Source organism: Streptomyces sp. NPDC093586 (assembly GCF_044764905.1).
Classification (GTDB): Bacteria; Actinomycetota; Actinomycetes; order Streptomycetales; family Streptomycetaceae; genus Streptomyces.
The window spans coordinates 113,809-207,453 of the sequence record NZ_JBIWJA010000009.1; the positions used below are offsets into that span (position 1 = coordinate 113,809).

Sequence of the window (93,645 nt, forward strand, 5' to 3'; positions counted from 1 at the left end):
GCACCGTCTTGGGGTTGTGCTTCTTGAGCGTCGTCTTGCCGAAGCAGGCCACGTTCGTGTCCACGAGAGTCGCCCAGTACTGCTCTGCGGCTGGTACATCGGCGGTCTCGTGGATCATCACGCGGAAGCGCAGGCGCTCGCGTTCCACTTGGAGCAGGTCGAGCCAGGCGAGGAACACCGTGATCATGCCAGGGTCACTGTTCACGAAGAGAACGAACTCACGGCGGCTGTAGATCTTGTCCTTCGCCCCCTCGGCCCAGTAGAGCCCTACGCCGAGCAGGAACAGCTCCCGTTCCGACAGGGAGCCGATCTCCTGCCGAGCCGTCGTCTTGGTCTGCTGGCGTGCGGCGTCCCGCATCGCGAGTTCGTGCTCCCACCTCTTGCTCGCGGCCAGCTTCGCCTGCTCCGACGGTGCTCGCCGCTCCGGCTTCGGCAGGTCCCGGACCCAGAGCGAGATCGAGCTCTTGCTGCACCCCAGCTCCACCTGGATCCGGTCGTACGTCCAGCCCTGCAGCCGGAGCTCGCGGGCCTTGTCGCGCAGGTCGTCCTTTGCGTTCGGGCGCTTGGTCCATTCCGGGGGCGGCTCGCCCTCCAGGAGGCGGTTGAGGATGTCGTTGTTGTCGACGTGCAGCCGGTCGCGGATCTGGCGGCGGCTGAGGCCTTCGCGTCGCAGGGTCACCGCCTGTTCGCGCAGACCCTCGAAGTCCGTGTACTTGTTCCGTGAATGTGCCATGGGCATACCGTCCGGCCGGAATCCTTGGCTCCGGTGCCGAACGGCGGAGAGTTCACCAGTTCGAGGGATATCGCGTCGTATCGCTTGTCGAAAGTCACCGGAAACGGGCCGTTCGGCGCCCGTAGGCTGGAGGGCATGACCACGACGGGGGAAGACCACGTACCGGCCCGGGGCGGGCCTTGGTGGGACAGGCGGCGCGGTGCGGTGCTCGATGTGAGCCTCGCCGTCGTGTCCGCGGTGGAGTGCGCGGCGGAGGGGGTTCCGTTCGCGCGGGACGCGGGGATTCCGTGGGCGGCGGGGGTCGTCTTCGGGCTGCTGGCCGGTTCGGTGCTGGTGGTGCGGCGGAGGTGGCCCATCGCGGTGGTGCTGGTGGCGATCGCCATCACGCCGGCGGAGATGGGTCTTCTGCTGGGTGTCGTCGGCCTGTACACGCTGGCCGCGTCCGAGTTGCCGCGGCGGATCATCGGGTCGCTGGCCGGGATGTCGTTGCTGGGGACGTTGATCGTCACGTTCGTGCGGGTGCGGCAGGACATGGCGCACGAGGACATCGACGTCGGTGACTGGTTCATTCCGTTCGCGGCGATCGGGACGTCCCTGGGGGTGACGGCTCCTCCGGTGCTGCTGGGGATGTACGTGGGGGCGCGGCGGCGGTTGATGGAGAGTCTGCGGGAGCGTGCGGACAGTCTGGAGCGGGAGCTGCAGTTGCTCGCGGAGCGGGCGGAGGAGCGCGCGGAGTGGGCGCGCAACGAGGAGCGGAGGCGGATCGCGCGGGAGATGCACGACGTGGTGGCGCATCGGGTGAGTCTGATGGTGGTGCATGCGGCGGCGTTGCAGGCTGTGGCGCGGAAGGATCCGGAGAAGGCGGTGAGGAACGCCGTGCTGGTGGGGGACATGGGGCGGCAGGCGTTGACCGAGTTGCGGGAGATGCTCGGGGTGTTGCGTGCGGGTGCGGACGGGGGGCGTGCGGAGCGGGCTGCGGTGCCGTTGGCGGCGGTGGGGGTGGCTGCCGCGGCGGCGGCTTCGCGGGCGGTGGAGGAGGGGTCTGCGGAGGGGCCGTGTCTGGCGGAGCTGGAGGAGTTGATCGGGCAGTCGTCGGCGGCGGGGATGGTCGTGGCGTTGTCGGTGGAGGGGGAGGAGCGGTCGTACGCGCCGGAGGTGGAGTCGACGGCGTTCCGGGTGGTGCAGGAGGCGTTGACGAACGTCCACAAGCACGCGGCGGGTGCGAAGACGTACGTCCGGCTGGCGCACCGGGCGTCGGAGATCGCGATGCAGGTGGAGAACGAGCCGCCGCCGGAGGTGGCGTCGGCGTCGTCGGCGCGGTTGCCGTCGGGTGGGAACGGTCTGGTGGGGATGAAGGAGCGGGTGGCCGCTCTGGGGGGTGTGTTCGTGTCGGGGCCGACGGACGCGGGGGGTTTCCGGGTGTCGGCGGTGATTCCGGCGTCGTAGCCGGGCGGGGTGGGCCGGGAGGGGGCGGGTCAGTCCGAGGTGGGTCGGGCGGGGTTGGCGGTGAGGCGGGTGGGTCGGGTGCCGGCGATGAGGGTGGCGAGGGCGTGGTCGATGTCGGGGCCGAGGTACCAGTCGCCGGTGTGGTCGAGGGCGTAGACGCGGCCTTCGGTGTCGATGGCGATGAGGGCCTGGGTGTCGGTCTCGGTGCCGAGGGGGCAGGTCTGGGTGCCGAGGGCGCGGCCGAGGTCGCCGAGGGTGCGGGCCATGTGGAGGCCGTGGAGGGGGTCGAGGTGGAGGGTGGCGGGGGCGATCTGGCGGCCGGGTCCGGTGGGGGTGATGTGGAGGCCGCCGAATTCGGCCCAGACTTCGACGGCGGCGGGGAAGACGGTGTGGCGGTGTCCTGCGGGTGAGGTGTGTGCGCGCAGGGCGTCGGCCCAGATCTCTGCTTGTTTGATGTCCCAGCGTCCGGGTTGCCAGCCGGCGTCGCGGAGGGCGGCGTCGACGGGGACGGGGAAGCGGGTGGTGGAGGTGCGGTCGGCGTGCATCTGCCCTTGGTCCGTGTCGGTGGTGTCGTTCGGCGTGGGGTGGTCGGTCAGTCGTCGGTGGTGGGGTCGACGATGCGGACGCCGAAGTGGGCGGTGAGGGCGGTGCAGGCGCGGCAGGGGGTGGCGAAGCTGCCGTGGAGGGGGTCGCCGTCCTCGCGGATGCGGCGGGTGGTGAGTTTGGCGTGTTTGAGGGCTTTGCGGGCTTCGCCGTTGGTCATGGGTCTGCGTGCGGCGCGTTTGCTGCGGGTGGAGTCGGCGGTGGTGAGGTGTCGGGAGATGAGGATGGTTTCGGCGCAGCGGCCGGTGAAGCGGTCGCGTTGGCCGCTGGTGAGGGTGTCGAGGAAGTCCTGGACGAGGTGGTGCAGGGCGGGGGGTGTGTCGGCGCGGGCGGGGGTGGCGGTGAGGGTGGTGCCGCGGACGGAGAGGGCGGCGGCGACGGTGGGGAGTATGCCGTCGCGGCGGTGGCGCAGGGTGGGGGTGTGGGGGGTTTCGGTGGCGCTCCAGCCGATGCGGGGGTCGCCGGTCCTGGGGTCGTCGGACCTGTCGGTGTGTGGTCCCGTCTGCGTCGCGCTCATGGTCGTGTTCCCCTCTTGTGCATCCCCCCGGAGGTCACAGGGTGCCAAATGTGGTGGCGTGTGCGGAAGCTGGGGCGGGGTGACACGCTCGGGGGTGGGCGGTCCGTCACGAGGGGGTGACGGCTGGTCACGGGTGGGGGTCGGGGTGGGTGTGCGGGGCCGGTGACCGGTGTCGGTGTACCGCATAGGCTGTCGGCACCGCGTTTCGCGTGCGGTGATGGAAGACAGTGCAGACGGACAGACGCCGCAGGGGGCTACCGCCATGACGACAGGTCGGCTCGGGCAGATCGCGCCGCCGAACGCGGCCTACGCCGGGCAGGTCGTGCATTTTCCGGATCCGGTTCGGGCGGCTCGTCACCCGAGAGGGGTACGGGTGGATGAGGGGGGTTACCCCGTTTTCTCGCCGTATGCCCGTGCGGTGGCGGAGGTTGCGGAGCCGCCGGTGGGGTTCGGGGTCGACGAGTTGCGGTTGACGGATTACGTGTCGGCGAACGCGGCGTTGTCGGCGTCGGGGCACGAGTTGTGGGACACGGTGCCGGCGGTGGCGACGCCGCACGGCTGGACGTGGCATCACGTGGTGGGGTCGCGGCGTATGGAGCTGGTGCCGGTCGAGGTGAAGGCGTTGCTGCGGCATCACGGGGGTGTGGCGACGGCGGCGGTGGATCAGTCGAAGCGGGGGACGCGGCCGTTGCAGGAGACGCGGCCGGTGCATTTCGGGTTGCCGAAGTCGGGTGTGGCGGTGACGGAGCAGCAGGTGCAGGGGGTCGAGGAGGATCTCGGGTACCGGTTGCCGGGTGCGTACCGGTCGTTCCTGAAGGCGGCGGGTGGGTGTGCGCCGGTGGGTACGGCGTTGGACGCGGAGCTGGGGTTGTTGGTGGATCAGCCGTTCTTCACGGTGCGTGAGGAGGCGGCGGTCAATGATCTGGTCTATGTCAACAAGTGTCTGCGGGATCATCTGACGAAGGATTACCTGGGTGTCGCGTTCGTCCAGGGTGGTCTGCTCGCGGTGAAGGTGAAGGGCGAGCGGATCGGTTCGGTGTGGTTCTGCTCGTACGACGACGCGCGGGACGTGGATCCGTCGTGGTCGCCGGCGGAGCGGGTGGAGCGGTTGCTGTTGCCGTGCGGTGAGGATTTCGACGCGTTCCTGTCGCGGTTGGCGGGGTCGCCGCCGGAGTTGGAGACGGTGGCGAATCTGATGGTGGACGGCGGTTTCGCGCGTGCGGTGCCCGTGGCGTCGGCGTCTTCGGCGCCGGTAGGGGAGTGAGCTGGCGATGGTGACGTTCGCGCAGGCGCAGGAGCGCGCGGAGGAGTGGGTCAACGGTGATCTGCCGGCGTACCAGCATCGTGAGGTGCGGGTGCGGGAGTTCGGTCTGGGGTTCGTGGTGTGGGCCGAGGACCGTGCGGACGGGCCGCGTTCGGACGGTGGTGCGCAGCGGCTGGTGATCGCGCGGGACAGTGGTGAGGCGACGCTGTGGCCGGCGTTGGCGGTGGGGGAGGTGATCCGCCGTTATGAGGAGGAGTACGGCCGTCCGGACGTGGGGGACGAGCCGGTGGCCGCTCCTGCGGAGCGGGTGGATCTGAACCAGACGTCGTTCTTGCTGAGTCCGCCGGAGTGGTTGCAGGAGGCGGCGGACAAGTTGGGTGTTCCGGACCGGCGGGGTGAGCGGGACGCCGGTGGCGGTGTGGCGGGGGGTGACTCCGGGGGAGATGTGGGGGCGCGGGGCGGGGTGCCGTCGGTCGGGTCTTCTGTGCCGTCTGCGCCGTCTGTGCCGTCTGCGCCTCCTGCTTCCTCTGCTCCGTCTGCTTCCTCTGCTCCGGCTGCTCCTTCTGCGTCTTCTTCTGCTTCTGCCGGGGCGGTCGCGGGTCCGTCGGCCGCCGGGGTCGCGGCGGATGCCGGGGGCAGTGGTGCGGCGTGGCCCGCTGCCGGTGGAGGTGACGCCTCCGGGGCCGGTGGTGGTGCGTCCGGGGCGCCGGGGGTGCCCGCCGGGGCGACTCCCTGGGCGGGGACGGACACCAGCGCGGACGCCGGTGAGGACCGTTCCGTGCCGCTGCCCGAGACGGTGTTCGCGCCGCCGTTGAGCGGTGCCGACGACGCACCGCCCTCGGTGACGCCGGACGCCAAGACGGCGCTGATGTCGGGCGGCAGTCATCTTCCGCCGACGGCGCTCGCGCCGGTGGTCGACGCTCCGGACGTTCCGGACGCTCCGGACGCGCCGGTGGCGCCCGCGGGCGCGGGGACGCCGCCGGCCGCGCCCTCGGTGCCTCCCGTGCCTCCCGCTGCGGCGCCGGGCACGCCTCCCGCGGGTGCGCCGGCCCGGCCGCTCGCGCCGAACGCCGGGGACATCGCCGACGCCGCGACCAGCAAGGCGGCGCCTCCGCGGCGCGGTGGGGGTTCGACCCCGCCGCCTCCGCCGCCTCCGCCGGGTGCTCCGGGCGGGCGGCCGGGGAGTGCGCCTCCGCCGGGTGCGCCTCCTGCGCCGGCGGGGGGCTACGTGCCGACGCAGCTGGTGTCGTCGCTCGGCCCCGAGGGCCTGGGGGCTCCGGGTGCTCAGGGAGGCCCGGCCGGTCCGGGTACGCCGCCCCCGCCGAGTGCTCCCGGTGGGACTCCGGGTGGGGTGCACCATGCCGCGACGGTGCTGGCCGGTCCGGGGGGTACGGGCGGTGCCGGGGTGCCCCGGCCTCCCGCGCCGCCGGGTGCTCCCGGTGTCCCGGGTGCGCCGGGTGCCGGTGGTGGTCCCGGTACGCCGCCGCCTCCCGCCGCTCCCGGTGCGCCCGGATCCGCGGGTGCCTCCGGTGGGCAGGGTTCCCGGGGCGGTGGACGGGGTGCCGTGCACCATGCGGAGACGGTGCTGGCCGCGCCTCCGGCGGGTGGTCCCGGTATGCCTCCGCCTCCGTCCGCGCCGGGTGTGCCCGGCCCGCCGCAGCCTCCGGGTGCCCCGGGTTTCCCCGGTGCCGCGCAGTCCGTGCCGCCGGGTGCCGTGCCGCCCGGTGCGGTGCCGCCGCCCGGTCAGCCGGTGCCGGGGCAGCCGCCGGCGTACGGCTATCCGCAGCCGCCCGCCGGGCAGCCGACCGTCGGCCCCGGTTACCAGGCCGTGCTGCGCTACCGCGCGCAGGACGGTTCCGAGCAGCAGCTGATCCGGCGTTCGGCGCCGGGCACGCCGCATCCGGAGTGGCAGATCTTCCACGAGCTGCGGGCCATGAACGTGCCGCCGGACCAGGTGCTTGAGTTGCACACCGAGCTGGAGTCGTGCGAGCTGCCGGGCGCGTACTGCGCGCGGATGATCCGGGAGCAGTGGCCGCAGGCGCGGATCACGTCCATCGCGCCGTACGGCACCGATCACGCGAGCCGGCAGCAGGGCATGCGGCAGCTGCTCGCGCACCAGGGCGAGCTGCACCAGGTGGCCGACGGGCCGGCGCGTCCGGCGCCGGTGCGGGCGCCGCTGCCGCCGGTGCAGCCGGTGCCGCCGATCCCGCCGGAGGCCATCGGGCAGGAGCTGGCGGCGGCGTTCGGGCCGGGCGTCTTCCGGTTCGAGCAGGCCGCGGTGTCCCGGCAGGGTGTGCCGCCGGTCGTGGCGCACACGCTGGTGGCGGCGGGGCTGCCGATGGACATGGGTCCGTTCTTCTGGGCGCAGGCCCAGCCGGGCCGTCCGGTGCCGACGCTGGCGGAGCTGGCGGCCGAGCGGGGGGTGCAGCCGGCCTCGGACGCGGGTTCGTACCTCGTCGTGGGCAGTGACTTCGGCCGGGCGGTCTGTGTGCAGTACGGCACGGCGAACATCGTGGCGGTGCCGGTGGAGGCGGGGCCGGGCGGTGCGCCCGTGCCGCCGCAGTTCGTGAACACGGGGCTGCCGGAGTTCGCGCGCTGTCTGGCGCTGCTGGGCCGGATGTGGCGGCTCAGGTTCGGTCTGAACCAGGAGCAGGCGGGCCGCTGGACGGTGGACTTCCAGGCGCAGCTGGCCTCGATCGACCCGGCGGCGCTCGGGTCGGCGGAGAGCTGGTGGTCGGTGCTGCTGGAGCAGATGTGGGACGGGCTGCTGTGAGGCGGCGCCGCTGACGCGGACCGATGGGCCGGGCCGGTCGCCCTCACGGGGGCCGGTCCGGCCCGTCGGCGTTTCCGGATCCGGCCCGGTCCTTCACCCTCGTGCACCCTCCTTCACCTTCGTGCGCTTTGTGCGGAGTGTCGCGTTATGTGGGTTTACGTCTGATCCGTAAAGATGTCCAGACATCGCGGAAGTCTGTCAGTGGATCGGGCGAAACAGGGGTTCCGGCATGAGCAGCGCATCGGCGTCGCCGCACGGTTTCGTGACCGTACGGGGACGCGGTTACCGTCCCGAACAGGTCGACGCGTGTGCCGAGGCCCTCTCGCGGGAGCGCGACGCCGCCTGGGAGCGGGCCGCCCGGCTCACCGTGCTGGCCCGCGAGATGGGGGCGGAGCTGGACCGGCTGCGGGAGACGGTGGCCGGGCTCGCGCCCCAGGGCTACGAGGTGCTCGGGGAACGGGCGCGCCGTATCTTCCGGCTCGGGCAGGAGGAGGCCGACGCCGTACGGGAGCGTGGGCGGCGTGCGGCGCAGGAGCTGGTGGACCGGGCGCGGGGCCGGGCGGACGAGGTCCGGGAGTCCGCGCGGGCCGAGGCCGACGCCGTACGGGCCGAGGCCGACGAGTGGGCCCGGCGGCGGTTGCTCGCGGCGCGGGCGGAGGCCGACGAGGTGCGGGTCGTGGCGCGGCGCGAGGTGCGGGCCGGGCGCGGTGAGGCGCTGGCCGTGGCGCGGGTGGTGCGACGGCGCACCACCTCGATGCTCGCCGAGCAGGCGGGTGAGCACGCCGCGCGGTGGGCGGAGGCCGAGCGGGAGGAGGCCGAGCGGGCGGCCGCCCTGGACGCCCACCACGAGGAGCTGATCGAGCGCGCCGAGCGGGCGCTGGCCGAGGCGGGGCGGGAGCTGGCCGACGCGGAGGAGTCGGCCGGGCGCCGGCAGGAGGAGGCGCGGGTCCGGGCGGAGGAGATCGTCGCGCAGGCGCGGGCGCGGGCGGAGCGGATCGCCCGGGAGACGGAGCGGGTGCTGCGCGAACACGGGGAGCGCTGGGACGAGGTCCAGGACCAGATCAGCGCGTCCCGCGGCCGCCTGGGCACACTGACGGGCCGCGGCGTGGAGTGACGCGCCGTCGGCCGTGGGCGCCCCGTCAGCCCGCTCTTGCGAGGAACCCCGAGGTTTGAGTCGCTGGAAGGAATCGCGGCGCGGAGCGCGGCGGTGTCGCTGTGCCCGCCTGGCCGCGCGGCGATGCAGGGGAGTCCGTGACCTCGGGTGTGCGGCCCACCGTCGCGCCGCTCCCGCGGGGCACCGACGCAATCGCCCCCGCGCGGTCGGTCCTTCGGTACCGGGCCCGCGTGGTCGGTCCTTGAGTACCGGGCCCGCGTGGTCGGTCCTTGAGTACCGGGCCCGCGTGGTCGGTCCTTGAGTACCGGGCCCGCGTGGTCGGTCCTTCGGTACCGGGCCCGCGCGGTCAGTCCTTCAGCACCGGGAACTTCCGCGGCGCGACCACCAACAGCACCGCGAACGCCAGGGCCGCCGCCCCCGCCGCGCCCAGGTAGACGGCGTGGACGGCTTCGGCGACGGCGTGCCGTACGGGTTCGGCGGGGGCGCCCGTGTCCAGTGCCCGGGTCACCGAGTCGAGGTCGCTCGCCCCGCCGAGCCGTGCGGCCAGCACGCCGTTGGCGATCGCGCCGAAGACGGCCGCGCCGACGGTCTGGCCGGTCTGGCGGCAGAAGAGGACGGAGGCGGTCGTCGTGCCGCGCTCCGACCAGCCCACCGTCGACTGGACGCCGACGATGAGCGGGAGCTGGAACAGGCCGAGCGCGGCACCGAGCAGCAGCATCAGCAGCGTCGGCTGCCAGGCCCGGCCGGGGTAGGGCAGGAACGGGAAGGCGAGCAGGATCAGGCACGCGGCACCGATGCCCAGCATCGCCGTGTTGCGGAAGCCGATCCTGCGGTACACGTGCTGGCTCAACGCCGCCGACACGGGCCAGGTCACCGTCCACACGGACAGCACGAAACCGGCGGCCACGGGGGCCAGGCCCAGCACCGACTGGGCGTAGGTGGGCAGGAACACGGTCGGGGCCACCATCAGCAGGCCCAGCGCGCCGAGCGCGAGGTTCACCGCGGCGATCGTGCGGCGGCGCCACACCCAGCCGGGGATGATCGGCTCCGCCGCCCGGCGCTCGATCACCACCACGGCCGCGAGCAGTGCCAGCCCCGTCCCGAACAGGGCGAGGGAGGGCGCCGACAGCCACGGCCAGGCCACGCCGCCCTGCACCAGGCCGGTGAGCAGCACGCCGCCGCACGCGAACACGGCCAGCGCGCCCGCCCAGTCGACCCGGGGGCGCGTGCCGGACGTCTCCCGCCGCGGCTCGTGCAGGTGACGCGCGATCAGCCACAGGGCCAGGGCGCCGATCGGCAGGTTCACGAGGAAGATCCAGCGCCAGTCGGCGTAGGCGGCCAGCACACCGCCCAGGCCGGGGCCCGCGATCGCCGACACCGCCCACACGGTGGACAACCGGGCCTGGATCCTGGGCCGTTCCTCGAGCGGGTACAGATCGGCGGCGAGGGTCTGCACCGTGCCCTGCAGCGCGCCGCCGCCCAGGCCCTGCACGATCCGGAAGGCGATCAGGGCCGCCATGTTCCACGCGAGCGCGCACAGCAGCGAGCCGAGCAGGAAGACGGCCGCACCCGCGACCAGCACCGGTTTGCGGCCGAAGGTGTCGGAGAGCTTGCCGTAGACGGGGAGGGTGACGGTGACGGCCAGCAGGTAGCCGGAGAAGAGCCACGAGAAGAGGGAGAAGCCGCCGAGGTCGCCGACGATCTGCGGGACGGCGGTGGAGACGACGGTCGAGTCGAGGGCCGACAGCGCCATCGCGAGCATCAACGCGGCGACGACGGCACCGCGCCGCTCCGTGCCGCCGCCGGGTGCGGCCTCGCGTACCGCGGGTCTGGTGCTGCCCACTCCGGGTCTCCCCCCACACGTTCACCGGGGACCCATTGTGTGCCCCGTGCATCCATCCGCCGGGCCCAGCTTGCCACTTGAGCCCCCCGCGGCGGCAGGGTGGCGGCTCGATGCGCCCGAGGGAGGAGACCGACCCTGGGGAAGAGTCCGCCGACGGGTGGACAGTCCCTAGGGGTACCTCCGTACTACGGCCGGGGGAGGGTTCGTACCGGCGGAGGACGAGACGGGCCCCGGGGGGTCCTTAATCTGGCTTCACGCCGCTGGGGGGGCGGCAAACCGGACCGGTGGGGGTGGGGTTTTCCCCAGCGAAAGAGTGCGCTGAGCACCAGCGCGCCAGGCCCCCGGTTCCGGCCAGACTCTTCGACGTAGCACGCGACACCTTCAGCGGTACCGACCCAGGCGTACCGCCGGCACCGACGGCTCACTCGATGACCGACATAGGAGACTTGACATGACATCGGCCGTAACCATTCCCCGGCACGGGAGCACTGGAGGACGTACGGCCGTCGCCGCGCGGGCGCGGCAGGTCGTCAAGGCCTACGGCAGCGGGGAGACCCGGGTGGTCGCCCTCGACCACGTCGACGTGGACATCGCCCGTGGCCAGTTCACCGCGATCATGGGTCCGTCGGGCTCCGGCAAGTCGACGCTGATGCACTGCCTGGCCGGCCTCGACACCGTCACCGGCGGGCAGATCTACCTGGACGAGACCGAGATCACCGGTCTGAAGGACAAGAAGCTGACGCAGCTGCGCCGGGACCGGATCGGCTTCATCTTCCAGGCGTTCAACCTGCTGCCGACGCTGAACGCCCTCGAGAACATCACGCTGCCCATGGACATCGCCGGCCGCAAGCCCGACAAGGCGTGGCTGGACCGGGTCGTGGAGACCGTGGGCCTGGCCGGCCGGCTCAAGCACCGGCCGACCCAGCTCTCCGGCGGCCAGCAGCAGCGCGTCGCCGTGGCGCGGGCCCTCGCGGCACGGCCCGAGATCATCTTCGGGGACGAGCCGACCGGAAACCTCGACTCGCGGGCCGGCGCCGAGGTGCTGGGCTTCCTGCGCCGCTCGGTGGACGAGCTGGGCCAGACCATCGTGATGGTCACCCACGACCCGGTGGCCGCCTCCTACGCGGACCGGGTGCTGTACCTCGCCGACGGTCGGATCGTCGACGAGATGCACAAGCCGACCGCGGAAGCCGTCCTGGACCGCATGAAGGACTTCGACGCCCGGGGGCGCACGTCATGACCGTCCTGAAGACCTCGATGCGCAACTTCTTCGCGCACAAGGGCCGCATGGCCCTCTCGGCGGTGGCGGTGCTGCTGTCGGTGGCGTTCGTCTGCGGCACCCTGGTGTTCACGGACACGATGAACACGACGTTCGACAAGCTCTTCGCCGTCTCCTCCGCGGACGTGACGGTCGCCCCGAAGGACGCCGAGAGCGACGACACCCCGCAGAACGGGGTGCCCGCGTCCGTGCCGGCGTCCACCCTGGAGCGGATCCGCTCCGCCGAGGGCGTCGAGTCCGTCGAGGGCGCCGTCGTCTCGATGAACGTCACCGTCGTCAACGCGGACAACGACAACGTGGGTGCCACCAGCGGCGCCCCGACCCTCGCCGGCAACTGGACCAGGAACGACCTGCGGTCGATGAAGATCACCTCCGGGCACGCCCCCCGCGGGCCCACCGAGGCGATGATCGACGCCGACACCGCCGACAAGCACGACCTGAAGATCGGCGACGAACTGCGCACCATCGCGCAGACCGGCGACTTCAAGGCCCGCATCGCCGGCATCGCCACCTTCACCGTCACCAACCCCGGCGCGGCCGTCGTCTACTTCGACACCGCCACCGCCCAGCGCGAACTGCTCGGCTCCACCGGCAGGTTCACCCAGTTCAACGTCACCGCAGCGGACGGCGTCTCCGACGCGCAGCTCAAGACGAACGTCACCGAGGCCCTGGGCGGCGGCTACAAGATCCAGACGGCGAAGGAAGCCTCCGACGAGGGCCGCGAGGACGTCGGCGAGTTCATGGACGTCATCAAGTACGCCATGCTCGGCTTCGCCGGGATCGCCTTCCTGGTCGGCATCTTCCTGATCATCAACACCTTCTCGATGCTGGTCGCCCAGCGCACCCGTGAGATCGGCCTGATGCGGGCCATCGGCTCCTCCCGCCGCCAGGTCAACCGCTCGGTGCTCATCGAGGCGCTGTTCCTCGGCATCGTCGGCTCCGTCCTCGGCGTCGCCGCCGGCGTCGGGATCGCCGTCGGTCTGATGAAGCTGATGTCGGCGGCGGGCATGAACCTGTCCACCGACGACCTGACCGTGAAGGCGGCCACCCCGGTCGTCGGCCTGGTCCTCGGCGTCGTCGTCACCGTGCTGGCCGCCTACCTGCCGGCCCGCCGCGCCGGCAAGGTCTCCCCGATGGCCGCCCTGCGCGACGCCGGCACGCCGGCCGACGGCAAGGCGGGCTGGATACGCGGCCTGATCGGCCTGGTCCTCACCGGTGCCGGCGTCGCGGCCCTGTACATGGCCGGGACGGCGGACAAGGCGAGCGACGGCGCGTCGATGCTGGGGCTGGGCATCGTCCTCACCCTGATCGGCTTCGTCGTGATCGGCCCGCTGCTGGCCGGCGGGGTCGTGCGGGTGATCAGCGCGGTGCTGCTGCGGGCCTTCGGTCCGGTGGGCCGCATGGCCGAGCGCAACGCCCTGCGCAACCCGCGCCGCACCGGTGCCACGGGCGCCGCCCTGATGATCGGCCTGGCCCTGGTGGCCTGCCTGTCGGTGGTCGGCTCCTCGATGGTCGCCTCGGCCACGAGCGAACTGGACAAGACGGTCGGCGCGGACTTCATCGTCGAGGGCGAACAGGGGGTCGTGCCGCAGGCCGAGAAGAAGATGCGGGACACGCCCGGCCTGGAGCACGTCACCGGCTACAAGACGCTCGACGCCACGCTCACCTCGCCCGACGGCAAGAAGGACGACGACGGCCTGACCGCCGCCGACCCGACCTACGCGAAGGACGTGCGCCGCCCGACCACCGCCGGTGACCTGGCCGCCGCCTACGGCACCGACGCCATGTCGGTCGGCTCCGACTACGCCGAGAAGCACGGTGTGCGCGTCGGCGACACGCTCACGGTCGCCTTCAAGGGCGGCGAGACCGCGAAGCTGAAGGTCGCCGCGATCACGGACGACGACACCGCCATCGACCAGGGCGCCCGGTACATCAGCACCGACACGATGAAGAAGTACCTGCCGGCCGACCGCGTCCCGCCGAACACGATCATGTTCGCCAAGGCGAAGGACGGCCAGGAGGACCAGGCGTACGCGGCGCTGAAGAAGTCGATGCACGACTACCCGCAGTACCAGGTGCGGAACCAGACCGACTACAAGCAGGAGCTCAAGGACCAGGTCGGCCAGCTGCTGAACATGGTCTACGGCCTGCTCGCCCTCGCGATCATCGTCGCGGTCCTGGGTGTGGTGAACACCCTGGCGCTGTCGGTGGTCGAGCGGACCCGCGAGATCGGCCTGATGCGGGCGATCGGGCTCTCCCGCCGCCAGCTGCGCCGCATGATCCGCATGGAGTCCGTGGTCATCGCCCTCTTCGGCGCCCTGCTGGGGCTGGGGCTGGGCATGGGCTGGGGCACCACGGCGCAGAAGCTGCTGGCCCTGGAGGGACTGAACGTCCTCGACATCCCCTGGCCGACGATCATCGGGGTGTTCATCGGCTCGGCCTTCGTGGGCCTGTTCGCCGCGCTGATCCCGGCGTTCCGGGCGGGCCGGATGAACATCCTGAACGCCATCGCCACGGACTAGCCCGCCGGCCACCGCGCACGGGGGTCGCGGGGAAGGAGCCCGGCGCCGGAGTCCCACGGGATTCCGGCGCCGGGCCTCCGGCTGTCCGGCACCCTTCCTGCCGGCCGAGCGGGTCACTCCGCCGACCGGGCCCCCGCAGCCCACCGCGCGGGCTCGCCCCTGTCCGGAGCCCTTCCGGTCCACCGAGTCGCGCCGGTCACCGCTCCGGTGGCTTCCCGGCCGACCGGGCCGGTTCCACCGCTGTCCGGTGCCCTTCCGGCCCGCCGAGCCGGGTGGCGGGTGGGCGCAGGCCGGAGGGCCCAGGGGGCGGAGCCCCCTGGTGTCCGGGCCGCACGCCGGGGCACCTGTCCACAGGCGGGGGCGTCGTCCACAGCCCACCGCGCCCGCCCGCGCAGCGACGTACGCTGGGAGACCCCCGGCCCGCAGCGCGCGTCGGGCCCGTCGTGTTGTACACCCCCGGACGGAAAGCGCCCCGAATGAGCCTGCACGGTCTGCTCGACGCCGTCGTCAAGGACGCCGCCCTCGCGGAAGCGATCACCGCCGCCGCCGACGGCAACCGCATGCACGTCGACCTGGTCGGTCCTCCCGCGGCCCGCCCCTTCACGGTCGCCGCGCTGGCCCGCGAGACGCGCCGCCCCGTCCTGGCGGTGACGGCGACCGGACGCGAGGCGGAGGACCTGGCCGCCGCACTGCGCTCGCTGCTGCCGCCCGAGGGCGTCGTCGAGTACCCCTCCTGGGAGACCCTCCCGCACGAGCGGCTCAGCCCGCGCAGCGACACCGTCGGCCGCCGCCTGGCCGTCCTGCGCCGCCTGAGCCACCCGCGGCCCGACGACCCGGAGACCGGCCCGGTCTCGGTCGTCGTCGCCCCCGTGCGCTCCGTCCTCCAGCCGCAGGTCAAGGGCCTGGGCGACCTGGAGCCCGTGTCCCTGCGGACCGGGCAGAACGCCGACCTGAACGAGGTCGTCGAGGCCCTCGCCGCCGCCGCGTACTCCCGTGTGGAGCTGGTGGAGAAGCGCGGTGAGTTCGCCGTGCGCGGCGGCATCCTCGACGTGTTCCCGCCCACCGAGGAACACCCCCTGCGCGTCGAGTTCTGGGGCGACGACGTCGAGGAGATCCGCTACTTCAAGGTCGCCGACCAGCGCTCCCTGGAGGTCGCCGAGCACGGCCTGTGGGCCCCGCCCTGCCGCGAGCTGCTGCTGACGCCCGAGGTCCGCGAGCGGGCCGCCGCCCTCGCCGAGGACCACCCCGAGCTCGGCGAACTGCTCGGCAAGATCGCCGAGGGCATCGCCGTGGAGGGCATGGAGTCCCTGGCGCCGGTCCTCGTGGACGACATGGAGCTGCTGCTGGACGTCCTGCCCAAGGGCGCCATGGCCGTCGTCTGCGACCCCGAGCGGGTACGGACCCGCGCCGCCGACCTGGTCGCGACCAGCCAGGAGTTCCTCCAGGCGTCGTGGGCGGCCACCGCGATGTCCAGCGCGGACGAAGTCCGCTCCGGCAAGGGCGGTGGTGGGCGACGGGCGGGAGGCGAGGCGCCGATCGACGTCGACGCGGCGTCCCTGTGGTCCATCGCGGACGTGAGGGACCGGGCCCGCGAGCTGGACATGATGTGGTGGTCGGTCTCGCCGTTCGCCGCCGACGAGGAACTTGATTCGGACACCCTCAAGCTCGGCATGCACGCCCCCGAGACCTACCGCGGCGACACCGCCAGGGCGCTGGCCGACACCAAGGGCTGGCTGTCCGACGGCTGGCGCGCCGTCTACCTCACCGAGGGCCACGGGCCGGCCGCCCGCACCGTCGAGGTCCTCGGCGGCGAGGGCATCGCCGCCCGTCTCGACAACGACCTGGACGAACTGTCCCCCTCGGTCGTGCACGTCTCCTGCGGTTCGATCGACCACGGCTTCGTCGACCCGGCGCTCAAGCTCGCCGTGCTCACCGAGACCGATCTGACCGGTCAGAAGGCCGCCGGCCGCGAGGGCGCCCGGATGCCGGCCCGGCGCCGCAAGACCATCGACCCGCTCACCCTGGAGGCGGGCGACTACATCGTCCACGAGCAGCACGGCGTGGGCCGCTACATCGAGATGGTCCAGCGCACGGTGCAGGGCGCCACCCGCGAGTACCTGGTCGTGGAGTACGCCCCCGCCAAGCGCGGCCAGCCCGGCGACCGGCTCTACATCCCCACCGACCAGCTGGAGCAGATCACCAAGTACGTCGGCGGCGAGGCCCCCACCCTGCACCGTCTCGGGGGCGCCGACTGGACCAAGACCAAGGCGCGCGCCAAGAAGGCCGTCAAGGAGATCGCCGCCGACCTGATCAAGCTCTACAGCGCCCGCATGGCGGCCCCCGGGCACGCCTTCGGCGCGGACACCCCCTGGCAGCGCGAGCTGGAGGACGCCTTCCCCTACGCGGAGACCCCGGACCAGCTCACCACCATCGCCGAGGTCAAGGAGGACATGGAGAAGACGGTCCCCATGGACCGCCTGATCTGCGGCGACGTCGGCTACGGCAAGACCGAGATCGCGGTCCGCGCCGCCTTCAAGGCCGTCCAGGACGGCAAGCAGGTGGCCGTCCTCGTGCCGACGACCCTGCTGGTGCAGCAGCACTTCGGCACGTTCAGCGAGCGCTACGCCCAGTTCCCGGTGAACGTGAAGGCGCTGTCGCGCTTCCAGACCGACACCGAGGCCAAGGCCGTCCTGGAGGGCCTGCGCGAGGGCTCGGTGGACGTCGTCATCGGCACCCACCGCCTGTTCTCCTCCGAGACCAAGTTCAAGGACCTCGGCCTGGTCATCGTCGACGAGGAGCAGCGCTTCGGCGTCGAGCACAAGGAGCAGCTGAAGAAGCTCCGCGCCAACGTCGACGTGCTGACCATGTCCGCGACCCCCATCCCGCGCACCCTGGAGATGGCGGTCACCGGCATCCGCGAGATGTCCACGATCACCACCCCGCCCGAGGAGCGCCACCCGGTCCTGACCTTCGTCGGCCCCTACGAGGAGAAGCAGATCGGCGCCGCCATCCGCCGCGAACTGCTGCGCGAGGGACAGGTCTTCTACATCCACAACCGCGTCGAGTCCATCGACCGCGCGGCGGCCAAGCTGCGCGAGATCGTCCCCGAGGCGCGCATCGCCACCGCCCACGGCCAGATGTCGGAACAGGCCCTCGAACAGGTCGTCGTCGACTTCTGGGAGAAGAAGTTCGACGTACTGGTCTCCACGACCATCGTCGAGTCCGGCATCGACATCTCCAACGCCAACACCCTCATCGTCGAGCGCGGCGACAACTTCGGCCTCAGCCAGCTGCACCAGCTGCGCGGCCGGGTCGGCCGCGGCCGCGAGCGCGGCTACGCCTACTTCCTCTACCCGCCGGAGAAGCCGCTGACCGAGACCGCGCACGAGCGGCTCGCCACCATCGCCCAGCACACCGAGATGGGCGCGGGCATGTACGTGGCGATGAAGGACCTGGAGATCCGCGGCGCCGGCAACCTGCTCGGCGGCGAGCAGTCCGGCCACATCGCGGGCGTCGGCTTCGACCTGTACGTACGGATGGTCGGGGAGGCCGTCGCCGACTACCGCGCCTCCCTGGAGGGCGGCATCGAGGAGGAACCGCCGCTGGAGGTCAAGATCGAGCTGCCGGTCGACGCGCACGTCCCGCACGACTACGCCCCCGGCGAGCGGCTGCGGCTCCAGGCGTACCGGTCCATCGCCTCGGCCAACAGCGAGGAGGATGTCAAGGCCGTACGGGAGGAACTCGTCGACCGCTACGGCAAGTTGCCGGAGCCGGTGGAGAACCTGCTGCTGGTCGCGGGGCTGCGGATGCTCGCGCGGGCGTGCGGCGTCGGCGAGATCGTGCTGCAGGGCAACAACATCCGCTTCGCGCCGGTGGAGTTGCGCGAGTCGCAGGAGCTGCGCCTCAAGCGCCTGTACCCGGGCACGGTCGTCAAGGCCACCGCCCACCAGGTGCTGGTGCCGCGCCCGAAGACCGCGAAGGTGGGCGGCAAGCCGCTGCTCGGGCGGGAGCTGCTGGCGTGGGTGGGCGAGTTCCTGACCTCGATCCTCGGGTCGTAGCCGCGCCCCCGGCGCCGTGGCGGACCGTCGGTGACCCATGGAGGAAGCCGTCCACGGACCAGGCCCGTGGACGGCTTCGTCGTGTTCGAGGCGAACAGAGGCCCTACTGCTGCTCCGGCCGGTCACCGCCCTGCTCGCGCCCGAAACCGAGCCTGTCCTCGGCCTGCTGCTGCGCGGCGTCGACCTGCTTCTCGTACTTGCCGCCGGTCCTCTGGTTGACCTGGCGTTCGGCGGTGTCGGACATCTTCCGGGAACGGTCCTTGTCCTTGCCGGCCATGCTCTTCATCTTGTCGAGGAAGCCCATGCGGCACTCCTTCCGGGACGTGACTCACTCTCGACGGTACGACGGATATGTCCCGCATGCCCACTGAGGCCCCCTATGGTCTGAACCTCTGTCTCGCTACGGTGGTGTCGGCGAACAGCGAGGAGAGGGGCGCGCATGAGGCGGCGCAGCAGGATCCGTACCGCAGGGGCCGCGGTCGCGGCACTGACCCTGGCCCTGGTCACCGGGTGCGAGAGCCTCGAGGGCGACGGGACCTCGTCGTCGGACGGCGGCAGCGAGGCGCCGGCCGCTGGGCACGCCGCCAGCCCGCTGCGCAATCCCGACGGCACGCGCCCCGGCCTCGCCCCGGTCACGGGCGACGCCGACCGGGCCGCGGCACGCAAGCTCATCGAGAGTCTGAAGACCAAGGGGCGCGGCCCCAAGACCGGTTACGACCGGGACGAGTTCGGCTACGCCTGGATGGACACCGCCGACGGGGTGCCGCTGGCGAGGAACGGCTGCGACACCCGCAACGACGTGCTGCGGCGCGACGGGCAGGACGTGCGCTTCCGTTCGGGCTCGAACTGCGTGGTCGTCGCCATGACACTGCACGACCCGTACACCGGCACGACGATCGAGTGGCGCAAGCAGAAGGCGAGCGAGGTCCAGATCGACCACGTCGTGCCGCTGTCGTACAGCTGGCAGCTGGGCTCCTCGCGCTGGCCGGAGAACAAGCGCGAGCGACTGGCCAACGACCCGCTCAACCTGCTTCCCGTCGAGGGCCGGGCCAACTCGGCCAAGAGCGACTCCGGGCCCGCCACCTGGCTGCCCCCGAGCAAGGGCGTCCGGTGCGCGTACGCCGTCCGGTTCGCCCAGGTCGCCGTCAAGTACGAACTGGCGGTGACCGCACCGGACCGGGAGGCGATGCTGCGGCAGTGCGGCGGCTGAGCCGGTCCGCGCGTCCTCAGCCGCCCAGTGCGTCCAGGTCCACGATCTTGCCGGCGGGCGCCTTCGCGGTCACCGGCTCGTCGTACGCGCTGAAGGTCATGGTGCCGGGGTCCTTCTCGGACGCGCTGTCGAAGCGCAGCAGGTACGGCTTGCCCTCGGCGGCGACGTACAGCGTGTTGCGGTCCGCGCCGTCCTTCTCGCGCAGGACGATCGCGGGCGTGCCGCCGACGGTGGTGGTCTCGCCGCGCGTCACGTCCTGGCCGGCGACCTCCGTGTCGTCCAGCATCGCGTCCAGGTCGCAGAAGCTCGTCATGTCCTTGGCGTCCTGACCGGTGGCGGACATCTTGGTCCACCGGTCGGCCAGCATCGCCACGGCCGCGTCGGTGTCGGCAGCCGGCTCGCCCTCGCTCTGGGCGCGCAGGAACCGCTCGTCGTACTTCATGTAGAGCGTGCCGCCGGTCTTGATCACCTCGGCCTTGCCCTGGCCGTCCATGCTCACCGTGCCGGCGCACGCGCCCTGCCGGTCCATGGCCATGTCGATCCGGATGGTGCCGTCGCTCTCGTCGTCGGGGACGTCACCGGTCACGCGCAGCGAACGCGCCCCGGTGGTGGCTTTGGTGGCCCGGTCGGCGATCTGCGCCCCGGTCAGTCCGGCGAAGGGTTCCGTGGGCGTGGCCGCCGGTGCCGGCTTCGAGGCGGATGCGGAGGCCGATGCGTCGGCACCGGCGGACCCGCCGCCGTCGCCCTGACCGGACTGGCAGCCGGTGAGGGCGGCGGTGGCCGCCGCGGCGAGGAGGGCGGCGGTGAACGCGGTGCGACGGGCGTGACGGGTGTGCAGGGTGTGACGGCGCATGGAGGATTTCCCGGGTTTTCGGTGAGCGGTGGAGCGGTGAGCGGTCGATCGGCGGACAGGGGGGAACGGCGCACGGTGAGCGGCGTGCGCGTGAGGTGAGCGGCGTGCGTGCCGGTGGCGCGGTGGCGCCCGTCAGAACTCGCCGTTGCCGAGGAGCTCGCCCTCGGCGTCATAGACGGTGACGAGGCCGTTCTCGCTGTCCTTCCAGTCGGCGAACGCGGAGGCGATCAGCTTGGCGGCGCCCTCACCCTCGCCCATGATGCCGCCGGTGAAGTCGGTGTAGACGTCGGCGGTGTCGAGGATGTCGTTCTGCTCGTCCGCGCCCTGGACCTTGGTGACGTGGGAGACGGCCTTCTTCTCCGTCGCCGTCCCGTTCTTCTGCACGAACGCCTTGAACTGGTCGGCCTGGGAAGCCTTCTCGACCGCCTTGTCCTCGGCGGGCTTCTTCTCCTCGGCCTGCTCGGCGTCGGACGAGCCGCCCGAGGACGAGCCGCCCGAGGACGCGTCGCCGGGCTTCGCGGCGGCGCCGGCCGAGGTCCGGCCGTCGCTCTTGCCGCCGCCGTCCCCGTCGTCGCCGCCGTTCGCCGAGACGGCTCCGATGACGACGATCCCCACGACGGCGCCCAGCGCGATCTTGCCCTTCATGCCCATGGCTGTGTCCCCTCCCGTGCGGCGACCGCCTCCTGTAGACGACCGCTCGTTGGCGAGGTCAATGAGAACAGAAGCTGTGAATCGAGTCAACCAAGTTCACGGCGCCGAACGCGTACACGCCCGTGAATACGTCGATCCACACCCCTCGGTATGCTCGTCACCACACAGGGACGAGGGGAGCCGTGCGGGTGCAGGACAACGCGACAGAAGTGACCGCCGCCGGAATCGCACGGCTCGCCGGTGTCGGCCGCGCGGCCGTGAGCAACTGGCGCCGCCGCCACGCCGACTTCCCCAAGCCCGTCGGCGGCACCGAGACCAGCCCCTCCTTCGCCCTCGCCGAGGTCGAGGAATGGCTGCGCGCCCAGGGCAAACTCGCCGAGGTCCCCCTGCGCGAACGCGTCTGGCAGCAACTCGCCGGCCACCCCGAGGGACCGGTCACCGCCCTCACCCACGCCGGCTGCGTCCTCCTGCTCATCCACGACCGCCCCACCGACTGGCTGGACATGAGCGCCGGCTCCGACGAGCGCCTCGCCGCCCTGCTGCCCGCCGCACTCGACCAGGTGCTCACCCCCCGCTTCGGCACCGGCCGCGACCGCACCGTCGCCACCCCGGACGGCCCCCGGCTGCTCCCCTCCGCGCCCCTCCTGCGCGGAGCCGCCGAACTCGCCGCGGCCCAGGGCGCACGGCAGACCTACGAGTTCCTGCTCGGCCGGCACCTCGACGCCAACCCGCGGCACTACACCCTCACCCCCGCCCCCCTCGCCGAGCTGATGGCCGAACTCGCCGGCCCCGCCCGGACGGTGCTCGACCCGGCCTGCGGCACCGGCACCCTGCTCCGCGCGGCCGACGCCCGGCCCGGCCAGGAGCGGTACGGCCAGGACAGCGCCCCCGAACTGGCCGCGCTCACCGGACTGCGGCTCGCCCTGAGCACGACGGCCGCCGTACGCATCGCCGCCGGCGACACCCTGCGCGCGGACGCCTTCCCCGAGCTGCGCGCCGACGCCGTCCTGTGCCACCCACCGTTCAACGAGCGCAACTGGGGACACGACGAACTCGCCTACGACACCCGCTGGGAGTACGGTTTCCCGGCCCGCACCGAGTCCGAGCTGGCCTGGGTGCAGCACGCCCTCGCCCGCCTGACGGACGGCGGCACGGCCGTGCTCCTCATGCCGCCCGCCGCCGCCTCCCGCCGCTCCGGCCGCCGCATCCGCGCCGACCTGCTGCGCCGCGGCGCGCTGCGCGCCGTCGTCGCCCTGCCCCTCGGCGCGGCACCCCCGTACAACATCCCGCTCCACCTGTGGGTGCTGCGCCGGCCCGAGAAGGCGCCCGCGCAGCCGGAGGTACTGCTCGCCGACGCGGGGCAGTTCGCCGGCGAGGGGCGCGGCGGACCGGACTGGCGGGCCGTACGGGAGGCCGTGCGCGGCGCGTGGCGGGACTTCGACCGCGCCGGACACCTCGACGAACGCCCGGGCCTGGCCCGCTCCCTGCCCGTCATCGACCTCCTCGACGACGACGTCGACCTCGCCCCGGCCCGCCACCTGCCGCCGCCCACCGCCGCCGACGGCGCCGAACAGCTCACGGACGTACGCGAACGCCTCGGCGAGACCCTGCGCCTGGCCGCCGACCTCACCCCGCCCCCCGCCGCCACCGCACCGGCCGCCCCCCGCTGGCCCCTCACCACCGTCGGCGAACTCTCCCGCGGCGGCGCCCTGACGATGCGCACCGGCACCAACGGCGGCCACGCGCGCGTACCCGTCCTCACCGACCTCGACGTCCTCGCCGGCACCGCCCCCTCCGGCACCCTCCCGGAGAGCGACGAGGAACCCCTGCTCACCGAGGCCGGGGACGTCGTCCTGCCGATCCTCGGCGGCGACCCCGTCACCCGCGTCGTCGACGACGCCACCGCCGGTGCCGCCCTGGGCCGCCACCTCGTCCTGCTGCGCCCCGACCCGGCCGCCCTGGACCCCTGGTTCCTCGCCGGATTCCTGCGCGGCACCGCCAACAACCGCCAGGCCAGCAGCTACGCGTCCACCGCCACCCGCCTCGACGTGCGCCGCCTCCAGCTCCCCCGGCTCCCGCTCGACGCCCAGCGCCGCTACGGCGCCCGCTTCCGCGCCCTCGATGACTTCGAACGGGCGCTCAGGCACGCGGGCCGCCTCGGCGAGCAGCTCGTACGCGGCATGTACGACGGCCTGACCGACGGCACGGTCACCCCCGACTGACGCCCCGCGCGCGGGAAGCGACCAGCACGACAACGGTTCGGTACAACCCGGGGCCGGTTGTCCTTGTCGGCCTATACGCTCGGACTCGGCACATACGCCCGCACCCGTCAGGAATCCAGGAGCAGCCATGCACGGCCACGGCTACGCGCCGCCCACGCCGAAGCCCCCCTCGACCGGGGTGCTGGTCGTGCTGCGCGTGATCTTCGTGGCGATCGCGCTCCTCAGCATCGGCTTCCTGGCCTGGGTGGCGCCGCTCCGCGCGGCGATCGTGACGCGCAGGCCCGCCGACTGGTGGTTCTTCGGGGGCACGTTGGTGGTCCTCGGCACCAGCTTCGCCCTGATCGGCACCGACGACACCGACGACCTCAGCACTCCGAACGGCACCGCGGGCATGATCATCCTGCTGCTGAACGCCGCGGCCTGCGTCGCTCACTACCTCTACGCGGACATACGCCACTTCCACCGGCTCCACCGGGCCCACGCGGTGCAGCCGCCGATGACACCGGCCTACGGATACCCGCAGCCCGCGCCGCCGTTCACCGCGACGGCCGCACCCGGCATGCCGCAACCCCCGTACACCGCACCCCCGATGCCCTACGCACCCGTGCCCCAGCAGCCCGTGCCCACCCCCGCCCCGCCGCCGCACACCCCCGCCCCCGCCCGCATCGACCAGGTCCGCGCCGAACTCGACGAACTCAGCGACTACCTCCGCCGACACGACGGCAACGGCAACGGCAACCACGAGAGCGCGAGGTGACCGTGGCGACGGGACGTGTCGTCGCCGGCCGCTACGAACTGTCCACGCTCATCGGACAGGGCGGCATGGGACAGGTCTGGACGGCGTACGACCAGCGGCTCGACCGGCGCGTCGCGGTGAAGCTGCTGCGCCCCGACAAGGTGGCCGGCCAGGAGGCCGACGAACTGCGCCGCCGGTTCGTGCGCGAATGCCGGGTGACCGCACAGGTCGACCACCCCGGCCTCGTCACCGTGCACGACGCGGGCAGCGAGGGCGAGGAACTGTTCCTCGTCATGCAGTACGTCGACGGCGCCGACCTCTCCGACCACCTCGCCGAGCACGACCCCTACCCCTGGCAGTGGGCCGTCGCGGTCGCCGCCCAGCTGTGCGCCGTCCTCAGCGCCGTGCACGCCGTGCCGATCGTCCACCGCGACCTCAAGCCGCGCAACGTGATGGTGAAGCAGGACGGCACCGTCACCGTCCTCGACCTCGGCGTCGCCTCCGTCATGGACGCCGACACCACCCGCCTCACCCACACCGGCACCCCCATAGGCTCGCCCGCCTACATGGCACCCGAGCAGGCGATGGGCGGCGCCGTCGGCCCCTACACCGACCTGTACGCCCTCGGCGTCCTCCTGCACGAACTCCTCAGCGGCGACGTCCCCTTCGCCGGCTCCACCGCCCTCGGCGTGCTCCACCGCCACCTGTACGAGCCGCCGCTGCCCGTGCGCCGCATCCGCCCCGAGGTCCCCGAAGCCCTCGAAGCCCTCGTCCTGCGCCTGCTCGCCAAGGACCCGCAGCACCGCCCCGCCTCCGCCCAGGAGGTCTACGAACACCTCGCACTGCTGCTGCCCGCACGCTCCATGCCCACCGGCGGCCCCCTCGACCCCACCCGCCCCTTCGTCCGCCCGCACGCCCCCTGGCCCGACCGCGCCCGCACCCCCGCACCGCGACCCGCCCCGGCGGCCCCCGTCGCCGAGGCCGGGAAACCGGACGTCGCCCGCGCCGTCGACGACGTCAAGCGCCTCCTCGGCGAGGGCCGCATCACCCAGGCCGTCGACATCCTCGGCGCGATCCTGCCCGCCGCCGCCGAACAGCACGGCGAGCGCTCCCCGGTCGTGCGCACCCTGCGCAAGCAGTACGCCGCCACCCTCATGGACGACGGCCAGTACCGCCGCGCCCTGCCCGAACTGCGCCGCCTCGCCGACGAACGCGCCGCCGAGGCCGGCCAGGCCGACCCGCAGTCCCTGCGCCACCGCTACGACGCCGCCCAGTGCCTGGAACAGCTCGGCGAACCGGCCGCCGCCCTCGCCGAGTACCGCGCCCTGCTGCCGTACTACGAGAACCAGTACGTCGCCGGCGACCCCGACCTCGCCCACGACGTCCGCCGCCGCATCGGCCACCTCCTCCTCGCCCTCGGCGACCGCGCCGCCGCCCACGAGACCCTGGCCCGGCTCCTGCACGACCTGGAGCGCGTCCACGGCCCCGGGCACCCCCTCGCGGCCGAGGTCCGGCGCACCCTCCAGTGGCTCGGCCAGGTACGCGGCTGACCACCGTCACCCCGGTCGGGGCGCGGCGGTGCCCGAAGCCCGCGTGAATCGTTGGTCGAATGGGTTGGCCAAAGCCGGGCCACTGCCTACCATCGATCACCGCAAGACTTTGTGCACCGTCGCACAATCTCCAACGGGAGGTTTCCTTGCACCGCCGCCGTCGCACCGCGCTCCTCCTCACCGCCGCGATCGCCGCCGCGGCACCCCTGCTCACCGCCTGCGGGAACGACGCGCATCCCGGTGCGGCCGCCGTCGTCGGCGACCAGCGGATCACCGTCGCCCAACTGGAGCACCGGGTCGACGAGGTACGCGACGCGCAGCGGGCCGCCGTCCCGGACGAGACCCAGTACCAGCAGGTCGTCGCCCGCACCGGCACCCTCACCCGCGACACCCTGCACGGCATGGTCCTCGACCGGGTACTGCACCGCGCCGCCCAGGACGCCGGCGTGACCGTCACCCGCAAGGAGGTCCAGCGGATGCGCGCCGGTCTGGAGCAGCAGGCCGGCGGCGCCAAGCAGCTGGAGGCCGCCTGGCTCCAGCAGTACGGCGTCGCCCCCGAGCGCCTCGACGACAACCTGCGCATCCAGCTGGAGGCCCAGAAGCTCGCCGGGCACCTCGGCACCGACACCAGCCGCCCCGAGTTCTGGCAGGCCCTGTCCAAGGCCTCCCGGCAGCTCGGCGTCGACCTCAACCCCCGCTACGGCACCTGGGACGTCCAGAAGAGCAGCCGCGTAGACGCCAGGACGCCCTGGGTGCGCGAGGTCACGGCGGCCGGGCCCCCGCAGACGGCGTAACGGTTCCGCGCGGGCCGCCCCGGGGACGACCCGCGGCACCGCCGACGGCGTGCGTTACGTTCGGACCGTGAACGCAACCAGCGCCGACCCCGCTCACGGCACCACCCCCGACCCGGGCCGCATCGTCCTGCTCACCACCAGCCACCGCGTCGCCCCCGGCCTGCTGTCCTGGCCCGCCTGGCAGGCCCTGCGCACGGCCGACCGCGTGCTGTGCGCCGACGCCGCCCACCCGCAGCTGCCCTACCTGCGCGAGGCGGGCATACGGGTCGACGAAGCGTCCCCGGCCGCCGAGGAACTGCTCGCCGCCTGCACCGGCGGCCGCACCGTGGTCGTCGTCGCGACCGGCGAGGGCGAACCGGCCCTCACCGACGGACTGGCCCGCCTCGCCGGCTCCGGCCGCCTCGCCATGCCCGAGCTGGAACTGCTCCCCGCCTCCTACGACCTGCCGGGCGCCCGCCTCCTGGATCTCGTCCAGGTCATGGACCGCATCCGCGCCGAATGCCCCTGGTCCTCGCAGCGCACCCACAAGGGCCTGGCCAAGTACGCCATCGAGGAGGCCTACGAACTCGTCGAGGCCATCGAGGACGGCGACCGCGACGAACTGCGCGAGGAACTGGGCGACGTCCTCCTCCAGGTCGTCTTCCACGCCCGCATCGCCGAGGAGGACACCGAGGCGCCGTTCTCGATCGACGACGTGGCGGCCGGCATCGTCGCCAAGCTCGTCCACCGCCACCCGCACGTCTTCGGCGACGCGACCGCGACCACGCCGGAGGAGGTCAGGGAGCACTGGCTGCGCACCAAGGCGGTGGAGAAGCAGCGCGCCTCGGTCACCGAGGGCGTCCCCCTCGGCCAGCCCGGACTGGCCCTCGCCGCCAAGCTGGCCTCCCGGGTCCGCACGGCGGGCCTGGAGGTGCCGCTCCCGCGGGGCGAGGGCATCGGCTACGAACTCCTCGCCCTGGCGGCCCGCGCCGAGTCCGAGGGCACGGACCCGGAAGCGGCCCTGCGGGCGGCGGCCCGGGCCTACCGGGACGCGATCAGGAAGGTCGAGGGATGACCGGCCGGCCCGTCCCCGACCGCCCGGCTCCCGAGCTGTTCACCTGGGAGTTCGCGAGCGACCCCTACCCCGCCTACGCCTGGCTGCGCGAGCACGCCCCGGTGCACCGGACGACGCTGCCCAGCGGCGTGGAGGCCTGGCTGGTCACCCGGTACGCCGACGCCCGGCAGGCCCTCGCCGACCAGCGGCTGTCCAAGAACCCGGCGCACCACGACGAGCCCGCGCACGCCAGGGGCAGGACCGGCATCCCGGGCGAGCGCAAGGCCGAGCTGATGACGCATCTGCTCAACATCGACCCGCCGGACCACACCCGGCTGCGCCGGCTGGTCAGCAAGGCGTTCACGCCGCGCCGCGTCGCCGAGTTCGCGCCCCGGGTGCAGGAGCTCGCCGACGACCTGATCGACCGGTTCGCCGCCACCGGCTCCGCCGACCTCATCCACGAATTCGCCTTCCCCCTGCCCATCTACGCCATCTGCGACCTGCTCGGCGTCCCCCGCGAGGACCAGGACGACTTCCGGGACTGGGCGGGCATGATGATCCGCCACGGAAACCAGGCGGCCGGCGGCCGAAGGCCGTCGTCCGATGAGGGCGGTGGTGGGAGACGGGCGGGCGGCTCCCGGGGCGGTGTCGCACGGTCGGTGAAGAAGATGCGGGGCTACCTCGCCGACCTCATCCACCGCAAGCGCGCCGCGCTGCCGGCCGAGCCCGGCCCCGGCGAGGACCTCATCTCCGGCCTCATCCGCGCCTCCGACCACGGCGAGCACCTCACCGAGAACGAGGCCGCGGCCATGGCCTTCATCCTGCTGTTCGCCGGCTTCGAGACCACGGTCAACCTCATCGGCAACGGCACGTACGCCCTGCTCACCCACCCCGAGGAACGGGCCCGCCTCCAGGCGTCCCTCGCCGTCGGCGAGCGCGGCCTGCTGGAGACCGGCGTCGAGGAACTCCTCCGCTACGACGGCCCCGTGGAACTCGCCACCTGGCGCTTCGCCACCGAGGCGCTCACCATCGGCGGGCAGGACATCGCCCCCGGGGACCCGGTCCTCGTCGTCCTGGCCGCCGCCGACCGGGACCCGGAGCGGTTCACCGACCCGGACACCCTGGACCTCTCCCGCCGGGACAGCCAGCACCTCGGGTACGGCCACGGCATCCACTACTGCCTCGGCGCGCCGCTCGCCCGGCTGGAGGGGCAGACCGCGCTCGCCACGCTCCTCACCCGTCTCCCGGACCTGGCCCTCGCCGCGGATCCGGCCGAACTGCGCTGGCGCGGCGGGCTCATCATGCGGGGGCTGCGCACCCTCCCGGTGACGTTCACGCCGGTGCCCCCGCCGCCCGGGAACGATCCGTCGCCGATGCAAACGTGACACGCGCTCAGTTCTGTGATCTTCACGTGATCTGTGCGGCATGAACTTGTGACAAGCGATCATCTCCCTATACGTTCACGGATCAGCGTGGCTGCCGAGCACCACTCGCCGCGCCGTCCTCGCTGTCTCGTGAAAGGTCGTCGCATGCTCTCCGGGAACGGTCGTCACCGTCGCCCCCGTCAGGCTCCCGCCCTGGTCGTCGCCGCAGGAGTGACCGGCTCCGCCATCGCGATCCCGCTCCTGGGGGCCACCGGCGCCCACGCGGCCGACGGGACGAACTGGGACCGGGTCGCCGAGTGCGAGACGGGCGGCGCCTGGAGCCAGAACGGCGGCAACGGGTACTACGGCGGCCTGCAGCTGTCCCAGGACGTCTGGGAGCGGTACGGCGGTCTGGGGTACGCGCCGAGCGCCGACCAGGCGAGCCGCTCGCAGCAGATAGCCGTCGCCGAGAAGGTGCTCGCGGACCAGGGCATCGCCGCCTGGCCGACCTGCGGGCTGCTCGCGGGGCTGGGCAGCGGCTCGGGGACCACGTCCGGCGGCACCGGGGCGTCGGGTGACGGGGCGTCGACGGGGAAGAGCGGACCGGGGGCGCCGGGGGCGCCGGGAGCGTCGGGTGCGTCCGAGTCGTCCGGCTTGACCGATTCCACCGAGTCCGGGCCTGAATCGTCCCCTTCGGCGACCCCCTCCCCGTCCCGGTCCGCGTCCCAGGTGCCGTCGCCGTCCGGCTCGGCCACGCCTGACGCCACGTCCGATGGCACGTCGGGCAGTTCCGGCGAAACGGCCAAGTCCGACACGTCCTCCCCGTCCGGTGCTCCGGCCGGCGACGACACGCGGGGGTCCGGCCGCGCGGACGGCGCCGCGCCCAGCGGTGACGAGACGGGCAAGTCGGGGCAGGATGGCGCCATTTCGGGACTCGTCGGCACCGAGGACCCCGCGACCGGCCGGCATCGCGGCGGCAGCGCCGAAGAGGGTGGGGTGGACGGCCGTACGGCCGAGTCGTCGGGGCGTCACGCCTCGCGCGACGGCGACGGCACCCGCGACCTCACGGACGGCTCGTACACCGTCCGTTCGGGCGACAGTCTCTGGGGCATCGCCGACTCCCTTGACCTCGCCGGGGGATGGCCGTCCCTCTACGCCGACAACAAGGACGTCGTCGGTGCCGACCCGGACCACATCCTGCCCGGTCAGACGCTCACCGTCACGGGCGAATCGGGCGAGAACCAGGGCTAGTTCGCGTCACGGTTAGAGGCTGTATGTCCGTTTTGGATCACGTGAGAGATAGGTCTCAGAAGCCGTGATCGTCTTTGAAAATCCGCGGAGCGCGTGTCTACGGTCGTGACCGCTCGCCACCGCGGGCCCCGACCGTCGCAACGCCGAATCCTGCCAGCGGCGGTACGGGAACAGTCGTCGCCTCGAGCGCCGCAGGCAGGAGCGGGGGACCCAGGTAGGTGCCGCACCGGGCAGTCGATCCGGAGCGGCTAGGGGTGAAGCCGAGTTCCGTGAGGGACCCGGCCGGGCAACTCAACCGGCCCGAACCCGACAGCTCACCTCGCAGGCGTCGGTGAGGGGATCAACCATGCTGTTTTCCGGCAAGGGCAAGCATCGTCGTCCGTCCAAGGCCACCCGTGTCATCGCCGTCGCCGGCGTCACCGGTGCCGCCGTCGCCGCCCCGCTGATGGCGGCCGGCAACGCCTCCGCCGCCACCGCGTCCGAGTGGGACGCCGTCGCCCAGTGCGAGTCCGGCGGCAACTGGGCCATCAACACCGGCAACGGTTACTACGGCGGTCTGCAGTTCTCGGCCTCCACCTGGGCCGCCTACGGCGGTACGCAGTACGCCCCGACCGCCGACCGGGCGAGCAAGTCGCAGCAGATCGCGGTCGCCGAGAAGGTGCTCGCGAGCCAGGGCAAGGGTGCCTGGCCGGTCTGCGGCACCGGCCTGTCGGGCGCCGCGTACACCGGCGGTTCCGCCGAGAGCCAGTCCTCCGGCTCCGCGCAGTCCTCCGGCGGCTCCCAGAGCTCGCAGAGCCGGTCCACCGGCTCCACGGCCGAGCGCTCCTCCGAGCAGAGGGCCTCCCGCTCCTCCGAGCGCCCGGCCGCCGAGAAGCAGGCCGAGAAGAAGACCGTCACCCCGAAGAAGACCGTCACCACCCCGACCGGCGAGAAGGTCGAGAAGGGTGACGGCGAGTACAAGGTCGTCGAGGGCGACACGCTCAGCTCGATCGCCACGGAGCAGCACGTCAAGGGTGGCTGGGCGAAGCTGTTCGAGCTGAACGACGACATCGTCGACGACGCCGACCTGATCTACCCGGGCCAGCAGCTGCACCTCAAGTAGGCGACGGCCCGCCCTCAACTCCCGTCCTGGTGCGTGTTCCCCCGTACGCACCAGGGCGGGTTTTTCACGCCCCGGGTGCCGGGGAGGCTTCCCGGGTTTCCGCGAACGGTCTTTGTTCCGTTCGGAAACAATTTACTCTCGGTTCTGTCCAACGGGTGGGTGACCGGCTGGCCGATCGCCCGGAGCCGGTTAGGCTCGTCCCGCAGAGCCGCTGCGGTCCTCGCGGACCCGCGTCACACCGAAGCGTCACATTGAAGAAGGAGATGCTCGTGCCGTCCATCGACGTCGTCGTAGCCCGGGAAATCCTGGACTCCCGAGGCAACCCCACGGTCGAGGTCGAGGTCGGCCTCGACGACGGCAGCACGGGGCGTGCCGCCGTTCCGTCCGGTGCCTCCACCGGTGCCTTCGAGGCCATCGAGCTCCGTGACGGCGACCCCAACCGCTACCAGGGCAAGGGTGTCGAGAAGGCCGTCCTCGCCGTCATCGAGCAGATCGGCCCCGAGCTGGTCGGCTACGACGCCACCGAGCAGCGTCTGATCGACCAGGCCATGTTCGACCTGGACGCCACCGACAACAAGGGCTCGCTGGGCGCCAACGCCATCCTCGGCGTCTCCCTCGCCGTCGCCCACGCCGCCTCCGAGGCCAGCGACCTGCCGCTGTTCCGCTACCTGGGCGGCCCGAACGCGCACCTGCTGCCGGTGCCGATGATGAACATCCTGAACGGCGGCTCGCACGCCGACTCCAACGTGGACATCCAGGAGTTCATGATCGCCCCGATCGGCGCGGAGTCCTTCTCCGAGGCGCTGCGCTGGGGCACCGAGGTCTACCACACCCTCAAGAAGGTGCTGAAGGGCAAGGGCCTGGCCACCGGTCTCGGCGACGAGGGCGGCTTCGCCCCGAACCTCGGCTCCAACCGCGAGGCCCTCGACCTCATCCTCGAGGCCATCAAGGAGGCCGGCTACACCCCGGGCGAGCAGATCGCGCTGGCCCTCGACGTCGCCGCGTCCGAGTTCTACAAGGACGGCTCCTACACCTTCGAGGGCAAGGAGCGCTCGGCCGCCGAGATGACCGAGTACTACGCCGAGCTGGTCGAGGCGTACCCGCTGGTCTCCATCGAGGACCCGCTGTTCGAGGACGACTGGGAGGGCTGGAAGACCATCACCGACAAGCTCGGTGACAAGGTCCAGCTCGTCGGCGACGACCTGTTCGTCACCAACCCGGAGCGCCTGGCCCGCGGTATCGAGGAGGGCGCGGCCAACGCCCTGCTGGTCAAGGTCAACCAGATCGGTTCGCTGACCGAGACCCTGGACGCCGTGGAGCTGGCCCAGCGCAACGGCTTCAAGTGCATGATGTCCCACCGCTCGGGCGAGACCGAGGACGTCACCATCGCCGACCTGGCCGTCGCCACCAACTGCGGCCAGATCAAGACCGGTGCCCCGGCCCGCTCCGAGCGCGTCGCCAAGTACAACCAGCTGCTGCGCATCGAGGAGATCCTCGACGACGCCGCGGTGTACGCCGGCCGCAGCGCCTTCCCGCGGTTCCGCTCCGCGGACCAGTAGGCACAGCGCTCCGCGGACCAGTAGGCACAGCGCTCCGCGGGCCGGCGGGCCCGGCAGGGGCTGACCCGTCCCGCGAGAGGCAGCGTCGTACGTACGTCCCCGTACTCGGTCCCGTACCGTGTGCGGGGACGTACGCACGTATGACGAGCACGAAGGCGGAGGCGGGCACATGGCGGTGAAGGACCGGGACCGTTTCTCCACCGCGACCAGGATCCGGATCATCGGGGAGCAGACCGCGGCCCGGGTCTACCGCTCGCAGACCAGGCGCCAGGCCCGCCGTTCCCGCCTGACCGGCCGGGCGGCGCTGCTCGCGATGGTGCTGTGCTCGCTCGTCGTGGCGCTCGCCTACCCGATACGGCAGTACGTCGCCCAGCGCGCGGAGATCGCCGACCTGCGCGAGGAGCAGGCGCGGACCCGGCAGCGGGTGGAGGACCTGCGCGACCTCAAGGCACGATGGCAGGACGACGCGTACGCCGAGCAGCAGATCCGTCTGCGGCTGCACTACGTGATGCCGGGGGAGACGGGGTTCATCGTCGTCGACCCGCACGCGGCCGAGCAGTCGCGCGCCGACGTCGGTGCGGCGGACCGTCCCTGGTACCGGAACGTGTGGGACGGGGTCGACAAGGCCGACGCCGCCGCCCACCGGCAGTGACTCAACAGGAAGACCAGCAGAAGACAGTCATGCAGACTCCCCCGCCGACCACTCCGCGCACCGAGCCCACCGACGCGGACGTGGCGGCCTTCAAGCAGCAGCTCGGGCGCCCTCCGCGCGGCCTGCGCGCCATCGCGCACCGCTGCCCCTGCGGTCAGCCGGACGTCGTGGAGACGGCGCCGCGGCTGCCCGACGGCACGCCGTTCCCCACGCTGTACTACCTGACGTGCCCGAAGGCGGCCTCCGCGATCGGCACGCTGGAGGCGAACGGCGTGATGAAGGAGATGACCGAGCGCCTCGCCGCCGACCCGGAGCTGGCCGACGCCTACCGGGCGGCGCACGAGGACTACATCCGGCGGCGCGACGAGATCGAGGAGCTGACCGGCTTCCCGAGCGCGGGCGGCATGCCGGACCGGGTGAAGTGCCTGCACGTGCTGGTGGCCCACTCGCTGGCGGCCGGTCCGGGGGTCAACCCGCTGGGCGACGAGGCGATCGCGATGCTGCCCGAGTGGTGGCGCAAGGGGCCGTGCGTGACGGTCTCCGAGACGTGCGGGGAGGACGGCAAGTGACCCGTGTCGCCGCCATCGACTGCGGTACGAACTCCATCCGGCTCCTGGTGGCCGACGCGGACCCGGCGACGGGCGAGCTGACCGACCTGGACCGGCGCATGACCATCGTGCGGCTGGGGCAGGGCGTGGACCGCACCGGGCGGCTGGCGCCCGAGGCGCTGGAGCGGACCTTCGCCGCCTGCCGCGAGTACGCGGAGATCATCAAGGGGCACGGGGCGGAGCGGCTGCGCTTCGTGGCGACCTCCGCCTCCCGGGACGCGGAGAACCGGGACGAGTTCGTGCAGGGGGTGCTGGACATCCTCGGCGTGGAGCCGGAGGTCATCTCCGGCGACCAGGAGGCCGAGTTCTCCTTCACGGGCGCGACGAAGGAGCTGACGGGCCGTGCGGATCTCGCCAGGCCCTACCTGGTCGTGGACATCGGCGGCGGCTCGACCGAGTTCGTCGTCGGCGACGACCACGTGCGGGCCGCCCGTTCCGTGGACGTCGGCTGCGTCCGGATGACGGAGCGGCACCTGGTCCGCGACGGCGTGGTGAGCGATCCGCCGTCGGAGGAGCGGATCGCGGCCGTACGGGCCGACGTCGAGGCGGCCCTGGACCTCGCCGAGCGGTCCGTGCCGCTGCGCGAGGCGCGCACGCTGGTGGGGCTGGCGGGCTCCGTGACGACGGTGTCGGCGATCGCGCAGGAGCTGCCGGAGTACGACTCGGCCGCCATCCACCACTCCCGGATCTCCCGCGACCGGGTCCGCGAGATCACCGACTGGCTGCTGCGCTCCACCCACGCCGAACGCGCCGCGGTGCCCTCGATGCACCCCGGTCGCGTCGACGTGATCGGGGCGGGGGCGCTGGTGCTCCTGGCGATCATGGAGCGGACGGGCGCGGAGGAGGTCGTCGTGAGCGAGCACGACATCCTCGACGGGATCGCGTGGTCGGTGGCCTGACGGGCGGCGGCGGGCGGCTTCTCGGGGCGTCCCGGCGGCCGGTCGGCGCACCGTCGCCGGCCACGGCTTCGCCCGCCTCGGGGGTCGGCGGTCCCTCGTCCGGCGTCGAGGGCGTCCGCGCGTGTGCTTCCGGCCCCGAGCGATCGTTGCGGCCGGTTACGGTGGTGCGATGTTCGAAGGAAGATCGGTAAGGCTGCGCGCGCTGGACGCCAAGGACGCGGAGCACCATCTCCGGTGGCGCAACGACCCGGAGGTGGTGCGCTGGGCCGCGGCCGGTGACCCCTGTTTCGGCCCGGTCACGGCGGAGGCGCTCGCTCTCGGCTTCGACACCATGCTGCGCCTGTCCCCGAGGGAGTCGGCCGTGTTCACGGTCGAGGACCTGGCGGACGGACGGGTGATAGGCATGGCCGACTACCGGGACCTGGACCCGTACGCCGGAGTGGCCACGCTGGGCGTCACCATCGGCGAGCGCGAGTTCTGGGGGCGCGGCCACGGCAGTGACGCGCTGCGGCTGCTCGTGGACCACCTGTTCGGCGCGTACGGCCTGAGCCGCCTGGAGCTGGACACCTGGAGCGGCAACGAGCGCGCCGTGCGCGCCTTCACCGGGCTGGGCTTCCGTGAAGAAGGCCGCCGCCGGTCGGCGGTGCTGGTGGAGGGGCAGCGCTACGACCGCGTGCTCTTCGGGATGCTCCGCGAGGAGTGGGCGAACGCCGCGTGACGCGGTGGACGGTCTTCCGGGGGGCGCGTGCGGGGATGGGAACGGGGGCGTCCGGCTGCCGCGGCCGCCCCCGGGTGAGCGGCCGGAACAACGGATGAGCAGGCCGGAACGGCCTGCCGGGGCCGACTTGGTGCCGCATCCCCGGGCAACTTCGTGAAGTTCTTCACAAGGATTTCGGTCGTGAGGGGCGGCGCGTGGGCCTCTATTGATCCTTTTGGGGCTTCAACTGCCCTTTGAACACGTTCAGGAGAGCGGCGCGAGAGGGGCGCGCGATCACCCCGGAGGGTCGCCCGCGGCGCCGTCGGAACGCCGGAGGGGCAGCTCAAGCGGCATTGACAACGGGGTCCCTTACCTCCTGGTTCCCGGTCGGCGCCATGACCTCCGTCACGTGGGTCGGGGAGTGTAACACGCCCCCTGGTGAAGCTTGTGAAGGGGCGCACGAACCACCCCCCTGGGGCGGGTGGATACTCGATGCCATGAGCACCACGGAGCGTCCCAGGATCCTCGTAGTAGGCGGTGGGTACGTAGGCCTGTACGCAGCTCGACGCATCCAGAAGAAGATGCGTTACGGCGAGGCGACCGTCACCGTCGTCGACCCGCGGTCGTACATGACCTACCAGCCCTTCCTCCCCGAAGCCGCCGCCGGCAACATCTCCCCGCGGCACGTCGTCGTCCCTCTGCGACGCGTGCTTCCGAAGGCGGAGGTCCTCACCGGCCGGGTCACCACCATCGACCAGGACCGCAAGGTCGCCACGATCGCCCCGCTGGTCGGCGAGGCGTACGAGCTGCCCTTCGACTACCTGGTCATCGCCATGGGCGCGGTCTCCCGCACCTTCCCGATCCCCGGCCTCGCCGAGCAGGGCATCGGCATGAAGGGCATCGAGGAGTCCATCGGCCTGCGCAACCACGTCCTGGAGCAGCTCGACAAGGCCGACTCCACCACCGACGAGGAGATCCGCCGCAAGGCGCTCACCTTCGTCTTCGTCGGCGGCGGCTTCGCCGGCGCGGAGACCGTCGGTGAGGTCGAGGACATGGCCCGCGACGCGGCCAAGTACTACAAGAACGTGTCCCGCGAGGACATGCGGTTCATCCTCGTCGACGCCGCCGACAAGATCCTTCCCGAGGTCGGCCCCAAGCTCGGCCAGTACGGCAAGGAGCACCTGGAGAGCCGGGGCGTCGAGATCTACCTGTCCACCTCCATGGACTCCTGCGTCGACGGCCACGTGGTGCTGAAGAACGGCCTCGAGGTCGACTCCAGCACCATCGTGTGGACGGCCGGCGTCAAGCCGAACCCGGCCCTGTCCCGCTTCGGTCTGCCGCTGGGTCCCCGCGGTCACGTCGACTGCGAGCCCACCCTCCAGGTCAAGGGCACCGACTACATCTGGGCCGCGGGCGACAACGCCCAGGTCCCGGACCTCGTCGGCCGCAAGAACGGCAACCCCAACGCCTGGTGCCCGCCGAACGCCCAGCACGCGCTGCGTCAGGCCAAGGTCCTCGGCGACAACGTGGTCTCCGGCATGCGGGGCTTCCCGCAGAAGGAGTACAGCCACGCCAACAAGGGCGCGGTGGCGGGCCTCGGCCTGCACAAGGGCGTCGCGATGATCGTCATGGGCAAGATGAAGATCAAGCTCAAGGGACGTCTCGCCTGGTACATGCACCGCGGATACCACGGTCTCGCGATGCCGACCTGGAACCGGAAGATCCGCGTCTTCGCGGACTGGACGCTCGGTATGTTCCTCAAGCGCGAGGTCGTCTCCCTCGGCGCGATCGAGTCCCCGCGCGAGGAGTTCTACGAGGCCGCCAAGCCGGCCCCGGCCGCCGCGCCGAAGGCCGACAAGAGCGAGAAGCCCGCGGAGAAGACCGAGGCCAAGGCCTCCTGACCCCCGGTCACCCGCAGCAGTGACAGCGCCCGAAGGGGCCGCCCGCCATCCGTGGTGCGGGCGGCCCCTTCGGCGTTCCCGCGCCGCCCCGGCCGGTGCGCCGGCCGGGCGACGGAATCATGGTGTGTACATGCATTTTGCCCAGTCGTAACGCGTGCCGGGGACTGCACGCCGGGGCACCAGGTGTTTACGTGGTGTCAGGACATTCCGGGATCGCTTGTCACGGAGGTACGCCATGGCTGATGCCGCGCTGCGGCTGCAGAACCTCTTCGAACAGTTGCTGGGGGCGCCGCTTCCGGTGCGCGTGCGCGCCTGGGACGGTTCGCTGGCGGGGCCGCCGGGCGCGCCGACGCTCGTCGTCCGGAACCGCAGGGCGCTGCGCCGACTGCTGTTCAAGCCGGGCGAGCTGGGACTGGTCCGGGCCTGGGTGGCCGGTGATCTCGACGTCGAGGGTGATCTCTACGCCGCCCTCGACCTGCTCGCCGGGCTCGTCTGGGAGCGCGGCGAGGACGCCCGGGGGCTCGTCGCGGCCCTCCGCGACCCCGAGGTCCGCTCCGCCGTACGCGGGCTGGTGAGGCTCGCCGGTCCGCCGCTGCCGCCCGCGCCGCCGCGGGAGGAGATCCGCAGGGTCCGCGGCCACCTGCACACCAAACGCAGCGACCGGCGGGCCATCAGCCACCACTACGACGTCGGCAACGACTTCTACGAACTCGTCCTCGGCCCGTCCATGGTGTACTCCTGCGCCTACTGGCCCGCCCCCGAGGCCGAGGGCGGCACCCTGGAGACCGCCCAGCGCGACAAGCTCGAACTCGTCTGCCGCAAGCTCGGTCTGAGGGCCGGTCAGCGCCTCCTCGACGTCGGCTGCGGCTGGGGCTCCATGGCGGTCCACGCGGCCCGCGAGCACGGCGTGAGCGTCGTCGGCATCACCCTGTCGCAGGAGCAGGCCGCCTACGCGCGCAAGCGGGTCGCCGACGCGGGGCTCACCGACCGGGTGGAGATCCGCGTCCAGGACTACCGGGACGTCACCGACGGGCCGTACGACGCGATCTCGTCCATCGGCATGGCCGAGCACGTCGGCGCCGAGCGGTACCTGGAGTACGCCGTCGACCTGTACCGGCTCCTCGAGCCGGGCGGGCGGCTGCTGAACCACCAGATCGCCCGCCGCCCCCAGCAGGACGAGACCGCCTACCAGGTGGACGAGTTCATCGACTCCTACGTCTTCCCCGACGGCGAGCTGGCCCCGATCGGCACCACCGTCACCCAGCTGGAACGCGCCGGGTTCGAGGTGCGCGACGTGGAGTCGATCCGCGAGCACTACGCCCTCACCCTGCGCCGCTGGGTCGCCAACCTGGAGTCCGGGTGGGAGGCGGCCGTCCGGCTCGTCAGCCCCGGCCGGGCCCGCGTGTGGCGCCTGTACATGGCCGCCTCCGCGCTCTCCTTCGAGCGCAACCGCATCGGCGTCAACCAGGTCCTGGCCGTCCGGACGCCGGACTCGGGTGCCTCCGGGATGCCGTTGCGGGCCCGCGTGTGGGGTGCGCCCGGCCGCGCCTGACCCGGAACCCGGACACGGCCGGAAGGGCCGGGCTCCCCGTCGCGGGGGCCCGGCCCTTCGGTGTGCCGCTGCGCGGTGAGGTCACTCGGCCTTGATGGCGTTCAGCATGTTCAGCCGGGCGGCGTTGCGGGCCGGCCACATCGCGGCCAGGACGCCCACCAGACCGGCCAGTACCAGGAAGAGCCCGATCCGGTCCCAGGGCAGGACCAGCGCGTACCCCGGGATCTGGTCCGCGAAGGTCTCGCCGATCGCCCAGCCGAGGAACGTGCCGAGACCGATGCCGACCACCGCGCCGAACACCGAGATGACGACGGCCTCCAGCCGGACCATCCGCTTCACCCGGCGCCGGTCCAGACCGATCGCGCGCAGCATGCCGATCTCCTGCTGCCGTTCGAAGACCGACATCGCGAGGGTGTTGACGACGCCCAGCACCGCGATGATCAGGGCCATCGCCAGCAGGCCGTACATGACGTTCAGCATGGTGGTGATGGCGCCGCCGAAGGTGTCGCGGATGTCCTGCCGGTCCATCACGGTGATCGCGGGGTTGTCGCCGAGCGCGTCGATGAGGGCCTTCTCGTTCGCCGCGGACTGGCCGCCGTCGACCTTCACGAAGATCTGCCGGATGGCCGGCTTCGTCTCGTGCCGGTCCACGACCGCGCGGTCGACGAGGACGGGGGAGAGGAACTCGCTGTCCTTGTAGACGGCGCCGACGGTCAACGTGACCTTCTCGCCGTCGCCGAAGGTGACGGGGACGGTGTCGCCGGTCTTCCAGCCCCTGCTCTTCGCCGTCTTCTCGGCGACCGCGATCCGGCCCTCGGCGAGCGAGCCCGCGCTGCCGCTGACGACGTCGACGGTCAGGACCTTCCCGATGTCGCCCGCGGTGACCGCCGAGGCGGACACGTAGTCGTCGCCGTCGACCCGGAAGTAGGTGTCCTGCTGCGGCGAGACCGCGGACACGCCCTCGGCCTTCTCCAGCGCCGTCAGCGCGGACCGGTCGAGGTCGCCTCCGTTGGCCATCGTGACCATGTAGTCGGCCTTGATGTTGTCCGTGGTCATCTTGTCGACGGCCGTGCCGACCGTGACGCCGAGCACCGACAGGCCGGTCACCAGCGTCAGTCCGATCGCCAGCGCCGAGGCGGTGGCGCCGGTGCGGCGCGGGTTGCGGACCGCGTTCTGGCCGGCCAGCCTGCCCGCCACCCCGAAGGGGCCGACGAGCAGCGGACGGACGAGTGCGATCACGGGCCGGGACAGCAGCGGGATCAGGACGATCACGCCGATCAGCGCGAGGAACGCGCCCGCCCCGATGTACATCCGGCCGTCGTCGCCGCCGGCCGAGGCACCCGCCACGATCCCCGCCGCGCCGAGGGCGGTGACGGCGGCGCCGATGGAGTTGCGCAGCACCAGCGACTTGGCGGTGGCCACCGCGTGGACACTGTTCATGGCCGCCACCGGCGGGATCTTCGCGGCCCGGCGGCCGGGCAGCCAGGCGGCGAACATCGTGATCAGCACGCCCACCGAGAACGCCGCGACCACCGGCGTGGCGGACAGGACCAGCGGACCGGCCGGCATCTTCATGTCGAACGCGGCCATGCCGGAGCGCAGTCCGACCGCCAGACCGATGCCGAGGACGAAGCCGACGGCCGAGGCGACCAGACCCACCAGCGCGGCCTCGGCGAGCACCGAGCGGGTGACCTGCCTGCGGGACGCGCCGACGGCGCGCATCAGGGCGATCTCCTTGGTGCGCTGGGCGACCAGCATCGTGAACGTGTTGGAGATCAGGAAGATCCCGACGAAGAGCGCGATGCCCGCGAAGCCGAGCAGGACCTGCTTGAGGTTGCCCAGGCCCTGTTCGATCTGCTCGGCCTGCTCGTCCGCGAGCGCCTGACCGGTCCGGGCCTCGGCCGTGTCCGGCAGCAGCGGCTTGACCGCGTCCACGATCCTCGCGTCGTCGGCGCCGGGGGCGGCGGTGACGGTGGCGCTCTCGAAGTAGCCCGGCTTCAGGTACTGCTTCTGGGCGACGGCGGTGTCGAAGAGGACGAGGCTGCCGCCGGCGTTGACGGCGCCGTCCTCGGTGGTGAAGACACCGCTGAGGGTGTACTCCTTCACCGGTCCGTTGGTCGCGACGCGCACCCGGTCGCCGACCCGGTACTCGCCCTTGGCGGCGGACTCCTGGTCCAGGGCGATCTGGTCGTCCTTCACCGGGCCGGAGCCGTCGGTGAACGTGTAGGCGGCGTCCTTGCCGTCCTTGCCGGGGGCGAAGTTGGAACCCTTGTTGGACCAGCCGACGCCGATCAGCTTCCCGTCGGGGTCGGCGACGCCGGCGAAGCCCTCGACGCGGCCGTACACCCCGGCGACGCCGTCCACGGCGGAGATCCGGTCGAGGACCTTGCCGGAGAGGCCGGGTTCCTCCTCGGGATCGTCCGGGTCGGCGTGCGAGGTGACGGAGACGGCGACGTCGGCGTAGCTCTTCGCCGACTGGTTGCGGAAGGCGTTGGAGAGGGTGTCGGCGAAGACCAGGGTGCCGGACACGAACGCCACGCCGAGCATCACGGCGAGCACGGTCATCAACAGCCTGGCCTTGTGCGCGAAGACGTTGCGCAAGGCGGTACGGAACATGGGTCTACTTCGTCCAGGGGTACGGGGGAAGGCGGTCGGGGCGTCAGCAGGTGCGGACCTCGCGGTCGGACGGCGTCAGCTGGTGCGGCCCTTGGCGTCGAAGCGCTTCATGCGGTCCAGCACCGAGTCGGCCGTCGGCCCGTACAGTTCGTCGACGATGCGTCCGTCGGCCAGGAAGACCACCCGGTCCGCGTAGGCGGCGGCCACCGGGTCGTGGGTGACCATCACGACCGTCTGTCCCAGTTCCCGCACGGAGTTGCGCAGGAAGCCCAGCACCTCGGCGCCCGAGCGGGAGTCGAGGTTGCCGGTCGGCTCGTCACCGAAGATGATCTCCGGCCGGGAGGCCAGCGCCCGGGCCACGGCGACACGCTGCTGCTGGCCGCCGGAGAGCTGGGAGGGACGGTGACCGAGCCGGCCGGACAGGCCGACCATCCCGATCACGGAGTCCAGCCACTGCTTGTCCGGCTTGCGGCCCGCGATGTCCATCGGGAGGGTGATGTTCTCCAGCGCGGTCAGCGTCGGCAGCAGGTTGAACGCCTGGAAGATGAAGCCGATCTTGTCCCGGCGCAGCTTGGTCAGCTGCTTGTCCTTCAGCGAGCCCAGCTCGGTGTCGCCGATGCGCACCGAACCGGAGGAGAAGGTGTCCAGCCCGGCGACGCAGTGCATCAACGTGGACTTGCCGGAGCCGGAGGGGCCCATGATCGCGGTGAACTCGGCCTGCCGGAAGTCGACGGAGACACGGTCGAGGGCGACCACCTGGGTCTCGCCCTGGCCATAGATCTTGGAAAGCTCCGTGGCGCGCGCGGCCACGGTGGTGGACCGGTCGGCGGTGGGTGCGGTGGTCACGGGGAGGGTGCTCCTGTCGGTACGGCGGTGTGCTCGGGGACGTCATCCATCCTCCCGGCCGGGGGCCGCCGTGCAGTCAGCCGCTGTTCCGGTTTCGGGGGGCGACTGTGGTCGGACGGCGGCGGCCGGTGTCATACCTGCGGATGACGGGTGCCCCCGACGGGCACTCCGGGGGTACCCCGGGTGGGCCCGTTGTCGCACGTGGGCGTGAGAACAGGGCGGGCGTCCTGGTCGAGACGGTGAAATCCCGTCATTCCGCATACGCGGCCGCGCGTCGCGCGCAAGGCTGTTGGCAAGTGCGGATGGCCTGCCCACGGAGCTGACGGACCCTCAGGCATCAATAAAATAAGACAACATCGGACCGCCCGCCCGCTGCCGGAGGGGCGCGTCCCGATAGGGTCGAAGCACTCGACGCGGTGCCCATGGCCTGCCCGGATGGTGGAATGCAGACACGGCGAGCTTAAACCTCGCTGCCCCTTCGCGGGCGTGCCGGTTCAAGTCCGGCTCCGGGCACTCACCGCGACCCCGCGTCCGGCTCCTCCGCGCCGCGCCCCCGCACGATCCCCGCACGGGCCGGCGCCGCGCCCGGTGGCGTACACCGTGAGGACGAGGACCGCGCGCCCGGACACCGGCCGGCCCCCAGCGCGTCGCGGCCGATTCCGGACCGCGTCACGAAGAACGCCGAAGAACGCCGAAGAACGCCGAAGAGCGCCGAAGACGACGTCGCCGATGCCGGTCCAGACGAAGGCGAAGCCCGGAACCGTTGACAGCGGGCCGCGGGGGGTCGAGACTCGGCGCGGAAATGCGTGAAGGAATTTTCACCACGCGAACAGCCCGCTCGAGCAACCCGTCCGAACGGTCCACGTGGACGACCCACGTGGACGACCCACGTGGACGACCCACGCGAACACCCGCCCGCGGCAACGACGCCAATCGAAGGGAACGACCGATGCGCACCACCGTCGGCATCATCGGGGCCGGCCCCGCCGGACTCCTGCTCGCCCGGCTGCTCCACAAGGCCGGGATCGACTCGGTCGTCCTGGAGAGCCGCGACCGCGCCTACGCCGAGCGGCGCCAGCGCGCCGGGATCCTGGAGCAGGGCACGGTGGACGTGCTGCGCGCGGTCGGCGCGGCGGAGCGGATGGAGCGCGAGGGACTGCGCCACGACGGCATCGAGCTGCGCTTCGACAGGCGGCGCCACCGCGTCGACTTCCCCGCCCTCACCGGCGGCCGGTCCGTGATGGTCTACGCCCAGACCGAGGTCTGCAAGGACCTCATCGCCCTCCAGCTCGAGGAGGGCGGCCCGCTGCTCTTCGAGGCCGAGGCGCTGGCCGTCGAGGACGCCGCCACCGACCACCCGCGCGTCCGCTTCCGGCACGACGGCGCCGAGGACGTCCTGGAGTGCGACTACGTCGTCGGCTGCGACGGCTTCTGGGGCGTGACCCGCCGGGCGGTCCCGGCCGGGCTGAGCCGCACCTTCGAGCGGACGTACCCCTTCGGCTGGCTGGGCGTCCTCGCCGACGTCGCCCCCTCCCACGACGAGCTGGTCTACGCCCGCCACGACCGCGGCTTCGCCCTGCTGTCCATGCGCTCCCCGTCCGTCTCCCGCCTCTACCTCCAGGTGCCCGAGGGCACCGACGCCGGGGCGTGGAGCGACGAGGAGATCTGGGCCGAGCTGGAGCGCCGCTTCGAGACCGACGACGACTGGACGCTCCGGCGCGGCCCGATCACCCAGAAGTCCGTCACCCCCATGCGCTCCTACGTCCACGAGCCCATGCGGCACGGCCGCCTCTTCCTGGCCGGCGACGCCGCGCACATCGTGCCGCCCACCGGTGCCAAGGGCCTCAACCTCGCCGTCGGCGACGTCGTCACCTTCGCCCGCGCCCTGACGCACCGACGGGAGACCGGTTCCGCCGAACTGCTCGACGCCTACTCCGCCACCTGCCTGCGCCGCGTGTGGCAGGCCGAGCGGTTCTCGTACGACATGACGACCCTGCTGCACCGCGCCCCCGACGCCACCCCCTTCGACGACCGCCTCCAGGTGGCCCGCCTGGACCGGATCGTCTCCTCCCGCGCCGCCGAGACCGACCTCGCCGAGGCCTACACCGGCTTCCCGATCGGGTGAACCCGGGGCGCGGCCCCGCCCGTGAGGGGAATCACCGTTCCCCCTGGCGTGTTGCGCGACAGGACGAGGGAAAGATCCTCCCCAAGCAGTAGGGTCAATCCTTTGCCGTTCTATTACTCTTAGGCCAAGGCTGCGCAGTGTGGCCATGGAGGAGTGAAATGAGGAGCAGAAACCCGGTCTTCTCGCGACGGGGGTTCAGCCGCGACAACGGCTACGCGGGCTTCGACGCCGCGCCGCAGGCCGGGGGTCCCGCCGCCGCCACGCAGGGCAACCCGTACGCGCAGGGCAATCCGTACGCCCAGCCCGCCGGCAACCCCTACGCCCAGAACCCGTACGCCCAGCAGGACCAGCAGTACGGCACGCCGCCGCAGGCGCCGGCGACCACCGGCCGGATGACGATCGACGACGTCGTCGTCCGCACCGGATCCACGCTCGGTGTCCTCATCGTCACCGCCGCGCTCGCCTGGGCGCTGCTGCCGGTCGACGACGCCAACATCAACCGTTCCTACGGGATCGGCATCGGCGCCGCGCTGATCGGCATGGTGCTGGCGTTCGTCCAGTCCTTCAAGCGCAAGGCCTCGCCCGCGCTGATCCTGGCCTACGCGGCGTTCGAGGGCGTCTTCCTCGGCGTCGTCTCCAGCGTCGTCGACAACCGCATCGCCGACGGCGCGGCCATGCAGGCCGTGATCGGCACGATGGCGGTCTTCGCCGGTGTGCTGATCGCCTACAAGGCCGGCTGGATCCGCGTCAACCGGCGCTTCTACGGCTTCGTGATGGCGGCCACGCTCGGCTTCGTCTTCCTGATGCTGGTGAACGTGCTGTTCGCCGTCTTCGGCGGCGGTGACGGCCTCGGCTTCCGCAGCGGCGCCCTCGGTGTCGTCTTCGGCATCGTCGGCGTCGTCCTCGGCGCCTGCTTCCTCGCCCTGGACTTCAAGCAGGTCGAGGACGGCATCGCCTACGGCGCCCCGCGCGAGGAGGCCTGGCTCGCCGCCTTCGGCCTCACGCTGACGCTGGTGTGGATCTACATGGAGTTCCTGCGGCTCATCTCGATCCTCAACAGCAGCGACTAGCACCGCCGCCGCGCCCCGTTCGCCGGAGCGCCGCGTGAAGGGGCCCCGGGCACTGCGCCCGGGGCCCCTTCGTCGTCATCCTCACCATCACCGGCGGTGCACGCCTAGAGCAGGTTGCGCGCGGCCCTCCTCAGGTCGTACTCGTGGACGATGGCCTTCGCATGGCCGTACGAGAGGTCGTGCTCGTGGCGGAGCCAGCTGACCTTCTCCTCGAAGCGGAAGAGGGCGGGTCCGTCCTCGACGGTGCGCAGCCAGTCGGCGATCTCACGACCGGTGCAGTGGGGGATGCGGGCGAGCATGTTGCGATGGGTCTCCTCGGAGAAGACGTGGGACATCGGCGCCTCCGGGCGAAAGGGGATGTAAGCCGGTCCTTCAGGTCACCGTGCCTGAGCGTTCGCCCGTTGGCAACAGTCCCGGAACGCCGCGTACGCTCGCGCCGTGGTTGATACGACGCCTTTGACCCGTGCCGTGGACGACTTCGCCGACCGGTTGCGGGCCGCCCCGCAGAGCAGGCTGCAACGCGGGGCCGCCGCCGAGGCCCTGGAGCTGGCCAGGGAACTGGCCCGGCGCGCCCAGCTCGCCGAGGAGCCGGACGCCGAGCCGCGACAGATGCCGGACGCGGGGATGTTCGCCGCCGCCGACCAGATCGCCGTCGCCGCGCACGACCTGGCCGTCGTCCTGACGGACGCGGACCAGGTGGAGGAGGCGGCGCGACTGGTGGAGGAGGCCCGCAAGCGGGCCGGGGTGTGAGGACGCGGGACCGCCGGGGCCGGGGCGGCGGGGACTGCAGGGTCGGGACCGCCGGGACTACAGGGACGCGATGACCCGGTCCGCCAGGATGTAGACGTTCTCCTCGCCGCACGCGAAGGTCAGCGTGTAGGCGCCGGAGACGCCCGAACCGCCCAGCAGGTACGGCGTCCGGTCCGCGCGCAGGGCGGCGGCCAGGCGCTCCGCGGTCTCGCGGTGGCCCGGCGTCATGCACAGGGTGGTGCCGTCGGCGAAGACGTACACGTCGAGGGTGCCCAGCGGACCGGGGCGGACGTCGGCCAGCGCGACCTGGGAGGCGGCCAGCTCCTCCAGCACGGCGACGGTGCGCTCGTGGTCGTTCACGGCCGGCGACGGGTTCGGCACGAAGTCCGGGTGCGAGGGGTGCCGGCGGCGGGCCGCGGCCAGCTCGGCGGACTCCCCGGCCGGCTCGTCGGCGTCCGCGCCCGGCTCGGCCACCGGCTCCAGACCCACGAGGTCGGCCTGCCGGGGCAGGAACAGCTCGCTGTCGGGCAGGCCGAGCAGCAGGGGAGCGTCGGAGGCGTCGCGGGACTCCTGGGCCGCCCAGAAGGCCCGGGCCTCGGCCAGCTCCCGCTCACGTTCCTCGGCGAGCGCCTCGGCGACGGCGGCGCGTATCTCGTCGGCGTCGCTGGTGGTGCGGGCGGCCGGGACCCGGCCCCGCGTGGCGGCGCGGCTCTCGGCCAGCTCGGTGCTCAGGGCCGCGACCTGGCGGCGCAGCACGAGGACGGCGCGCAGGACGGCGACGCCCACGGCGCCCGTGGCGGCCGTGGTGAGCAGCAGGGCGATCGGCATGGCGCTCACTGACGTACTCCCGGTTCAAGGTCGACCCCCGACTTCCTACCTCAGCTTGAAGGGTGGACTGACCGCCTGTCAGTGCGTAACGTCACGAAACGGACAGGACTTTGGGCCGGCGAGGTGCGGGTGTGACTGGTCTGACCTGCGTAAATCAGAGAGACGGAGAGGTAGGTCACATCCTGGGGGAGTTTGGGTCACGGATCGGCCCAGAACCCGGGTGTCACGGGGTTCTGGGCCGAGGGGTGACGCTGGGTCCCCGGAGGGCTACCGACGGTTCCTCGGTGGCCCGTCCCGGTTCAGCTCAGGCGCTCGATGACCATGGCCATGCCCTGGCCGCCGCCGACGCACATCGTCTCCAGGCCGAACTGCTTGTCGTGCCACTGGAGGGAGTTGATGAGCGTGCCGGTGATGCGGGCTCCGGTCATGCCGAAGGGATGGCCGACGGCGATGGCGCCGCCGTTGACGTTCAGCTTCTCCAGCGGGATGCCCAGGTCCCGGTAGGAGGGGATGACCTGCGCGGCGAAGGCCTCGTTGATCTCGACCAGGTCGATGTCGTCGATGGTCAGCCCGGCGCGGGACAGCGCCTGCCTGCTCGCCTCGACCGGGCCGAGGCCCATGATCTCGGGGGAGAGGCCGGAGACGCCGGTGGAGACGATGCGGGCGAGCGGGGTCAGGCCCAGCTCGCGGGCCTTGGTGTCGCTCATGATCACGAGGGCGGCGGCGCCGTCGTTGAGCGGGCAGCAGTTGCCGGCGGTGACCAGGCCGTCGGGGCGGAAGACGGGCTTGAGGCCGGCCACTCCCTCCAGGGTGACGCCGGCGCGCGGGCCGTCGTCCTTGGACACGACGGTGCCGTCGGGGAGGGTGACCGGGGTGATCTCGCGCTCCCAGAAGCCGTTCTTGATGGCCTCCTCGGCGAGGTTCTGCGAGCGGACGCCGAACTCGTCCATCTCCTGGCGGGTGACGCCCTTCCAGCGGGCGAGGTTCTCGGCGGTCTGGCCCATCGCGATGTACGGGTCGGGGACGAGGCCGTCCTCGCGCGGGTCGTGCCAGGTGGTGCCCTCCTGCTGCGCGACCTCGGCGGTGCGGGCCTCGGCCTCGGCGAAGAGCGGGTTGCGGGTGTCCGGCAGGCTGTCGGAGTTGCCCTTGGCGAACCGGGAGACCATCTCGACGCCGGCCGAGATGAAGACGTCGCCCTCACCGGCCTTGATGGCGTGCAGGGCCATGCGGGAGGTCTGCAGGGACGAGGAGCAGTACCGGGTGACGGTGCAGCCCGGCAGGTGGTCCATGCCCATCTCGACGGCGACGATCCGGCCGAGGTTGTTGCCCTGCTCGCCGCCGGGCAGGCCGCAGCCGAGCATCAGGTCGTCGATGTCCCTCGGGTCCAGCTCCGGGACCTTCGCGAGGGCCGCCTGGATGATCGTGGCGGCCAGGTCGTCGGGGCGCAGGTCCTTCAGGGAGCCTTTGAAGGCGCGGCCGATGGGGGAGCGGGCGGCTGAGACGATCACGGCTTCGGGCATCACGGCTCCAGTGGCGTCGCGGGAACGGGCGGCTGGTTGGGAAGTTACCCGGCCGTATGGCCCGGGTCACGGGTGTGACGGTGTGACATGGGCCGCAACTTTCTAAGCGCTTGCTTTTGCCTCCGGCGGTTTGGCGGACGCGGTACGGAGGGGAGGGGCGGGGCGGGTGCGGCCGTGGTCGGGGTGCGGCCGTGGTCGGGTGCGGGGCGTCCGCGGCCGGTCGCGCGGTTCCCCGGGCCCCTTCGGGGCGCGACGGTGCCGGCGTGGTCGCGGACAGCCGGCACGGCGCCGGCCTGCGCGCCCCGCACCGCCCGGTACGTACGGCCCGGCACGACGCCGTCCCTTCCTACCCCGGCTGCGCCGACGTCGCCGGCTCCGCCTCCGGCACCCGCCGGCGCCGTCGGCGCTTGAGCAGGGCCCACGGGCCCCGCGGCCCCGTGGGCATCGCCGCCGCGACCTCCGTGCCGGCCTCGTCCGCGGCCTCGACCGCCGCCCGCGCCACCGGCAGGAAGCCCTCCCGGCGGGCGGCGTCGGGACGCTCCTCCTCCGCCGGCCACAGGCCGAGCGCCGCGCAGACCGACGGCAGGACCGCCATCGCCGCCGTGGCGTAGCCCTCCGCGGAGGGGTGGTAGTTGTCGGGGCCGAACAGCTCCCGCGGGTTCTCGGCGAACTCCGGGCCCAGCAGGTCGCCCAGCGACACCGTGCGCCCGCCCTGCTCCACGACGCCGATCGTCTGCGCCGCCGCCAGCTGCCGCGAGGTCCGCCGGGCCAGCCAGCGCAGCGGCTGCGGCACCGGCTCGATCGAGCCGAGGTCCGGGCAGGTGCCGACCACCACCTCCGCACCGGCCGTGCGCAGCCGCCGTACCGCCGTCGACAGGTGCCGCACCGAGCGGGTGGCCGGCATGCGGTGGGTGACGTCGTTCGCGCCGACCATGATCACGCAGATGTCGGGCACCCGGCCCGGACCGGCGAGCACCAGCGCCACCTGCCGGTCCAGGTCGTCCGAACGCGCCCCCGGCACCGCGACCGAGGTCAGCTCCACCGGCCGCTCGGCCACTGCCGCGAGCCCCGACGCCAGCAGTGCGCCCGGCGTCTGCCCGGCCCGGTGCACGCCCTGGCCGGCGGCCGTGGAGTCGCCCAGCATCACCAGCCGCAGCGGCACCTCACCGGCCGTCGTGAGGGTGCCGCCGTACAGTCCCTCCGCGTTCGGCACCCGGTCGGGCGTGCCGATACCCACCCGTCGCCTGGCCAGCTGCACCTCCGCCAGCAGCAGACCGACCGCGGCCGCACCGGCCAGCCCGATCCCGCCACCGCCGTACGCCGCGCCGGCCGCGATCCGCCGGGCCACCCTCGCCCTGGACATGCTCGTCATACGTCGCCGCCACCTCCATCGAGCCGTACACCCACTGCTTGCCCCGTACGGACGGTCGCCCAATCACGACGGGGAGTGAACGAGCGACACAGGGGCGTCGGCGGCCCGGCAGGCCATAGGCTGGCACGACCCATCACGACCACATCTTTTGCGGCATCCGGAGACCACGGTGCATTTCCACGACTCGATGATCAGCCTCGTCGGCAACACCCCGCTGGTGCGGCTCAACAGCGTGACCAAGGGCATCAGGGCCACCGTCCTGGCCAAGGTGGAGTACTTCAACCCGGGCGGCTCGGTGAAGGACCGCATCGCCCTGCGCATGATCGAGGCCGCCGAGCAGAGCGGCGAACTGAAGCCCGGCGGCACCATCGTCGAGCCGACCAGCGGCAACACGGGCGTCGGCCTCGCCATCGTGGCCCAGCAGAAGGGCTACAAGTGCATCTTCGTCTGCCCTGACAAGGTGTCCACGGACAAGATCAACGTGCTGCGCGCGTACGGCGCCGAGGTCGTCGTCTGCCCGACGGCGGTCGACCCCGAGCACCCGGACTCCTACTACAACGTCTCCGACCGCCTGGTCCGCGAGACGCCGGGCGCCTGGAAGCCGGACCAGTACTCCAACCCGCACAACCCGCTCTCCCACTACCACTCGACCGGCCCCGAGCTGTGGGAGCAGACCGAGGGGAAGATCACCCACTTCGTCGCCGGCGTCGGCACCGGCGGCACCATCTCCGGCACCGGGCGCTACCTGAAGGAGGCCAGCGGCGGCGCGGTGAAGGTGATCGGCGCCGACCCCGAGGGCTCCGTCTACTCCGGCGGCTCCGGACGCCCGTACCTCGTCGAGGGCGTCGGCGAGGACTTCTGGCCCACCGCCTACGACCGCGACGTCGCCGACGAGATCGTCGCCGTCTCCGACAAGGACTCCTTCCAGATGACCCGCCGCCTCGCCAAGGAGGAGGGCCTGCTGGTGGGCGGCTCCTGCGGCATGGCCGTCGTCGCGGCGCTGGAGGTGGCCGAGCGGCTCGGCGAGGACGACGTGGTCGTCGTCCTGCTGCCGGACAGCGGGCGCGGCTACCTGAGCAAGATCTTCAACGACGAGTGGATGGCCGACTACGGCTTCCTGGAGGACGCCGGCCCCAGCGCCCGCGTCGCCGACGTCCTGAACGACAAGGAGGGCGGCTCCATCCCCTCCCTCGTCCACATGCACCCGGACGAGACCGTCGGCCAGGCCATCGAGGTGCTGCGCGAGTACGGCGTCTCGCAGATGCCGATCGTCAAGCCCGGCGCCGGCCACCCGGACGTGATGGCCGCCGAGGTCGTCGGCTCGGTCGTGGAACGCGAGCTGTTGGACGCCCTGTTCGCCAAGCGCGCCTCGCTGGAGGACCCGCTGGAGAAGCACATGTCGTCCCCGCTGCCGCAGGTCGGCTCCGGCGAACCGGTCGCCGACCTGATGGCCGTGCTCGGCACGGCGGACGCGGCGATCGTCCTGGTCGAGGGCAAGCCCACGGGCGTGGTGAGCCGTCAGGACCTGCTGGCCTTCCTCGCCAAGGGCGGCAGGTAGGAGGACCTCCGCCCGGACTTCGCGGAAGTGGTACGCGCACGTCACGTTCGCGCAGCACACCCTTAACACGAGGTCGGCACAGTAAGGGATGTCGGCAGGGCGGGAGCGGCTCCCCGCCCCGGCCGGCACCGAACGGCGTCGAGGACCTTCCGGAGCGGCTCCCGGACCTCCACGGACGCCACGGACGCGCCGCCCCGGCCGTGAGGCCCGGCACCGCGTCCCCCGCGGGGACCGTCGTCGTCCCGCCCCTCAGCGATGGGGGTGCGGCGGTCCCCGCGCAGACTTCCCGGCGGACTCAGTCCTCGCGGCCGGAGCCGCGGCGGCCGAAGAGACCCGGGTTGGTGCGGGCGGCCTGCACGACGTTGACCCCGACGATGCCCGCCCAGGCGGTCAGCAGCCCGGGGAGGTGGGCGATGCCGCCGCCGATCGCGGAGAGCGGGACGGCGAGGACCAGCGAGACGATGCCGAAGCCGAAGCGCTCGCCGAAGGAGTCGGTGGACCGCGGCGAGCGGCTGTCCCGGGCCGTCGTCATCTGCTGCTCGGCGAGCTGCCGGCGCACCCGGCGCTCGACCACGTCGTCGATGCGCTGGTCGACCTTCTCCAGGAACGAGTCGACCAGCGCGGACTCGTACTCCTCACCGAGTTCCCTGCGGGTCTGCAGAGTGGCGTCGAGTTCCTTCTTCAGGTCGGTGTCCTGCCCGTCCATTCCCGTCATGGAAGCCACGGTAGGCAGCCGGGAACGCCCCGGCACGGGGGTTAGCCCCCGTCTTCGCCGGGGGCGTCCGGTACCGGGCACCGCCGCGCTCACCCGGACCGCGCCGTCCGGAAGCCGCGCCGAGCCCGGTGCAGCCGTGACCTCACCGTGCCGCGGGATATGCCGAGGATCCGGCTCACCGACCGCTCGTCCAGGCCCTCCAGCCCGCGCAGGACCAGAACGGCACGGTGCTCGGCGGACATCCGCCCCAGTACGTCCCGGACGTCCGCCGCCGGCTCGGGACCGCCGGGCCGGGGCGCGTCGTCGAGTCCGCACACCGGTGTCTCCCGCTGCGCCCGGCGAGCCACCCGCACCGCCTCCCGGACGGTGATCGTGCGCACCCGCGCGTACAGGGCGCGGCTGTCCCGGAGCCGGGGCAGGCCCTGGAAGACCGCGTTCAGCGCCTCCTGCGCGGCGTCGGAGCTGTGGTCCGGTGCGATGGGACGGCACAGCGCGGCCACGTACGGGGCGAGCGGTTCCAGCAGGGCGTCGAGGGCCAGTACGTCACCGGTCCGGGCCGCGTCCACCAGGTCCGCCGCCGCGGACCACGGGTCCTCCGGTCCGTCCCGCTCCGGGGCGGGCGCCTCGCGCGGGGCACTCACGGGAGAGGGGGAGGGAAAGCGGCCCGGCACTCCCGCCGGCCGCCCACCGGTTCACCGACGCGCCCGACCGGCCGCGCGTCGTGCGTCCGGCCGTTCGAGGACGACGCCCACGCCGCTGTATAACTGTATGCAGAATCCCGGGCGCGTGAATAGGTCGAGGGGGAGCACGTCATGAGCGGGACCGACAGTCCGGCCGCGCGGCTGCAGGCGCTCTTCGAGGGACACCGGCTGACGCCGACCCAGCGGCGCATCGCGCACAGCATGGTGCGGCGCGCCTCCGACGTGCCCTTCCTGTCCAGCGTGGAGCTGGCCGAGCTGGCCGGGGTCAGCCAGCCGTCCGTGACCCGCTTCGCCGTCGCCCTCGGCTTCGACGGCTATCCGGCGCTGCGTCGGCACCTGCGCGAGATCGCCCCCGCCGAAGCGGCGGCGGACACGGGCTTCGCCAACGAGTACCAGCAGGCCGTGGAGGCCGAGATCGAGAACCTGCGGCACCTGGCGGAGGCGCTGGCCGACCCCGGTCCGGTGCGGGAGGCGGGCCGGGTCCTGGCGGGCAGCCGGCCGCTCCCGGTCCTCGGGCTGCGCGCGGCGGCTTCCCAGGCGTACGGCTTCGCCTACTTCGCCGCCAAGGTCCACCCCGACGTGCGGCTCCTCGACGAGGGCGGCACGATGATCCACGACCGCATCGACGCCGCCGTCCGGGCCGGCGCGAACGCCCTGCTCTGCTTCGCCCTGCCCCGGCATCCGCGGGAGGTCGTCGACACGCTCGCCCACGCCAAGGAGGCGGGGCTCACGGTGGTGACCGTCGCCGACTCCGCCTTCGCGCCGGTCGCCAAGGTGTCCGACCTGCTGCTGCCCGCCGCCGTCGGCACGGGCCTCGTCTTCGACACGGCCTGCGCGCCGATGCTGCTGGGCCGGGTGCTGCTGGAGGCGATGTGCGACGACCTGCCGGACGCCCAGGCCCGGCTGGAGGAGTTCGACGCCAGGGCGGCGGCCCGGGGCCTGTTCGTGGATTGAGCGGGGGACGCGCGTGAACGGCTCACGGCTCACGGCTCACGGCGCATCGGGCTCCGGCGGAAAGCTGTCACGGCTTTCCGATGTCCACCACCCGCACCCCCGTGCCGTCATAGGCCTCAGGCGTCGCGGTCAGGACCTGCCCCCAACCGTGTCGGAGGCAGCGGCGTAGGCCGTGTGCCCGAATGGCCGGTCCAACCCGGCGGGCACCAGCTGTTCGACCGCAGCAGTGCCTGCGGACACGCAGGGGCTCGAGGTCGGCCTCCGACACGGCCCGCCCCTCTCCGCTCAACCGGCGTCGAACCGGCCGACGCACACGTCTTGAACGTAGTCAGCGCTTGTCAACCGCGGGGGACACGGTGGAAAACCGCGGGGATCAACTGCCCACGCGGGTTCCTCTCCGCCAGACCTCGCTGACCAGCGGCACGCCGGGTCGGTAGGCCAGGTGGACGTGGCTCGGGGCGTCGAGGAGGGTCAGGTCGGCATACGCGCCCGGGGCGATACGGCCGACGTCGTCGCGGCGCAGGGCCGCCGCACCGCCCGCGGTGGCCGACCAGACCGCCTCGTCCGGCGTCATCCCCATGTCCCGCACCGCGAGCGCGATGCAGAAGGGGACGGAGGACGTGAAGGACGAGCCGGGGTTGCAGTCGGTGGAGAGCGCGACCGTGACGCCGGCGTCGATGAGGCGGCGGGCGTCCGGCCACTCGGCGCGGGTGGAGAACTCGGCGCCGGGCAGCAGCGTGGCGACGGTGTCGCTGTGCGCGAGGGCGTCCACGTCGGCGTCGGTGAGGTGGGTGCAGTGGTCGGCGCTGGCGGCGTCGAGTTCCACGGCCAGCTGGACGCCGGGTCCGTAGGAGAGCTGGTTGGCGTGGATGCGCGGCAGCAGGCCCTTGGCCTTGCCCGCGGTGAGGATCGCGCGGGCCTGGTCGCCGTCGAAGGCGCCCTTCTCGCAGAACACGTCGACCCAGCGGGCGTACGGGGCGCAGGCGTCGAGCATCTCGCCGGTGACCAGGGCGACGTAGGCGGCCGGGTCGTCGGCGAGTTCGGGGGCGACGACGTGGGCGCCGAGGAAGGTGACCTCGTCGGTGTGGCGGGCGGCGATGCGCAGGGCGCGGGACTCGTCGGCGGTGGTCAGGCCGTAGCCGGACTTGGTCTCGAAGGTCGTGGTGCCCTGGCGCAGGGCCTCCGCGAGGTAGCGGGTGAGCCCCGCCTCCAGTTCCTCGTCGCTCGCGGCGCGGGTGGCGGCGACGGTGGTGCGGATGCCGCCGGCGCTGTAGGGGCGGCCGGACATGCGGGCGTTGAACTCCTCGGTGCGGTCGCCCGCGAAGAGGAGGTGGGAGTGGGAGTCGACGAAGCCGGGCAGGACCGCCCGGCCGCCGGCGTCGACGTGATTGTCGGTGGCGGGTGCTTTGCTTGATTCACCGGTCCACGCGACGCGGTCGCCGTCGATGACGACGGCCGCGTCCCGGACCAGTCCGAGGGGGGAGCCGTCGCCGAGGGAGGGGTCGTTGGTGACCAGTGTGGCGATGTTGGTGATGACGGTGCTGCTGCTCATGGTGTCCGTGACGTCCTCGTGGGGGCGGGGTCGGGTGGTCATGCGCGCAGGGCTTCGACGGCCCGCGCGAGGGCCTGCGGCACATCGGGGACGAGGGTGTGCGCCCCGTCGCGTACGACGTGCCGCCCGCCCACGATCGTGTGCCGTACGTCCGCTGCCGTCGCCGCGAATACGGCCGTCTCGGCGCCGAGCCTGGGCAGCGGCCCCGCTGTCCTGACCGAGTCCAGGGCGATCGTCGTGAGGTCGGCACGGGCACCGGCCTCGATGCGGCCGGCGTCGTCCCAGCCGAGGGCGGTGTGGCCGTCGGCGGTGGCGGCGCGCAGCAGGGCGGCGGCGGTCCAGTGGCCGCGGGTACGGGTGCGCAGCCGCTCGTTCAGCTCCAGCGCGCGTGCTTCTTCGAACAGGTCGACGACGGCGTGGCTGTCGGAGCCGAGGCAGAGGGGGGAGCCCGCCCGCTGGAGGGCGGGTGCGGGTCCGATGCCGTCGGCGAGGTCGCGTTCGGTGGTCGGGCACATGCAGGTGCCGGTGCGGCTGCCGCCGAGCAGGGCGATGTCCTCGTCGGTGAGGTGGGTGCTGTGGACGCCGGTGGTGCGGGGTCCGAGCACGCCGTGGTCGGCGAGGAGGCGGGCCGGGGTGCGTCCGTGGACCTGGCGGCAGGCGTCGTTCTCGGCGGTCTGCTCGGACAGGTGCACGTGGAGCGGGGCCCGCCGTTCCTCGGCCCAGCGCGCCACGGTCGCCAACTGGCCCGCGGGCACGGCCCGTACGGAGTGGATCGCGGCCCCGATCCGTGCGTGATCCCGTTCCTTGAGAACTGAACAGCGTTCCGCCCAGGAGTCCGCGGTCCCGTCGGAGAAGCGGAGCTGGTGGGTGTTCGGGGGCTCGCCGAAGCCGGCGGAGAGGTAGCAGGTGTCGAGGAGGGTGATGCGGACGCCGGCGTCGGCGGCGGCCTCGATCAGGGCCTCGCCCATCGCGTTGGGGTCGGCGTAGGGGGTGCCGCCGGGGGCGTGGTGGACGTAGTGGAACTCACCGACGGTGGTGATGCCGGCCAGGGCCATCTCGGCGTACACGGCGCGGGCGAGGTCGTGGTACGTCTCGGGGGTCAGCCGGTCGGCGACGGAGTACATGACCTCACGCCAGGTCCAGAAGGTTCCGCTGCCGACCTGGACGGTGCCGCGCAGGGCGCGGTGGAAGGCGTGGCTGTGGGCGTTGGCCAGCCCCGGCAGGGTCAGGCCGCGCAGGATCTCGGCGCCGGGGGGCGGGGCGGGGGTGTCCGTGCGGACGGCGGTGATGCGGCCGTCCGTCACGTCCACGGTGACGCCCGGCTCGACGTGGGTGCCGAGCCAGGCGTGTTCCAGCCAGTACGTCCGTGGGGTGGGGGTCACGTGCGGGCCAGCCCTTCCAGTACGTCGGCGAGTGCGTTCACCCCGGCCACGCAGTCGTCCTCGGCGGCGGATTCGGCCGGGGAGTGCGAGACGCCGGTGGGGTTGCGTACGAACAGCATGGCGGTCGGGACGCGTCCGGAGAGGATTCCGGCGTCGTGTCCGGCGCCGGTGCCGAGGACGGGGACCGTCAGCTCGGTGTCGCTGCCCAGGAGGCGGGCGATCTCGTCGCGCAGGGCGTGGTCGAACTCCACGACGGGCGTGAAGGACTCGCGGACGACGTCGAGGTCGACGCCGTGGGCGGTGGCGTACGCGCGGGCGGCCTGCTCGATGCCGGTGACCACGGTGTCCAGGCTCGCCTGGTCGGCGGCGCGGGAGTCGAGCCAGCCGCGGACGAGGGAGGGGATGGCGTTGACGCCGTTCGGCTCGACGGCGATCTTGCCGAAGGTGGCGACGGCACCGGCGAGTTCGGCCTCGCGGCGGGCGGCGAGGACGGTCTCGGCGTAGCTCAGCATGGGGTCGCGCCGGTCGGCGAGCCGGGTGGTGCCGGCGTGGTTGGCCTCGCCGCGGAAGTCGAACCGCCAGCGTCCGTGCGGCCAGATGGCGCTGGCGACGCCGATCGGGTCGCCGGACAGGTCGAGGGCGCGGCCCTGCTCGACGTGGAGTTCGACGAAGGCGCCGATACGGCCGAGCCGTTCGGGGTCGGGGCCGATGGCGTCCGGGTCGTGTCCGGCGGCCTCCATGGCCCGCGGCAGGGTGATGCCGTCGGCGTCGGTCAGACGGTGGGCCTGCTCGACGGTGAGCGCCCCTGCGGTGAGCCGGGAGCCGACGCAGGCGAGACCGAAGCGGGCGCCCTCCTCGTCGCCGAAGTTGACGATGCCCAGCGGCCGGGTGAGCCGCGCTCCCCTGCGGCGCAGTTCGTCCAGGGCCGCGAAGGCGGAGACCACCCCGAGGGGGCCGTCGAAGGCGCCGCCGTCGGGGACGGAGTCCAGGTGGGAGCCGGTGACGACGGCGTTCCCCGCGGCGGGGTCGCCGAGCCAGGCCCACTGGTTGCCGTTGCGGTCGGTCTCGTAGGTCAGCCCGCGTGCCTCGGCCTGCTGCCGGAACCAGGCCCGGCAGTCGGCGTCGGCGCCGGTCCAGGCGAAGCGGCGGTAGCCGCCGGAGGCGGAGCTGCGGCCGACCGGCAGCAGCTCCGCCCACATGCTGTGGAAGCTCACGCGTCGCCACCCTCGCGCGCCTCGTCGCCTTCGCGCATCGGCACCCGCACGCCCCGCTCCGCGGCGACCGACTCCGCGATGTCGTACCCGGCGTCGACGTGCCGGATGACGCCCATGCCGGGGTCGTTGGTGAGGACCCGGCGGATCTTCTCGCCGGCCAGGGCGGTGCCGTCGGCGACCGTGACCTGCCCGGCGTGGATCGAGCGGCCCATGCCGACGCCGCCGCCGTGGTGGAGGGAGACCCAGGAGGCACCGGAGGCCACGTTGACCATGGCGTTGAGAAGCGGCCAGTCGGCGATGGCGTCGGAGCCGTCGAGCATGGCCTCGGTCTCGCGGTAGGGGGAGGCGACGGAGCCGCAGTCGAGGTGGTCGCGGCCGATCACGATGGGCGCGGCCAGCTCGCCGGAGGCGACCATGTCGTTGAAGCGTTCGCCCGCCTTGTCGCGCTCGCCGTAGCCGAGCCAGCAGATGCGGGCGGGCAGGCCCTGGAAGTGGACGCGTTCGCCGGCCATCTTGATCCAGCGGGCCAGCGACTCGTTCTCGGGGAAGAGGTCGAGGATCGCCTTGTCGGTCTTGGCGATGTCGGCGGGGTCGCCGGACAGGGCGGCCCAGCGGAAGGGGCCCTTGCCCTCGCAGAACAGGGGGCGGATGTAGGCGGGGACGAAGCCGGGGAAGGCGAAGGCCCGGTCGTATCCGGCGAGCTGGGCCTCGCCGCGGATGGAGTTGCCGTAGTCGAAGACCTCGGCGCCGGCGTCCTGGAAGCCGACCATGGCCTCGACGTGCCGGGCCATGGACTCGCGGGCGCGGGTGGTGAAGCCGGCCGGGTCCTTGGCGGCGGCGACGGCCATGTCCTCGAAGGCGATGCCGGCGGGGAGGTAGGCCAGCGGGTCGTGGGCCGAGGTCTGGTCGGTGACGATGTCGACGGGGGCGCCCATGGCGAGGAGCTGCGGGACCAGTTCGGCGGCGTTGCCGAGGACGCCGATGGACAGGGGCCTGCGCTGGTCGCGGGCCTCGGTGGCGAGCTGGAGGGCGTGGTCGAGGGAGTCGGCCCTCACGTCGAGGTAGCGGTGCTCGATGCGGCGGTCGATGGCGCGGGGGTCGCAGTCGATGCAGATCGCGACGCCGTCGTTCATGGTGACGGCGAGGGGCTGGGCGCCGCCCATGCCACCGAGGCCGGCGGTGAGGGTGATGGTCCCGGCGAGGGTGCCGCCGAACTTCTTCGCGGCGACGGCGGCGAAGGTCTCGTAGGTGCCCTGGAGGATGCCCTGGGTGCCGATGTAGATCCAGGAGCCGGCCGTCATCTGCCCGTACATGGTCAGGCCGAGGGCCTCCAGGCGGCGGAACTCCTCCCAGTTGGCCCAGTCGCCGACGAGGTTGGAGTTGGCGATGAGGACGCGCGGGGCCCATTCGTGGGTCTGCATGACGCCGACGGGGCGGCCGGACTGGACGAGCATCGTCTCGTCCTGCTTGAGGGTCTTCAGGGTGCGGACCATGGCGTCGAAGGAGCGCCAGTCGCGGGCGGCCTTGCCGGTGCCGCCGTAGACGACGAGCTTGTCGGGGTGCTCGGCGACCTCGGGGTCGAGGTTGTTCTGCAGCATCCGCAGGGCGGCCTCCTGCTGCCAGCCCAGGGCGCTCGGCGTCGTGCCGCGTGGCGCTCGGACAGGACGGGGTCCGGACATGGTCTGCCTCCTGGTGGGTCGGTCCCGGCGGATGATTACTGCAGATATTCATATCCTCGCTTCGTGAATAGACCTAGTCAATACGTCCGTGTCCCGGCGCGGGAGCGTCGCGGGTGTTTGGCTGGACGTCCGGTCAGGCAGGGCAGGCGAGGGGACGGAGGATCGCGTGAGCGACAGCGCAGGCACGAACGGTGATCTGAACGGCGCCGACGCGGAGCGGGCCGCGCGGCGGGACGCGGCGGTGCGGGCGGCCGTGGAGCAGGGGCTGCTCGGGCCCGACGCCCCGATCGTCGGGCTGCTGGACGTCACCGGCATCCGGGAGTCGGCGGCGGCACTGCGGGCGGCGTTCGAGGCGGTGACGGCGCCGGGGACGTCCGTGCTGCACGCCTTCGCGGTGAAGGCGTCTCCGCTGGTCCCGGTGGTGCGACTGCTGCACGAGGAGGGCATCGGCGCGGAGGTGGCGAGCCCGGGCGAGCTGGCCCTGGCGCGGGCCGCGGGGGTGCCCGCGGAGCGGACGGTGCTGGACTCGCCCGCCAAGACGCCGGGCGAACTGCGCGAGGCGCTGGCGCTGGGGGTCGCGGTCAACGCGGACAACCCTCAGGAGCTGGAGCGCCTCGACGCCCTGATGGCCGCGGGAGCCAGCCGGTCCCCGCTCGGCATGCGGGTGAACCCGCAGGTCGGAGGGGGTTCCATCGAGGCGCTGTCGACGGCCACGGCGACCTCGAAGTTCGGCGTGGCGCTGCGCGACGAGGGAGCGCGCGAGTGGGTGGTACGGGCGTATCTGGACCGGCCGTGGCTGACCCGGCTGCACGCGCACACCGGCTCCCAGGGCATCCCGCTCGCGCTGATGGCCCAGGGGGTGGCCGAGACGTACGCGCTGGCCGAGGAGATCAACGAGCGGGCCGGGCGCCGGCAGGTGGACACGCTCGACATCGGCGGCGGGCTGCCGGTGAACTTCGCCTCCGACGAGACGGCACCGACGTACGCCGCGTACGCGCGCGTGCTGCGCGAGGCGGTGCCGGGGCTGTTCGACGGGCGGTACGGGCTGGTCACCGAGTTCGGACGGTCGCTGCTGGCCAAGCAGGGCACGGTCGTGGCCCGCGTGGAGTACGCCAAGAGCGCCGGGGGCCGGCCGGTCGCGGTGACGCACGCGGGCGTGCAGGTGGCGACGCGGACGGTGTACGCGCCGGGGGCGTGGCCGCTGCGGATCGCCGCGTACGACGGCAAGGGGCTGCCGAAACAGGGGCCGGACGTGGTGCAGGACGTGGCGGGGCCGGCGTGCTTCGCGGGGGACCTGCTGGCGTCGGGGCGTGCGCTGCCGTTGCTGGAGCAGGGGGACTACGCGGCGGCGCTGGACACGGGGGCGTACTACTTCGCGCACCACTACGCGTACAACTCGCTGGCGCGGCCGGCGGTGTACGGGTTCGCCGGGGGCGGGGACGGGGGTGTCGCCTTCCGCGTGGTGCGCAGGGCGCAGGCGGTCGAGGAGATCGTGGCCGAGGCGGGTGGGGAGTACGTGGACGCGTTGACCGGGGGTCTTCGCCGTGGGGGTGCGGGCGGTTCGTAGGGTGCGGCGTCCGCCGTGACCGGTCGCGCCCGCGCGGCGGAGCCGCACCGTGCCCCAGGGGGCGCGCAGCTCCCCGCCCCCTGGTCAGACCAGGGCCGCCGTCTTTCGCCTCGCCCCGCCGGGTGCCGCGTCGCCCGCCGCGATGCCCGTGCTGCGGTAGGCCTTGACGACCTTGCCCGCCGGGCGGCCGGCCCCACGGTCGAGCCAGTCCACGCGGACCCACAGCAGGGCGTCCCCGGCCTGTTCGCGGCGGCCGATCCAGGCGGACTTCAGCCACAGGCCCACGCCGCAGCCGGCCATCAGCAGTCCGGCCGCCGCGGGGACGGCGAAGGCGCTGCCCAGCGCGGCGAGGAAGGCGAGCAGCAGCCACCAGCGGTGCCCCCGGCGCCAGTTGCGTACGGTCACCGAGCGGTCCTGGAGCACGTCGTACTTGCTCGCGCGGGCGGCCGAGCCGGCCAGGGCGGTGTACCTCTTGCGGCGCACGGACGCCACCACGGCCGTCGCCACGATGAACAGCGCCGCGCCGGCCAGGACGCCGATGCGGCGCCCGGTCAGCCCCGGCACCAGCACACCGGTGCCCGCCGCGAGTACGCCCAGCCACCACAGTGGCGCCGCCCCCGCCCGTACGACGACGGCGACCCGAGCCAGTCCCTGTCCTCCGCGCGCCACGTTCCGGCCTCCCGTCCCAGTCCTGTCCGCTGTGCGATGCGTCCGAAGGGTGTGTTCAGGCGCCGTACTGTAACGGGGGAAGCTGAGACGAACCTGAGAATCTGCCCGCCGCCCGGGGCATGGTTCGCACCATCGTCAGCCGCGGCCAACCGGTTGTGCGAGCAACCGATCCGCCCCCGGCGTCCGGTGGCCGCCCGGTGTCCGTGCGGACGTCCAGCGCCGACGGGACGCCGGGCGCGAGCCCGGCGCGGCGGACCGTGGGGCGGCCTGTGACCCGTCACTCCTCGACGGTCAGCCCTTTGCGCAGGCGTACCAGCGTCCGTGACAGCAGCCGGGACACGTGCATCTGGGAGATGCCGAGCTCCTCGCCGATCTCCGACTGGGTCATGCCCGCCACGAAGCGCAGGGACAGGATCTTCCGGTCCCGGGGCGGCAGTTCGGCGATCAGCGGCTTGAGCGACTCGACGTACTCGATGCCCTCGAGCCCGTGGTCCTCGTAACCGATGCGGTCGGCGAGCGCGCCTTCCGTGTCGTCATCCTCCGGCTGGGCGTCCAGGGAGGAGGCGGTGTAGGCGTTGGAGGCGGCCATGCCCTCGACGACCTCGTCGTCGGACAGACCGAGGTGCTCGGCCAGTTCGGACACCGTCGGGGCGCGGTCGAGGCGCTGGGCCAGCTCGTCACCGGCCTTGGCCAGGTCGAGCCGCAGCTCCTGCAGCCGGCGCGGGACGCGCACGGACCACGAGGTGTCACGGAAGAAGCGCTTGATCTCGCCGATGATGGTCGGCATCGCGAACGTGGGGAACTCGACACCGCGCGACATCTCGAAGCGGTCGATCGCCTTGATCAGGCCGATGGTGCCGACCTGGACGATGTCCTCCATCGGCTCGCTGCGGGAGCGGAAGCGGGAGGCGGCGAACCTGACCAGTGCGAGGTTGAGCTCGACGAGCGTGTTGCGCACGTAGGCGAACTCGTGCGTGCCCTCCTCCAGCGACTCCAGCCGCGCGAAGAGGGTCTTGGACAGGGCCCGGGCGTCTGCCGGGGTCACCTCGTCGTGGGCGGGGATGTCCGGGAGTCCGGCGAGTGCGCCGTCGTGGCCGACGGCGGCGTCGTGATGCTCGATGGGATCCAGATGTTCCGGAGGGAGTGTCGACGTCGCTTCTCGGGTACGCGATCCGTCGAGCCGGGGTGACATGATGTCCTCCATCGTTCTCGGCATACGGCTGCCGAAGCCAGTTGCGTGCACTGTGCGGTGTGCGGCGCCTCCAAAGCCGGCCGTGTCGGGTACGTGTTCCTCTAGCCCTACCGGGTTTACCGAGCCCACCGCAAGTGTGTTCTGTGCGTGTATGTCCGTTTGTGTGCGGTTGTTCGGGTGTCGGAGTGTCGCGAGAAGGCGTAGTGTTCGAGGGCGTCAGCAGGCAGTCACGACGTCGGGAGAGAGAGACGGCATGGACCGCGGGACGGTCGGCAGCACACAGTCGGGCCGGCTTCTGGTCGAGGTGCGCGAAGAGGGCCCCAGTGCCGTCGTGACCCCGGCGGGTGAGCTGGATCACCACACCGCCGAGCTGTTGAGCGAGCCGCTGGAGGAATGCCTCGCCAAGGGGTTCAACCGGCTCGTCGTCGACTGTTCGCGCCTGGAGTTCTGCGACTCCACGGGACTCAACGTCCTGCTCGGCGCGCGGTTGAAGGCGGAGGCCGCGGGGGGCGGCGTCCATCTCGTGGCCATGCGGCCGGTGGTGGCTCGCGTGTTCGAGATCACGGGGGCCGAAGCGGTCTTCACCCTCCATGACACGCTTGAGGCGGCCCTGTCGGACGAGTCCGGCTGAGCCGTCGCCCCGGGCGCGGTGGCGGGTCTCGTGCGGCCTCTGGTGCCGGCGTTCTCACCCCGTCCCGTGTTTCGTGACGAATACAGGGGTGTTCCGCCGGTCCGGTCGGGCAGGAGACTCCTGACTGTGACGGTGTACGACTGTGAAACGTGAACTGGTGAATCGGTGAGGTGAAGCGCTGATGAGCACCACCCGGCCCTACTCGCCGGGCGACCGCGGTCCGGAGCCCAGCGGCGCTTCCGGGACGTCCGAGGGGGACGTACCCGGTGCCGGTGAGCCCGCGGGAGGCGGCGCGCTCGCTCCTGGGACCGGCGTGCCCGCATCCGCGGCCGGCCGCCAGGTCCGCCGACTGAGCTTCGACGGCCAGAGCGGCGTCGTCCCGCTGGCCCGCGACTTCACCCGCCAGGCGTTGTACGCGTGGGGCTGGCTGCCCTCCACCAGCGCCGACCAGCGTGCCGCCGCCGAGGACGTGCTGCTCGTCGTCTCCGAACTGGTCACCAACGCGTGCCTGCACGCCGAGGGGCCGGACGAGCTGTGGATCACCTGCGACAAGAAGGTGATCCGGCTGGAGGTCTCCGACCGCGGCGCGGGCCAGCCCGCACCCCGAACCCCGCACCGCGCGGGCCGCCCCGGCGGCCACGGCATGTTCATCGTGCAGCGGCTGTGCCTGGACTGGGGCGTCGTACGGACGCCGGGGGTCGCGGGCAAGCGCGTGTGGGCGGAGCTGGGCGCGCCGGCGTAGCCCACGGGCGCTGTCTCCCCGCGGGCCTTTTGAGCCGGAGCCTCCCCGCAGGCCTTTTGGGCCGGAGCCCCCTCAGCCCTCTTGAGCCGGAGCCCCCGCAGCCCTCTTGGGCCGGGGGCCTCGCGGATCTTCGCGCCGAAGCCGCGGCAGTCCTTGGGCCCGACGCCCTCGCAGCCCTCTGCACCGAAGCCGAAAGGGCCGTCGCACCTCTCGGTGCGACGGCCCTTTTCGTGGCTCCATGGGATCAGCGCACGTCGCCCATCAGCGACTTGACGCTACGGCGGTACATGTAGATCGCCGCACCGGCGATGAGCGCGAGGACGGCCTCGACGGCCACGGCGCCCCTGCCGTTGAGATCCACTCCGCCGACGGCCGAGTTGGACAGCAGGCTGGTGATCGAGTCACCGGCGGTGACCGCGAGGAACCACACGCCCATCATCTGGCTGGCGTACTTGGCCGGGGCCATCTTCGTGGTCACCGACAGGCCGACCGGCGAGATGCACAGCTCACCGACGGTCTGGATCAGGTAGATGCCGACCAGCCACATCGGGGTCACCTTGGTGCCGTCGGAGGCCATGCCCAGCGGCAGCAGGAAGAAGAAGAACGACACGCCGACGAAGAACAGGGCGGCGGCGAACTTCGCGACCGTGCTCGGCTCCTTGCCCTTGCGGTTCAGCCACAGCCACACCCAGGCCATCACCGGGGCCAGCGCCATGATGAACACCGGGTTCAGCGACTGGTACCAGGAGGACGGGAAGCTGAAGCCGAACAGCGAGTCGGAGGCCTGGGTCTCACCGAAGGCCTGGATCGTGGAACCGCCCTGGTCGTAGATCATCCAGAAGACGGCGGCGGCGACGAAGAACCAGATGTAGCCCGTCATCTTCGACTGCTCGACGGCCGACAGCTCCTTGTCCCGCTTGATCCGGAACAGCACGCCCGCCGGGATGATCAGGCCGATCACGGTGAGCGGGATCATCGCCCAGTTCAGGGTGAAGTGACCGGTGAGGCCGACGATGCCGTAGAAGACGGCCGCCACCATGAACCAGATCAGGCCCTTGCGCAGCCATGCGCGGCGTTCCTCGGCCGCCAGCGGCTTCGGGACGACGTTGCTCTCCGGGCTCAGGTTGCGGGTGCCGACCAGGAAGGAGACGAGGCCGATGGCCATGCCGACGGCGGCGAGACCGAAACCGATGTGCCAGTTCACCTTCTGGCCGACGGTGCCGATGATCAGCGGCGCGAAGAAGGCACCCATGTTGATGCCCATGTAGAAGATCGTGAAGCCGCCGTCACGGCGCGGGTCGTCCGGGCCCTTGTAGAGGTGGCCGACCATCGTGGAGATGTTGGCCTTCAGCAGACCGGAACCCAGCGCCACCAGCGCCAGGCCGGCGAAGAACGGACCCTGACCGCCGGGCAGTGCCAGCACGAGATGTCCGGCCATGATCGTGACGGCCGCGACCGTCACCGTCTTGCGGGGGCCCCAGACGCGGTCGCCGAGCCAGCCGCCCGGCATGGCGAGCAGGTAGACCATCGACAGGTAGACGGAGTAGATCGCCGTCGTCGTGGCCAGGTCCATGCCCAGACCGCCGCCCATGCTGCCGTCCTTGGCGTCAGGGCCGCCGGAGAGCAGGTAGACGACGAGAAGGGCCCTCATGCCGTAGAAGCTGAAGCGCTCCCACATCTCGGTCATGAAGAGAGTGGCCAGTCCGCGGGGGTGGCCGAAGAAGGTCTTCTCGGAACCGGGGGTGCCCGGACGGACCGAGTCCTTCGTCAGGCTGGACGCCATGGTCGTTCCTTGCTGTCGGGACGCGCTCATGAGGCGATGCGCGCCCGGTGGGGGGCAGCCGGCACCGGCGGTCTCGCCCGTCCGACCCCACGCCCGAGGGATTCCGCCCCGGATCACGGAGCGATGGACGGCGACCACCGGGATCCACGCCTCCGCGCGCTTCACTGCACGCGACGAGGCCCGGCCACAGGTCATTCCTTTCAAGGCCGGCCGTGGACCGGCCCGCACGCGAAAGAGACCTTCAGCGTCGAACAGTCGCCAAAGGTCCTCTGGGTGCTACAGGCGCTGATTCACCATACGGCAGGACACCGCCCGGTATGGAAGGACTTGAGACGCGGATCACAGGTGTCGGCGGAACCGCGAACGGTCTTTCGAAGGTCCATTTCAGGATGGCACCTCACAGCCGCAGGTCCGCGACCGGGGCCGCGGCGCGCGCCGGACGGCCCGCCCCGCGCACGGGTGCGGCGTCTGTCCGGCATGTCCGGAGGTAAGAGGCCCTCGCGTCGATCACACCCCGGGCCTTGCTCCGAGCGGACTACCATCAGCTCATGACCCGTGTACTGCTCGCCGAGGACGACGCGTCCATCTCGGAGCCGCTGGCCCGCGCACTGCGACGGGAAGGGTACGAGGTCGAGGTGCGTGAGGACGGCCCCACCGCGCTCGACGCCGGGATGCAGGGCGGCGTCGACCTGGTGGTGCTGGACCTCGGGCTGCCCGGCATGGACGGACTGGAGGTCGCCCGCCGGCTGCGCTCCGAAGGGCACGCCGTGCCGATCCTGATCCTGACCGCCCGCGCCGACGAGGTGGACACCGTCGTCGGTCTGGACGCCGGGGCGGACGACTACGTCACCAAGCCCTTCCGGCTGGCCGAGCTGCTCGCCCGGGTCCGCGCCCTGCTGCGGCGCGGCGCCGCCGAGCCCCAGCAGCCGCCCGCCACGCACGGCGTGCGCATCGACGTCGAGTCGCACCGGGCCTGGATGGGCGACGAGGAGCTCCAGCTCACCGCCAAGGAGTTCGACCTGCTGCGGGTCCTGGTGCGCGACGCCGGCCGGGTCGTCACCCGCGACCAGCTGATGCGCGAGGTCTGGGACACCACCTGGTGGTCGTCGACGAAGACCCTCGACATGCACATCTCCTGGCTGCGCAAGAAGCTGGGCGACGACGCGGCCAACCCCCGCTACATCGCCACCGTGCGCGGCGTCGGCTTCCGTTTCGAGAAGAACTGAGCCCTCCGGGGCCGTACGCGGGTACGTAGGGGAACATGCGCCGCCGACTGATCCAGTCCACGCTCGCCGTGGTGCTCGTCGTGATCGCCGTCTTCGGCGTCTCCCTCGTCATCGTCGAGGCCCGGACGATCAGCACCACCGCCCAGGAGCGGGTGGACCTGGAGGCGGTGCGGCTGGCCAGCATCGTGGACAGCCGGCTGATCGGCACCGGGTCCGTCGACGCGGGCTTCCTGCGCGAGCAGGTCGCGGACGCCCGGTACGCCGTGATCCACATCCCCGGCGAGCCGGTCATCGAGGTCGGCGGCAAACCCGAGGGCGACGTCATCCGCGGCAGGGCCACCGGTGAGGAGGGCGAGACGGTCCTCGTGGAGGAGCCGCGCTCCTCGGTGACCCGGGAGGTCGGCCGGACCCTGCTGATCATCGGCCTGGTGGCGCTGCTCGCGGTGATCGCCGCGGTGCTGCTGGCGATCCGCCAGGCCAACCGCCTCGCCTCCCCGCTGACCGACCTCGCCGAGACCGCCGAACGCCTCGGCTCCGGCGATCCGCGCCCGAGGCACAAGCGCTACGGCGTCCCCGAGCTGGACCGCGTCGCGGACGTGCTGGACTCCTCCGCCGAGCGCATCGCCCGGATGCTCACCGCCGAACGCCGCCTGGCCGCCGACGCCTCCCACCAGCTGCGCACGCCGCTGACGGCGCTGTCCATGCGGCTGGAGGAGATCACCCTCACCGACGAGCCGGAGACGGTGAAGGAGGAGGCGACGATCGCGCTGTCGCAGGTGGAGCGGCTGACGGACGTCGTGGACCGGCTGCTGACGAACTCCCGCGACCCGCGCAGCGGCTCCGCCGTCACCTTCGAGCTGGACGACGTCATCCAGCAGCAGATCGCCGAGTGGCGTCCCGCCTACCGCAGCGCGGGGCGGGCGATCGTCAGCTCCGGCAAGCGGCATCTGACGGCCGTGGGCACACCGGGCGCGGTGGCGCAGGTGCTGGCCGCGCTGATCGAGAACTCCCTGATGCACGGCGGCGGCACGGTGGCTCTGCGGACCCGGGTCACGGGCAACCAGGCGGTCGTGGAGGTCACCGACGAGGGGCCCGGTGTCCCGGCAGACCTGGGGGCGCGGATCTTCGAGCGCACGATCAGCGGGCGGAACTCGACGGGCATCGGCCTGGCCGTCGCCCGGGACCTGGCCGAGGCGGACGGCGGCCGCCTGGAACTCCTTCAGCCCAGGCCCCCCGTCTTCGGCCTGTTCCTGTCCCGGACGCCGCCGAAGAAGTCGTCGCCGGAGGACGAGGGGCCGACGGTGCGTTAGCCGACGTCGGCGGTGGGGCGCCGTCGACGAGGCGCCGTCGGCGGGGCTGACGTCAGCGGTGGGCCGCGGGACTGCCGTCGGTCTCGCGCAGCGCCGCCGGGTGGCCGGGCTCCCCGGGGGAGTCCTCCCGCGCCCCCGGCCCGGGCACGGGCAGCGTGCGGAAGACCCAGCTGCGGTACGACCAGAAACGGAACAGCGTGCCGAGGCCGATGCCGAGGAACTTGAAGACGTTGCTCTGCAGCGGGCTGTCCCAGCCGAAGCCGTACGTCGCCGTGTAGAGCACGCCGTTCTCGATCACCAGGCCGACCGCGCTGAACAGCAGGAACAGCGTCATCTCGCGGGTGCGGCCGCTCTTGTCGCGGTCCCGGTAGGTGAAGTAGCGAAAGCCCAGGTAGTTGAAGACGATCGCGGCGACGGTGGCGACGATGCTCGCCCGCACGACCTGGAGGTCGGTCACGTGCCGGACCAGGTTGAAGACGAGCAGGTTGACCAGCACTCCCGCGCCGCCCACCGCGCCGAACTTCAGCGCCTCCCGGACCAGCCGGTCGAGCCGTTGGCGCAGGCCGCCGCGGGGTGCGGGGGGCGCCGGGGGAACCGTACGGGCGCCCGAGGAACCATGTCCCATGGTCGTGCAGGCTCCCGTCCATCGGTTGGTGTCGATCCAGTCATGCTAACCATCGGCGGACGTGATCTTCCTGCGGGCGCGGGTATCGCCCGGGAACCGGGGCCGGAGGCGGCCGGGGAACGGCCGGTAAACCGATGGGCCCCGCGCGGCCGATACGCTAGGGGCGTGACGTTCCCGGTAGTCGGCATGGTCGGCGGGGGCCAGCTCGCTCGTATGACACACGAGTCGGGCATCCCGTTGGGCATCAGGTTCAAGCTTCTCAGCGACACCCCTCAGGATTCCGCTGCGCAGGTCGTCAGCGATGTCGTCATCGGCGACTATCGCGACCTCGACACGCTGCGTGCATTCGCGAGGGGCTGCGACGTGATCACTTTCGATCACGAACATGTACCGACCGAGCATCTACGGGCCCTGGAGGCGGACGGCATCCCCGTGCGTCCCGGGCCCGACGCGCTGGTCCACGCCCAGGACAAGGGGGTGATGCGCGCGAAACTCGTCGAGATCGGCGTGGCCTGCCCGCGGCACCGGATCGTGAGCGATCCGGCCGACGTGGCCGCCTTCGCGGCCGAGGGCGGGGGCTTCCCGGTCGTCCTCAAGACGGTCCGCGGCGGCTACGACGGCAAGGGCGTGTGGGTCGTCGACTCCGTCGAGGAGGCCGCCGAGCCCTTCCGCGCCGGCGTGCCCGTGCTGGCGGAGGAGAAGGTCGACTTCGTCCGCGAGCTGGCCGCCAACGTCGTCCGCTCCCCGCACGGCCAGGCGGTGGCGTACCCCGTCGTCGAGTCCCGGCAGGTGAACGGCGTGTGCGACACGGTGATCGCGCCCGCCCCCGACCTGGAGAGGGACCTGGCGCTGCGGGCCGAGGAGATGGCCCTCAGCATCGCCAAGGAACTCGGCGTCGTCGGCCACCTCGCCGTCGAGCTGTTCCAGACCCGCGACGGCCGCATCCTCGTGAACGAGCTCGCGATGCGCCCGCACAACTCCGGCCACTGGACGATGGACGGCGCGATCACCTCGCAGTTCGCCAACCACGTCCGCGCCGTCCTCGACCTGCCGCTGGGCGACCCGCGCCCGCGCGCGCCGTGGACGGTCATGGTCAACGTCCTCGGCGGCGACTACCCGGACATGTACTCCGCGTACCTGCACTGCATGGCCCGCGACCCCCAGCTGAAGATCCACATGTACGGCAAGGACGTGAAGCCCGGCCGCAAGGTCGGACACGTCAACACCTACGGCGACGACCTGGACGACGTGCTGGAGCGCGCCCGTCACGCTGCCGGCTACCTGAGAGGGACGATCACCGAATGAGCCCGGTCAGCCCGGTCGTGGGCATCGTCATGGGGTCGGACTCCGACTGGCCCGTCATGGAGGCCGCCGCCCAGGCCCTCGACGAGTTCGAGATCCCCTACGAGGTCGACGTCGTCTCCGCGCACCGCATGCCGCACGAGATGATCGCGTACGGCGAGCAGGCCGCCGGCCGCGGGCTGAAGGCGATCGTCGCGGGCGCGGGCGGCGCCGCCCACCTGCCCGGCATGCTCGCCTCGGTCACCCCGCTGCCGGTCATCGGCGTGCCGGTGCCGCTGAAGTACCTGGACGGCATGGACAGCCTCCTGTCCATCGTGCAGATGCCGGCCGGCGTCCCCGTCGCCACCGTCTCCGTCGGCGGCGCCCGCAACGCCGGCCTGCTCGCCGCCCGCATGCTCGCCGCCCACGACGAGGAGCTGCTGGCCCGGATGCGCGAGTTCCAGCAGGAGCTCAACGACCAGGCCACCGAGAAGGGCAAGCGGCTGCGCAACAAGGTCGCGGGCGCGGCGGCCGGCTTCGGCTTCGGCAAGTGACGGGCGTGACGCGGATGACCTCACTGGACCGGGCCCGGGAGCTGCTGCGCGAGTTCCCCGTCGTCGACGGCCACAACGACCTGCCCTGGGCCCTGCGCGAGCAGGTGCGCTACGACCTCGACGCCCGTGACATCGCCGAGGACCAGTCCGCCCACCTGCACACCGACCTCGCCCGGCTGCGGGCCGGCGGCGTCGGCGCGCAGTACTGGTCGGTGTACGTCCGCTCGGACCTGCCGGACGCGGTGACGGCGACGCTGGAGCAGATCGACTGCGTACGGCAGCTCATCGACCGCCACCCGGGGGACCTGCGCGCCGCGCTGACCGCCGCCGACATGGAGGCGGCCCGCGCGGAGGGCCGTATCGCGTCGCTGATGGGCGCCGAGGGCGGTCACTCCATCGACAACTCCCTCGCCGCGCTCCGGGCGCTGTACGCGCTCGGCGTGCGCTACATGACGCTCACCCACAACGACAACGTGGCGTGGGCGGACTCGGCGACCGACGAGCCCGGCGTCGGCGGTCTGTCGGCCTTCGGCCGCGAGGTCGTGCGGGAGATGAACCGCCTGGGCATGCTGGTCGACCTCTCGCACGTCGCCGCGACGACGATGCGGGACGCGCTGGACGCCTCCGCCGCGCCGGTGATCTTCTCGCACTCCTCGGCGCGGGCCGTCTGCGACCACCCGCGCAACATCCCGGACGACGTGCTGGAGCGGCTGCCCGCCAACGGCGGCGTGGCGATGGTGACGTTCGTGCCGAAGTTCGTGCTCCAGGCCGCCGTGGACTGGACGGCCGCCGCCGACGAGAACATGCGCGCGCACGGCTTCCACCACCTGGACACCAGCCCCGAGGCGATGAAGGTCCACCATGCCTTCGAGGAGCGCACCCCGCGCCCCGTCGCCACGGTGTCCACGGTCGCCGACCACCTCGACCACATGCGCGAGGTCGCCGGCGTCGACCACCTGGGCATCGGCGGCGACTACGACGGCACGCCGTTCACCCCGGACGGCCTGGACGACGTCTCCGGCTACCCGAACCTGATCGCCGAGCTGTTCGACCGCGGCTGGTCCCAGGCCGACCTGGCCAAGCTGACCTGGAAGAACGCGGTACGGGTGCTGGGCGACGCCGAGGACGTGGCCCGGGGGCTTCAGGCGACGCGTGGGCCGTCCAACGCGACGCCGGCGGACCTGGACGGCTGAGCCGTCCCCTCTCCGAGGGCGGGGTAGTCGGTGTATCCGGCCGCCCCGCCCACGTACATGAGATACCGCTCCCGCACCTGGTTCAGGGGTGCGCCCAGGCGCAGCCGGGTCACCAGGTCGGGGTTGGCGAGGAACGGCCGGCCGAGGGCGATCAGGTCGGCCCCGGCCTCCAGCAGCCGCGCGGACGCCTTCCCGATCGCCGGGCCGGAGATCTCCTCCAGCACCGGGTTGGCGACGAGCGTCCCCGGCCATCCGGCGCGGATCTTCCGGAACACCGGGGCCTGGGGGTCGGCGAAGACCAGGTGCAGGTAGGCGAGGCCGAGGCCGCCGAGCCGTTCGGTGAGCGCCGGGTAGATCTCCTCCGTCTCGCCCTCCGCGATGCCGTTGACGGTGTTGCCGGGGGAGACCCGCAGTCCCACCCGGTCGGCCCCGATCTCGGCGGCCACGGCTTCGGTCACCTCGGCCGTGAACCGGATGCGTCCCTCGATCGAGCCGCCGTAGCCGTCCGTGCGCAGGTTGGTGTTGCGGGCCAGGAACTGGTGCAGGAGATGACCGTTGGCGGAGTGCACCTCCACGCCCTCGAACCCGGCGTCGAGCGCGTTGCGGGCGGCCCGGGCGAAGTCGGCGACGGTGGTGCGGATGTCGTCGGCGGTCATCTCCCGGGGCACCACCGCCGGCCGGTGCCCGTCCGGCGTGAAGATCGTCTCGGGCAGCGGCACGGGCGAGGGCGCCACCGGCGTCAGCCCGCTGGTCGCGGGGTGCCCGACCCGGCCGCCGTGCTGGAGCTGGAGGAACATCCCGCCGCCCCCGGCCGCGCGGACCGCGTCGGTGACCCGCCGCCACCCGGCCACGTGCCGCGCGGTGTGGATCGCGGTGATGTTCGGGTACGTCTGCCCGACCGCGTTCGGCGTCGCGGCCTCGGCGATGATCAGGCCGGCCGAGGCGCGCTGGGCGTAGTACTCGGCCATGAGCGGGGTCGGGGTGCCGTCGGCCTCGGCCCGGTTGCGGGTCAGCGGGGCCATCAGCAGGCGGTTGGGGAGGGTCAGGGGGCCGAGGGACGCGGGTGCGAGGAGTTCCGTGGAGTTCGTCATGCCCGTACGGTAGAACTTGACACTGATGTCAGAATCAAGCCCGGAAAGCCCGGCGGGGCCGACGAGAGCAGGGGGAGACGATGCGGATCGGTGAACTGTCCCGGCGCACCGGTGTCAGCGAGCGCTCGCTGCGCTACTACGAGACGCAGGGGCTGCTCGCGGCCGAGCGTACGCCCGGCGGGCACCGCGAGTACGCGGAGGCGGCCGTCGACCGGGTCGTCCGCATCCAGGAGCTGTACGCGGCCGGGCTGTGCAGCAGCAAGATCGCCGAGCTGCTGCCCTGCATGCGCGACGGGGACGGCGGCCCCTCGGCCGTCGCCACGCCGAAGCTGGTCGCCGAACTCACCGCGGAACGCGACCGCATCGACCGGACCATCGCCGACCTGCGCCGCTCCCGGGACACCCTGGACGAGGTGATCGAGGCGGCCCGCGGCTGAGCGGGCCCCGGGCGCCGTACCCCCGAACGCCCCGCCCACCAGGAAGCCCGATCCGCTCCGTGTGACGGTGGCCGTAACGCACGACGACCGTACGGAGCCCGCCATGGCAGACCTCCAGGACGACCTGCACACCGGTACCGAGGCCGGCGAGCTCGACGACCTGCCTGTGCCGCTGCCCGACGAGGTCTTCCCGCCCGAGCCCTGCGTGCCGGTCTCCGACCCCGGCGACGAGCCGCTGGCCCGGGCCCGCGCCGTGCTGGCCGCCCACCCCGTCGCCGATGGCTGCTGCGGCCTGTCCCGGGCGCTGGGGCACCTGTCCTGGTACGACCTGGAGCTCGGCGAGAGCGGTGTCCGCACCGACGTGCCCCGGCTGCGCGAAGGGCGCGTCGGAGCCCTGTTCTGGTCGCTGCACCTGCCCGAGGGCAGCGACGGGGACCGGGCTGTCGGCGCCACCCTGGAGCAGCTCGACCTGGCCGAGTCGGTCGTCCGCGCCCACCCCGAGGGCCTGCGGCTGGCGTACGACGCCGGGCAGGTCATCGATGCCCGCAACTGCGGCCGGGTCGCCGTGCTGCCCGGCCCCGCCGGGGCCGCCGCGCTCGGCGACAGCCTCGGCGTCCTGCGCTCCCTGCACGCCCTCGGCCTGCGGGTGCTCACGCTGACCGGCGCCTCCTGGGCGAGCGAGGCCGGGCTGACCCGGTTCGGCGAGGAGGTCGTCCGCGAGATGAACCGGCTCGGTGTCGTCGCCGACCTCTCCGGCGCCGGTGCCGGGACCGTCCGCCGCACCTTGGCCGTCTCCAAGGCGCCCGCGCTGTGCACCCGCTCCGCCGCCCGCGCCCTGCGCCCGCACCCGGCCAACCTGCCCGACGACCTGCTCGCCGAGCTGGGCGCGGCCGGAGGACTGTGCATGGTGCCGCTGGCCGCCGAGCAGACCGGCCCGACCGTCCGAGACGTCGCCGATCACCTGGACCACGTCCGGGCGGTCGCCGGGCCGGGGAGCGTCGGCCTGTCCGGCACCTACGACACCGGCACCGCCCACCCGCTGGAGCTCGGCGACGCCTCCTGCTACCCCCGCCTCGTCGCCGAGCTGCTGCGCCGCGGCTGGGACGAGGCGGATGTCGCCCTGCTGACCTGGGGCAACGTGCAGCGCGTGCTGCGGGGAGCGGCCTTCACCGCCCGCGCGGCACAGCTGCGGCGCCGGCCGTCGACCGCGACGATCGCCGCGCTCGACGGCTGAGCGCCGGCCACGGGGCCGGCCGTGCGGCCACGGGGTCAGCCGTGCTCGATCCGGCACAGGCAGAACGGATGCCCCGCCGGATCCGCGTACACCATGAAGTCCTTCTTCTCCCGGTCCTCCAGGTCCAGCGGCCGGGCGCCCAGCGCGAGCACCTTCTCGTGCGCCGCGTCCATCTCCTCCCAGGTCGCCCCGGCATCGAAGTCGAGGTGGAACTGCTGGGCGTCGCGGTCGGAGCGCGGCCACTCCGGAGGAGTGAGTTCCCGCACCCGCTGGAAGGACAGGCGCGGCCCGCCGGGCACCTGGAGCACCACCCAGTCCGGGTCCTCCTCGTCGGGAGTGCCGCCCGCGACCTGCGCGTAGAAGCGGGCCAGCTCACGGGGGTCGGGACAGTCGACGACGACGGAACGCAGACGTGCCACGGGTGCCATGGGGTTCCTCCCGGTGGGGTGAAGTGATGTCAACAGGCACAGAGGCAGAACGGGTGCCCGGCGGGATCGGCGTAAACGCGGAACGAGCGGGTCCGGTCCTCGGTGTCCAGCGGACGGGCGCCGAGTTCCAGCACGGCCTTCTCGGCCGCGTCCAGGTCCCCCACGGTGAGGTCGAGGTGGAACTGCTGCGCGCCGTCGGGCCCGGGCCACTTCGGGGGTACGTACTCGGGGGCGGCCTGGAAGGCCAGCGCCTGCCCGCCGGGCAGTTTCAGGTCGACCCACTCGTCCTGGCCGTCGTTCTGGACCTCGACGGTGCCGCCGAGCACGTCGGCGTAGAAGCGGGCCAGCGCGTGCGGGTCGGGGCAGTCCAGGACGACGACGCCCAGCTCGGCCACGGCCATGACTTCCTCCTTGAAGCCGGTGGTTACCCGCATGGTGCGGGTAACCGGTAACGGTTACTGCATGCTCCCCCATTGGCGGTAACGTCGCAAGCATGAGTGAGAGATCGCCCGCACCGGGGGGCCTGGGCCTGATCGAGGCCCTGGTGAACACGCTGGACCTGGAGACGGGCGCCGACTCGCTGGGCACGCCGGAGGGCCGGGCGCGGTTCGGCCTGACGGAGGACGAGGTGCCGCACGCGCGCGAGGTGCGCGAGTCCCTGCGCACGGCCCTGCTCGCCCACGCCGGCCACCCGCCGCACCGCACGGTCACTCCGCTCGGCGCACTGCTGGCCGGGGCCCCGCTGGTCGTGACGGTCGACCCGGCCGACGGCTCCGCCGCCCTCGCCCCCGCCCGTGCCGGGACCCTGCTCGCCCGCGTCGCCGCCGCCGTCGCCGAGGCGCTGGTCGCGGGCACCTGGGACCGCCTCAAGGCGTGCGAGGCCGCCGACTGCCACTGGGCGTACTACGACCGCAGCCCGGCCGGACGCGGACGCTGGTGCTCGATGCAGGTGTGCGGGGCGCGCGCCAAGATGCGCCGGTACCGCGCCAAGGAGGCGTGAGGCACGGGCGGTCCACCGACCGGTGCGCCGCCCGGCGGGGCGGAAGCCGCGCGGACGCCGGACCGGCCGACTGGGCCTCGGCCGAGCCGGCGCCCGTCCGCCGACGCCGATCGCCGGGCCGTCGGCCGGTCGATCGCTGGTGCCGCAACAGGCGACGTTCGCCCCGTCGCGAGGCCCGGCACGCTCCCCCGGAGGGGGTGCCCCCGCTCGCCGCACCGGCCGAAAACCCGAGTGCGTCCAGTACGAGGGCTTCCGGCCGGCACGCCTCCAGCCTCCGGCCGGCACGCCTCCAGCCTCCGGCCGGCACGCCTCCAGCCTCCGGCCGGGGGGACCCCAGAGCACGCGCCGGACGCCGCTCCTCACCGGGCGAACGTCGCCTGCCGCGGCACTAGGCCGTCGGCCGGCCCATCGCCCGGTACGTCCACCCGGCACGCCGCCAGACCTCCGGGTCCAGGGCGTTGCGGCCGTCGAGGATCACCCGCGACGCCACGACCTCGCCCAGCGACTGGGGGTCCAGCTCGCGGAACTCCCGCCACTCCGTCAGATGCAGCACGGCGTCGGCGCCCCGCACCGCCTCCAGCGCGGAGTCGGCGTAACCGAGCGTCGGGAACAGCCGCCGGGCGTTCTCGACGCCCTTCGGGTCGTACACCGTCACCTGGGCGCCCTGCAGGTGGATCTGCCCGGCGACGTTCAGCGCGGGCGAGTCCCGCACGTCGTCCGAGTCGGGCTTGAAGGTGGCGCCGAGCACCGCGACCCGCTTGCCCAGGAACGGGCCGCCGCCCAGCGCCTGCCGGGCCAGTTCGACCATCTGACCGCGCTGGCGCATGTTGATCGAGTCGATCTCGCGCAGGAACGTCAGTGCCTGGTCGGCGCCCAGCTCACCGGCGCGCGCCATGAACGCCCGGATGTCCTTGGGCAGACAACCGCCGCCGAAGCCGATCCCGGCCCGCAGGAACTTCCGGCCGATCCGGTCGTCGTGCCCGATGGCCTCCGCCAGCTTGGCGACATCGCCGTCGGCGGCCTCGCAGACCTCCGCCATCGCGTTGATGAAGGAGATCTTGGTCGCCAGGAAGGAGTTCGCCGCGGTCTTCACCAGCTCGGCCGTCGGGAAGTCGGTGACGACGAACGGCGAGCCCTCGGCGATCGGCGTGGCGTACACCTCGCGCAGCAGCTTCTCGGCCCGCTCGCCGCGCACCCCGACCACGATCCGGTCCGGACGCAGCGTGTCCTGGACGGCGAAGCCCTCGCGCAGGAACTCCGGGTTCCAGGCCAGCTCGGCGTCGCCGCCCGCCGGCGCGTGCTCGGCGAGGTAGGCGGCCAGCCGGTCGGCGGAGCCCACCGGCACGGTCGACTTGCCGACGACCAGGGCGGGCCCGCGCAGATGCGGGGCGAGCGAGGCCAGCGCGGAGTCGACGTAGGACATGTCGCAGGCGTACTCGCCGTGCTTCTGCGGCGTGTTCACGCACAGGAAGTGCACGTCGCCGAAGGCCGCGACCTCCGCGAAGTCGGTGGTGAACCGCAGCCGCCCGCTGGACCCCTCGATCCCCGCGACATGCTTGCGCAGCAGCTCCTCGAGACCCGGCTCGTACATCGGGACCTCGCCCCGCTGCAGCATCTCGATCTTCTCGGGCACCACGTCCAGGCCCAGCACCTCGAAACCGAGCTCGGCCATGGCCGCCGCGTGGGTCGCGCCGAGGTAGCCGGTGCCGATCACAGTGATCTTGAGGGCCATGGGTGCTCCAGGGGTGTACGGCTGAGGTGCGCGCCCGAGCATATCCGGGGCGCCGGTGAGAGCCCTTGGCCGCCTGTCGTCAACCTCACCTATCCACGGACCCGGACGGCGTTCTAAAATTTGGGTTACTTAACGGTAGTTAGCGTGCCCAGCATCACAGTGTTTTGGAGCGTGAGAGACCTTGGCCGGATCGGCTGACTTCGACCTGTACCGCCCGTCCGAGGAGCACGACATGCTCCGCGACGCCGTCCGCGCGCTGGCCGAGGCGAAGATCGCGCCGCACGCCGCCGCGGTGGACGAGGAGGCCCGCTTCCCGCAGGAGGCCCTCGACGCCCTGACCGCGAACGACCTGCACGCCGTGCACGTCCCCGAGGAGTACGGCGGCGCGGGCGCCGACGCCCTCGCCACGGTGATCGTCATCGAGGAGGTGGCCCGCGTCTGCGCGTCCTCCTCCCTCATCCCCGCCGTGAACAAGCTCGGCTCCCTCCCGGTGATCCTCTCCGGCTCCGAGGAGCTGAAGAAGAAGTACATGACCCCGCTCGCCAAGGGCGACGGCATGTTCTCCTACTGCCTCTCCGAGCCCGACGCGGGCTCCGACGCGGCCGGCATGAAGACCAAGGCCGTGCGCGACGGCGACCACTGGATCCTCAACGGCGTCAAGCGCTGGATCACCAACGCGGGCGTCTCCCAGTACTACACGGTGATGGCCGTCACCGACCCCGCCAAGCGCTCCAAGGGCATCTCCGCCTTCGTCGTCGAGAAGTCCGACGAGGGCGTCTCCTTCGGCGCCCCGGAGAGGAAGCTCGGCATCAAGGGCTCCCCGACCCGCGAGGTCTACCTCGACAACGTCCGCATCCCCGCCGACCGCATGATCGGCGAGGAGGGCACCGGCTTCGCCACCGCGATGAAGACGCTGGACCACACCCGCATCACCATCGCCGCCCAGGCCCTCGGCATCGCCCAGGGCGCCCTCGACTACGCCAAGGGCTACGTCCGGGAGCGCAAGCAGTTCGGCAAGCCGATCGCCGACTTCCAGGGCATCCAGTTCATGCTCGCCGACATGGCCATGAAGATCTCGGCCGCCCGCGCCCTGACCTACCAGGCCGCCGCCGCCTCGGAGCGCGGCGACGCCGACCTCACCTACCTGGGCGCCGCCGCCAAGTGCTTCGCCTCGGACGTGGCGATGGAGGTCACCACGGACGCCGTCCAGCTCCTCGGCGGCTACGGCTACACCCGCGACTACCCGGTGGAGCGCATGATGCGCGACGCGAAGATCACACAAATATACGAAGGCACGAACCAGGTCCAGCGCATCGTGATGGCGCGCAACCTGCCGTAGGTCCCACGCGGCACGCATGGTGGCAACCCCCGGCCCGGTTCGGGTGATGCTGCTGGCGAATCCGCTCGACACCCGCCGACCGCCTGCCCTCGGGCCCACGATGGGAGCGTTCGTCCCGGTGACGCGCTGCCTGAGCGCCGTCCTGCCGGGACAAACGCTCCCATCGGTGCCCCCGGCCATGGGATTCGCCAACAGCGTCCTCTTCAGGTGGCCGGGGGCTGTCGGGGTCTGCGCCGCCCCCCGACTACTCGACAGGGCAGACGAGGCCGGGGATCGCACGCTTCGGGGAGCAGGTCACCACGGCCAGATGCAGGTACGAGGGACTTTCGAGATAGAAGCCGTACGACACGTCCGCGCCCGCCCCGAGCCGTTCGGCGGCGGAGTCGACGAGTGTGGCCAGTCGGATCGCATCCTGGTCGTGGGCGGAGGCGAACCGATGCGCGTACTCGGCCAACCGCTCCCCGAGCCAGCCCGCCGCTTCCTTGGCCTCGTCCCAGGTGCCACGGACGAGCGAGTGCGGCTTGACGAGCCAGTAGGCCGTCTCCAGCGGAGGCAGGTCCGATGCCGGAAACTCGGCGGCCACCTCGCGGTAGCGCTGGACCAGTTCCGGCCTGCTTCCGGCCGGGGGAGGCTCAGGATGCGGTGGCCGCCGTAGGGCCTCCTGATCGAAGCGCCCTTTCGGGCCTGCCCACAGATAGCCGTGATGGTGCACCAGTCGTTCCCGTTCACGGTTGGAGGTCGCAGGGGAACCGGTCCCGGCTCCGCGTGGGAGCCGGGACCGGTCGGGGGAGGGATGGTCAGACGTTCAGACCGAACCGCGCCGGGTCGATACCGGCCGCGTCCAACTCCTCCGTGGTGAACCGCAGCGGCTGTGCGTCCGGCCGCTTGCTGTCACCCAGAGCCCAGGTGCCCTCGCCGATCCGAGCCAGGGTCACACATCCCTCGGTACAGGGGCCGCCGCACGCCTTCACGAACGAGGCTCCGCTGATGTTCAGCGCGTACAGGTCGGTTCCGTTCTGCATCACTGCACCTTCCTGCTCAACTGATCGCGGCCATGGGCTGACCGCCGCCGCCCGAACGGGCGGGAGTTCAGGGGAATGGGCCACGCTTCAGCGGTCGGGGGCGCTTACCGGGTCCGGAGCACGACTGGCATTGGCATGGTGGCCACTCAGACGTAGCCAGAGGCGGAAGATCGGCCGTGGAGAAAACGGCCCGCTCGCGTTCCCAGGTCCGCCCGGAGTCGCGAGAGACGCGAAACGACATCAGAGGATGCTTGGCGAACAACTGAGCGTATGTTTCCTTGCTCACGAGCCGTGCGTCTTGCCCTGATGCTGCCGCAGCCTCACGTTGGCGTCGGAGACAGCGCTGTAGTCACCTGTGGATCGTGCGTTCTCACGGGCTACCGACAGAGAAAGACAGTCGGGGCAGCCCGACACGGGTGATGGCTCGCGAGGCAGCTCCGACAGGCACGTCCCTGCCGTGGTTTCGGCTGCAGGATCTGGCGTTCTCTCTTCGCTCTGCATGACCCCATCTTCTGCGGGCCACGATCGAGCCTCTAGCCTGTTTCCTGTTCCCGCAAAAATTCGTTGCGGATACCTTCGATCAGGTCCCGCATATCGTCGCCGGCCAGCGCTACTCGCTCGAACCTTTCGAACTTGTCGACGTAGAGACCCACATCGTGCGGGTCAGTGACGACGACCTCGGCGTGGACAGTTTCAACAGTCACCATGCGGTCGTCACGAATGACAAAGGCATGGTTCGCGATGTCCTGTTGCTGAACCCGTAGGGGGGACTGCCCGGATGTCCACATGGGGAAGTCGTGAGATGGATACGATGCGATCAAGCTGAGCAGCCATCATCTGAGGTCGCACGATGCGCCACCGCAGAACGGGTTCGGTGATGATGAACCGCAGCGACTTCGTGTTGTCGTAGAGAACTGCTTGCCGTTCAAGCCGACCGCTGATCGTTCGCGTGAGTGCGTCTTCACTCAGGTTGTGGCGTTGCAGAATGGCCCGGATGTACTCGGGAGTCTGGAGCAGGCCAGGCACCAGCGCGGGTTGAAACAGCCGCAGTACCGACATCTGGGCTTCCAGTGCCTTGGCGGCCTGCTGGCCTTTGTGGACCCCGACCCGCTTGAGCAGGCGCCACGCCGTTGCCTCCGTCGCTGACGCGCGTGCGGCTTCCGCGTACTCCGCCTTGACCTCGTCCGAGACGTCGATTGCGGTCAGGATGCGCTCTACGTCCGTGGCGCTGGGTGCCAGTTTCGCATTCTCGATCTTGGATAGCTTGGACGGAGACATGAGGGCGCTGCGGGCCACGGTTTTGGCTTCCTTGCCGGATGCCACTCGCAGCGCCCGCAGCGCGGCTCCAAGCTGTGCTCTGTTCACGTCCCGTACTTGGCCCACCATTCGGTGAACGGTTCCGCGTGTGCGAATGCCGTGTCACGGTACCGCGTGAATTCCGCCGCCCGTCCCGGCGGTAGCACTTCCGACCCCAGGTACTTCCCGCTTCCGTCGTAGTTCATCACGGCGACGGATTCGGAGTCGAAGAACCAGAAATCCGGAACGTCCTCCAAGGGGTTGGGTTTGTCGGTGATGTCGAGGATGAAGAACTCTTCGCCCCCGGTCATGTTTTTCTGGTAGCCCCAGCCGAGTTCGAACCTCAGATAGTCCGTGAGCGGACGGGACAGAATGTGGACTCGATAAATCCGTTTCCCCTCCTCGGTGTGTGAGCGTAGTTCTTCCACCCAGCCTGCGTTGTAGTCGTCCGGCTGTGGCTCTCCGGCCAGAAACGCCTGATAGGCGTCGATGCTCCCGGACTTGCTGTAGTCGTCCAGGGTCTCCAGCCGGAATGCCTCGCGTTCGAACGCGTCGAAGAGGTCGCCGAGGGTCCTAGATGAGGTTGTCACGGATGGCCTTCTGGATCAGTTCCATCGGGATCTCGACCAGGGTTTCGTGCGCGGGAATCCGAAGTCCGTGGTCGGTCGGCGTCTCGCCCTGTACCAGGAAGGTGCCGCGATCCGTGGCGTAGATCGTCGGGCAGTCCTTGATGTCGCACGTGCTGACCAGCTTGGTGACCTTCATGGTCTGGGTTCCCCTCTCCCGTACCGCTGCCGGTACCCCGTGGCTGGGTTGATGCTCCCGAGGGCTGGGCACACCGGTCAAGCGATCACGCTTGACGGAACGGGAAACCGCTTAGCGTCGGCAGGCCCGAGGACGCCAAGGGATCCGTCGTCCTTCCCCGCGGTTGGAGCACGCCGTCATAACGCCTGTTCCCCTCCGTCCCGTACGGACTTTTCGAGGAGCGTGAACGACTTGGGCGTACCGCCCGGCTGAGGCTTGCCCTCCTTGCGTCCGACGACCTGGTAGCCGGCGTCGAGGTAGTACGCGTTCAGGCGTGCGTTGCCGGCCAGGCAGTCGAGGCGTACCAACGGCCGGCCCGCCTCGGCCACGCGGCGCTCCGCGGCTCGCAGGAGCTGCCGTCCTGTCCCGGGCGGGACGCTGTCGTGGTCCACCATCAGCCGGTGTACATAGCCGGCCGTCGGTGGCTGCGGTCCCCAGGCGTCCTCGTCCTCCCACCACAGCTCCCAGGCTCCGACCACACGATCGGCAGCTTCCGCGAGCCATACCTCACCGTTCTCCATGACCCGGCGGAAGTGGTCCCCGCCCAGCTCACCAGGCTGCCACTGACCGCCGACGCCCCGGGCAAGCATCCAACGGGCGGCGTCGTCGCGCAGACGCACGACAGCGGTGAGGTCCGCGTCGTCAGCGAGACGGAAATGTAGGTTCTTCACGGCGTGATCTTCACACGGGCGTCTGGTTCTGCATCGACCAGCCGCAGGGGCCCCTCCAGAAGTACCTGGTGTCGTAGCAGGCGATCTTGTGATGAGAGCCGTCCGAGAAGACCTCAGTGGCTCGCCTTCGCCGTGTGGGAGAGGAAGTCCGCCCACGCGGTGGGAGGAAAGGTGAGGTGTGATCCTGTGGGGGTCTTGGAGTCGCGGACCAGGATCGTGGTCGAGGTGGTGGCTATCTCGACACAGTTGGCTGCCTCGGCGCTGTACGTGGACTTCTGCCAGGTGAGTTCGGGCATGGGAGGCTCCTCACAGAGACGTGGCGATGCGGCGGATGAGGTCTCGGGACTCGGACTCGGGGAGTGCACACGACTCCATGCGGTCCAGTACAGAGCGGTACCGTCTCAACTGGGCTTCAGCGTGCAGGAATTCGCAGCCGTGGTCGGTGTCCAGGACGACGGTGTCGAGCTGGGGTACCGGCCCGGTCGCGTAGGTGATCGGCTGGCCGGAGGCAGGGAAACCGGTCTGGCCGAAAGGCAGAACCCGCACGGTGACAGTGGGCTCCTCGCTCATCGCCAGGAGATGGTGGAGCTGAGCCCGGGCGACGGCGGGGCCGCCGAAACCCATGCGCAGCGCCGCCTCATGGACGACGGCTGTGTACGGCGTGGGAGTGCCCTCGAACAGGACAGCCTGGCGCTTCACCCGGTACGAGACGCGGTGCTCGATCTCGTACGGGCGCAGTGGCGGAACCGCATCGCGCATGGTGGCTCGTGCGTGCTCCGGCGTCTGAAGCAGGCCTGGCATGTGGACGGTGACGGCGACGCGCATCGCTGTGGCGTGCTGTTCCAGTTCGGCGAGATCGAGGAGACCAGACGGGAGATTGTCGCGGTACTCCTTCCACCAGCCTCTTTTGCGAGTACCGGTCATGCCGGCGAGTGCGTCGACGTACGCCTCGTCGTCACAGCTGTAGTTGCGCGCCAGCGTGCGTACGCGATCGGCGCTTACGGCGTACCGGCCTGCCTCGATGTTGCTGATGCGGGCTTGCGGGCCGCCGAGGAGCGCGGCGGCCGCGGTCGAAGTCAGGCCGGCGCGCTCGCGGAGCTTGCGTAGCTCGACGCCGAGGCGTTGCTGGCGCAGGGTCGCGGTGGGTGCTGGGGGCATGACGAGCTGCTTTTCTCCCTCGAGATGGGCGGGCGACGTCACTCACACGGATGGTATTTGGTAGGTCTTCGTGACTCTCATGGAAGAACTTACAGTTTCCCGGCTGTGTTGTGCTCCACCGCCCATCTCCCCACCTCCGTAAGCCGGAAGCGCACCTCCCAGGCACTGCCACCGCTCGGTGGGGCTGTTGGGCAAGCCGAATCTCCTCATCTCCAGGAGGCATCTCCATGGGCACCGTATCCCCGTCCGACACCTGGGCGTACGCCCTCCGTCTGCCGCACGACCCCAGAGCCGCACGCGTCGCACGTATGACCGTACGGGCCGCCCTCGACGGGCATGGCCGGCATGAGCTGATGGACGACGTCGAGCTGTTGACGTCGGAGCTGGTCACCAACGCCTACCGGCACACCCGCGGGCCCTGCTCGCTGCGGCTCACCGCGCTGAGCGACGGGCGATTGCGGGTCGGTGTGTGGGACAGCCACCCGCACATCCCCGCGCCTTTCGCCGAACCGCCCGGAGGGCACACCGCTCCCGCCCCGACCGGCGCGGACGGCGGACGAGGGCTGCACCTCATGCGGGAGTACGCCCACTCGTGGGGCGCGTGGTCGCTCGGTGACGGCCTGCCCGGGCGCGGCGCCGGGAAGCTGCTCTGGTTCGAGGTGGGAAGACCCTGACCGCCCGTCCCCGGGGCTCAGCCCTCGAAGCCCTCCGCGATCCGGCGTTCTCACAGCTCCCTGATCATGCGGCGGCAGGCCAGGCGGCGTCTGGAGGGAGACGACGTACGTGGTGCACAACAGGGCAGGGGCGACGGACGGTGAGCCGCTTGCCGAGGCGTCCGAGCGGGTCACCTTTTCGGCCATGTCCGCACAGGGGGCGCAGTGATCAAGCCATCTCGTTGTACGCGTCGCTGGCACCTGCTAATTTTTCTTGGCAGGAGCAAGGAGTCCGTATGAACCTCTCTGATCTCACCGGAGACGAGTTGACGAAGGTGCTCGCCGCTCTGTCCAACCCGCATCGGCTGCGTGTCGTCGCGGCCGTGGCCAGGGAGCGCAACTACGTGAGCCGGCTCGCCCGGGAGCTCCGCATCAGCCGGGCGCTGCTGCAGGTGCACCTGCGCAAGCTGGAGAGCGCCGGACTGGTCACTTCCACGCTCGAGGTCTCGGAGGACGGAAAGGCGATGAAGTACTACGAGGTCGTGCCCTTCGACCTGGACCTGACTCCACGCAGCGTCATCAGGCTCGCCGAGACGATCACCGTCGCGACCGAAGAAGAGGCCGGCCAGGCCGGGGGGGAACGATGAACCACATCTACGATCTGGACGGCATCATCATCACGTTGGGCGTCCTGCTGCTGCTCACGCCCGTGATCATCGTGGCCCTGCGTCAGCTCGGCAAGACCCAGCGCGCCAAGGCCGTCCTCGCCCGTGAGCAGGAGTACCGGCGGCTCACCGAAATGGCCCTGACCACACAGGAACTGCTGGACCAGAGGCTGACGGAGATCTCCGCCCAGCTCGGCGACGTGCGAGCGCGGATCGAGTCCGTGGAACGCACCCTCAAGGACGTCGAATGACCCGGAACGGGCGCCGGCTCGTCGCCCCTCGCGCCGCCGCCGACATCCTTCCCGCCGGACCCCGCTCAAGAAGAGGAGCCATGTACGCGAAGTACGCCGGCAGCAGGGCCGGCCGCCGTGCCCTGGCCGCCGCCTCGGTCGTCCTCGCCGGCGCCGCGCTCACGGCGTGCGGTGGGAAGACCACGGTGGACGAGTCGAGGTACCGGGTCGACGACAAGGTGACGTCCCTGCGCATCACGTCGAACGGCGGGAACGTCGAAGTGACCGCCGCGGACGGCTCCGCCATCGACGTCACCGAGCGGATCGAGTACACGGACGAGAAGCCGCGCACCGAACACTCCGTACGCGACGGCGCACTCTCCCTGGACGCTCCCGGCTGCGCGAAGGGCGACTCCGGCGAGTGCAGCGTCGGCTACACCCTCACGGTCCCGCGCGGCACCGTCCTGTCCGTGGACACGGGCGGCGGCGACGTCACCGTGCGGGGCCTGGCCGGGGCCGTGGCGGCGAAGACCGGCGGGGGCGACATACGGATAGGCGAGTCCGCGGCGAAGAAGGTCGCCGCGCACACCGGCGGCGGCAACATCGACGCCTCCTTCACCGCGGCGCCCGACCAGGTCGAGACCGAGTCGGGCGGCGGCGACGTCACGGTGCGGCTGCCCGCAGGCCCCTACGCGGTGGACGCCAGGACCGACGGCGGCGACCGTCGGGTGGACGTGGCCGGTGACCCGTCCTCCGCGCACACGGTGAAGGCCCGCACGGGCGGCGGAAACCTCACCGTCACCGCCGCCGGCTGACGCCGCACGGCGGTCGGCCGGCCGGGACGGCGGATCCGGTCCGAGGAGGAGTCCCCGGCCGCCCGTCCCGGACCTCAGTCCTCGAAGCCCTCCGCGATCCGGCGCTCCCGCAGTTCCATGATCGCGCGGCGGCGGGCCAGGCGGTGGGTGCGGCGGATCTGGGCCTCCTGGTAGCGGCGCTTGTCCTTCTCGGTCTCGGGGATGACCGGGGGGACCACGCGGGGCTTGCCGTCGGCGTCCACCGCGGCGAACACCAGGTAGGCCGAGCCGACCTGGGTCGCGGGGGCGGACTCGTTCCAGCGCTCGGCCAGCACCCGCACGCCGACCTCCATGGAGGTGCGGCCGGTCCAGTTGACCTGGGCCTTCACATGGACGAGGTCGCCGACGCGGACCGGTTCGAGGAACGCCATCTCGTCCATGGACGCGGTGACGGCGGGACCGCCGGAGTGCCGTCCGGCCACGGCGCCGGCCGCGTCGTCGACCAGCTTCATGATCACACCGCCGTGCACCGTGCCCAGAAGGTTGGTGTCGCTGTGCGTCATGATGTGACTGAGGGTGGTGCGGGAGGCCGAGGTCGGCTTGCCCGGGATCTCCGGTGCCGCCGACTGTGCGGCCGAGGCCTGTTCTGCCTGGTCTGTCATGGCCTCCACCTTATGCCGGGACGGCATCCGGGAAATTTGTGTCAGCTTCGCAACAGCGCCGGCCCTATTTTCCGACGGCCCTGTCGGTCACGCCGTCGCGGCCTGCACACTGGTCCGCATGAATGATTGGCCCGAGGGACGACCCGGTGACAACCGCGCCGGCCGGTACGGACGCGGCAGCGCGAGCGCACAGCCCGAGAGCGCCCGTGTGATGCGTCAGGTCCGCCGCGGCGCGGCGCCGTCTCCCGGTCCGGGCCAGGCGGCCCCTCCGTACGGGGGCGGGGTGCCGCAGCAGCCGTCGTACGTCGACGGCCGGGGCCACGGAGGCCAGGACGCGTACGACAGCGGCTACAACACCGGCCAGGTCTACGGCAGCCCCGGCGGCCGCGGCCCCGCCGCGCCCGGCACGGGCGGTCCGCGTCCCGCGCCGGACTGGCGGCGCCGGATCAAGTGGACGGCGATCACGGTGGCGACCGTGCTGGTCGTCACCACCGTCGGCACCTACTTCTGGGCCGACTCCAAGCTCAACCGCGAGGTCGACCTGTCGAAGGTCATCGACCGGCCCGAGGCCGGCGAGGGCACGAACTACCTGATCGTCGGCTCCGACAGCCGCGAGGGCATGACCGACGAGCAGAAGAAGGACCTGCACACCGGTTCCGCCGAGGGCAAGCGCACCGACTCGGTGATGATCCTCCACACCGGGGACAACGGGTCGACGCTGGTCTCGCTGCCCCGCGACTCCGACGTGGAGATCCCGAGCTTCGTCGGCTCCGAGTCCGGCAAGAAGTACGAGGGCACGGGCCGGCACGTGAAGCTGAACGCCGCGTACGCGGAGGACGGCCCCGAGCTGCTGGTGCGCACCGTCGAGTTCAACACCGGGCTGCACATCGACCACTACGTGGAGATCGGCTTCGCCGGCTTCGCGAACATCGTGGACGCGGTCGGCGGCGTCGAGATGGACATCCCGCGGGACATCAAGGACAAGAAGTCCGGCGCCGACTTCAAGAAGGGCAAGCAGACCCTGAACGGCGAGGAGGCCCTGGCCTTCGTCCGCACCCGGTACGCGCTGCCCGGTTCCGACCTGGACCGCACGAAGAACCAGCAGAAGTTCCTGTCGGCCCTGGCCGGCCAGGTGGCCACCCCGTCGACCGTGCTGAACCCGTTCAAGCTGTACCCGACCATGGGCGCGGGCCTGGACTCCCTCATCGTCGACAAGGACATGGGCCTGTTCGACCTGGCGAGCATGTTCTGGGCGATGAAGAGCGTCAGCGGCGGCGACGGCACGTCGATGAACATGCCGGTCTCCGGCAACGTCGGCTCCAACCTCAAGTGGGACGACGCCAAGGTGAAGAAGCTGGTGGAGCAGTTGAGGAACGACGAGAAGGTCACCGTCTCCGGCACCTGAGGCCCGCGGCCGGTCACCGCTTCCCGCACACCACCTCGTCGCCGCGCACCACCGCGCCCGACTCCTGCGGCGGGTCTGCCGGCCTCACCTTCACCACCTGCTTGAAGTCGGTGCCCGCGATCACCTTCAGCGTCGGCCCCTGGCCCGGGACCGGCCTGAGCTCGCTGCCGGGCAGGGCGGCGGCCAGCGTCTTCGCCGAGTTGTCCCAGCGGGGGTCGAAGGCGACCACGGTCCGTGCGACCGCGCGGTCGGCGGCGTTCACCGGCGCCCGGGTGGTGAGGAAACCGGTCGCGGCCAGCGCGTCGTCCACGCGCCGGCCGAGTCCGGCGGTGTGCGTGCCGTTCTCCACCTGGACCCGGATCTGCTTCGGGTCGACCGGAACCCGTACCGGCGCCGGGCCCTCGGGCTTCGTGCCGTGCGGGGCCAGCGGCTCGTCCTCGCGCAGGGCGTCGAAGATCCGCTTCGACTCGGCGGGGTCCCACTTGAGGGTCGAGCCGACGCCCTCGACGGCGTAGCCCATCCGCTCGATCGGCACGGTGGTGAACTCGGAGGAGGACGGCGAGAAGTTCCGCATCGCCCGCCCGAGGGCCAGCAGCTCGTCGGTGCCGAAGCCCTTGTCGGCCCGTACCGAGCCCAGCACCGCCTGCGTGACGTCACGGAACTTGAGCGGGTTCAGCAGGAGCCCGGAGGAGGTCGCCCGGTCGATCAGCGCGGCCAGGAAGTGCTGCTGGCGCTTCATCCGGCTCAGGTCCGAGGCCCCGTCGAGGTGGCGGGCGCGGACGTACTGGAGGGCCTGCCCACCGGTCAGCTCGTGGGTGCCGGCCGGCAGGTCGAGCCCGGTGTAGCGGTCCTTGAGCGGCTGGACGGTGCAGATCCGTACGCCGCCGAGGACGTCCACGGTCTTCATGAAGCTGGTGAAGTCGACCTCCAGATAGTGGTCGATCTTCACGTGGGTCATGTTCTCGACGGTGCGGACGGTCAGCTGGGGCCCGCCCTCGGCGTAGGCCGCGTTCAGTTTGAGGGGATGTCCCCGGTGGTGCTCGCCGGTCGTGCGGTCGGTGTGGTCGGGCGTCACGGCGTACGAGTCGCGCGGCAGGCTGACCACGCTCGCCCGCTCCCGGTCCTCCGAGATGTGCACGATCATGATCGTGTCGGTGCAGTGGCAGGGAGCGCCGCCGAGCCGGTACCTGCGCCGCTCCTCCTCGCCGATCCGGTCGCGGCCGTCGGTGCCGACCAGCAGGACGTTCATGCCGCCGCCGCCCCGCGGACGGTTCTTCATGTCCTTGAAGGCGTCGACGCGGGCGATGTCCGCGTCCAGACCCGAGAGCACCGCGTGCCCGATCCCGGCGGAGGCGAGCACCACCACCGACAGCGCGGTCACCGCCCGCATGGCCCAGCGCGGCCTCTTCCGCCGTACGGCGGGTACCGGCGGGCGGCGGGAGGACCGCCGGCGGGTGCGCTGCGGCGGGGGACCGTCCTGTGGGGGCGATGCCGGAACCCTGGGGGAGCGGGGCGGCGTGGGCAAGGTGACACCTCCGCGGGGGTGGAGCCGGGGGCAGGGCGTGGGATCCGTGAGCACCGTAGGCCCATACGATCTGCTGACCGGGGCTGCGACCCCCGCGGCGCGCACCCGTGTCCCCCGTTCGCGGTAACGTGAGCACCGATGAACGCCAAGTCCGACGTGCGGCTGCCCGCCGTTTCCGTGATCATGCCCGTCCTCAACGAGGAGCGGCATCTGCGCGGCGCCGTCCGCGCCATCCTCGCCCAGGAGTACGCCGGCGAGATGGAGGTCGTGATCGCCCTCGGTCCGTCCACGGACCGCACGGACGAGATCGCCGCCGAACTCGTCGCCGAGGACCCCCGCGTCCACACCGTGCCGAACCCCACCGGCCGCACGCCCGCCGCGCTGAACGCCGCGATCAGGGCCTCGCGTCACCCCGTCGTCGTCCGTGTCGACGGCCACGGCATGCTGTCGCCGGACTACATCGCCACGGCCGTACGGCTGCTGGAGGAGACCGGCGCGCAGAACGTGGGCGGCATCATGCACGCCGAGGGCGAGAACGCGTGGGAGGACGCCGTCGCCGCCGCGATGACGTCGAAGATAGGCGTGGGCAACGCCGCCTTCCACACGGGCGGGCAGGCGGGCCCGGCCGAGACGGTGTACCTGGGGGTGTTCCGCCGTGAGGCGCTGGAACGGCAGGGCGGTTACAACGAGGAGTTCATCCGCGCCCAGGACTGGGAGCTGAACTACCGCATCCGCGAGGCCGGCGGCCTGATCTGGTTCTCGCCCGAGCTGAGGGTGTCCTACCGGCCCCGGCCGAGCGTGCGGGCACTGGCCAAGCAGTACAAGGACTACGGCCGTTGGCGGCACGTCGTCGCCCGGTACCACTCCGGCTCCATCAACCTGCGCTACCTCGCCCCGCCGGTGGCGGTGTGCGCGATCGCGGCCGGGGTCGTGGTGGGCGCGGCGGTGACCCCGTGGGGCTTCGTCGTACCCGGCGGTTACCTCGCGGCGATCGTCGCGGGATCGGTCCCGGCGGGCAAGGGGCTCGGGCTGAAGGCGCGGGCGTGGATCCCGGTGGCGCTGGCGACCATGCACATGTCGTGGGGCTTCGGCTTCCTCACCAGCCCGCGGTCGCTGGCGAAGCGGGTCATCGCGTCGCGGCGCCCGGCGGTCCAGCCGGACGCCGACGCCGCCGGCGCCCGGTGAGACGGCTCCGGACGGCGGCTCAGGACCAGGTGAACGCCGGGTTCACGTGCATGCAGGCGCTCGTGTCCGCGCCGTTGAGGGCCTCGGCCGACTCCGGGGTCCTGTCGTCCGCCGCGGGCGCCCTGTAGGCCGTGTCCTCGCGCCAGTCCGCGCCGACGACGAGGGTGACGCCCGAGACGTCGGTGGACCGCTGCACCGAACTCGCGGGTATCCCCAGGGAGTCGGCGACCCGCAGGGCGTCGCCCGCGAGGTCGGCACTGGGGTAGCGGACGACCGTGCGGTCCTCGCTCGGCAGCACCGAGGGGTCGGCGACGGCCCGGGTGAAGCCCCGCTCCACCAGCAGGCCGGCGACCGTGTTCGCGCGCCCGGGGGCCTGTGCGAGACGGTCGGTACGGGTGCCGTTGCGCACCTGCACCGCGATCTCGCCGTCGGCGGCGGCCGGATCGGCCGGGGCCTTCGTCTCCTTCGCGGGCTTCTTCCGCGCGTCCTTGCCGTCCAGCGCGATGTCCTCGCGCACCAGCCGGAACAGCCGCTCCGCGTCCTCGGTCGGCTCCACGCGCGCGCCCACGTACCGGTTGGGCATCGTGGTCATGGTGATGCGCTCCGGCTTCACCCCGCGCAGCTCGTCGCTGAGGTCGTACAGCTTCTTCACGGTGTCGAGGCCCGGGTCGACGGTGAGCGCCCGGGTGGCCTCCTCGGCGAGCGCGCGCAGCCTGCCCGGGTTGCTGAGCGTGGCGTTCTCGCGCAGGACGCGGACCATCGAGTTGAGGTACATGTGCTGGGCCTTGGCGCGGGCCAGGTCGCTGCCGTCCTCGAAGCCGTACCGGGTGCGCAGCCACTGGAGGGCCTGCTCGCCCTTGACCGGGTGGGTGCCCTTCTCCAGCTTCAGGCCGGAGCCGTGGCCCTGGCCGTCGCGCGAGTGGATGTTGGCGTCCACGCAGACCGGGACGCCGCCCACGGCGTCGGCCATCGACACCACGCCCGCGAAGTCGACCATCACGAAGTGGTCGATGTGGATGCCGGTGAGCTCCTGCCAGGTGGCCACCGTGCAGCCGGGGCCGCCGTGGCCGAGGCTCTGGTTGGCCATCACCCGGCCCTCGCTCGCCGGGTAGACCGTCCCGTCGTCCGGGTCGGTGCACTTGGGGATCTTCAGCAGGGTGTCGCGGGGCATGCTGACGACCGACATGTTGCTGCGGTCGGCGGACAGGTGCACCAGCATCTGCACGTCCGCGAGCGGGGTGGAGCCGAACGTCTCGCGGGCGCCGCCGAGTTGCTGGTTCTCCTCGCTGTCCCGGGCGTCCGAGCCGATGACGAGGATGTTCAGCGGGGTCTGGCCGGCGGCGTTCGGCGTCGGCGCGGCGACCTTGTTGTCGCCGAGATTCAGGACGTCCTTCCTGATGTTGCCGTTGAGGTGCTCGTAGTAGAGGTATCCGGCACTGGCCGTGGCGGCCATCAGCACGGCGAGCGTCAGCGCGGTCAGGCGGAGCACACGGCGTCCCCTGCGGGGCCCGCGTCCGCCGGCCTCCGCGCCGCCGTCATCGGCCTCCGTACCGCCGTCGCCGTCGTCCGCGTCCTCGACGACCGCCTCGTCACGCTCGGGGGCGTCCGGTGCGCCCTGCCGCGTGTCCTCCCCCTGCCGCACACCGCTCTGCGTCACTTCCGCGTCCTTCCCCACCCCTGCCGCCCCGCCCCGCGCCGCGGGCCCGGCGTCCGTCCGCAGCCGTCCTGTGAGACGTACGACCGGCCCCTCAGGTCAACTGGCGCACCGCACCTGGTCGGCCGTGGATTTCTCCACCCCTTCCGGAGTCTTTCCGGACGTGGCGTTGAGTTTGACCCCGGCGCCCTTGAAGTCCTTGCCGAGGGTGAGTGTCAT

83 protein-coding genes, 1 tRNA gene, 1 pseudogene and 1 riboswitch (1 of these 86 only partly in view) are annotated in these 93,645 nt (G+C 72.0%); of the genes and pseudogenes, 47 read left to right on the forward strand and 38 right to left on the reverse strand.

What is annotated here, in order from left to right; translation table 11 throughout:
- Window positions 1-733, reverse strand: partial view of a hypothetical protein gene (locus ACIRFH_RS12705; protein WP_403519692.1) — the 5' portion only. Its footprint begins 134 nt before the window's first position; 733 of the gene's 867 nt are visible here — the first part of the coding sequence; its start codon is at window positions 731-733; the stop codon falls past the left edge of the window.
- Between the two features lie 135 nt (window positions 734-868).
- Here ACIRFH_RS12705 and ACIRFH_RS12710 point away from each other — a divergent pair, with 135 nt between their 5' ends.
- The gene (locus ACIRFH_RS12710; RefSeq protein WP_403519841.1) at window positions 869-2,179 is read left to right on the forward strand and encodes a histidine kinase; all 1,311 of its coding nucleotides are present in this window, start codon (window positions 869-871) and stop codon (window positions 2,177-2,179) included.
- 29 nt (window positions 2,180-2,208) lie between these two features.
- Here ACIRFH_RS12710 and ACIRFH_RS12715 read toward each other — a convergent pair whose 3' ends face one another.
- Window positions 2,209-2,724 carry an SUKH-3 domain-containing protein gene (locus ACIRFH_RS12715; RefSeq protein ID WP_403519693.1) on the reverse strand — a complete coding sequence of 172 codons (516 nt, stop codon included), beginning with the start codon at window positions 2,722-2,724 and terminating at the stop codon, window positions 2,209-2,211.
- Between the two features lie 47 nt (window positions 2,725-2,771).
- Window positions 2,772-3,299, reverse strand: coding sequence for a YwqJ-related putative deaminase (locus ACIRFH_RS12720; protein ID WP_403519695.1), 528 nt, complete (start codon window positions 3,297-3,299; stop codon window positions 2,772-2,774).
- Between the two features lie 262 nt (window positions 3,300-3,561).
- On the opposite strand from ACIRFH_RS12720, the gene ACIRFH_RS12725 reads away from it, so the two are divergent.
- The 3 genes from ACIRFH_RS12725 to ACIRFH_RS12735 all read left to right on the forward strand — a co-directional run bounded on the left by ACIRFH_RS12725 (window position 3,562) and on the right by ACIRFH_RS12735 (window position 8,450).
- A complete protein-coding gene (locus tag ACIRFH_RS12725; protein WP_403519843.1) occupies window positions 3,562-4,563 on the forward strand; it encodes an SMI1/KNR4 family protein in 1,002 nt (333 codons plus the stop codon).
- Window positions 4,564-4,570: 7 nt separating this feature from the next.
- Window positions 4,571-7,336 carry an SUKH-4 family immunity protein gene (locus ACIRFH_RS12730; protein WP_403519697.1) on the forward strand — a complete coding sequence of 922 codons (2,766 nt, stop codon included), beginning with the start codon at window positions 4,571-4,573 and terminating at the stop codon, window positions 7,334-7,336.
- A gap of 229 nt (window positions 7,337-7,565) precedes the next feature.
- Entirely contained in the window at window positions 7,566-8,450 is an 885-nt protein-coding gene (locus ACIRFH_RS12735) for a cellulose-binding protein (protein ID WP_403519699.1), read from the forward strand.
- Between the two features lie 346 nt (window positions 8,451-8,796).
- Here ACIRFH_RS12735 and ACIRFH_RS12740 read toward each other — a convergent pair whose 3' ends face one another.
- Window positions 8,797-10,293 (reverse strand): MFS transporter, encoded by a 1,497-nt coding sequence (locus tag ACIRFH_RS12740; RefSeq protein ID WP_403519701.1) that lies wholly within the window; start codon window positions 10,291-10,293, stop codon window positions 8,797-8,799.
- Window positions 10,294-10,744: 451 nt separating this feature from the next.
- Between ACIRFH_RS12740 and ACIRFH_RS12745 the strand changes: the two genes are divergently transcribed.
- The 3 genes from ACIRFH_RS12745 to mfd all read left to right on the forward strand — a co-directional run bounded on the left by ACIRFH_RS12745 (window position 10,745) and on the right by mfd (window position 18,152).
- A complete protein-coding gene (locus tag ACIRFH_RS12745; RefSeq protein ID WP_403519703.1) occupies window positions 10,745-11,533 on the forward strand; it encodes an ABC transporter ATP-binding protein in 789 nt (262 codons plus the stop codon).
- Window positions 11,530-14,094: an ABC transporter permease gene (locus tag ACIRFH_RS12750; RefSeq protein ID WP_403519705.1), complete on the forward strand. Its 2,565-nt coding sequence runs from the start codon at window positions 11,530-11,532 to the stop codon at window positions 14,092-14,094. The genes ACIRFH_RS12745 and ACIRFH_RS12750 overlap by 4 nt, the downstream gene beginning before the upstream one ends.
- A 476-nt stretch (window positions 14,095-14,570) precedes the next feature.
- Entirely contained in the window at window positions 14,571-18,152 is a 3,582-nt protein-coding gene (gene mfd / locus ACIRFH_RS12755) for a transcription-repair coupling factor (RefSeq protein ID WP_403519707.1), read from the forward strand.
- A gap of 103 nt (window positions 18,153-18,255) precedes the next feature.
- On the opposite strand, the gene ACIRFH_RS12760 is transcribed toward mfd, so the two are convergent.
- The gene (locus ACIRFH_RS12760) at window positions 18,256-18,456 is read right to left on the reverse strand and encodes an antitoxin (protein ID WP_403519709.1); all 201 of its coding nucleotides are present in this window, start codon (window positions 18,454-18,456) and stop codon (window positions 18,256-18,258) included.
- Between the two features lie 135 nt (window positions 18,457-18,591).
- On the opposite strand from ACIRFH_RS12760, the gene ACIRFH_RS12765 reads away from it, so the two are divergent.
- Window positions 18,592-19,362: an HNH endonuclease family protein gene (locus ACIRFH_RS12765; protein WP_403519711.1), complete on the forward strand. Its 771-nt coding sequence runs from the start codon at window positions 18,592-18,594 to the stop codon at window positions 19,360-19,362.
- 16 nt (window positions 19,363-19,378) lie between these two features.
- On the opposite strand, the gene ACIRFH_RS12770 is transcribed toward ACIRFH_RS12765, so the two are convergent.
- Both ACIRFH_RS12770 and ACIRFH_RS12775 read right to left on the reverse strand, forming a co-directional pair.
- Window positions 19,379-20,215 (reverse strand): hypothetical protein, encoded by an 837-nt coding sequence (locus ACIRFH_RS12770; protein ID WP_403519713.1) that lies wholly within the window; start codon window positions 20,213-20,215, stop codon window positions 19,379-19,381.
- Window positions 20,216-20,347: 132 nt separating this feature from the next.
- Complete coding sequence (locus ACIRFH_RS12775; RefSeq protein WP_403519714.1) at window positions 20,348-20,866, reverse strand: hypothetical protein; 519 nt, start codon at window positions 20,864-20,866, stop codon at window positions 20,348-20,350.
- 188 nt (window positions 20,867-21,054) lie between these two features.
- Here ACIRFH_RS12775 and ACIRFH_RS12780 point away from each other — a divergent pair, with 188 nt between their 5' ends.
- The 15 genes from ACIRFH_RS12780 (at window position 21,055) to ACIRFH_RS12850 (ending at window position 38,786) form a co-directional block, all read left to right on the forward strand.
- Complete coding sequence (locus tag ACIRFH_RS12780; protein WP_403519716.1) at window positions 21,055-23,088, forward strand: N-6 DNA methylase; 2,034 nt, start codon at window positions 21,055-21,057, stop codon at window positions 23,086-23,088.
- A 127-nt stretch (window positions 23,089-23,215) separates the two neighbouring features.
- Complete coding sequence (locus ACIRFH_RS12785; RefSeq protein WP_403519717.1) at window positions 23,216-23,845, forward strand: hypothetical protein; 630 nt, start codon at window positions 23,216-23,218, stop codon at window positions 23,843-23,845.
- Window positions 23,846-23,883: 38 nt separating this feature from the next.
- Window positions 23,884-25,374, forward strand: coding sequence for a serine/threonine protein kinase PkaE (gene pkaE / locus ACIRFH_RS12790; RefSeq protein ID WP_403519845.1), 1,491 nt, complete (start codon window positions 23,884-23,886; stop codon window positions 25,372-25,374).
- A gap of 146 nt (window positions 25,375-25,520) precedes the next feature.
- Window positions 25,521-26,168, forward strand: coding sequence for a SurA N-terminal domain-containing protein (locus ACIRFH_RS12795; RefSeq protein ID WP_403519719.1), 648 nt, complete (start codon window positions 25,521-25,523; stop codon window positions 26,166-26,168).
- A gap of 67 nt (window positions 26,169-26,235) precedes the next feature.
- Window positions 26,236-27,222, forward strand: coding sequence for a nucleoside triphosphate pyrophosphohydrolase (locus ACIRFH_RS12800; protein ID WP_403519721.1), 987 nt, complete (start codon window positions 26,236-26,238; stop codon window positions 27,220-27,222).
- A complete protein-coding gene (locus ACIRFH_RS12805; protein WP_403519723.1) occupies window positions 27,219-28,586 on the forward strand; it encodes a cytochrome P450 in 1,368 nt (455 codons plus the stop codon). The genes ACIRFH_RS12800 and ACIRFH_RS12805 overlap by 4 nt, the downstream gene beginning before the upstream one ends.
- Before the next feature lie 144 nt (window positions 28,587-28,730).
- Complete coding sequence (locus ACIRFH_RS12810; protein WP_403519725.1) at window positions 28,731-29,816, forward strand: transglycosylase family protein; 1,086 nt, start codon at window positions 28,731-28,733, stop codon at window positions 29,814-29,816.
- Window positions 29,817-29,993: 177 nt separating this feature from the next.
- Window positions 29,994-30,159, forward strand: a riboswitch (cyclic di-AMP (ydaO/yuaA leader).
- Window positions 30,160-30,162: 3 nt separating this feature from the next.
- Window positions 30,163-30,918: a transglycosylase family protein gene (locus ACIRFH_RS12815; protein ID WP_403519727.1), complete on the forward strand. Its 756-nt coding sequence runs from the start codon at window positions 30,163-30,165 to the stop codon at window positions 30,916-30,918.
- A 269-nt stretch (window positions 30,919-31,187) separates the two neighbouring features.
- Entirely contained in the window at window positions 31,188-32,477 is a 1,290-nt protein-coding gene (gene eno, locus ACIRFH_RS12820; RefSeq protein WP_403519729.1) for a phosphopyruvate hydratase, read from the forward strand.
- 169 nt (window positions 32,478-32,646) lie between these two features.
- Window positions 32,647-33,129, forward strand: coding sequence for a septum formation initiator family protein (locus ACIRFH_RS12825; protein ID WP_403519731.1), 483 nt, complete (start codon window positions 32,647-32,649; stop codon window positions 33,127-33,129).
- Between the two features lie 29 nt (window positions 33,130-33,158).
- Window positions 33,159-33,698, forward strand: coding sequence for a DUF501 domain-containing protein (locus ACIRFH_RS12830; protein WP_403519733.1), 540 nt, complete (start codon window positions 33,159-33,161; stop codon window positions 33,696-33,698).
- Window positions 33,695-34,636, forward strand: coding sequence for an exopolyphosphatase (locus ACIRFH_RS12835; RefSeq protein ID WP_403519735.1), 942 nt, complete (start codon window positions 33,695-33,697; stop codon window positions 34,634-34,636). Before ACIRFH_RS12830 ends, ACIRFH_RS12835 begins: the two co-directional genes overlap by 4 nt.
- Window positions 34,637-34,805: 169 nt before the next feature.
- Window positions 34,806-35,354 carry a GNAT family N-acetyltransferase gene (locus ACIRFH_RS12840; protein ID WP_403519737.1) on the forward strand — a complete coding sequence of 183 codons (549 nt, stop codon included), beginning with the start codon at window positions 34,806-34,808 and terminating at the stop codon, window positions 35,352-35,354.
- A gap of 476 nt (window positions 35,355-35,830) precedes the next feature.
- Window positions 35,831-37,234, forward strand: coding sequence for an NAD(P)/FAD-dependent oxidoreductase (locus ACIRFH_RS12845; RefSeq protein ID WP_403519739.1), 1,404 nt, complete (start codon window positions 35,831-35,833; stop codon window positions 37,232-37,234).
- A gap of 235 nt (window positions 37,235-37,469) precedes the next feature.
- Entirely contained in the window at window positions 37,470-38,786 is a 1,317-nt protein-coding gene (locus tag ACIRFH_RS12850) for a class I SAM-dependent methyltransferase (protein WP_403519741.1), read from the forward strand.
- Between the two features lie 81 nt (window positions 38,787-38,867).
- Here the strand turns inward: ACIRFH_RS12850 and ACIRFH_RS12855 are convergent, their stop codons facing one another.
- Together ACIRFH_RS12855 and ACIRFH_RS12860 are read right to left on the reverse strand one after the other, a co-directional pair.
- Entirely contained in the window at window positions 38,868-41,402 is a 2,535-nt protein-coding gene (locus tag ACIRFH_RS12855) for an ABC transporter permease (RefSeq protein WP_403519743.1), read from the reverse strand.
- 75 nt (window positions 41,403-41,477) lie between these two features.
- Complete coding sequence (locus ACIRFH_RS12860; protein ID WP_403519745.1) at window positions 41,478-42,248, reverse strand: ABC transporter ATP-binding protein; 771 nt, start codon at window positions 42,246-42,248, stop codon at window positions 41,478-41,480.
- Between the two features lie 429 nt (window positions 42,249-42,677).
- On the opposite strand from ACIRFH_RS12860, the gene ACIRFH_RS12865 reads away from it, so the two are divergent.
- From ACIRFH_RS12865 to ACIRFH_RS12875, 3 genes are all read left to right on the forward strand, one after another.
- Window positions 42,678-42,761: transfer RNA gene (locus tag ACIRFH_RS12865), tRNA-Leu, on the forward strand.
- A 436-nt stretch (window positions 42,762-43,197) separates the two neighbouring features.
- Window positions 43,198-44,373 carry a 4-hydroxybenzoate 3-monooxygenase gene (locus ACIRFH_RS12870; protein ID WP_403519746.1) on the forward strand — a complete coding sequence of 392 codons (1,176 nt, stop codon included), beginning with the start codon at window positions 43,198-43,200 and terminating at the stop codon, window positions 44,371-44,373.
- Between the two features lie 158 nt (window positions 44,374-44,531).
- Entirely contained in the window at window positions 44,532-45,443 is a 912-nt protein-coding gene (locus ACIRFH_RS12875; RefSeq protein WP_403519748.1) for a Bax inhibitor-1/YccA family protein, read from the forward strand.
- Between the two features lie 104 nt (window positions 45,444-45,547).
- On the opposite strand, the gene ACIRFH_RS12880 is transcribed toward ACIRFH_RS12875, so the two are convergent.
- On the reverse strand, window positions 45,548-45,778 hold the full coding sequence (locus tag ACIRFH_RS12880; protein WP_403519750.1) for a DUF4287 domain-containing protein: 231 nt from the start codon (window positions 45,776-45,778) through the stop codon (window positions 45,548-45,550).
- A 103-nt stretch (window positions 45,779-45,881) separates the two neighbouring features.
- Here ACIRFH_RS12880 and ACIRFH_RS12885 point away from each other — a divergent pair, with 103 nt between their 5' ends.
- Entirely contained in the window at window positions 45,882-46,193 is a 312-nt protein-coding gene (locus ACIRFH_RS12885; RefSeq protein WP_403519752.1) for a hypothetical protein, read from the forward strand.
- Between the two features lie 57 nt (window positions 46,194-46,250).
- Here ACIRFH_RS12885 and ACIRFH_RS12890 read toward each other — a convergent pair whose 3' ends face one another.
- From ACIRFH_RS12890 to ACIRFH_RS12900, 3 genes are all read right to left on the reverse strand, one after another.
- Window positions 46,251-47,030 carry a hypothetical protein gene (locus ACIRFH_RS12890; protein WP_403519754.1) on the reverse strand — a complete coding sequence of 260 codons (780 nt, stop codon included), beginning with the start codon at window positions 47,028-47,030 and terminating at the stop codon, window positions 46,251-46,253.
- A gap of 290 nt (window positions 47,031-47,320) precedes the next feature.
- A complete protein-coding gene (locus ACIRFH_RS12895; protein WP_403519756.1) occupies window positions 47,321-48,541 on the reverse strand; it encodes an acetyl-CoA C-acetyltransferase in 1,221 nt (406 codons plus the stop codon).
- A 346-nt stretch (window positions 48,542-48,887) separates the two neighbouring features.
- Complete coding sequence (locus ACIRFH_RS12900) at window positions 48,888-49,913, reverse strand: SGNH/GDSL hydrolase family protein (protein WP_403519758.1); 1,026 nt, start codon at window positions 49,911-49,913, stop codon at window positions 48,888-48,890.
- 169 nt (window positions 49,914-50,082) lie between these two features.
- On the opposite strand from ACIRFH_RS12900, the gene ACIRFH_RS12905 reads away from it, so the two are divergent.
- Window positions 50,083-51,471, forward strand: coding sequence for a cystathionine beta-synthase (locus ACIRFH_RS12905; protein ID WP_403519760.1), 1,389 nt, complete (start codon window positions 50,083-50,085; stop codon window positions 51,469-51,471).
- A 295-nt stretch (window positions 51,472-51,766) separates the two neighbouring features.
- Here the strand turns inward: ACIRFH_RS12905 and ACIRFH_RS12910 are convergent, their stop codons facing one another.
- Both ACIRFH_RS12910 and ACIRFH_RS12915 read right to left on the reverse strand, forming a co-directional pair.
- Window positions 51,767-52,177, reverse strand: a complete 411-nt coding sequence (locus ACIRFH_RS12910) for a hypothetical protein (protein WP_403519847.1) — start codon at window positions 52,175-52,177, stop codon at window positions 51,767-51,769.
- Between the two features lie 98 nt (window positions 52,178-52,275).
- A complete protein-coding gene (locus tag ACIRFH_RS12915) occupies window positions 52,276-52,827 on the reverse strand; it encodes an RNA polymerase sigma factor (RefSeq protein WP_403519762.1) in 552 nt (183 codons plus the stop codon).
- A 171-nt stretch (window positions 52,828-52,998) separates the two neighbouring features.
- Between ACIRFH_RS12915 and ACIRFH_RS12920 the strand changes: the two genes are divergently transcribed.
- Window positions 52,999-53,841 (forward strand): MurR/RpiR family transcriptional regulator, encoded by an 843-nt coding sequence (locus ACIRFH_RS12920; protein ID WP_403519764.1) that lies wholly within the window; start codon window positions 52,999-53,001, stop codon window positions 53,839-53,841.
- Between the two features lie 373 nt (window positions 53,842-54,214).
- Here the strand turns inward: ACIRFH_RS12920 and hutI are convergent, their stop codons facing one another.
- From hutI to hutU, 4 genes are read right to left on the reverse strand one after another with little or no spacing between them, the layout of a single operon-like run.
- Window positions 54,215-55,393: an imidazolonepropionase gene (gene hutI / locus ACIRFH_RS12925; protein WP_403519849.1), complete on the reverse strand. Its 1,179-nt coding sequence runs from the start codon at window positions 55,391-55,393 to the stop codon at window positions 54,215-54,217.
- 38 nt (window positions 55,394-55,431) lie between these two features.
- On the reverse strand, window positions 55,432-56,775 hold the full coding sequence (locus ACIRFH_RS12930) for a formimidoylglutamate deiminase (RefSeq protein ID WP_403519766.1): 1,344 nt from the start codon (window positions 56,773-56,775) through the stop codon (window positions 55,432-55,434).
- Window positions 56,772-57,989, reverse strand: coding sequence for an allantoate amidohydrolase (locus tag ACIRFH_RS12935; RefSeq protein ID WP_403519768.1), 1,218 nt, complete (start codon window positions 57,987-57,989; stop codon window positions 56,772-56,774). Before ACIRFH_RS12935 ends, ACIRFH_RS12930 begins: the two co-directional genes overlap by 4 nt.
- Entirely contained in the window at window positions 57,986-59,668 is a 1,683-nt protein-coding gene (gene hutU / locus ACIRFH_RS12940) for a urocanate hydratase (RefSeq protein WP_403519770.1), read from the reverse strand. Before hutU ends, ACIRFH_RS12935 begins: the two co-directional genes overlap by 4 nt.
- Before the next feature lie 166 nt (window positions 59,669-59,834).
- On the opposite strand from hutU, the gene ACIRFH_RS12945 reads away from it, so the two are divergent.
- Window positions 59,835-61,235 carry a diaminopimelate decarboxylase gene (locus tag ACIRFH_RS12945; RefSeq protein WP_403519772.1) on the forward strand — a complete coding sequence of 467 codons (1,401 nt, stop codon included), beginning with the start codon at window positions 59,835-59,837 and terminating at the stop codon, window positions 61,233-61,235.
- 84 nt (window positions 61,236-61,319) lie between these two features.
- Here the strand turns inward: ACIRFH_RS12945 and ACIRFH_RS12950 are convergent, their stop codons facing one another.
- Window positions 61,320-61,904 (reverse strand): hypothetical protein, encoded by a 585-nt coding sequence (locus ACIRFH_RS12950; RefSeq protein ID WP_403519774.1) that lies wholly within the window; start codon window positions 61,902-61,904, stop codon window positions 61,320-61,322.
- A 277-nt stretch (window positions 61,905-62,181) separates the two neighbouring features.
- A complete protein-coding gene (locus ACIRFH_RS12955; RefSeq protein ID WP_403519776.1) occupies window positions 62,182-63,108 on the reverse strand; it encodes an RNA polymerase sigma factor SigF in 927 nt (308 codons plus the stop codon).
- Window positions 63,109-63,349: 241 nt separating this feature from the next.
- On the opposite strand from ACIRFH_RS12955, the gene ACIRFH_RS12960 reads away from it, so the two are divergent.
- Window positions 63,350-63,727 carry an STAS domain-containing protein gene (locus tag ACIRFH_RS12960; RefSeq protein ID WP_403519778.1) on the forward strand — a complete coding sequence of 126 codons (378 nt, stop codon included), beginning with the start codon at window positions 63,350-63,352 and terminating at the stop codon, window positions 63,725-63,727.
- 181 nt (window positions 63,728-63,908) lie between these two features.
- Window positions 63,909-64,469 carry an ATP-binding protein gene (locus tag ACIRFH_RS12965; RefSeq protein WP_403519780.1) on the forward strand — a complete coding sequence of 187 codons (561 nt, stop codon included), beginning with the start codon at window positions 63,909-63,911 and terminating at the stop codon, window positions 64,467-64,469.
- Window positions 64,470-64,713: 244 nt separating this feature from the next.
- Here ACIRFH_RS12965 and ACIRFH_RS12970 read toward each other — a convergent pair whose 3' ends face one another.
- Entirely contained in the window at window positions 64,714-66,252 is a 1,539-nt protein-coding gene (locus tag ACIRFH_RS12970) for a peptide MFS transporter (protein ID WP_403519782.1), read from the reverse strand.
- 548 nt (window positions 66,253-66,800) lie between these two features.
- Here ACIRFH_RS12970 and ACIRFH_RS12975 point away from each other — a divergent pair.
- Window positions 66,801-67,478, forward strand: a complete 678-nt coding sequence (locus tag ACIRFH_RS12975) for a response regulator transcription factor (RefSeq protein WP_355175935.1) — start codon at window positions 66,801-66,803, stop codon at window positions 67,476-67,478.
- A 35-nt stretch (window positions 67,479-67,513) separates the two neighbouring features.
- The gene (draK, locus tag ACIRFH_RS12980; protein WP_403519784.1) at window positions 67,514-68,788 is read left to right on the forward strand and encodes a two-component system sensor histidine kinase DraK; all 1,275 of its coding nucleotides are present in this window, start codon (window positions 67,514-67,516) and stop codon (window positions 68,786-68,788) included.
- 52 nt (window positions 68,789-68,840) lie between these two features.
- Here draK and ACIRFH_RS12985 read toward each other — a convergent pair whose 3' ends face one another.
- On the reverse strand, window positions 68,841-69,413 hold the full coding sequence (locus ACIRFH_RS12985) for a GtrA family protein (protein WP_403519786.1): 573 nt from the start codon (window positions 69,411-69,413) through the stop codon (window positions 68,841-68,843).
- A 165-nt stretch (window positions 69,414-69,578) separates the two neighbouring features.
- Here ACIRFH_RS12985 and ACIRFH_RS12990 point away from each other — a divergent pair, with 165 nt between their 5' ends.
- Genes ACIRFH_RS12990 through ACIRFH_RS13000 form a run of 3 tightly spaced genes read left to right on the forward strand, consistent with a single transcriptional unit; the run spans window position 69,579 to window position 72,441 of the window.
- Entirely contained in the window at window positions 69,579-70,718 is a 1,140-nt protein-coding gene (locus ACIRFH_RS12990) for a 5-(carboxyamino)imidazole ribonucleotide synthase (protein WP_403519788.1), read from the forward strand.
- Window positions 70,715-71,248 carry a 5-(carboxyamino)imidazole ribonucleotide mutase gene (gene purE, locus ACIRFH_RS12995; protein WP_403519790.1) on the forward strand — a complete coding sequence of 178 codons (534 nt, stop codon included), beginning with the start codon at window positions 70,715-70,717 and terminating at the stop codon, window positions 71,246-71,248. Before ACIRFH_RS12990 ends, purE begins: the two co-directional genes overlap by 4 nt.
- Before the next feature lie 14 nt (window positions 71,249-71,262).
- Window positions 71,263-72,441 (forward strand): dipeptidase, encoded by a 1,179-nt coding sequence (locus ACIRFH_RS13000; RefSeq protein ID WP_403519792.1) that lies wholly within the window; start codon window positions 71,263-71,265, stop codon window positions 72,439-72,441.
- On the opposite strand, the gene ACIRFH_RS13005 is transcribed toward ACIRFH_RS13000, so the two are convergent.
- The gene (locus ACIRFH_RS13005; RefSeq protein WP_403519793.1) at window positions 72,390-73,532 is read right to left on the reverse strand and encodes an alkene reductase; all 1,143 of its coding nucleotides are present in this window, start codon (window positions 73,530-73,532) and stop codon (window positions 72,390-72,392) included. The two genes, ACIRFH_RS13000 and ACIRFH_RS13005, sit on opposite strands and share 52 nt — an antisense overlap.
- 80 nt (window positions 73,533-73,612) lie before the next feature.
- On the opposite strand from ACIRFH_RS13005, the gene ACIRFH_RS13010 reads away from it, so the two are divergent.
- Together ACIRFH_RS13010 and ACIRFH_RS13015 are read left to right on the forward strand one after the other, a co-directional pair.
- Window positions 73,613-73,969 carry a MerR family transcriptional regulator gene (locus ACIRFH_RS13010; RefSeq protein ID WP_403519794.1) on the forward strand — a complete coding sequence of 119 codons (357 nt, stop codon included), beginning with the start codon at window positions 73,613-73,615 and terminating at the stop codon, window positions 73,967-73,969.
- 103 nt (window positions 73,970-74,072) lie between these two features.
- Entirely contained in the window at window positions 74,073-75,203 is a 1,131-nt protein-coding gene (locus tag ACIRFH_RS13015; protein ID WP_403519796.1) for a dipeptidase, read from the forward strand.
- Window positions 75,204-75,238: 35 nt separating this feature from the next.
- Here the strand turns inward: ACIRFH_RS13015 and ACIRFH_RS13020 are convergent, their stop codons facing one another.
- Both ACIRFH_RS13020 and ACIRFH_RS13025 read right to left on the reverse strand, forming a co-directional pair.
- Window positions 75,239-75,631, reverse strand: a complete 393-nt coding sequence (locus tag ACIRFH_RS13020) for a VOC family protein (RefSeq protein WP_403519798.1) — start codon at window positions 75,629-75,631, stop codon at window positions 75,239-75,241.
- Window positions 75,632-75,660: 29 nt separating this feature from the next.
- Window positions 75,661-76,032: a VOC family protein gene (locus tag ACIRFH_RS13025; protein ID WP_403519800.1), complete on the reverse strand. Its 372-nt coding sequence runs from the start codon at window positions 76,030-76,032 to the stop codon at window positions 75,661-75,663.
- Between the two features lie 92 nt (window positions 76,033-76,124).
- On the opposite strand from ACIRFH_RS13025, the gene ACIRFH_RS13030 reads away from it, so the two are divergent.
- Window positions 76,125-76,631, forward strand: coding sequence for a CGNR zinc finger domain-containing protein (locus ACIRFH_RS13030; RefSeq protein ID WP_403519801.1), 507 nt, complete (start codon window positions 76,125-76,127; stop codon window positions 76,629-76,631).
- Window positions 76,632-77,019: 388 nt separating this feature from the next.
- On the opposite strand, the gene ACIRFH_RS13035 is transcribed toward ACIRFH_RS13030, so the two are convergent.
- Window positions 77,020-78,363, reverse strand: a complete 1,344-nt coding sequence (locus ACIRFH_RS13035; protein ID WP_403519803.1) for a UDP-glucose dehydrogenase family protein — start codon at window positions 78,361-78,363, stop codon at window positions 77,020-77,022.
- 181 nt (window positions 78,364-78,544) lie between these two features.
- On the opposite strand from ACIRFH_RS13035, the gene ACIRFH_RS13040 reads away from it, so the two are divergent.
- Window positions 78,545-79,702, forward strand: a complete 1,158-nt coding sequence (locus ACIRFH_RS13040; protein ID WP_403519805.1) for an acyl-CoA dehydrogenase — start codon at window positions 78,545-78,547, stop codon at window positions 79,700-79,702.
- A gap of 244 nt (window positions 79,703-79,946) precedes the next feature.
- Here the strand turns inward: ACIRFH_RS13040 and ACIRFH_RS13045 are convergent, their stop codons facing one another.
- The 8 genes and pseudogenes from ACIRFH_RS13045 to ACIRFH_RS13080 all read right to left on the reverse strand — a co-directional run bounded on the left by ACIRFH_RS13045 (window position 79,947) and on the right by ACIRFH_RS13080 (window position 84,653).
- Window positions 79,947-80,414, reverse strand: a complete 468-nt coding sequence (locus ACIRFH_RS13045) for a hypothetical protein (RefSeq protein ID WP_403519807.1) — start codon at window positions 80,412-80,414, stop codon at window positions 79,947-79,949.
- Window positions 80,415-80,499: 85 nt separating this feature from the next.
- Window positions 80,500-80,724 (reverse strand): DUF397 domain-containing protein, encoded by a 225-nt coding sequence (locus tag ACIRFH_RS13050; protein WP_403519809.1) that lies wholly within the window; start codon window positions 80,722-80,724, stop codon window positions 80,500-80,502.
- 533 nt (window positions 80,725-81,257) lie between these two features.
- Window positions 81,258-82,089: pseudogene (locus ACIRFH_RS13055) on the reverse strand (helix-turn-helix domain-containing protein).
- The gene (locus ACIRFH_RS13060; RefSeq protein WP_403519811.1) at window positions 82,086-82,610 is read right to left on the reverse strand and encodes a DUF6879 family protein; all 525 of its coding nucleotides are present in this window, start codon (window positions 82,608-82,610) and stop codon (window positions 82,086-82,088) included. The pseudogene ACIRFH_RS13055 and the gene ACIRFH_RS13060 overlap by 4 nt, the downstream one beginning before the upstream one ends.
- A complete protein-coding gene (locus ACIRFH_RS13065; RefSeq protein ID WP_356342913.1) occupies window positions 82,594-82,785 on the reverse strand; it encodes a hypothetical protein in 192 nt (63 codons plus the stop codon). Before ACIRFH_RS13065 ends, ACIRFH_RS13060 begins: the two co-directional genes overlap by 17 nt.
- Window positions 82,786-82,961: 176 nt before the next feature.
- The gene (locus tag ACIRFH_RS13070; RefSeq protein WP_403519813.1) at window positions 82,962-83,495 is read right to left on the reverse strand and encodes a GNAT family N-acetyltransferase; all 534 of its coding nucleotides are present in this window, start codon (window positions 83,493-83,495) and stop codon (window positions 82,962-82,964) included.
- Between the two features lie 113 nt (window positions 83,496-83,608).
- A complete protein-coding gene (locus ACIRFH_RS13075) occupies window positions 83,609-83,791 on the reverse strand; it encodes a DUF397 domain-containing protein (protein WP_403519815.1) in 183 nt (60 codons plus the stop codon).
- Window positions 83,792-83,801: 10 nt separating this feature from the next.
- Complete coding sequence (locus tag ACIRFH_RS13080; protein ID WP_403519851.1) at window positions 83,802-84,653, reverse strand: helix-turn-helix domain-containing protein; 852 nt, start codon at window positions 84,651-84,653, stop codon at window positions 83,802-83,804.
- A gap of 227 nt (window positions 84,654-84,880) precedes the next feature.
- Here ACIRFH_RS13080 and ACIRFH_RS13085 point away from each other — a divergent pair, with 227 nt between their 5' ends.
- From ACIRFH_RS13085 to ACIRFH_RS13100, 4 genes are all read left to right on the forward strand, one after another.
- Entirely contained in the window at window positions 84,881-85,327 is a 447-nt protein-coding gene (locus tag ACIRFH_RS13085; RefSeq protein WP_403519817.1) for an ATP-binding protein, read from the forward strand.
- Between the two features lie 275 nt (window positions 85,328-85,602).
- Window positions 85,603-85,953, forward strand: coding sequence for an ArsR/SmtB family transcription factor (locus ACIRFH_RS13090; RefSeq protein ID WP_403519819.1), 351 nt, complete (start codon window positions 85,603-85,605; stop codon window positions 85,951-85,953).
- Complete coding sequence (locus ACIRFH_RS13095; protein ID WP_403519821.1) at window positions 85,950-86,222, forward strand: hypothetical protein; 273 nt, start codon at window positions 85,950-85,952, stop codon at window positions 86,220-86,222. Before ACIRFH_RS13090 ends, ACIRFH_RS13095 begins: the two co-directional genes overlap by 4 nt.
- An 80-nt stretch (window positions 86,223-86,302) precedes the next feature.
- Window positions 86,303-87,016 carry a DUF4097 family beta strand repeat-containing protein gene (locus tag ACIRFH_RS13100; RefSeq protein ID WP_403519823.1) on the forward strand — a complete coding sequence of 238 codons (714 nt, stop codon included), beginning with the start codon at window positions 86,303-86,305 and terminating at the stop codon, window positions 87,014-87,016.
- A gap of 74 nt (window positions 87,017-87,090) precedes the next feature.
- Here the strand turns inward: ACIRFH_RS13100 and ACIRFH_RS13105 are convergent, their stop codons facing one another.
- Window positions 87,091-87,657, reverse strand: coding sequence for an acyl-CoA thioesterase (locus ACIRFH_RS13105; RefSeq protein ID WP_403519825.1), 567 nt, complete (start codon window positions 87,655-87,657; stop codon window positions 87,091-87,093).
- Window positions 87,658-87,775: 118 nt separating this feature from the next.
- Here ACIRFH_RS13105 and ACIRFH_RS13110 point away from each other — a divergent pair, with 118 nt between their 5' ends.
- Window positions 87,776-89,062 (forward strand): LCP family protein, encoded by a 1,287-nt coding sequence (locus ACIRFH_RS13110; protein ID WP_403519827.1) that lies wholly within the window; start codon window positions 87,776-87,778, stop codon window positions 89,060-89,062.
- Between the two features lie 13 nt (window positions 89,063-89,075).
- Here ACIRFH_RS13110 and ACIRFH_RS13115 read toward each other — a convergent pair whose 3' ends face one another.
- Window positions 89,076-90,452: an LCP family protein gene (locus ACIRFH_RS13115; protein ID WP_403519829.1), complete on the reverse strand. Its 1,377-nt coding sequence runs from the start codon at window positions 90,450-90,452 to the stop codon at window positions 89,076-89,078.
- Between the two features lie 273 nt (window positions 90,453-90,725).
- On the opposite strand from ACIRFH_RS13115, the gene ACIRFH_RS13120 reads away from it, so the two are divergent.
- Window positions 90,726-91,772, forward strand: coding sequence for a glycosyltransferase family 2 protein (locus ACIRFH_RS13120; RefSeq protein WP_403519831.1), 1,047 nt, complete (start codon window positions 90,726-90,728; stop codon window positions 91,770-91,772).
- 19 nt (window positions 91,773-91,791) lie between these two features.
- On the opposite strand, the gene ACIRFH_RS13125 is transcribed toward ACIRFH_RS13120, so the two are convergent.
- Entirely contained in the window at window positions 91,792-93,429 is a 1,638-nt protein-coding gene (locus tag ACIRFH_RS13125; protein ID WP_403519833.1) for an LCP family protein, read from the reverse strand.
- Window positions 93,430-93,645 lie beyond the last annotated feature (216 nt).

Coding starts and splice junctions, on each gene's coding strand:
- ACIRFH_RS12710 (WP_403519841.1), top strand. CDS start 869: ATGACCACGACGGGGGAAGACCACGTACCGGCCCGGGGCGGGCCTTGG.
- ACIRFH_RS12715 (WP_403519693.1), bottom strand. CDS start 2,724: ATGCACGCCGACCGCACCTCCACCACCCGCTTCCCCGTCCCCGTCGAC.
- ACIRFH_RS12720 (WP_403519695.1), bottom strand. CDS start 3,299: ATGAGCGCGACGCAGACGGGACCACACACCGACAGGTCCGACGACCCC.
- ACIRFH_RS12725 (WP_403519843.1), top strand. CDS start 3,562: ATGACGACAGGTCGGCTCGGGCAGATCGCGCCGCCGAACGCGGCCTAC.
- ACIRFH_RS12730 (WP_403519697.1), top strand. CDS start 4,571: ATGGTGACGTTCGCGCAGGCGCAGGAGCGCGCGGAGGAGTGGGTCAAC.
- ACIRFH_RS12735 (WP_403519699.1), top strand. CDS start 7,566: ATGAGCAGCGCATCGGCGTCGCCGCACGGTTTCGTGACCGTACGGGGA.
- ACIRFH_RS12745 (WP_403519703.1), top strand. CDS start 10,745: ATGACATCGGCCGTAACCATTCCCCGGCACGGGAGCACTGGAGGACGT.
- ACIRFH_RS12750 (WP_403519705.1), top strand. CDS start 11,530: ATGACCGTCCTGAAGACCTCGATGCGCAACTTCTTCGCGCACAAGGGC.
- mfd (WP_403519707.1), top strand. CDS start 14,571: ATGAGCCTGCACGGTCTGCTCGACGCCGTCGTCAAGGACGCCGCCCTC.
- ACIRFH_RS12760 (WP_403519709.1), bottom strand. CDS start 18,456: ATGGGCTTCCTCGACAAGATGAAGAGCATGGCCGGCAAGGACAAGGAC.
- ACIRFH_RS12765 (WP_403519711.1), top strand. CDS start 18,592: ATGAGGCGGCGCAGCAGGATCCGTACCGCAGGGGCCGCGGTCGCGGCA.
- ACIRFH_RS12770 (WP_403519713.1), bottom strand. CDS start 20,215: ATGCGCCGTCACACCCTGCACACCCGTCACGCCCGTCGCACCGCGTTC.
- ACIRFH_RS12775 (WP_403519714.1), bottom strand. CDS start 20,866: ATGGGCATGAAGGGCAAGATCGCGCTGGGCGCCGTCGTGGGGATCGTC.
- ACIRFH_RS12785 (WP_403519717.1), top strand. CDS start 23,216: ATGCACGGCCACGGCTACGCGCCGCCCACGCCGAAGCCCCCCTCGACC.
- ACIRFH_RS12805 (WP_403519723.1), top strand. CDS start 27,219: ATGACCGGCCGGCCCGTCCCCGACCGCCCGGCTCCCGAGCTGTTCACC.
- ACIRFH_RS12810 (WP_403519725.1), top strand. CDS start 28,731: ATGCTCTCCGGGAACGGTCGTCACCGTCGCCCCCGTCAGGCTCCCGCC.
- ACIRFH_RS12815 (WP_403519727.1), top strand. CDS start 30,163: ATGCTGTTTTCCGGCAAGGGCAAGCATCGTCGTCCGTCCAAGGCCACC.
- ACIRFH_RS12825 (WP_403519731.1), top strand. CDS start 32,647: ATGGCGGTGAAGGACCGGGACCGTTTCTCCACCGCGACCAGGATCCGG.
- ACIRFH_RS12830 (WP_403519733.1), top strand. CDS start 33,159: ATGCAGACTCCCCCGCCGACCACTCCGCGCACCGAGCCCACCGACGCG.
- ACIRFH_RS12840 (WP_403519737.1), top strand. CDS start 34,806: ATGTTCGAAGGAAGATCGGTAAGGCTGCGCGCGCTGGACGCCAAGGAC.
- ACIRFH_RS12845 (WP_403519739.1), top strand. CDS start 35,831: ATGAGCACCACGGAGCGTCCCAGGATCCTCGTAGTAGGCGGTGGGTAC.
- ACIRFH_RS12850 (WP_403519741.1), top strand. CDS start 37,470: ATGGCTGATGCCGCGCTGCGGCTGCAGAACCTCTTCGAACAGTTGCTG.
- ACIRFH_RS12855 (WP_403519743.1), bottom strand. CDS start 41,402: ATGTTCCGTACCGCCTTGCGCAACGTCTTCGCGCACAAGGCCAGGCTG.
- ACIRFH_RS12870 (WP_403519746.1), top strand. CDS start 43,198: ATGCGCACCACCGTCGGCATCATCGGGGCCGGCCCCGCCGGACTCCTG.
- ACIRFH_RS12875 (WP_403519748.1), top strand. CDS start 44,532: ATGAGGAGCAGAAACCCGGTCTTCTCGCGACGGGGGTTCAGCCGCGAC.
- ACIRFH_RS12880 (WP_403519750.1), bottom strand. CDS start 45,778: ATGTCCCACGTCTTCTCCGAGGAGACCCATCGCAACATGCTCGCCCGC.
- ACIRFH_RS12895 (WP_403519756.1), bottom strand. CDS start 48,541: ATGCCCGAAGCCGTGATCGTCTCAGCCGCCCGCTCCCCCATCGGCCGC.
- ACIRFH_RS12900 (WP_403519758.1), bottom strand. CDS start 49,913: ATGACGAGCATGTCCAGGGCGAGGGTGGCCCGGCGGATCGCGGCCGGC.
- ACIRFH_RS12910 (WP_403519847.1), bottom strand. CDS start 52,177: ATGGACGGGCAGGACACCGACCTGAAGAAGGAACTCGACGCCACTCTG.
- ACIRFH_RS12920 (WP_403519764.1), top strand. CDS start 52,999: ATGAGCGGGACCGACAGTCCGGCCGCGCGGCTGCAGGCGCTCTTCGAG.
- hutI (WP_403519849.1), bottom strand. CDS start 55,393: ATGAGCAGCAGCACCGTCATCACCAACATCGCCACACTGGTCACCAAC.
- hutU (WP_403519770.1), bottom strand. CDS start 59,668: ATGTCCGGACCCCGTCCTGTCCGAGCGCCACGCGGCACGACGCCGAGC.
- ACIRFH_RS12955 (WP_403519776.1), bottom strand. CDS start 63,108: ATGGAGGACATCATGTCACCCCGGCTCGACGGATCGCGTACCCGAGAA.
- ACIRFH_RS12960 (WP_403519778.1), top strand. CDS start 63,350: ATGGACCGCGGGACGGTCGGCAGCACACAGTCGGGCCGGCTTCTGGTC.
- ACIRFH_RS12965 (WP_403519780.1), top strand. CDS start 63,909: ATGAGCACCACCCGGCCCTACTCGCCGGGCGACCGCGGTCCGGAGCCC.
- ACIRFH_RS12970 (WP_403519782.1), bottom strand. CDS start 66,252: ATGGCGTCCAGCCTGACGAAGGACTCGGTCCGTCCGGGCACCCCCGGT.
- ACIRFH_RS12975 (WP_355175935.1), top strand. CDS start 66,801: ATGACCCGTGTACTGCTCGCCGAGGACGACGCGTCCATCTCGGAGCCG.
- draK (WP_403519784.1), top strand. CDS start 67,514: ATGCGCCGCCGACTGATCCAGTCCACGCTCGCCGTGGTGCTCGTCGTG.
- ACIRFH_RS12985 (WP_403519786.1), bottom strand. CDS start 69,413: ATGGGACATGGTTCCTCGGGCGCCCGTACGGTTCCCCCGGCGCCCCCC.
- purE (WP_403519790.1), top strand. CDS start 70,715: ATGAGCCCGGTCAGCCCGGTCGTGGGCATCGTCATGGGGTCGGACTCC.
- ACIRFH_RS13000 (WP_403519792.1), top strand. CDS start 71,263: ATGACCTCACTGGACCGGGCCCGGGAGCTGCTGCGCGAGTTCCCCGTC.
- ACIRFH_RS13005 (WP_403519793.1), bottom strand. CDS start 73,532: ATGACGAACTCCACGGAACTCCTCGCACCCGCGTCCCTCGGCCCCCTG.
- ACIRFH_RS13010 (WP_403519794.1), top strand. CDS start 73,613: ATGCGGATCGGTGAACTGTCCCGGCGCACCGGTGTCAGCGAGCGCTCG.
- ACIRFH_RS13015 (WP_403519796.1), top strand. CDS start 74,073: ATGGCAGACCTCCAGGACGACCTGCACACCGGTACCGAGGCCGGCGAG.
- ACIRFH_RS13020 (WP_403519798.1), bottom strand. CDS start 75,631: ATGGCACCCGTGGCACGTCTGCGTTCCGTCGTCGTCGACTGTCCCGAC.
- ACIRFH_RS13025 (WP_403519800.1), bottom strand. CDS start 76,032: ATGGCCGTGGCCGAGCTGGGCGTCGTCGTCCTGGACTGCCCCGACCCG.
- ACIRFH_RS13030 (WP_403519801.1), top strand. CDS start 76,125: ATGAGTGAGAGATCGCCCGCACCGGGGGGCCTGGGCCTGATCGAGGCC.
- ACIRFH_RS13035 (WP_403519803.1), bottom strand. CDS start 78,363: ATGGCCCTCAAGATCACTGTGATCGGCACCGGCTACCTCGGCGCGACC.
- ACIRFH_RS13050 (WP_403519809.1), bottom strand. CDS start 80,724: ATGCAGAACGGAACCGACCTGTACGCGCTGAACATCAGCGGAGCCTCG.
- ACIRFH_RS13065 (WP_356342913.1), bottom strand. CDS start 82,785: ATGAAGGTCACCAAGCTGGTCAGCACGTGCGACATCAAGGACTGCCCG.
- ACIRFH_RS13075 (WP_403519815.1), bottom strand. CDS start 83,791: ATGCCCGAACTCACCTGGCAGAAGTCCACGTACAGCGCCGAGGCAGCC.
- ACIRFH_RS13080 (WP_403519851.1), bottom strand. CDS start 84,653: ATGCCCCCAGCACCCACCGCGACCCTGCGCCAGCAACGCCTCGGCGTC.
- ACIRFH_RS13085 (WP_403519817.1), top strand. CDS start 84,881: ATGGGCACCGTATCCCCGTCCGACACCTGGGCGTACGCCCTCCGTCTG.
- ACIRFH_RS13090 (WP_403519819.1), top strand. CDS start 85,603: ATGAACCTCTCTGATCTCACCGGAGACGAGTTGACGAAGGTGCTCGCC.
- ACIRFH_RS13095 (WP_403519821.1), top strand. CDS start 85,950: ATGAACCACATCTACGATCTGGACGGCATCATCATCACGTTGGGCGTC.
- ACIRFH_RS13100 (WP_403519823.1), top strand. CDS start 86,303: ATGTACGCGAAGTACGCCGGCAGCAGGGCCGGCCGCCGTGCCCTGGCC.
- ACIRFH_RS13105 (WP_403519825.1), bottom strand. CDS start 87,657: ATGACAGACCAGGCAGAACAGGCCTCGGCCGCACAGTCGGCGGCACCG.
- ACIRFH_RS13110 (WP_403519827.1), top strand. CDS start 87,776: ATGAATGATTGGCCCGAGGGACGACCCGGTGACAACCGCGCCGGCCGG.
- ACIRFH_RS13115 (WP_403519829.1), bottom strand. CDS start 90,452: ATGCGGGCGGTGACCGCGCTGTCGGTGGTGGTGCTCGCCTCCGCCGGG.
- ACIRFH_RS13120 (WP_403519831.1), top strand. CDS start 90,726: ATGAACGCCAAGTCCGACGTGCGGCTGCCCGCCGTTTCCGTGATCATG.